Below are 111059 nucleotides of genomic sequence, written 5' to 3' on the forward strand. Positions count from 1 at the left end.
TAAAGAAGCAGCGGGGCGAACAACCATCATCGGCATGATGGGGGACACGATTCACGTTCCAGACTTCCCTTCTGTTTTTCCGAGGGTGACATGCTATTTTCGAGTGAAATTTGATGTGAATGGCAACTACGATAAGCCGCTGGTCATGGATTTGGAGGCTTCCGAAACCAATATTGTGCAGGAGATCAAGCGAGCTGCCCCGCGCGATCTAATTGATCGAGCTATCGCGAACGCAAGAAATAGAGGGCTGATCTACGGCAGTATTAGTGGACGTGTTCGCATGGATGAACCTCTAGAATTTCCTAAACCCACGGTGATCTATGCTGTTCTGCGCTACGGTGATGAAAAAATGATTTGCGGGGTGTTGAACGTCGCGAGGCCAAGTACGTCTCAGAACGCGCCCGAATAACCTTTACTCCAAGCACCGATGGAGTAGATAGTCGTCTCCTATGGCGAACCCGAGGATGGCCGCGCGCGAGTTGCATGAAGTTCATTGAACCTCGCACCCTACATCCGCTATGCCCTAAATGGCCGCCCGAAACGGCACCGGCAGGGCGCGAGGGGTGTCCAAAAACGGACTCATAGCTCGAAGGAATAGGCGATCACAGGCACCAAACCCGCATGCGAAAGCGTGCGGATTTTTCTGTGACACGAGGTTGCAAATTCCTTGGTCGTCGCATTGGAAATCATGCGCTCGCGACGGTCGACCTCGTGCAGCTCATAGCCGAGATCCCGCAATTTCTCCGGCAAATTCGAGCGTTCCGTGCATTCGATCGTGACAAGCGGCTCGCCAGGAATGCTTACAACCCATCCGCCGTCCTCTGTCACAAAGGTGTTGAGCGCCTCGAATTTTTCCTTGCGCGACTGGATCGCCTTACGCTTCGCGTCGAGCCTGTCATCCGGCCGCTCCCGGCGCAGCGCCAGCGGGACGTAGTCCGGCATCCCCCGGCTACGGTCGGTGCGCGTCATTGGCCGAACTCGTCGGCCAGCTTCATGACGAGGTCGACGGCGTCTTGCAGCTCCTGGCGCACCTTCGCGCGATAGCGCGGCCGATCGGCCGGCGCCGCGCGCTGCATGATCGAGAGCGTCAACAGCGGCGCCTGCAGCAGCCCGTCGGCCTTGGCGATGCCTGGGTGCTCCTGGCCCTGGTGCTGCGGCTTGAACGACACCATCAGTGCACCGTGATGTGGAGGCTCTGCCGCAGCTCGCACGCGGCCTCGGGGCCGAAGCGATCGACGGCCATGGCGACGATGTCCTCGATCCCGAGCGGTCGGCCGGTCGGATCGTAGGGATTTGCTTCGCCCAGGTAGCGCAGCCTGGAGCGCGTGAAGGTCCACAACTCGCGCTCGCGCTCCGTCATCGCTGCCTCTGCTGGTCATAGGTGCCATCGGCGACCATGCGGTGATACTTCTGCTTGTTCTTGGCGTACAGAAATTCCTTCTGCGCGTCGGTCAGCTTGGGCATGTCCGGCCGATCGGGGATGGCGGCTCGCGCCATGATCCGCTCCTCCTCGGTCAAGTGCATCTGGCCAGAGCCGGACGCTGGCTTGCCGCTCATGGTCGGCACCTCGCGCTGGACCGGCGCGGCCATCGGCATCGAGCGGCGCGGCACCTCCACTTCGGCGACCGGCATTGCCGCCGAAGTGGCCGCCGGCATCGGTGGCGACCGGAAGGCCTCCTGGCGGGCTAGCGGAGGCGCCGGAGAAGCCGCAGCGGCTCGGGCCTCCTCCAGGTGGTGGTCGCGCGCGGACTGCTCGAAGCGCACGCCACTAACGACGAAGCGGTCGAACTCCTCCTCGTCCACGATGCCGCGACGCTTGGCCATTCGCATGTAGTCCTGAACCGCCTCGGCGTTCTGCGGCGCCAGCAGGATGTCGCGATGTTCGAGCACGAACCTTTTGCGCCGGTCAGACCACGGCTGCGCCGCGACCTGCTCTTCCAGAGTCATCACCTGGGGCGCTGGTTCCGGCTGCTGCGTCGCTGATCGCAGCATCGCGTCGGCGTGCAATGCCTCGGCCCTGCGCTGCCCCTCGATCGCGGCCCGGATGGCGTCGGTGCTGTCCGATGCTGCCGGCGCCTTGGCCGCCGCTACCGGCTCCTCCAGCTCCCGGCCAAAGCCTGGCAGCGGGCCGTCGTCACGGATGGCGCCACCGCTCTTGTAACCTCGCACAACTTTTTGCGTGCGCCGCTTGGCCATGGCTCACCGACTGCCGCGCCGAACGCCCGGCATATAATTGCCGCCGCTACCTTTGTAGTTGAGATCCTCCTTCGCACGCTTGTAGGGATCACTGCCGTCGAACCCGCGCGGCGGGCTGCTGGTGCTGCGCAACTTCGGCTGACCGCCGGTTGACGGCAGCTTGACCGCTCCGTCCTTCGCCCTGGTCGCGGTCTGGCTGTGCTCGGACGCGATGTCGGACCACTCCTGCAGGTTTGACCGCTCGCGCGAAAACCCGTTGGGCTTCTGCGGTTTCAGAACGTCGCCCCTCATCAGGTAGCTGCTCATGGTGATTACCTCCTCGGCATGATGGTCGCGGCGCCCACGCGGCCGTTCTCATCGACGCTAACGACCCGGTCGCGCACGGGCGACGATCGGGTCGGCTGGCGGTCGAGGTCATGATCGCGCATCGCCTGTTGGGTCAGGTGCAGCGTGGCTTGCCACTTGTTGGAATTGGCGATGACGCCGGAGGCGACCAGTTCGCCGCCCTCATCGCGCCTGTCCCAGCGCCACTGGTTGCGGCCATTGCTGATCGCGTTGTAGCTGGTCTTGGAGCCATCGCGGTTCTGGAAGCTGTAGCTGATAACTTCAGGCGCACCGCTACCATAGCTGATCGGCATGGCTACCTCCGGACCGTGCCCTGGTCGTCGCGATAGGTTCCATCGCGCCGCATCTGGTGGTACCGCGCCTTATTCTGCGCATAGATTTGCTCGCGCTGCTCGTCGGTCAGATCCTGGCGCGTCTCGCCCAGCGTGCGCGCGATCGCAACCTCGTCATCGTTCAAGCCAAACTGGTTGCGCGGCATCTGCTGCTGCGCAGCCATGTTGTTGGCGTAGCGCGAGAGCTGGGCGTAGTCGCGATCTACGCGCAGGAGAGCATCGGAGGCCGTGTTCATGAGACTGACATCCTCATAAATTCGGGCGGCTTCCAATTCGGCCAGCGCCTGGGCGCGTTCGGCCTCCAGCCGCTGACCCTGGGTCGCCAAGATACTCTCATACGTCCATGCCATGGTGTTCTCTCCGTCTGACTCTGATGGGTGTTGCTGGTCTGGCTGTCCTTGCTGCCCACCGCAGCCTACTTGCCCGGAGCGATATAGAGGTTGTCGCCTGCGTTCGTCAGCTCCTGCTGCAGCCGCGCCATCCGGCGGTCACTCGCATTGATGCGCTTAGTGTTGCCGGTCTTGCGATAGTCGGCATAGGCGCGGTCGTGCTCCTCGCGCTCCGCATAAATTCTGTCTGCGATCGTCTGCCGTCGCGTGGTGCCCATTATCTGCCTCCATCATGAAGCTTTGAGCAGCTGGTCAGAACATGCTATCACTCGGCGGGCGACGCGCGCAATGAACACGCGAACTGCCAACTAATTGTCAGATAACAATCATTGATAAGGGCTCTGACGGAGACGGCACGATGGCACAGCCGATCACAGTCACGCTTTCATCGTCCGGCTCATCGCCGTGGAAGCTGACGAATTGGTGGAGTGTGCCGCCGCAGCAGGTCGGCTTTCGGGCCACACTGTCTGGCCTAAACGGTACCTGTCAGATCGACGTCACGCTGCAAGATCCCAGCTCGACCTTCTCCAGCTCGACCTTGACCGTGCTGCAGGCCTCCCAGGTCGGCGGACCGGCGGCCTCGTCGGTCTCGTTCGTCGGCGCGATCAGCACGGTGCCGATCGCGGCATGGCGGCTGACGCAGAACGCGAGCGGATTCTCCCAGCTGACAGCGCTGCAGCAGGGGGTCTGATGATGACCAGCTCGGTCCTGACCGTCATCTTTCGATCCGGCGTGACCCAGGAGATTCCGCACATCAACAGGCCAGACGCCGAGCGCACCATGGTCGACATCATCAACGCGATTGCGGCGCGGATGCCGTTCGTCGTGGTCGAGGACAACGACACATCGGCACTGGTCGTCCTAGGCGAAGTCGCAGGAATAACCCTGGGCGCGCCGCCTGTGGCCGTCCAGATTGAGCGGCCGAAGCCACGGCCTGTGCCGCTGCCGCAGCGTGCCGCGCGTCCGGAACTCGGCACGCTGATCGCGAACTGAGATCGGGAGCGCCGCATGAGTGAGCAGGCCACCATCGTCAGCGCAGGCCGCGCCGCGCTGGAGCGCATCAACGCCGGCACCAAGCGGTTATTCGAGGACTATCTCGCGGTTGGCGATGCGCTGCTCGTCGGCCGCAGCCAGTGTCTGAAGCTGGCGGGGAGCAACTCGCTGCAGACGCCGGCCTATCGGGCACACTGGCGGCAATGGCTCAACGCCAACGGCTTCAACATGGAGACCCACGAGCGGCTCAGTGCTATCTGGATCGCCGAGCACAAGGCCGAGGTCGTGCGATGGCGAGATGAATTAAGCGAGGCCGCGAAGCGTCACTGTAACCATCCCAACGTGATTGTCGCGCACATGAAGGCTGGGACCGAGCCGGCAGCGCGAGGGCCCAAGCCAAAGCAGCGCACTTCTGCTGATCGCGTTCGCGGCGATGCGCTGCGCGCTGGTTTTTACGGCCCGCGCCCGGCAAGGCCGGAGCAGGATTTGATCCGGCGAGTCGCGGACGCGATGCGTAGCTCTGGCAAACAGGACTGGCTGCAGCTCGCCTGCATCGCGATCGAGGCACTGACGGTCGAGGATCTGCGTGACCTGATGCCAGCTAAGGACGCCAGGACTGCGCCGGCCGTGGAGATACATGCAGCGTGATCGCGTCCCGCCTCATCTAGATTTGTTCGTGTCCGGCGGGAAGGCGACGGTCTCGTGCAAGGACGCGGGCGAGGCTCAGGCCATAGTGGCCGAGATTGCCGGGGCGCTGCAGCGGTAGCCCCCCTTCATCAAAAAGTGAGGCCCCCCTCAGCCAGCCGGCGATGTCGCCTTCTGGCCCAGTTCGGACCTACGGCAAAGTCCGCATTCTCGCTCCCGTCGGGAGCATAGCGGACAGCGAAGTCCGTGATCCGAGCCGGCCTCGACTTATGAGTACAATGCCCTAGTTTGGCGCCGCGCGCATTTTATATCCATCCGGGATTTTGTAGCCTCGCTTAACAATCTCTGGCTCAAATTCGAGTATCCTGGAGGATTTGATGCAGATGCCTAGGTTGTTGGGCAAATTGGTAAGTGTGATCGCTTGCTGCGTAGGAGCAGGAATGATCGCAATTTGCCCTGGCTGAGTGTGTAATCGAACACCCCAGACAATTCCCAGCAGCAGCGCTCTTGTACCAAACTGCACTTGGTTGTCACGGTTCAACCAAGCGCCCTGATTGTAGAGAAACACGGGCGAGCCGCTGGACCCAGGGAAAATAGCCGCATCGATCAAAAATTCCCGCTTCCCGTCGAAGTCCAAGAATGCGGGGGATGCGGTTATACCTTTTCGGAGCACCGGAATGTTATGCGCAGCATCAGAGATGCCATCCGGGTATCCGACGACAACGACGTCCTCCAGCGGCGACAGGCTACCAACCGCTTCGTCCGTCGGAATAATATTATCGGGAAGTGCGACATAGAAGATGGGACGTCCCTCGCTTTCTAGACGCTGCGCGATGTTAGAGAACGGGTAGATGATCAAGTCGACCGCCGGATCAGGGTGGGGCAGCCAATTCTGCATGTCCGATAGCTGTAGTAGTTCCGTTTGCTCCTGATCGGGAGAACCATCAGGTCTTCTGCGGGTCAATTTCAGAGTGACGGATACTGCTCCAGCCACAACATGTTTGTTGGTCAGTAGAACGTGGACTCCACGTTCCTGCTGAGTAAACAACTGGATTATCGATGCGGTGCCTGATCCCGTGTTTCCGTGAGCATCGACCGTGTTCAGCATTATCGTGGTGTAGAGCAATTGTTCGCTAATGCCATGCTTTGTCCAAAGAGGTGAAGAAGTCGGTGCTGGTGTCGGCGTAGGTGTCGTTGAATTTGGCTCGCCTTTGTCAGTTTGCGCTTCCACCGCCGCACTTCTGAAAGCGGCAGCGGCAATACCGCCAATTAGAACAGAACGTCGCCCAATTGTTTTCATTCGCAGATCCACGCCTCTAGGTTGCAGGAGGCTAGCGCGAGCACCAGTGTTCCGCAAGCACGCCAACTGCGCACCATGGGTCCCGATGAACGCGCTCGATCGCCACACCGGCGGCTCCCCACCCGCCGGACGGCTCCCCTGGGTGAAAAGGGGGCGGAGGGGCGCCGATCACAGCAGCGCCCGGTACATCGTCGGCTCAGAAACGCCATAGGCACGCGCCAGCTCGGCCTGCGTCTCGCCGGCAGCGTAGCGCTCGGCGGCCTTCCTGCGCTGCTCGGGCGACAGCTTGGCCTTCCGGCCGAACTTGGTCCCGAGCGACTTGGCGCGCTCAATGCCCTCCTCAGTCCTGGCGCGGATCAGGCCGCGCTCGAACTCAGCGATTCCTCCCATGATCGTGATCATCAGCCGGCCAATCTCGGTCGTGGTGTCGCACCAGGTCTCGCCCAGCGAGGTCAGGCCGCAGCCGAGTTGGTCGAGGTCGTGCAGGATGTTGGCCAAGTCGCGGGTCGAGCGGGCCAGGCGATCAAGCTTGGCAACGACCACCGTGTCGCCGGGCAGTAGGTCGTTCATCATGCGCTTGAACTGCGAGCGGCTGTCCGTGCTCTTGCCTGAGGCCTTCTCGGAGTAGACCCGCCCGCAGCCGGTGGCTCTAAGTTTCTCGACCTGGCCCGTGTAGTCCTGGCCTCGGCTCGAAACCCTCGCATACCCGACCTTCGCCATCGCTCATCTCTTTTTGAAAGCTAGCAATATGAAAGTTGTAAGCCTCTGCAGAACAAGGGGCAAGCGATTACTTTCAGTTCTGTTGCTTTCTGAAAGTTCAGGAGATGACCACGGCCTGCTCGGCCAGGCGATTCCGTGCGGCCTCAACGATGTGCTCGGCGATCTCGATCGCCTCGGTCGGGCCCAGCTCGTCGATGATCTGCTGCATGATCTCGGCCGACGTCGAGGCGCCGCCAAACTGCATCTCCTCTGCCCGGCCGCGCTCCTCGACCATGTCGATGATTTTCAGGATCAGGGCGTGGTTCTGCGCGACCGCGCCGTGCGCCCCGTCGGCCTGTGCGGCGGCGATGGCGGCCTCGATGCGGGTGATGAGATGCTCGATCGAAACGCCCGCTTTCTTGGCTACAGGCTTACCCAGCTCGGCGATGCGCATGCGGACCTCATCATTCTTCATCAACCTGGACGCTGCCATCTCGCTGCTGTGTCCCACCGCCTTGTATCCGGCCTCCTCGTAGCACCTGGCGAGAGACCAGCGGGTTTTCGTGCTCTGGAACACGTTGATGGCGAAGCGCTCCCACTTAGGGTTGTGAAGGGCCGGCATGAGTGGAGCTATAGCATGATGGGGGCTGCCGTTGGACTCCGACCACAGCGCACACAGCGCATGACAGCGCATTTTCCTATAGAGGGGTATAGATAGCTTCTCATACCCTTCCTAGGGAAAGTCCGCTGTTGTGCGCTGTGCGCTGTGGTTCCGAGGTGCGTTCCATGCCCGACGACGCCGAAATCCTGGTCTTTCCGCATCCGCTATATGAAGACGCTGGACCACGACCGCTCAACGAGGCCGAGCTGGCGCTGGTCTACGACTGGCTCGATGGCGCCGCCCGGAGCGAATCCGAGGACGGGCGCACCGCCAGCAGGCTGGTCTGGGCAGTGACCCAGGGTCTTAGGCGTGCACCGCGCGGGCTCTGGGTCCTGATCGGCAACATGATCAGGTGGGACAACCGCGACAGCCTGCCGTACCGCCTGGAGCGCGTGCGAAATAAGAAGCGGTCGCACCATCTCCGCGATCGAGACATTGCCGTGCACGTCTACAACAGCCTGCGCGCCCATCGGTCGAGGACCCAGGCGATCTTCGACGCAGCGGAAAAGTTCGGGGTCAGCGACAGCACCGTCGAGAAGGCCTGCTCGACCTGGCTGCACGCAGTCCAGACGATGAAGGCGTTTCGGCAACCGTAAAAAATCGCCCCCGAAAAGTTACACTTAAAAATCGGGCCCGATAGTCTGCATGGACGCGCGCTCGCGACAGGCGCAGGTTTCCGCACACCTCAATGGAATCCCGCCTGATGCTGCAGACCGCGTCGCCTCTCATCCAGAACTACTACAGCGAGTCCGAGCTGGCCGAGCATCTCGGCAAGACGACCCGCACGTTGTTCGAGTGGCGCCGTCGCGGTTACGGGCCGCCGGCAACGATGATCGGCCGCGTGCCGCATTACCGGAAGGCCGCCGTGCAGCAATGGCTCGATGAGATGGAGGAGAAGTAGCAGGCCCGCGAGGGGGCCTAACGGACCTGCCTGGCACATAGCGTGCGCGATCACCGTCCGCACATCTACAGCCAGCAAGGCGACGTTTCAACCCTCCTCCGCGCCGACATAGCAACCCGCGCAGCCATCTGCGCCGGGAACGAGGAGACGTGCGCCTATGGCAAGATTTAAACTTCCACCAGCACGCCGCGTGACAAGCGGCGTGACACGCAAGCATGCCGACCGCCATTTCAATCGTATCGGCCGTCGCCTGACCGCCGCCGAGGCCGCGATCGACAATGCGCGCGGCGCGCTTGATCACCTGCACAAGACCGCAACCGCCAACGCCAAGCAGACCGTGGCCTGGCTCGACTGGCAGCTCGGCCTGGTCGTCGATGATCTGCGCGACGCCAGCGCGGCGCATGGCCGCCTGATGCGCATCGCGGCCGGCGAAACCGAGCTGCAAGACCTCGATCAGCTGTGAGGGTGCGCGATGGCCGAGAAACACCTCACCTACCAGAAGGCGCTCAGCATGCTCTACGAGCCGAGGTCCTACCTGTTCGCCGCTATGCCGGGCGGCAAGGCCTGGACGGTCGTGCGCGACAACGGCCGCAAGCACGGCGGCTGGCTCAGTCACGGCGATGCCATGAGGCTGCTGAGTCACCCGAACATCAGACCGCAGCAGGACGGCATGTTCGGCACGTCACAGACCTTCATCCTGCGAACTACCAGCACCAGCACCAGCACCAGCACCTAGAGGGGGCCATGGCACGCGATGCACGCGACTACGACAACACGAACAGGGGCGCGCTGTTCAAGAACGAGCACAGGAACAGTGACCGATCGCCCGACTACACTGGCAAGCTCAACGTCGACGGCACGGAGTATTGGCTGTCGGCCTGGCTCCAGAAGGCGAAGGACGGCTCGCGCTACATGAGCGTTGCCGTGCGCCAGCAGGACAGCGAGGCCCGTGAGGCGAAGCAGGCCAAAGCCAGCAGCAAGAACGCCGACATCGACGATGAGATCCCCTTCTAGAGGTGATGCAGTGACGCCGCTCGAGTTCGCCCAGGTTTATGCCGCGCGCGGATGGAATCCGCTGCCGCTGCCGTTCAAGGCCAAGAAGGCCACTGACGCCGGCTGGCAGAACCGCGTCATCACCTCGGCCGAGGTGCCGCAGTTCTTCAACGCCAAGGCCATGAACATCGGCATCGTCCTGGGCGCGACCTCGGGCGGCCTCACCGACGTCGATCTCGACTGCGTCGAGGCCGTCTCGATCGCGCCCTATCTGCTGCCGAACACGGCCGCCATCTTCGGCCGCAAATCGGCGCCGGCCTCGCACCGGCTCTACGTGACAACGCTCGCTGGCAAGCTCGACAAGGCCGTGCTCAGCTTCGACGACAACACCGGCCAAGTGTCGAAGCAGCGCAAGCGCCTGATCGAGCTGCGCGCCGGTCCCGGCTGCCAGACCGTGTTTCCGGGGTCCGTGCATCTCTCCGGCGAATCGATCCGCTGGGATGAGCCTGGCGAGCCCGTCCAGGTCGATGACGACACGCTGGTGCAGCGGGTCAAGCTGCTGGCTGCGGCCTGCCTGTTCGCCCGCTATTGGCCGCAGGAAGGCGGTCGGCATGATGCCGCGCTGGCGCTCGGCGGCTTCCTGTGCCGCGCCAGGCTGCCGCTGGCCGTGGTCAAGCCCATGGTCGAGGGAATCGCCAGGGCCGCCAGCGATGCCGACTGGCGCGATCGGACGAAGGCCGCCGAGGACGCCTTCCGAGCGGCGCAGGACGGCAAGCACGCTTTCGGCTTCCCGCGCATCGCCGAAATCTTCGGCGAAAAGGCGGCCGACCAGGTCGCTGGCTGGCTGGACTATCAGGAGCACAACGCGACCGACCGCAGCGAGGACGTGGCGTGGCTGCAGGACTGTGTTTGCGACGACCGGGGCAATCCCTTGCCCGTTCTCGCGAGCGCGCTCGTTGGCCTCCGTGCGGTCTTCGCGGACCATTTCGCGCTCGATGAGATGGCGCGCGCGCCGGCACTGCTGGCGCCGCTCAATGATGAGCCTGGCTTCGTGCCGCACATCTGCAGCGACGTCGATGTCGGCATCGCGCAGACGACGCTGCAGCGGCTCGGCCTGAAGCGGCTCACAAAGGACGTCGTGCACCAGGCCGTCGCCATGATCGCCCATGAGCGCCGCTTCCACCCGGTCCGGACCTACCTCGACGGAATCACCTGGGACGGCAAGCCGCGCATCGCGGCGCTGTTCACCACCTATTTCGGCTCCGAGGCGTCGCCCTACGTGGCCGCGATCGGCAGGATGTTCCTGATCAGCATGGTGGCGCGGATCTATCAGCCGGGCTGCAAGGCCGACCATTTGCCCGTCATCGAGGGCGAGCAAGGCATCTTGAAATCATCAGCCTGCGCCGTGCTCGGCGGCGCCTGGTTCAGCGATCAGCTGCCCGACATCACCGACGCGAAAGACGCCAGCCAGCATCTGCGCGGCAAGTGGCTGATCGAGGTCGCCGAGATGCATGCGCTGTCGCGCGCCGAGGCGACACAGCTCAAAAGCTTCATCAGCAGACAGCAGGAGCGTTACAGGCCGAGCTACGGCCGCCTGGAGGTGATCGAAGACCGGCAGTGCGTCTTCGTCGGCACCACCAACCGCGACACCTACCTGCGCGACGAGACCGGCGGCCGGCGCTTCTGGCCGATCAAGGCCGGCAAGATCGACATCGAGGCGCTGAAGCGCGACCGGGATCAGCTGTTCGCCGAGGCCGTCGCGATGTTTCGGAAGGGCGAGCACTGGTGGCCCGATCGAGAATTCGAGCGCGAGCACATCGTGCCGCAGCAGGCCGCGCGATACGAGGGTGACGATGCCTGGGAGCACGCCATCATCGACTACCTGGCGCAGGAATCCAAAGTGACGGTCGGCCAGGTAGCCACGCGCGCACTGAGCATGGAAACGCCGCGCATCGGCACCAGCGACCAGCGCCGCATCACTGCGATCCTGCAGCAGCTCGGCTGGCGCCGGCTTCCAGTCGACTGGCAGGGCAAGCGATGGTGGGCCAGACCATGAGTCAGCGCCACAGCGGATATGTGCGCGAGAAAGGCGACCTCTACGTGACGCCCGACTGGGTCGTCGATGCGCTGGTGCCCTACGTGCCGAGGCGCATGCACGTCTGGGAGCCGGCCGCCGGTCGCGGCGACCTGGTGCGCGCTCTCGTCGCTGCAAGCCACAGCGTTCACGCGACCGACATCGACAGCGGCACGGACTTCCTGAAGACAACCACCGCGCCGATCGGCGTCGAGGCGATCATCACGAACCCGCCCTATGGTCGAAACCTGGCGCAGCGCTTCATCGAGCACGGGCTGCGCTTGATGAAGCCGGTCAACGGCCTGGTCGCGATGCTTCTGCGGGTCGACTTCGGCACCGCCCGCACCAGGCATCACCTGTTCCGTGACTGTCCGGTCTTCAGCACCAAGGTCGAGGTGATCGAGCGCATCGAGTGGTACCCGACCGCCAAGCTGGGGCGCCCCAGCTATAATCATGCTTGGTTCATCTGGGACCATCGTCATCGCGGCGAGCCCGTGATCCACTTTTGGGATCGACAGCCGCAGCCGCAGGAGGGCCGCTCCGGCATCTGGCGCGAGCCGTATGCCGCCAACGATCCTGTCGAAGTAGAAGGGTTGACACCATGAGCGACACCAAGAGCAAGACCAATCCGGTCAGGCCGGCAGAGTCGCCACCACCGCCGGTCCACAATGCGAGCGTCCCTATGGTTGAGGACCATGCGCGACCTCGGCGCATGCTCAGCGAAAAGCAGGTGCTGGGGATTGTCCCAGTCGGGCGCTCAACACTCTGGCGGATGGAGAAGGCCGGCAAGTTTCCGAAGGCGACGCCCATTGGGACGAACCGCAGGATGTGGTTTGAAGACCAGATCGTCACGTGGCAGAACGAACTCACGAAATGAAGAAGCCGCCCCGATGGGCGGCTCCATGTGCTCGCAATTGGTAGCTTGATCACGCCGCAAGGCGCTGCTCGGCTTCCTCCGGCTTCGCGTTGATGATCCGCCGTAGCTCATCTGCCCATGCTTCCATGATCCGCCGCTTCTGCGGCAACCGATGGCTATGGATGTAGCCGAGCGTCACGGCCGGCGCTCGCGGGCCTGCCGTCCGGACGCCTGGGGTTCGCTCGCCCTTGAACGTGTGTCCGAGCGCGATCGAGATGTCGCTGTCCATGAAGCCGCGCTCGACCAGCAACGTCGCCGCCGTGTGTCTGAAGTCGTGCGGCTTAAACACGTCATCGTCGAACTTGCCGTCAGCGTTGCGTTTGAAGCCCATCAGGTCCCAAAGGCTCTTTCGGCCGCGATCATTGCCACGGAGCGCGGCATTCATCGCCTTGCGATGCACTGGCTTCTCGGCATGGATCGGGCTCTTGAACACGAATTGCTGGCCGTCGTCCGTGAGCGCCGCCTTGATGATCTCGACCGCCAGTGTCGAAAGGGCCATGACGATCGGCTTGCCGTTTTTCACACGCTTGGCCGAGATGACCATGTGCGGGTTCTCACCGTCCAGGTCGACGATTTCATTGACGTGCAACGCCCGCACCTCGTCGGTGCGCCGTCCGGTCGCGAGCGCGAACTTGAAGAGCAGCCGGACATGAAGCGAAAGGGCGCCGAGCTGATCGCTACCGAGCAGATGCCAGAATGCCCTGATCTCGTCGGGGGTCATCGTCCGGTCGCGGCCGGGCTCCTTTTCGAGCGGCTCCAGCGTTGCGCACGGGTTGGCCGTCACATAGCCCTGCCTGGGATAGGCCCCCCATGTAAACAGGCTGCTCAAAGCCTTGCGCACATGCCGCGCGTTGCTGACGGACGGCTTGCCGAACGCGCCGGCCTTGATGTCATCTTCCAGCGTCGCGATGTCCTTCGCCGTGACCTCGCGCACCAGCTTGCGGCCGAGCGTCGGCTTGACGAACCGGCGAAGCTGGCTCTCCAGGTTGGCCCAAGTCTTGATCTTCGGCACCATGCCGACATGCTCTCGCTTCACCGGCCTTTTGATCTCGGCTATCCATTGGTCGATCATCCGGTTCATGGTGACGCCGCCGACGCGGGCCTCCTCGGCCCTGGCGGCTTCCTCGTCACGCAGGATCTGGCTCACATTGTCGCCGGCCTTAACGCGGTTGCGGAGCCGCAGGGCAGCGAGGCGCGCGTCGCCAACTGTGAAGGCGTCGGCATGATAGGTGCCGAGCGACACCTGATCGCGCTTGCGCGTCACGGGGTTGATGAAGCGGAAATAGAACAAGGTGCCTGCGGGCGTCCGGTCGATCATCAAACCGGGGACGGCGTGGCGGCCGAAGTCGGCCTTGCGGTCGCGCTTCTCGACCTTGGTCTCGCAGTGAAGAGTGACGGCGTCCGCTTTGGCTTCGCGGGCAACGGTGGTAGCGTTGGTCATGTGGCTGTTCCTGTGACAGACGCCTCGGCGATCCGGCCCGTTTTTTCCCTGCAAAAGATCGAACGGGTCGGGTGCCTTGGGCACCATTTTGGATGACACAAGCCGAAATTAGCTTGCGGCGCCTGGGACAGATTGAGAGGGAAACAGCTTATCTTTCAATACGCTGATTTATCCCGCACTATCCCGCGCAATGCCAATGATATGCCGCGTGGTCCTGGCGCCCCGACGCTGGCGCTAAGTTTCGTGTGGGTGCTCAACGCATCGCATGAGGTGACGGGGGCAAGACAGCCCGGTCCCCGGGGAGATCGCGTATAAGCGTTAAAACCATCGCGCGGGGAAGGCCGGGTGTTTTCGGCCGTACCTGTGGTGACCGCCGCGTGCTTTTTTCTTTGCACGCGGGCCATGGGTGCCGGCCAGGCATCCGGCCTTCCCCGCGCCCTCGCGTGTTTTCGAGGGTGAAACGATCGGCAAAGCTCGGCGCGATAGCGCGCGAGGATGAAAACTGATGTCTCCACGTCATTGCGAGCGAAGCGACTTGTCCGCCGAAGCTCGAAGAGCGAAGGCGGAAGCAATCCAGAGTCGCGCGCGGGACTCTGGATTGCGTCGTCGCCTTCGGCTCCTCGCAATGACGGAAGAGAAACTCTACCCCACCTGCCCCGCAGCCACGGCCGCCTGCGGCACGGCGACAACAGCGACACGTCGCGGCGACAGACGTTCGGCCTGCAGCACGGCGAAGGTCAGCACGATGATGGCCGTACCCTGATGCAGCAGCGCCAGCGAGATCGGCACCAGTGCGAGCAGAGTGAGAATGCCGAGCACGACCTGCACCAGGATGGCGGCGAGTAGCCGGTGGGCGCTGCGCACCACCGCCCGTCCGGCGCCCGCGCGCATCACGTCGAAGGCGTGCCACGCGGCCAGCGCCAGCAGCGTGTAGGCGGTCATGCGATGCATGAACTGCGCCGTCAAATCGTTCTCGAACAGGTTGATCCACCACGGCGACTGGATCCACAGATTGGCCGCCTTCGGGATCAGGCCGCCGTCGATCTCGGGCCAGGTGTTGTAGACGAGGCCGGCGCGCAGGCCGGCCACCAGCGCGCCGAGATAGAGCTGCACGAAGGTGACGCCGACCAGCAGCCAGGCTGTCAGCCGCAGCCGCGCCGGCACCTCGGCCTCCTCGCGCGGCGCGAGTCGGCGCAGGGTCCAGACGATCGACGCGTAGATCAGCAGCGCCAGCGCGAGATGGGTCGCCAGCCGGACCGGCGCCACCTCGGTGCGCTCGGTGAGGCCGGAGGCCACCATCCACCAGCCGACCGCGCCCTGCAGCGCGCCGAGGCCGAAGATCAGCCACAGCCTGCGGCCGAGCGGGCCGGACACGGCGCCGCGCCACAGGAACCACAGGAACGGCAGCAGATAGACCATGCCGATGACGCGGCCGAGCAGCCGGTGGCTCCACTCCCACCAGAAGATGGTCTTGAAGTCGTGCAGGGTCATGCCGGCGTTCATCTGCCGATACTGCGGAATAGTCTTGTAGGCCTCGAAGGCGTCGGTCCAGGCCTGCTCCGACAGCGGCGGCAGGGTGCCGGCGACCGGCTTCCATTCCACGATCGAGAGCCCGGATTCGGTCAGCCGCGTCGCCCCGCCGACCAGCACCATCAGCGCGATCAGGCCGGCCACGACGAGGAGCCAGATGCGGATCGCGGCGAGATCTCTTGTGCGGGGAACCGTGGTCATGGACGTTGAACGCTCGATTGAACCGGGGCTGACAGGCCCTTATAATCCCGAGGAAATCGCGCGCAAGCCGCGCCGCCCCCAGCCGAGGCTGACAATCCCGTCATGACGATCCGCACCCGCAAACTGATCGGCGCCGTCGCGCTGCTCCTGCTCGCTTTCGCCTGGTCGATGATGGGCATGGTGATGGCGCAATTCCCTCTGGTCGCCAACTCCGGCTGGCTGCAGGCGGTCTATTACGTCGTCGTCGGCATGGGCTGGGTGCTGCCGGCGATGCCGATCGTGAGCTGGATGCTGCGCCCGGATCCGGAGCGGCAGCAGGGCTGATCAGCCGAGATCGAGCTTCGGCTGCGGCGCGGATTTTTCCCGCGGCAGGGTGATGCCGGCCATCAGCACCTTCAAGGCGCGCAGCGAGCGCGAGCGGCCGTCCCAGGCGATCCGCGGCAGCATGTGCAGGCTGGTGCGGCCCTCGCTTTGCACGACGCCGCCGATGGCGGAAGCCGCACTGACGAAGCCCGCCTGCTCCGCGAGCACGACGTCGCTGCGGCGGAACGAATAGCGATCGCCGAACGGATACGCCATGTGCCGGACCGGTCGCCGCAGCGCCGTCTCCAGCACCGCCATGCCCATCGTGATCTCGCGCTGGGCGTCGGCATCCCGGAGATTGGCGAGGACGGGATAATGCACGGTGGCACTGCCGATCGTGACGTTGGGGTCGGCGGCGAGACGGGCAATGTCGGTCCAGTCCATCGAGGACTCGCGGCTCAGGGCGGCGAGATCGACCGAATGGCGCGCGCAGAGGTCGCGGATCGCGATCGACAGCTCGGCCGGAGGCAGCTTGCGCAGCCAGCCCGCGAGATGGGCGAACAGCTCGTATTTTTCAGCCGGCGTGACCACGTTGAAGCGCTGCTCCCGATGCTCGATCACGAGGCTGATGCGGGCCTCGCGCGCGATCACGGCCTCCAGCGCCAGCCACCAGGCCTCGCCGAGACCATCGGGGAAGGCCGGGGGCACGTAAACGGTGAACGGCACGCCGTGGCGGGCGAGCACGGGATAGGCATGCGTGATCACGTCCTTGGAGGCGCCGTCGAAGCTCAGGCAGGCGAAGCGACGGCTTTCGGGCAGTCGGACCGACCGGTGGCAGGCCTCGTCGAGCGAGACGATCTCATAGCCCCAGCGCTTCAGCGCCCGGATCACCTTGTCGAGAAAAACGGGCGTGATCTCCGCGCACTTCAGCGGCTGAAACGCCCCCTTGCGCCGCGGCCGCACCCGCTCGAACCGCAGCACGGCGCCGGCGCCGCCCGTGGCCCGCGACGCGAGCAGCGTGCGACCGCTGAAATAGGCCAGCTCGAGCCGGGCGCTGCGCAGCCACCTGTTGTCCGACGACAATTCCCGCGCCCCTTCCCCGAATCCCACTTGAAACCAGACCGTCCGCGCCCACCTGATGCCGTCAGACCATGGCGCGATCGCGTCATGATCACCGCCATCCGATGATAGCGATCGTCCGCCGTCAAGATCGCGTGGCCGCTGCCGATTTGAACAGGTCTTTGTTTGTGCCATTCCCGATTTGGGACGAAGTCATTGCCATTACCTTTTGTTGAGACTTCTTTGCGAGGGTCTCCCGACGTCAAGCAACAAAATTCCACGACAACGCGAGCTGCGCGATGACCATGGCCGCCGTGATCGAGAGCCGGACGGCGCAGGCGCCCGCGCGGCGACTGCCGTCGGGGCTCGCGCGGGTCGACATCGTGTCCGATCTGGCTGCCGCCGAGCCGGTCTGGCGCGCGCTCGAAGTCCCCGAACATGTCTCGACGCCCTACCAACGCTTCGACCTGCTCGGCGCATGGCAGCGCGACGTCGGCGCGCGCGAGCATGCGACGCCTTTCATCGTCATCGGGCGTGATGCCGAGCAACGCCCGCTGCTGCTGCTGCCGCTGACGTTGCGGCACGCCTGCGGCATGCGCATCGCCACCTTCATGGGCGGCAAGCATACGACCTTCAACATGCCGCTGATGGATCGCGAATTCGCCACGCGCGCCAGCGCCGGCGATCTCGACGTCCTGCTCGCAGGGTTGCGCGACCGCGGCGGTGTCGACGTGCTCGCCTTGACACAGCAGCCGCTGCACTGGCGCGATCTCGCCAATCCGCTGGCGCAATGGCCGCACCAGTCGTCGGTGAACGACTGTCCGGTACTGCTGATGCCGCCGGGGGCCGCACCGACGGCGCTGTTGTCGAATTCGTTCCGAAAGCGGCTGAAGAGCAAGGAAAAGAAGCTGCAGGCGCTGCCCGGCTATCGCTACATGGTCGCGAGCAGCGACGCCGAGATCGCCGAGCTGCTCGACTGGTTCTTCCGCACCAAGCCGGTCCGCATGGCCGAGCAGAGGCTTCCGAACGTGTTCGCGGAGCCCGGCATCGAGGCCTTCGTGCGAAGCGCCTGCATGGCAAAGCTCGACTGCGGGCATCGCGCCATCGATATCCACGCGCTGCGCTGCGATGCCGAGATCATCGCATTGTTTGCCGGCGTAGCCGACGAGGCGCGCTTCTCGATGATGTTCAACACCTACACGCTGTCGGAGAATGCGCGCTGGAGCCCCGGGCTGATCCTGATGCGCTCGATCATCGATCATTACGCGCAACAGGATTTTCGCGCCCTCGATCTCGGCATCGGATCTGACGACTACAAGCGGATGTTCTGCAAGGATGACGAGCCGATCTTCGACAGCTTCATGCCGTTGACCGCGCGGGGCCGCGTCGCCGCGACGACGATGGCTGCGGTTGGACGGGCCAAGCATGCCGTCAAGCACAGCCCTGCCCTGTTCCGTCTGGCACAGCAGCTGCGCGGCGCGCTGCGAGCGCGTGGCGGCGCCGCCAAGGTGGACGAAAAGGCCGACGAGAAGGCCCGAGACTAGGCGGCGACGCCGCGCGGCCCCGGCTGGTTGCGGTTGGCGCCTCCGACCGGTGCCTTCAGCATGGTGACGGCGCCGAAGCCGACCTCGCGCAGCTGCTCGCTCATCTGGCTGCGCGCCTCGGCAGGCATGTTGGGATCGGGCACGACGATGGCGCGCGCGCCTGCGGTCAAAAGCTCGGCCGGCAGGTCGGAGGCGTTGCCGGCGTCGAGCAGCACGTGGTCGTAGACTCGCAGCAGCGCATCGATCGCGAGCGCGAGCCGCGGCGATTGCAGTTGGCTGCGGTCGGCGCCGGGGCGGCCGGCGTTGACCAGATGCAGCCGCGAGGCCTGGTCCTTGGTGATGATGGACGCGAACGATGCCTCACCCAGCATCAGCTCGATGAGGCCGGGCGCGGCCGGATCGACCGACACGCCTGCAAGCAGTTGCGGGCTGCCGGCGAGGTCGACCAGCACCGCGCGCGCCTGCGCTGCCATGGTGCGCGCGATCGCGAGCGCGGTGGACGTGACGGCCTCGCCGCCGGCCGTACCGAGCACGGTGACCTTGCGGGCGCCCTCGCCCGCGGCGAGCAGATCGGATGCGAGCTGCTCGAACTCGTTCATCGGCGGCGGCTTGACCGGTTCGGGCGGGACGGCGGCCACCGCTGGCGGCACGACCGCGGCGGGACGCGCCGCTGCAGTCGATGCCGACGCGGCAACGGCCGGCGCTGCGGCGACCATGGGCGCCGCGATCATCGGCTCGACCCGGGCCGCGAGCACCATGACATCCGGCATCGCGTTCGCCGCTGGGATCTGGCTCGCTGGGCGCGGCGCGGTCAGACGCAGCAGCTCGCCGGTGATGACCACGCCCGAGGTCAGCATCAAGGTCGCCAATGTGGCGATCAGCACGATCGGCAGCTTCTTCGGGTACGCCGGCGTGTTGGACAGCACCGCCCGCGAGATGATCCGCCCATCCGCGGGCGGGGTGTCGAGCGACTCACGGGTGTTCGCCTCGCGGTACTTGGCGAGATACGATTCCAGCAGGTCGCGCTGCGACTTCGCATCGCGCTCCAGCGCCCGCAGCTGGACATCGAGGCCATTGGTGGAGGTGGCCTGCTTCTTGGCCTGATCGAGGCTCTGGCTCAGCATCTGCACCCGCCCGTCGGCGATGCGCGCGTCGCTGTCGAGCGAACGCGAGATCTTGCCGGCCTCGTCGCGGATCTGGCGGTCGAGATCAGCCAGTTGCGCTTTCAGCTCCTTGATGCGAGGGTGATTGTCGAGCAGCGTCGACGACTGCTCCGCGAGCTGCGCGCGCAGATTCACGCGCTGCTCGGACAGCCGGCGCATCAGCTCGGAGTTGACCACCTCGGACGCCTCGATCGGCTGGCCGCTCTGCAGCATCTCCCGGATCAGCCGTGCCTTGGTCTCGGCATCCGATTTCAAGGCGCGCGCATTGTTGAGCTGGGTGTTGACCTCGCCCATCTGCTGGTTGGACAGCGACGTGTTGTTGGTCCCCATGAACGAATTCGACTTGGCGCGGAACTCCTCGACCCGCGACTCCGCCTCCTCGACCTTCTTGCGCAGCCCCTGGATCTCCCCAGAGAGCCATTGGCTGGCCGATTTCGCCTGCGCCTGGCGGGCATTCTGCTGAACTACGAGATAGCCATCCGCGATCGAATTCGCGACTTGCGCCGCAAGCGCCGGATCCTGCGACTGGAACTCGACGACGAGCACCCGCGATTTGTCCACGGCGTAAACGGTCAAGCGCTCGTAATAGGCGTCCGTGACGCGCTCGTCCGGCGTCATGGCGAGCGGATCTTTCACGAGGCCGATCATCGCCGCGACCGACTTCAGCGGCGACACGCCCCGCAGCACGGGATCGAACTCTGGCAGCTCGCCCAGCTTGTTCTTCCTGATGATGTCGCGGGCCAGATCGCGCGACAGGACCAGTTGCACCTGGCTCGTGACCGCCTCGGCATCGAGTGCCGTCCGCTCTTCGGTGCGCTCCCCGTTCGGCCGCACGAATACGTTCTCGCGGCCGTCGATCAGAATCCGCGCTTCGGACTTGTAGCGCGGTGTGATCATGTTGACTGCGGCAATCGACAGAACGAGAGCGAGCAGCGTGGGCAGAAGGATGAAGCCACGCTTTCGCGCCAGGGCACGACCGACCAGCCGGATGTCGAGATCGCCGGCCGGACCGGGCTCCGCCGACGACGGCGAGCCTGTCACAGGTCGGGCGGAGGCTCCGTCAACCTGTGTCTTCTTGCCGGCACGCCAGAACGCCAACCGCATCATCCACTCCCGCGAGACCCGCGCCACGCCGCCACCATACGTGGTACAATTACACTCTATTAAGGTTGCTGACGGGTTAACCGGAGCGCCTGCAACCTCGCCCTATCGAACAATCGTCATCCTTCGCCATATGCTGCTCGCAACACGTGAGCTTGCGCCAGATCGTCACAATGCTGGTGCGAGCTTGCCTGGTAGTGACGACAAGTGAGACTTTGTTAACCATCAAGCCTCTATCGAGGTTGGAGCTATCGATATTCAGCGACGAGAGGCGCCCGTGCTTCCGCTATCCGCCAGTCGTCAGATCAGCTCGCGCAGCGGCGCCTGGCAAAACCAAGCGCAAGCCGAGGGCGCGGGCGAGTTCGACATGGCACCGTCGCAGAACAAACCTCTCAAAATCCTTCACGCGGTCAGAGCTCCCGTCGGCGGCATCTTTCGGCATATCCTCGACCTTGCCAACGGTCAGGTCGATCACGGGCACGACGTGGGCATCATCGCGGACAGCCTGACCGGCGGCGAACGCGCCGATGCCGCGCTGGCCCAGATCGCGCCTCGCCTGACACTCGGCGTGCACCGCATCCCCATTCATCGGGAGCCTTGGCCGAGCGACATTCTGGCACTGAGACGGTTTTATCGACTCGCCCGTACACTCGCCCCGAACGTTCTGCACGGCCACGGCGCCAAGGCCGGCGCATTCGTCCGCCTGCTGCCGCACCGGCCAGGAACGATCCGCATCTACACGCCTCACGGCGGTTCGCTGCACTACCCACGCGACACGTTCAAAGGCGCGCTGTATGGCCGGCTTGAACGTGCGCTGATGAACCGGACCGACCTCTTCCTGTTCGAGAGCGTATTCGCCCGCGATACCTATGAGCGCATGATCGGCCATCCTCAGGGACTGGTGAATTGCGTCTTCAACGGTGTCACTGCAGGCGAGTTCGACCCGATCGCGCCAGCCCGGGACCAGACCGACCTGGCGTATGTCGGCGAGTTCAGGCACATCAAGGGCACGGATCTGCTGATCGATGCCGTCGCGGAGCTGCGCTCCCGTGGCCGCCCGCTGACGCTGACTTTGGGCGGCGACGGCGAAGAGATGACGAAACTCAAGGCTCAGGTCGAACGCCTCGGTCTTGCGGCCGCGGTGCGTTTCATCGGCCACGTGAAGGCCCGCGACGGATTTTCCAAGGGACGACTGCTCGTCGTTCCCTCGCGTGGCGATTCCATGCCCTATGTCGTGATCGAGGCGGGAGCCGCCGGGGTTCCGATGATCGCGGCGAGGGTCGGCGGCATCCCTGAGATCTTCGGACCGCACGACGACGCGATGTTCATGCCGGGCAACGCGACCGCGCTTGCCGACGCAATCGCTGTTGCACTGGACGATCCGGCTACCACGCAACTGCGCGCCAAGGCGCTGCGCGAGCGGGTCTTCCAGCATTTCTCGCAGAAAGCGATGGTCGAGGGCGTGCTCGACAGCTACCGCGAGGCGTTTACCAAGACCTGACGTCATTTACCATCGCTAACCGTTTCTTCCGATTTGGCCCTTAATCCCGCCGGTGGGGAATTTCCCCCGGCGCCATGAGCGCTTACATGACCACAAATACTAACAAACATAATCCGGGCTTGTACGACTGTGGAACCGATCAACGCTCGCTCGATGTTGGATGCTGCTGCGGCGACGGCCGCATCGACCGCCGCGGCCGGACGGCCGGCCGTTGAACGGCGCCGCCGCCTGTCGCCGGCGGCCCTCGCGGTCGCCAATCAGAAGGTTCACCGCGCCTACTCTCCGATCGTCCTCGCCGGCATCGTTCGCATCATCGATTTCGTGCTGCTGAGCGTCGTCGGCAGCGTCATCTATTTCGGCTACGTGGTTCCGCTCAGCGGCTTCCATTGGGAGTATCTCGTTGCCATTCTCGGCCTGGCCGTGACCACGGTGGTGTGCTTCCAGGCCGCCGACATCTACCAAATCCAGGTCTTCCGCGCCCAGGTGCGGCAGATGACCCGGATGATCTCGTCCTACTGCTTCGTCTTCCTGCTGTTCATCGGACTCTCCTTCTTCGCCAAGATCGGCAACGAAGTCTCCCGTCTCTGGCTCGCCGCGTTCTTCTTCGTGGGGCTCGGCGCGTTGATCGCGAGCCGCGTCGTGCTGCGCAACCTCATCCGCAGCTGGGCCAGACAAGGACGCCTCGATCGCCGGACCATCATCGTCGGCGCCGACCAGAGCGGCGAGGACTTGGTGCGTGCCCTGAAGGCGCAGGACGACTCCGAGATCGAGATCCTCGGCGTGTTCGATGACCGCAACGACTCCCGCGCGCTCGAGACCTGCGCTGGCGCGCCGAAGCTCGGCAAGGTCGATGATATCGTCGAGTTCGCGCGCAGAACCCGCGTCGACCTGGTGCTGTTCGCGCTGCCGATCTCGGCGGAAACCCGCATCCTGGACATGCTGAAAAAGCTGTGGGTGCTGCCGGTCGACATTCGCCTTTCGGCCCATACCAACAAGCTGCGCTTCCGGCCGCGCTCCTACTCCTATCTGGGCGCGGTCCCGACGCTCGATGTGTTCGAGGCCCCGATCACCGACTGGGACCTGGTGATGAAGATGCTGTTCGACCGGCTGGTCGGCGGCCTCATCCTGCTGCTTGCGCTTCCGGTGATGGCGCTGGTCGCGCTCGCGATCAAGTTCGACAGCCCGGGGCCGGTGCTGTTCCGGCAGAAGCGGTTCGGCTTCAACAACGAGCGCATCGACGTCTTCAAGTTCCGTTCGCTCTATCACCACCAGGCCGACCCCACGGCGTCCAAGGTCGTCACCAAGAACGATCCGCGCGTGACCCGCGTCGGCCGCTTCATTCGCAAGACCAGCCTCGATGAGCTGCCGCAACTGTTCAACGTGGTGTTCAAGGGCAACCTCTCGCTGGTCGGTCCGCGGCCGCACGCCGTGCAGGGCAAATTGCAGAACCGGATGTTCGACGAGGCCGTCGACGGCTATTTCGCCCGCCACCGCGTCAAGCCCGGCATCACCGGCTGGGCGCAGATCAACGGCTGGCGCGGCGAGATCGACAACCAGGAGAAGATCCAGAAGCGCGTCGAGTTCGACCTCTACTACATCGAGAACTGGTCCGTGCTGTTCGACCTCTACATCCTGCTCAAGACGCCGCTGGCGCTGATGACCAAGAGCGAGAACGCCTATTGATATCGGGGATCCGGAGCGGGCACACGCCCGCTTCGCGCGTGTGTCTGGCCGATCCCGCCATGCGTTGCGTATGAGTGTGAGTTCGCGATGGCCATGACGGCGGCAGCCGGAGAGTTCGCATCGAGGCCGATCGCCCCTCCGGGCGTCGTCGCCCTGCAGCGTGCGCTGGTCTGGATGGTCGGGGTCTCCGGCGCCATCGTGTTCATCGAACCGAGCCCCTATGAGCTCGTCACGCTCGCCTCCGCCGCGGTGTTCTTCGCGACCGGCATGAGGCTGCGCCTCGTATTCCTGCCGCTCCTGCTGTTGCTGGTCCTGGTCAATCTCGGCTACACGATCAGCGCCATACCGCTGCTCGACGATTCCAAGATCGCGACCTGGATCGCTACCTCCTGGTACATGGCCTTCACGGCGATCTTCATCGCCATGCTGACGTCGGACGACACAGAAGCGCGGCTCGACATGCTCCGCCGCGGTCTCGTGATGGGCGGCGCGATCGCAGCCCTCGCGGGCGTCGCCGGCTATTTCCATCTGGTGCCGGGTGGATACGATCTCCTCACCCTGTATGGCCGTGCGCGCGGCACCTTCAAGGACCCGAACGTGCTCGGCGCGTTCCTGATCCTGCCGGCGCTGCTCGCGCTGCAGAACGCCGTGACCGCCCGCTTCGCCGCGACCTTGCGCGCCAGCTTTGCGCTCGGCGTGATGGCGCTCGCCATCCTGCTCGCCTTCTCGCGCGCGGCCTGGGGCGGCCTCGTCCTCACCGCCGCCTTCATGCTGGCGACGATGGTGCTCACCAGCCAGACGCGGGGCGAGCGCTCCCGCATCATCTTCATGACGTTGGCGGCCGCCGTGGCCGGCATCGTCCTGATCGGCGTTCTGCTCTCCATCGATTCCATCGCCGACATGTTCAAGCAGCGGGCAAGCTTCGACCAGAGCTATGACGAGGGCCGGTTCGGACGCTTCGGACGCCACATTCTCGGCGCCGACATGGCGCTCGACCTGCCGTTCGGGATCGGGCCGCTGCAGTTCCACAACTACTTCCCCGAGGACACCCACAACTCCTATCTGAACGCCTTCATGTCGGGCGGCTGGCTGTCCGGCATCTGCTATCCCGCGCTGGTGTTCACCACTGTCATTCTCGGCTTCCGCTATCTGTTCGTGCGCGTGCCCTGGCAGCGCACCTACATCGCAATCTTCGCAGCATTCCTCGGCACGGTCGGCGAAAGCTTCATCATCGACACCGACCACTGGCGGCACTTCTTCCTGATGCTCGGCACGATGTGGGGCATGATCGCCGCCACGCGCGCCCATCAGGCCGAAGCGAACCGATCCGCAGCGATCGGTGCGCACATCACCTCTTAATCCTCCACCGCAAACGTCAGCCCGGCATTATCCACCAGCCGCTTGATCAGGCTGTCGCGGAGCGCAGCGCCCGGGGTCCAGAATCCACCTTTCACGCCGGCGCCGTCGCGTAGCAGGCCGACGGCGCATTCACTGATCATCTTCGAGGTCGAACCGTAGCCGGGATCGCGGTTGCCCTTGACGGATGCGCGGACCTGGCGGCCGTCGGGGGCGATCGCGACGAAGAGAAGATTGTAGTAGCCGTTCTCGCGCTCCTCCTTCGAGGGACCCTCGCCCGGCTTCGGCGCGTTGGGGCCGGTTTTCTCGGCATTTGCCGCCATCACCTTCTTGGCGTTGGCCTCGCCCTTCTCGCCCGGGCCGGTCAGCACCATCTCGTCATAGACGAAGTCCTGCCCGTAGGGAAAACCCATCAGCATGTTGGAGCGGTGGACATTGCGGGTGTTGATCAGCGCCATCATGAACGGTGCCGTCCAGGACTGCAGATCTTCCTCATAGACGGGCTTGTTGCCCGACGGCTGCTTCGGGCCCTTGAAGCCGGGCGTCAGGGCGAACGAGTCCTTGAGGATCGCTACCAGGCTCAGATCCTTGGCGACCGCATCGAAGGTCGCCTTGGCGCTCGCCGCGGTGCCGCCCGAGAGCGTGCCGCTCATGCCGCGGACGCGGCCCTTCACGCGCGACGCTGCGGCGCCGAGCACCTTCTTGGCCTGCTGCTGCACGAAATAGACGCCGAGCTCGAACGGCACGGAATCGAAGCCGCAGGAGAACACGATGCGCGCGCCGCTGTTCTCGGCGGTGGCCTGATGCTTGTCGATCATCTGCCGCATCCACACCGGCTCGCCGCACAGATCGACATAGTCGGTGCCGGCTTCGGCGCAGGCCGCGACGAGCTCGTTGCCGTAGAGCTGATAAGGACCGACGGTGGTCAGCACCAGCCTGGTCTGCGCCACCATCGCCTGCAGTGACGCGGGATCTGAGGCATCGGCCGCGATCAGCGGCGTGTCCGCAGGCGCGCCGATCGCATCGCGCACGGCGGCAAGCTTGTCGAGGCTGCGGCCGGCCATCGCCCAGCGCAGCGAGCTGTCGCCGCGATATTGCGTGGTCAGGTATTCGGCGACGAGCTGACCGGTGAAGCCGGTGGCGCCGTAGACGACGAGGTCGAATTTGGAAGACGTCATTCTTGTTCCCTAGATCTGCTGCAAATGAGTTGCTCCGTCATTGCGAGGAGCGCTTGCGACGAAGCAATCCAGACTGTCTCTGCTGAAGGACTCTGGATTGCTTCGCTGCGCTCGCAATGACGATCACCTATTTCTTCCCATACGACACGCTCATGCCGGCGCGGACGTCGTTCTGGATGCCGTAGGGCGCGATCGGATAGCGCAGGCCGTTCCTGGCGAGCTGCTTCATGCCGGCGATCGCCTTGGCGAGATCGGACGGCTTCAGCGCCATCAGCATCTCTTCGTCCGGCACGCCGCCATAGCGGCGCTCAGCGAAGCATGGCAGCGACAGGCTCGGCTCGCCGGTTTTCAGCGCGCGTCCCCAGGAGTCGGCGCAGGCGGTCTCGCCGACGACGCCCCATTCGAACTTCTTGTAGCCTGTATATTGCAGGCCGTTGATCAGGATGATCATCTGTCCCGGCGTCGCATAAACGAGGCAGATGTCCGGCGGATCGAGCCGGCCGCTCGAAAGCGGGCTGACCGCCATGGCCTGGTAGCGGCCGAACGGCACGACGTCGAGCGCCTCCTGCCGCTTGCGCGCATCCTCGGCCGTGCCGTGCCAGACTCCGACATAGTTCTCGCCCTTGAGCCAGGTCTCGTCCTGCGGGCCGAGCCCGATCACGGCCCGGCATTGCGCGCCGACGAGATCGTCGCCGGTGATGCCGACGGTCCAGCCGAGCCGTGCGGCCATGCTGACGATCTGGTCGGTCGTGTGCACGGCGTTGGGACGGCGGATCTTCTCCACCGCCTCCATGTCGGCGACGCGGGCGAACATCTTGATGCCGATGACGGTCGTCTTCAGCCGCAGCAGGTTGTTGAGATCGGCGACCATGGCAACCAGATCCAGCCTGTCCGGCGCGCTCGGCTGTTGCATGTGGCGTTCCCCTCTGCCGCACCCATCGGATGGCGCGATCCGTGCGTTCGATGTCGGGCGCTTGTTAATGCCTTGCACCGGCCGAGGCCAGTATTTCTGCGCGACGCGCTCGCACGCCATACCATGATCCTTCTCGATGTCCCTAGAATCACTTATGAATTTTTGATCCTCGGACAGGGCCCCGCGATGAGCCAGCGCGACCGGAAAGATGGCGCGACAAGCGCGAAGGCCGGCCCCGGCGGAGCGCCGGTGCTGTCGCCGGCCGCGCTCTACGAGGCCGGGCTGCATCACCTCGGCGCCGGCCAGCTGCTCGATGCGCAGATGTGCTGCGAGCAGGCGCTGGCGGCCGACCCGAACCACGCCGACAGCCTCGCGCTGCTGGGCATCGTCGCGCTGCAGACCGGGCAGCACGACCACGCCGTGGCGTGGTTCTCGCGGGCCATCCGACAAACGCCGAAGATCGACTATCTCACCAGCCTCGGCTTCACCTTGAAGCAGATGGGCCGGCTCGACGATGCGCTCGCGGTGTTCGACAAGGCGATCCAGCTCAAGCCCGACGATGCCGAATTGTGGAAGCATATGGGCGGCGTACTGCTGGCGCTCGACCGCGGCGCCGAGGCGCTGCTGAGCTATCAGCACGCGCTGACGATCGATCCCGCCCACCGTGAGGCTGCGTTCCAGAGCGGCCTGCTGCTGCATCAGCAGCAGCGCTATGAGGAAGCCGCCCGAGCCTTCACGATATGCCTGACGCAGCGGCCGGACGACCTGCAGTCGCTGCAGATGCGCGCCCGGTGCCTCCGCGAGCTCAGACGCTACGACGCGTATCTGGCCGATTGCGAACGCGCGCATGCGCTGGCGCCGACAGAGCCGATGGTCTGCAACAATCTCGGTGATGCCTTTGTCTGTCTCGGCCGCAGCGCGGAGGCGCTGCCGTGGTTCGATCAGGCTCTGGCGTTGCGGCCGGACTTCGTCGAGGTGCTGCTCAACAAGGGTTTTGCGCTGCTGCAGCTGCTGCGTTTCGAGGATGCTGCTGCCGTCTACCGGCAGATTCTCGCGCTCGTCCCCGATCATCCCAAGGCGGCGTGGCAGCTCGCGCATATCGAGCTGCAGTGCGGCGACTTCGTCTCCGGCTGGGCCCGGCGCGAGGCCCGCTGGGCCATGCCGGATTTCTCGATCGACTATCCGCGCTTTGCCGAGTCCAAATGGCTGGGCCACGAGGACATCGCCGGCAAGACCCTCCTCATCGAGGAGGACGAGGGTTTCGGCGACACCATCCAGTTCGCCCGCTACGTGCCGATGGTCGCCGCGCGCGGCGCCAAGGTGATCCTGGTGGTGCGGGAGGCGCTGCGGCCGCTGATGGCCGGCATCGACGGCGTGACGCAATGCCTCGCCTACGCACCGGACCTGAAGCGGCCGGTCTTCGACATGCACTGCCCGGTGATGAGCCTGCCGCTGGCCTTCGGCACCACGCTCGATACCATTCCACCGCCAAGCTATCTCCCGCCACTGCCGGCCGAGCGCATCGCGGCCTGGGAGCGGCGGCTCCGAGCGCATGACCGGCTGCGGGTCGGTCTCGTCTGGTCCGGCAATCCGCATCAGGGCAACGATCGCAACCGCTCGATGCCGCTTGCGACCCTGCTGCCGCTGCTCGATCTCGGGGCGGATTTCATCAGCCTGCAAAAAGAGCTGCGGCCAGCCGACAAGGCCGTGCTGGCGCAGCAGAGCGGCATCCGCGACCTCACCGTCGAGTTGACCGACTTCGTCGAGACCGCGGCGCTGATCTCCTGCCTCGACGTCGTCGTCACCGTGTGCACCAGCGTCGCGCATCTCGCCGCCACGCTGGGACGTCCGACCTGGATCATGCTGCCCCATCTCGCCGACTGGCGCTGGCTCAGGGATCGCGACGACAGCCCGTGGTATCCGAGCGCGCGGCTGTTCCGGCAGGATTCGAGCTGCCGCTACGAGCCGGTCGTCGCGCGCGTGCGCGGCGAGCTGGCCGCGAAAGCGGCGAGCTTCAGCAAGACGATTGCCTAGGCCGGTCCCGGAAACAGATCGTCGATGCGGCCGCGCAGGCGGTAGGCCACGAGCCCGACCCATTCGCGCACCGCAATGTCGGCGCGACGCAGGCCGAGCAGCGAGATGCCGTCGAAGTCGAGCACGCGGCCGACGCGCCAGTCCACCGGATAGGGCTCGACCGGAAAGCCGGCCTTGCGGAACAGCCCGACCGACCGCGGCATGTGATAGGCCGAGGTCACCAGCAGCCAGCGCTCGCCCGGCTTCGGGGAGATCATCGCCTTGGAGAAGATCGCATTCTCGTAGGTGTTGCGCGACTGCCGCTCCAGCAACAGCCGCTCCCTGGGCACGCCGAGGCTGAGCAGGATCTCGGCGCCGACATCGGCCTCCTTGGCCTCTGTCGCGATCAGGTTGGCGCTGCCGCCGGTGAACAGGATGCGCGCATTCGGGTAGCGCCGCGCCAGCGCGGCGGCCTGGATCACCCGGTCGGCGCCCGCCACCGTCACCGGCATGCCGTACATGACCGACAGGTCGGAATCGACGGGACCGCCAAGCACGATGATGCCGTCCGGCGCGCCGCTCGCCGGGTCCCATTTCGGAAACCGGCTCTCCAGCGGATAGAGCATGAGGCTGCCGAGCGGCGTCAGGCCCACGATCGCCAGCAGCAGCATGGCAGAGACCACGAGCCTGCGGCCGAGCACGGCAAACCGGGTCAGCATGAGGATGGCGCCGAGCAGGCCCAGCGCGACCATGAAATTGGTCGGCAGTGCCAGCAGGCCGAGCGTCTTCGACAGGACAAAGAACATTGCGAGCTCCGGCGCGGGGTGAGGTGCCACGGCCGCCCTCATACACGACAGCCGCCATGCGTCGCCATCTCTCTGCGGCGGCCAGCAGATGCGCTATGCTCGGTCCCGAACCGGTACGAATGAGAGGACCATGGCCCATCACCATCTGCACGCGAGCCCCGAGACCTGCCATTGGGGCTTCTTCGAATCCCGGCTGAAGCCGGTGCTCACGATCGACAGCGGTGACGAGGTCACGATCGATTCGATCAGCGGCGGGCCCGACGTGGTGCCCGACACCAGCAAATTCCACGTGCCGCCGGAATTGTTCGACGTCCACGCCCGCAGCGAGCGCATGGTGCCCGGCCACATCCTGACCGGCCCGATCGCGGTCAAGGGCGCGGAGGTCGGCGACGTGCTCGAGGTCGACATCCTCGACGTCCAGCTGCGGCAGGACTGGGGCTACAATTTCATCCGGCCGCTGGCCGGCACCCTGCCCGACGATTTCCACGAGAGCCGGCTGATGAACATCCCACTCGACAAGACCAGGATGGTCGGCAAGATGCCGTGGGGGCTGGAGCTGCCGCTGGCGCCGTTCTTCGGCGTGATGGGCGTGGCGCCGCCGCCGGCCTGGGGCCGGATCACATCGCTGATCCCGCGGGCGATGGGCGGCAATCTCGACAACAAGGAGCTTAGGCCGGGCGCCAAGCTGTATCTGCCAGTGTTCGTGCCGGGCGCGCTGTTCTCCTGCGGAGACGGCCATGGCGTGCAGGGCGACGGCGAGGTCTGCGTCACCGCGATCGAGACCGCGCTGCAGGGCCGTTTCCGTCTCACTGTGCGCAAGGATCTCAAGTTCGACTATCCGCGCGCCGAGACGGCGACGCACTACATGACGATGGCGATGGACCCCGACCTCGACCAATGCGTGGTGCGGGCGCTGCGCGACATGATCGTGCTGCTGGGCGAGAAGCGCAATTTGTCGCGCGAGGACGCCTACACGCTGTGCAGCCTCGCCGCCGATCTGCGGGTGACCCAGACAGTCAATGGCTCCAAGGGCATTCATTGCATGATCGCGAAGGCCATCGTGCACGGGTGAAGATGGTCAGATCTGCGCAAACCAACTGCTCCCTGGGGTTATGGGTCCCGGGTCGGCGCCACGTCGCCGCTGACGCGTCGTGGCTTGCCCGGGACGACAACGGAGAATGAGGCGAGAGCGGAGCAACTCAGGGACAAGCGTCCGCATTCCCGCGGCAGGTCATGCCCGAGTTCTGCTGCAGCATCTCACCCTCTGAAAGGTCGGAGGGCGCAGGGAAGGCCAGGCGTCGGCTGACGCCCGCGGCCCGCCTGCGAGAAAAAATGCAGGCGGCAGGTACCACAGGTGCAGCCGAGAAACGCCCGGCCTTCCCTGCGCGATGGTCTTCACGCTTATACGCAGTCTGCCTGGTGCGCCGGGCTTGTTGGCCACCATACGCGATGATGCGCTTTCGCGTACCACCGCGGGGACACCAGCATCGGGGTGTCAGCACGCTGCGACTTCACGTCCGCGCCGAGCCGTTCGTCCGCGCGACCATAAGGACACGCTGCGGCTCCATCGCGGCCATCGCTCCCCGCCTCGCGTGTCGTGACGATCGCGCGCAACGCCCCTCCGGCTGAGGCGGGATGGCGACACTAAAGCACAATTTCCGGAAAAGCGAAAGAGATATTTCTGGAATGACGAATTTTCTCGCGGTGGCCGCGATGACCGTCCGCCTGCTCTGCAAAAATTTCAGCCAGGGTTCCCCAACCAGGCACCGTGGCACAACGGTGGTTGAAGAGACTGTCGGACACCGCGGCTCACGCGAATCTTCTCGACCCGTGCTTCGCCGTCTGATTCCGGCCCCGGACTCGCCGAGCGGGCGGAGAGTCACCGTCGCGACCGGCCCGGCCCGTCATATTTACATAAAATTCAATAACTTAACCAGTTATCCCCAAGTCGCTGTACAACCTATTAGATTCCTAATAGAGTCTAAAAAGTTACTTTTCTGTACACCGGTTACGGACTAGCTTTTAGGCATGGCGACGGAAAAAGCCGAAACTGACCGCATCCCCGTAACCCTAGCCCTGGCAACCATCGGCTATCTCGAAAAGCTCGTGAAACAGGGAACCCACGGCACCAGCGTTCCGGGTGTCTGCAGAACGTTGATTGAAGAAGGCATCCGGCTCGCCATCAAGGATGGGCTGCTGTCGATTCGCGACAACGGACGGGCGTAAGCTAGGGACACGCAACGCGGACAACAGTTTTCGGTGCAGCCGTCGGCCAGGACGATCCAGGACGGATCAAACTTGGAAGCGACAACAATGCCCGCCGAACGACAGACACTCCCCACCTGGACCGAGGAACGGCTCCAGGCCCTGAAGCAGCACTTTGAGGCCGGGCTGACCTGCCGAGAGATCGCCGCCGAGCTCGGCGTCAGCCGCAACGCCGTGATTGGCAAGATTTCCCGCCTGGCACTGACGCGCGACAATGGCGGCGATTCCAGGCGCGTGGTCCGCGCCGACACGACACGCGATGGCGCACGCCGTCCCGTGCCAAAGCTGCGCCGCCGCATCCTGCGCGCGGTCCAGAACGACCCGCCGCCTGTGATTGTCGAGGAGCCGGTCGGCACCGTCGTGAACGGCTGCTCGCTGTTCGAGCTCTCCAAGGAACGCTGCCGCTGGCCGATCTCGACGCCCGGCGCGGATGACTTCTGCTTCTGCGGGTCGAAGCCGATCGAGGGGTTGCCGTATTGCCCGAGCCATACGCGAATGGCGTATCGGGTGGCGTCGTCAAGGTAATGAGGGCGGCGTAGCAAAGATCCTACGGGCCTAACGGCTTTCACGCTTTGCCTAGTCTCCGCATTTTGCGGGGACGGCGCGGCGGCCTCGTCTCCCCTCCCCGCAAGGGGGAGGGGAGCTCACCGTCTCGGGGCGAGAGATCCCGTCCCAACTACACCAATGGACCTGCCCTACCCCAGCTTCCACCCCGCCTCCTGCGCGAAGCGCTGGAAGAATTCCGGCTCGTAGGCCTGCTCCGGCGACTGGCGGACGCGCAGGTCCAGCAGCTTGGCGTCCTCGCCCACCAGAATCCGCCACTGCTCGGCCTTGACGCCGTCGAGGATGATCTTGGCGGCCTGCGCCGCCGTGGTCGGGGCGTCCTCGAGGAAGCTGCGGGCGCGCTCGCGGGCGGCAGCCTGGATGTCGGCGTCGCTCATGGCGGCGACGTCGATGCCCATGCCCTGCATGCGCTGGCGGGCCAGGATGATCTCGGTCTCGCTGAGCTCGTCGGACTCGGTGCCGCTCTGCACCTTGCGCGAGTTGGAGACGATCGAGGTGCCGATATGGCCGGGCATCACCACGGAGCATTTGATGTGCGGCGCGTTGAGGCGGAGGTCGTTGATCAGCGCTTCGGTAAAACCCTTCACCGCGAACTTCGCGGCGCTGTAGGCGGTGTGCGAGACGCCCATGCCGACCGAGGCCCAGAAGCCGTTGACGCTCGAGGTGTTGACGATATGCGCCTCGTCCGCCTTCAGCAGCATCGGCAGGAAGGTGCGGACGCCGAGATAGACGCCGCCCCAGCAGATGTTGAAGGTGCGCTCCCACTGCTCGCGGCTGTTGGTGAACAGGCTGCCGCCGCCGCCGATGCCGGCATTGTTGAACAGCAGATGGATCTTGTCGGTGGCCTGCTGCTCGGCGAGCTCGTCGCGAAAGCGTTGGAGCTGCGCTTCGATCGAGACGTCGGCGACATGGGTGGTGACGCGCAGGCCCTGCGGCAGCTTCTCGGCCTCGCACAGCCGCTTGGTCTCGGCCATCGCCTCGACCGAGACGTCGCACATCGCGACGTTGCAGCCCTCGGCCACGAGCTGGCGGGCAAGCTCGCGGCCCATGCCCGTGCCGCCTCCGGTGATCACGGCGATCCTGCCGGCGAAATCCTTCATCAGATGCTCTTCCTTCCCTGCTGCGGGCGCAGCCCTGCCGCCCGGCCACTTCCTCGTTCTCTTCGCGGAACGCGTCCCGAGCTTAGGTCGTTTCGCGGGCCTGACCAGAGGGGATGTCGGGGATTTGCGTTGCAGCGCATGCAACGAAGATTTCAGCTCGGGGTTGAACCTTCTCGAGGGGTGTCCGACTTATCCCACGGGGAGGCAGGCTCGAGGAGGTTCGCATGGCGTACCAACAGGGGCACTGGCAGGAGGAAGGCTGGCGCGACACGATGGTCGATCCCGCGGGATCGGACGACGGCGCCTATGTGACGGGCTGGACGATCAGCGGGCTCGCTGTGATCGGCACCATCGTCGCGGTCTGGCTGCTCGGGATCTGAGACCCCAGACAGTCTGCAGCAGATATGAAAAGGGCTCGCTCACCGGCGAACAGCCTGCGGAGGACGATTGCGCCACCGCTCCTGCTCACTGCGACATTCGTTCTGCCTCGCTTTGAGCTGGCGGCCGCCGCCGCGTCGCAGCCTCTGGCTCGCGGGCACGGTTGGCGCCGGTCCCACGCGGCCGAACTCGTTGCATACAATTGAAGTCGATTGATTATTTTATAGGCCAAGACCGGGCGGGGAATTCGTCTGCCTAAGCTCCGATCATCTGCAAAATGGCGCCATTTCAACGACTTGGTGCGCCTGCCTGCCCGCGCGCCGCTGGCACAAAGCTTGCGATCACTCCCTTTCGAGGCTCCGCCGTGCCGGTGAAGCCGTGATGACAGCGCGGGCGGATCGACCCGCCGAGGGAGCTCACCAATGGACTTTGGCAGGATTTCACGACGGCATCTGTTGCAGGGTGGCGCGGCGCTGACGCTCGGCGCAGCCGCCGGCCTGCGGCCGGCCTTCGCGGCGGAGACGACGATCGGCTTCATCTATGTCGGCTCGCGCGACGACTACGGCTACAACCAGGCGCATGCGCAAGGTGCAGCGGCGCTGAAGAAGCTGCCTGGGCTGAAGGTCATCGAAGAGGAGAAGGTGCCGGAGACCGACGCGGTCGAGAAGACGATCGAGTCGATGATCAATCTCGACGGCGCCACCCTGCTCTTCCCGACCTCGTTCGGCTACTACAATCCGCACATGATCAAGATGGCCGCGAAGTACCCGAAGCTGCGCTTCGAGCACTGCGGCGGCCTGTGGAGCGAGAAGGACCCGAAGAACGCCGGCTCCTATTTCGGCTATATCGATGAGGCGCAATACATCGCCGGCATCGTCGCCGGTTATACGAGCAAGAGCGGCAAGCTCGGCTTCGTCGCGGCCAAGCCGATCCCGCAGGTCCTGCGCAACATCAACGCCTTCACGCTCGGCGCGCAGCTCGCGAACCCGAAGGCCACCACGCAGGTGATCTTCACCGGCGACTGGTCGATGCCGGTCAAGGAGGCCGAGGCCACCAACAGCCTGATCGACCAGGGCGTGGACGTCCTGACCTGCCATGTCGACGGTCCCAAGACGATGGTCGAGAACGCCGCGCGCCGCGGCGCCTTCGTCACCGGCTATCACGTCAACCAATCGCCGCTCGCGCCCAAGGCGTATCTGACCGGCGCGGAATGGAATTGGGAAGCGCTGTATCCGAAATTCGTCAAGATGCTCCAGGCTGGCGAGAGCATCCCGAACTTCTATCGCGGCGGCCTCAAGGAAGAAGTGGTCAAGATCTCGGCGTATGGCGAGGCGGTCTCCGAGCAGGCACGCAAGCATGCCGACGAAATCAAGAGCAAGTTCCTCGGTGAGGGCTACACCATCTTCAAGGGCCCGATCAAGGACAACAAGGGCAACACCGTGATCACCGCCGGGACCGAGCGCGGCCAGAAGGATCCTGAGCTCGAGAAGATGGACTACCTGGTCGAGGGCGTGATCGGAGCCACGTCGTGACATCAGAGGCGGCCGATCCGGTTGATGCGGCCGCCATCGCGCCGGCCGCCGACGCAGGTTTCCTGCAACGTTACGGCGGGAGCATCGAGTACATATTGATCCCGGGCGCGGCGCTTGTCGCCGCGCTCATCGTGTTCGGCATCTTCGTCGCGCTGTTCGGCAAGAACCCGCTCGATCTCTACTGGTACATGTATTACGGCGCCTTCGGCACCTGGTTCTCCTGGCAGAACACGCTGACGCGGGCAGCTCCCTTGATCCTGACGGCGCTGTGCACCGCCCTGCCCGCGCAATTGGGCATGGTGATCATCGGCGGCGAAGGCGCGCTGCTGATCGGCGCGCTGTCGGCGACCTCGGCGGCCCTGGCGCTGCAGGGCATGCCGCCGCTCGTGGTGCAGATCGCGATGGTGATCGCCGGCATGACCGGCGGCGGTTTGTGGATCCTGCTGTCCGGGGGCTTGCGCCAGTATCGCGGCGTCAACGAGACCATCTCCAGCCTGCTCTTGGTCTACATCGCGCTCGCGATCCTCAACCATCTCGTCGAAGGCGCGATGCGCGATCCGGCGAGCCTCAACAAGCCGTCGACGCGCGAGATCGGCGCCGCCAACATGATCGGCAGCATTCCCGGCACCGACGTGCATTGGGGCCTGGTGTTCGGCCTGATCGCGGCGATCGCGTCCTACGTGCTGATCTATCACACCACGTTCGGCTTCGCCGCGCGCGTCGCCGGCGGCAACATCCGCGCCGCCAAGATCGTCGGTCTGTCGGTCGGCAAATTGATCCTCACCGTCTGCTTCCTCGCCGGCGCCTGCGCCGGGCTGGCCGGCATGGTCGAGGTCGCCGCCGTGCAGGGCCGCACCAACGCCAATCTCGCCGTCGGCTACGGCTTCACCGGCATCCTGGTCGCGTTCCTGGCGCGGCAGAATCCGCTCGCCATCATTCCGGTCGCGATCCTGCTCGGCGGTATCAATGCGTCAGGCGGCCTGCTGCAGCGCCGGCTCGGCCTGCCCGATGCCTCGGTGCTGGTGCTGCAGGGCATCATCTTCATCTCGGTGCTGGCGAGCGACGCGCTTTACGGCCGCATCGGTTTCCTCAAAGGAAAGTCCTGATCCATGGCTGACGGCAATATCGGGCTCTGGACCGTGCCGCTCGCGGTGCTCGGCGGCGCCATCCGCGTCTCCACGCCCTTCCTGTTCGTGAGCCTCGGCGAATGCATCACCGAGCGCTCCGGCCGCATCAATCTCGGCCTCGAAGGCACGCTGGTAATGGGCGCAATGAGCGCCTACGGCATCTCCTATCTCACGGGATCGCCTTGGGCAGGCGTGCTCGCCGCCGGCCTGACCGGGGCGCTGCTCGGCGCATTGCACGCCGGCATCTGCTCGCTGCCGCGCGTCAACGACGTCGCGGTGGGAATCTCCTTGATGCTGTTCGGCACCGGCCTCGCCTTCTTCCTCGGCAAGCCGCTGATCGAGCCGACGGCGGCGCGGCTTCCGGCGATCGATTTCGGCTGGTGGAGCGACGTGCCGCAGGTGCGTGCGGCCTTGCGCATCAACGTCCTCTTCCTGCTCGGCGTCGTGCTCGCGCCGCTGTTGCTGTGGGCATTCCGAACCACGCGCTGGGGCCTCCTGATCCGCACCGCCGGCGAGAGCGCCGACGCGGCGCGGGCGATGGGCCATTCGGTGCTAATGATCCGACTGCGCGCCACCATGGCCGGCGGCTTCCTCGCCGGCATCGGCGGCTCGTTCCTGTCGCTGTTCTATCCCGGCAGCTGGAACGAGGGCCTGTCATCGGGGCAAGGCATCACCGCGGTCGCGCTCGTCATCTTCGCACGCTGGGACCCGATGCTGTGCCTGTGGGCCTCGCTGGCTTTCGGCGGTGCCGCCGCGCTCGGACCGGCGCTGCAATCGGTCGGTGTCACCTCCGGCTATCACTTGTTCAATGCCGCGCCCTACATCCTGACGCTTCTCATCATGATCATCACCTGCTCGCCGAAGCGCACCCTCAGCGGCGCGCCGGCCGAGCTGTCCATCACGCGGTGACAGGTAGTTGGCCATGAGGACAGAAGTTGGAGCGGGCACTTCCTTCGCGGCCATCCTTCGAGACGGCCGCCTTCGGCGGCCTCCTCAGGATGAGGAGTCTCTGCGCGGCAACATGCCCACCCTCATGGTGAGGAGCGTCGCACTTGCGACGCGTCTCGAACCATGAGGCCCGAGATGGTGCGGCGACGCAAGCACTGCCGATAGCTTCGACTGCTAAGGGAGACCACACATGACCGCGCGCACCATCCGCTCCGAGCCCTACGCCTGGCCGTATAACGGCGATCTCCGTCCAGAGAACACGGCACTGATCGTGATCGACATGCAGACCGATTTCTGCGGCGTCGGCGGCTATGTCGACAAGATGGGCTATGACCTCTCCTTGACCCGCGCCCCCATCGAGCCGATCAAGACGGTGCTCACGGTGATGCGCGCGCAGGGCTTCTGCATCATCCACACCCGCGAGGGCCACCGCACTGATCTGTCAGATCTGCCGGCGAATAAGCGTTGGCGCTCGCAACAGATCGGCGCAGGGATCGGCGACCCTGGCCCCTGCGGCCGCATCCTGGTGCGCGGCGAGCCGGGCTGGGAGATCATTCCCGAGCTGGCCCCGGCTCCGGGGGAGATCGTGATCGACAAGCCCGGCAAGGGCTCGTTCTGTGCGACCGATCTGGAGCTGATCCTGCGCCTGAAGGGCATCCAAAACATCGTGCTGACCGGCATCACGACCGACGTCTGCGTCCACACCACGATGCGCGAGGCCAATGATCGCGGCTTCGAATGCGTGCTGCTGTCGGACTGCTGCGGCGCCACCGACAAGGGCAATCACGACCACGCACTGAAGATGATCAAGATGCAGGGCGGCGTGTTCGGCGCGGTCGCGACCTCGTCGGCGCTGATCGAGGCGCTGTCGTGATCGGCGACGATCCGACGCCTGCGGGGGCATTCGGGGTCGAAGCGATCGCGATGACGATGCGCTTCGGCGCGTTCACCGCGCTCGACAATGTCGAGCTGAAGGTCAAGCCCGGCTCGTTCCACGCGCTGCTCGGCGAGAACGGCGCCGGCAAGTCGACGCTGGTCAAATGCATCATGGGCTACTACCGCCCGACCGAGGGCGACGTGCTGATCGGCGAGCGCGAACGGGAGATCAACAATCCCAAGGACGCGCATGCGCTCGGCCTCGGCATGGTCTACCAGCACTTCACGCTGGTACCGGCGATGACGGTGGCCGAGAACCTGGTGCTGGCGCGTGACGACATACCGGCGGTGGTCAACTGGGCCAAGGAGAGGAAGGAGCTGGAGGCCTTCTTGGCGCGCATGCCGTTCCGCGTGCCGCTCGACGCCAAGGTGTCGGACATCTCCGCCGGCGAGCGGCAGAAATGCGAGATCCTCAAGCAGCTCTATCTCAAGCGGCGCTTCCTGATCCTGGACGAGCCGACCTCGGTGCTGACGCCGGGCGAGGCGGATGAAGTCCTGGGCATGCTGCGCAAGATGGTCGAGGCCGGCGAGCTGACCATTTTGATGATCACCCACAAATTCCGCGAGGTGATGGCGTTCGCCGATGAGGTCACGATCCTCAGGCGCGGCAAGCTCGCCGGCCGCGGCAAGGTGTCGGAGCTGACACCGGACGACATGGCGCGGATGATGATCGGCGCCGAGCAGCTCACCGTACAGCCGGCGCGCTCCGGCGAGGCCGGCGTGGTCAGGCTCGAGGTCGACAAGCTGGTGGCACGCGACGATGCCGGCGGAGTGGCCGTGCATGATCTGTCGCTGACCGTGCGCGCCGGCGAGATCGTCGGCATCGCCGGCGTCTCCGGCAACGGCCAGCGCCAGCTGGTCGAGGTGCTTGCCGGCCAGCGTGAGGCCGAGAGCGGCGCTGTCCGTGTCTCCGGCCAATTCTATTCCGCGAGCCGCGAGGAGATGCGGCGCCACAAGATGTCGCTGCTGCCCGAGGAGCCGCTGAAGAACGCCTGCGTCGGCGGCATGAGCGTCGCCGACAACATCGCGCTGCGCGAGTTCGACCGCGCTCCGTTCGCCCGCGGTGGCTGGTGGCTGAACAAGTCCGCCTTCCGAAAGGATGCGACCGCCAAGATCAACCGCTACAAGATCAAGACCCGCACGCCGGATACGCCGATCTCGGCACTGTCCGGCGGCAACGTGCAGCGCGCCGTCCTGGCGCGCGAGCTCGGCCACGACGTCGAAGTGCTGATCGCCGCCAATCCGTGCTTCGGCCTCGACTTCGCGGCGGTGGCGCAGATCCATGCCGAGATCATGGCCGCCCGCAACCGCGGCGCCGCGGTGCTGCTGGTCAGCGAGGATCTCGACGAGCTGCTCGAACTCTCCGACCGCCTGGTCGTGATTTTCCACGGCCAGCTCGTCTACGAGACCCGCGTCGGCGAAGCCGACCTGACCGAGATCGGCCGCCACATGGCGGGACATTGAGCCGCATGCGGATAGACGACCTCAACGTGTTGACGACTAATTCATCCCGCCGCGGTAACATGACCCTCGGCGGGTTTTTATTCGGCTTTTGATACGCCGCGCCTGCCGGCATTTTCGTCATTGTGTTTCAAACCCTTGGATAGCAGGTCGATCTCATGAAGGCCTATTTCATCGGCGGCGGCATCGGCTCGCTCTCGGGCGCAGCATTCATGATCCGCGACGGCGGCATCCCCGGTCAGGACATCACCATTTTCGAGAAGCGCCTGCCCTATGGCGGCAGCCTCGACGGCACCAGGCTTGCCGACGGCTCCTACTCCATGCGCGGCGGACGCATGCTGACGACCGAACAATACGAATGCACCTGGGACCTGCTGTCGACGATTCCCAGCTACTCACGGCCCAAGGAGAACATCCTCAACGAAACCGTCGCCTTCAACGAGCTCCACGTCACGCACGCGCAGGCGCGGCTGGTCGATGCCAACCGGCACAAGGTCGACGTTTCCACCATGGGATTCTCGATGCAGGATCGCATCGAGCTGACGAGGCTCACGGAGACTTCCGAGGAGAAGCTCGGCAATTCGCTGATCTCGGACTGGCTGTCGCCGCCGTTCTTCACCACCAATTTCTGGTACATGTGGCAGACGACCTTCGCCTTCCAGACCTGGCACAGCGCCGTCGAGTTCAGGCGCTATCTGCGGCGCTTCATGAACGAATTCCCGATGATGAATACGCTCGGCGGCGTCAAGCGGACCGTCTACAACCAGTATGACTCGATCGTGCTGCCGCTGGTGCGCTGGCTCGAGGGTCGCGGCGTCAACTTCGTCGGCGGCGCCGACGTCGAGGACATCGAGATCGTCACCACGGACGGCCGCCACCGCGCGAGCCGGCTCGTGCTCAATCAGGACGGCGCACGCCGCAGCATCGATCTCGCGAGCGACGATCTCGTGTTCTACACCGCGGGCTCGATGACCGACGCGACCAGCCTCGGCAGCCATGACAGCCCGCCGAAGCCGCTTACCAAAGCCGACAGCCATGGCTGGACCTTGTGGGAGAAGCTCGCGGCCGGCCGGCCCGAGTTCGGCAATCCCGCCGTGTTCAACGCGTGCATCCCGGAGTCGAGCTTCGAATCCTTCACGGTGACCTGCCGCAATCCACGTTTCTTCGACGCGATGCAGGCCTTCAGCGGCAACGTCGCCGGCACCGGCGGGCTCGTGACCTTCACCGACTCGAACTGGCGCATGTCGATCGTGCTCTATACCCAGCCGTACTTTCCGAACCAGCCTGACGACATCCAGATCTTCTGGGGCTACGGCCTGTTTCCCGATCGCGTCGGCAATTTCGTGCCCAGGCCGATGTCCGAGTGCAGCGGCGCCGAGATCCTGAAAGAACTATGCGGGCACCTGCGCTTTCCGCTCTCGGTGTTCGCCGACGCGAGCTGCGTGCCGTGCTGGATGCCGTACATCATGAGCATGTTCATGCCGCGCAGCTATGGCGACCGGCCGCTGCCGGTGCCGCTCACCTCGCAGAATCTCGCCTTCATCGGCCAATATGTCGAGCTGCCCGAAGACGCCGTTTTCACGATCGAATATTCGGTGCGCGCGGCCATGCATGCGGTCTATCAGCTCTTGAAGATCGACCGTGCCATTCCGCCGGTCACGCCGTATGACAAATCGCTGAAGGTTTTGCTGCAATCGGTGGTGAAATCATTCGCATGAGGGACCACGCGAGATCGTGATCACCGCGCGCCGCGGCGGTTGACCTGGATCAGTTCCGCCAGGGAACACAGCGGCTAAGCCCCGGATCGCAACAGACGATCCGGGTGAACCATCATGAAGGCGTATTTCATCGGCAGCGGCATCGGCGCATTGGCCGGCGCGGCATTCCTGATCCGTGACGGCGGCGTCGCGGGACGCGACATCACCATCTACGAGAAGCGTCTGCCCTATGGCGGCAGCCTCGATGGCGCGCGGCTGCCCGACGGTTCCTATTCGCTGCGCGGCGGCCGCATGCTGACGACCGATCACTACGAATGCACGTGGGACCTGCTCTCCACCATCCCCAATGCCGGCGATCCCGGCCGCACCGTGCGCGACGAGACGCTCGCCTTCAACGAGGCCCATGTCGCGCATTCGCAGGCGCGCCTCGTCGATCGCAACCGGCACAAGGTCGACGTCTCCACCATGGGCTTTACGATGCAGGATCGGCTCGAGCTCGTCAGGCTGACCGAGGCCTCCGAGGACAAGCTCGGCAACTCCCGCATCACCGACTGGCTGTCGCCGCCGTTCTTCACCACGAATTTCTGGTTCATGTGGCAGACGACGTTCGCATTCCAGCCCTGGCACAGCGCGGTCGAGTTCAAGCGCTATCTGCATCGCTTCATGAACGAGTTTCCGCGCATCGAGACGCTGGCCGGCGTCAAGCGCACCGTGTTCAATCAGTACGACGCGATCGTGGTGCCGCTCGTCAAATGGCTGGAGGGCCATGACGTGAATTTCGCCGGCGGCGTCGATGTCACCGACATCGAGATCGCGACGGAAGCCGGCAAGCACGTCGTCAAGCGCTTGACCCTCGATCGCAACGGCAAGCCGGAGACGGTCGTGGTAGCAACCGACGATCTGGTCTTCCTGCAAAACGGCTCGATGACGGATGCGACCAGCCTGGGCACGCAGGATGCGCCGCCGCCGCGGCTCACCAAGCAGGACAGCCAGGGCTGGACGCTGTGGGAGAAGATCGCAAGGGGACGCCCGGAGTTCGGCAATCCCGCCGCTTTCAACTCATCGATCCCCGAATCCTGCTGGGAGTCCTTCACCGTCACCTGCCGCAATCCGCGCTTCTTCGACGCGATGGAAGCGTTCACCGGCAATGTCGCCGGCACCGGCGGGCTCGTTACCTTCACCGAGTCCAACTGGCTGATGTCGGTCGTGCTGTATCACCAGCCGCATTTCGCCGGCCAGCCTGCGGACGTGCAGGTGTTCTGGGGCTACGCGCTGCATCCCGACCGCATCGGCAATTTCGTGCCGAAGGCCATGGCCGATTGCGGCGGCGCCGACATCCTCAAGGAGCTGTGCGGCCATCTCAACTTCGACCTTTCGGTGTTCGACAACGCGACCTGCGTGCCCTGCCGCCTGCCCTACATCACCAGCATGTTCATGCCGCGCAACACCAGCGACCGCCCGCTGCCGGTGCCGGCGAATTCGAAGAATCTCGCCTTCGTCAGCCAGTTCGTCGAGATTCCCGACGACGTCGTGTTCACGGTGGAATATTCGGTGCGCGCGGCGCAGATGGCGGTCTATCAGCTGCTCGGCATCACCCGGGCGATTCCGCCGATCACCCGCCACGACAAGTCATTCCGCGTGCTGATCGAGACGGTGGAAAAGGCCTTCGCATAGCGCCGTGGCCCTTCGCATCTGCAAAAACGCGCGCCCGGATCAGGCTCGATCCGGGCGCTTTCCATCTCGCGAGGCAGAGTGCGCCTCTATGCTTGCGTGAGCTATCAGTAGCCGAGCAGTGCGAGACCGACCCAGCTGACGGCAAACAGCGACACCACCGAGGTTGCAGCGGCGAAAACAGACAGCGACACTTTCAAAGTCCTGAGGACCATACGCGCCTCCTTCAACGACAATGAACAGCACATCGAGGTGAACCCCGATGTCAGTCTGAAATTTCCTGAAACCCGACTCCGCGACGAGCCGAACACAGGTTTGGTGCGCGCGTGCGCGCAAAGGTTCAATGTCAGGGTGTGGGCCCCGACTGAGCTGCTTGATCGTTAACGACATGACCGGATCGCGGTTCCCGGACGAGAACTGGAACCGCTCCAAGGTCGGCCCGCTCCCCCCGAGCCCTGCATGCGGGACTCGCGGGTTGAGACGGCTCTTGGCTACACGTTTTAGGAAAGGTCGGCCGTCAGGGGCTATTTCAGCGGCAGGAACAGGTCCGCAGCCGTCTCGTGCTCGGGAACCTCCGGGAAGAAGTTCAGCCGCTGGCAATAGATCGGGAAGTCACGCGCCTCCTCGCCGCTGGCCGGAAGCCAGTCGCGATAGAGAAACAGCGCGGCCGGCTCCAGATTGTGGGTGTTGCCGACGACGCGCAGCACGGCGCAGCGTCCGCCGGGGATCTCGCCGACCCTGATTGTCGCGTCATCGGTCTCGACCGGCCGATCGGTCCCGACACAGAGATCCACGCTGTAATCGGCAGGCGACGCGGGGCGCCGCTCGGAGCGCCAGACCGTGAAGGTCGGATTGGTCCTGGGGTGCAGGCCGGCAGCCTTGCGCCAGGCGATGAAGCGCTGGATCGTGGCGCCGAGCGTCGCCGGGTCGCCGCGATGCTCCATGATCGCCACCGGCGTGGTCGGCACCTCGCGAATCGTCACGTCGTCAGGGGTATAGGTCGTCCGCATCAGCTTGCTCCTTGCTTCGTCGAAAGGCCCGAAGGCCGCAAGCCACGGCTCCCAGTCGGGAGATTTCCGGAACGATGACGGCGATTGCCCGAACCGTTGCCGAAAGGCGCGGGCGAAGGCGTCCGGTGCATCGTAGCCGGCATCCATCGCGACCTCCGTGACGGTTTGGGCATCGCTGTAGGCCAGCTGATAGGACGCCCGCTTCATGCGGGCGAGCTGGATGTAGCGATGCACGGACAGCCCGAAGGTCGCCGTGAACTGCCGGTGGAAATGATATTTCGAGTAAGCCGCGATGCTGCTCAGCGCGTCCAGGTCCAGATCATCGTCCAGATGCCGGTCGATATGATCCAAGACCCGCTGCATCCGGGCATGGTAGTTCTGCAGCGCCGCCTTCATCGTTCAGTACTCCGTGGCCGCAGCAGCTAAGCGCGCTCAACGCTGACGCGCTCGACCGATCTTGCGGCTTTGCCACGGGGTCAAAACCAGCACAAAGGATCGGGTCACCTCTTGTTGGCCTGGTCCTTTCTGCTCGCGCATATCTTCACGAAGACTGGATAAGCGGCGCCTGTTCCATGCTCATACAAATTGAAAATGTAGCGGCCCGGCTTGTCCGTGTAGATGATCCGATCATCCGCCTTGCGGTAGCCATCCTTGAGGAAACCATCAGGACCGTTCACCCAGACCTGCGCGCCACTATAGACAACCGCCTCCATCCCACCTTTCTCGTTCAATTGCTGCTCGACAATCCCGACGGTCAGAGCTTGGCCGCCCGCAAAGTTGCCGTAAAATCGCGTATCCAATCCTTGGTAGGACCAGCATTGTGAGCCTGGCTGCATATTGATTTGAACGTCGGCCTTCGCCGCCGACAGGAAGCCGACCAACACGGCACCGGCTGAGAGCAGTCTCGTCATCTTGCACATCTCGAAACGCGTTCTTTCTGTCGCATATGCGCTGATCGTAAGCTCCGCGCTCGCATAGATGGCGCCGCGCTTGGGCTCCGGCGCGGCCGTCGCATTACGGATCGACCGCAGTCACGATCCAGAACGATGCCGGCACCACGACGCGCGGCCCCTTGGCGTAGCGCGCCAGCGCCTTCCTCACGGCAGCGATCGCGGCCTCCGTGGCCTCGGACGGCTGCCCGGCCACGGCACGGCCGGCGGGCCCGATCGCGAGCGCCGTCTGCACCGCGCTGTCGAGGCCGGCGCCTGCGCCGAAGTCGAGCGCGATGTCGTGGCGCTCCAGCCGAATGCGCCGCAGCCCGGCATCGGTCATGACCTTCTCGATCCATTCGGCGGCTCCGAACGCGAAATCGTCCGGCGCGTGCGGCGGCAATCCCGGCAACTTCGGCACGTGGTCATAGGCCGCCTGCAGCGGCTCCAGCGCCCACGGGTTGTCGCGCAGCTCGCCCCAGCAGGCGAAGGCGACGCGCCCCTCCGAGTGCAGCGCATTGCGGATGTTGAGCACGGCGCGCACCGGATTGGCGAAGTACATGACGCCGAGGCGCGAGATCATGAGATCGGCGCTCGCGGCCTTGAAGTGATGCACCATGGCGTCGCCCTGCACGAAGCTCACCGGCGCATCGGCGGGGGTGAACTCGTGGGCCGCGGTCAGCATGGCTGCGGACACGTCGAGGCCAAGCACGCTGCCGCCGGGGCCGACCTTCTCGGCCGCCGCGATCAAGGTCGCCCCGCAACCGCAGCCGATGTCGAGCACCCGCTCGCCCGCCTGGATCGCCGCACGCTCCAGCAGCGCCTCCTGCACCGGCGCCAGTAGCGCATCGATCTCGGCGCGGCGCGCGACCCAGCGCCCGCCGCCCGCACCGTTCCAGAAGGCGATCTGCTCGGCGTTCTCGAAATGCCCAAAGGAGATGTCGGCGACGGCGGCGTCCATGGAAGAACTCGGCACAATTGCAGAAATAAAAAACGAGGCCGGCGCGTCTAACGCGCGGGAATCCCGTCGCAGATGTTAAGCGGCCCTCACTGAGTTGGAAAGGTGCGGCGGGTCCGCGCGTACAGCGCATTTTTGGACCAGCGGGCGCAGGACCGCGGCGGCATGGTCCAGCTCAATAGTGATATTTGCACTGGGCAATATCGAGCCGTTGCGTGTCTCCTTGACCCGTGACGCGATAAACCAACCTGTGCTCTCCGGTGATACGCCGAGACCACCAGCCGTGGAGCGCATGTTTGAGGGGCTCTGGTTTCCCCAACCCCTTGAACGGGTCTCGTTTGATGTCCTTGATCAACGTGTTAATGGCCTGGAGAACTTTCTCGTCGTCCTTCTGCCACTCGAGATAGTCCTGCCAAGCGCCTTCGGTCCACGCGATAATCATGTGATCGGATCAAACCGACCTCGTCGGCTCAACCGGCTCACGCTCCGTCAGTTTACCCTCGTCTGCCTCCTGGATCGAACGCAGGAGATGAACGGCGTTTGCCGGGCTCCTCAGAAGATGGACGGTCTCCATAAGACCCTCGTATTCCTCCTCTGACATCAGCACCACGCTTCGTGCGTTCTGACGCGTAACGACGAGCGGTGCCCGTCCATCGCAGACCGCATCCATATAGGTTGCAAGATTGTTCCGCAGCTCGCTGTAGGAAACGTGAGCCATCATACACTCCCCTTTCGAGGCACACTTTCTTGTACAGATATTTGGCAATCCAAGTAAAGCAAGAGTATCGTGGCACCTGAAGGCGACGCTGTCAGCGTGAGCTGAGCCTCCGATGAGGATTCCCAACCGCCGTCCGGCTCGCCGTCACGGGGCGAGGCGCTTCCGCCAAGAGTCGTGGATCCGCAATATTTGATCACTTCGACGGAGGGATGCAGAGGATCGAGCCCCGGATGAAAACAGAAGCGATCCCGAAAAATGGTCGGAGCGGCGGGATTCGAACCCACGACCCCTAGTCCCCCAGACTAGTGCGCTAACCGGGCTGCGCCACGCTCCGATGGCCGATCGTGTAGCCGTGATCGGGATGGGATGCAAGGCACGGCGGACGGGTTTCGTGGGGGCGATGGATAGAGCGGAGGTCGGGGACCGCCACCCCCAAACCCCTCCCCGCAAGGGGGAGGAGAGCGCAGCCGACTCGTGGCGCCGTCGGCTCATCCTGTGTTTAGGGCAGCAGGCGCCCCTCACACCTCTTTCATGGCGCGATCGAGCAGCGCGCGGCAGTCCAGCAGCTCCTTGAGCACGCCTTGAAGCTTGTCGCGGTCTTCCGGCTTCATGCCGGCGCGGGCGGGCGGGCCGACCCGGAAGGTGTCGAGGATGTCGTCCTCGGTGTCGACGAAGCGGAAGTCGATGCCCTCCTCGTCGGAGGCCTCCTCCTCGTCCTCCGATTCGACCTCGGCCTCGCCGATCGGCTCCTCCTCCATGAGGGCCTGGCCGAGCGTCTCCTCCATCGCACCGAACGAGACCGCGGCAGAGCTGTCGGCCAGTCCCTGGACCGACTTGACGCCGTGCTCCTTCAGGATCCGCTGCACCCCCTTGATGGTGTAGCCTTCGCCATAGAGCAGGCGCCGGATGCCCTTGAGCAGGTCGACGTCGTCGGGCCGGTAATAGCGCCGGCCCCCGCTCCGCTTCATCGGCTTGATCTGGGCGAACCGGGTCTCCCAAAACCGCAGCACGTGCTGCGGAATATCGAGCTCCTGCGCGACCTCGCTGATCGTCCGAAACGCATCCGGCGCCTTGTCCAAATGCCCGTTCCCCTTCGATCGTGCTGACAAGAAAGTGGCAGACTACGCTGAATAGATTGGACGAACTGTACGCGGGACGAACTGTACGCGGAACGAACGATACGCGTTCGTCACGGCCTGCCGACAATGCGGCGGGGCGACGGCCCCCGGCCCTATTCCGGCTCGGCGCCGAACTCGGCGCTGGCCTCGCCGTTCATCTTGCCGCTGCCCTGTTGGCCGTTGATGCGCTGCTTCAGGATCGCGGACGGCTTGAACACCATGACTCGCCGCGGCGAGATCGGCACTTCCGTGCCGGTCTTGGGGTTTCGTCCGATGCGCTGCCCCTTCTTGCGCACCATGAACGACCCGAAGGACGATAGCTTGACCGTCTCGCCGCGCTCGAGGCAGTCGGTGATCTCTTTCAAGACCAGCTCGACGAATGCAGACGACTCCGTCCGCGACAGCCCCACCTTCTGGTAGACTGCCTCGCAGAGATCGACGCGTGTGACTGTTTTTCCGGTTCCCGCCATCGCCTGCCCCAAACTCACGGCGAATAATTCGCTCCGGAAATTAAGAGGTTAAGCGGCGGTGGTCAACAGCAGCGTGAATAGAAGTACAGGCCGTAGTGTCGATCTCTGGGCGTAATCCCGCCGCACGGCAGGCTCACCAGCGCACCAGGGCCGAGGCCCAGGTGAAGCCGCCGCCCATCGCCTCCAGCAAAACCACGTCGCCCTTCTTGATGCGGCCGTCCTTGACGGCCACGTCGAGCGCCAGCGGGATCGAGGCAGCGGAGGTATTTCCATGCAGATCGACCGTCAAGACCACCTTCTCCGGCGCGATGTGCAGCTTGTGCGCCGAAGCGTCGATGATTCGCTTGTTGGCCTGGTGCGGCACGAACCAGTCGATGGTCTCGGCCGACAGGCCGGTGGCATCGAAGGCGTCGACGATCACGTCGGTGATCATGCCGACCGCGTGCTTGAACACCTCGCGGCCCTCCATCCGCAGATGCCCGACGGTCTGGGTCGAGGACGGACCGCCGTCGACATAGAGCTTGGCCTTGTGGCGACCGTCGGAGCGCAGATGCGTGGTCAATACGCCGCGATCGGCCGAGGTGCCGCCCTGCTCCTGGGCGTCCAGGATCACCGCGCCCGCGCCGTCACCGAACAGCACGCAGGTGGTGCGGTCGTTCCAGTCGAGGATGCGCGAGAAGGTCTCGGCGCCGATCACGAGCGCACGCTTGAACGAGCGGCTGCGGAGGAAATTGTCGGCGGTGGCGAGCGCAAAGACGAAGCCCGAGCAGACCGCCTGCAGGTCGAACGCCGCGCCATGGTGGATGCCGAGTTCGTTCTGGACCGCAACCGCGGTCGCCGGAAAGGTGTTGTCCGGCGTCGAGGTGCCGAGCACGATGAGGTCGATCGACTGCGGATCGACGTCGGCCGCCGCAAGGGCGGCCCGGGCCGCGTTGATCGCCAGATGTGAGGTGAACTCGCCGTCGGCTGCGACATGGCGCTCACGGATGCCGGTGCGCTGGACGATCCACTCGTCCGAGGTCTCGATACGGCTTGCCAGCTCGGCATTGGTCACGACCCGCTGCGGGAGGTAGGAGCCACAGCCGAGCACGACCGAACGAATTGTCACGAGACAGCCTCCTGGGCGACGGGTTCGGACGCCGGCGCGCCGCCGTCGGGATTGAGTGTTTGATTGATCTTGGTCAGGAGATCGTAGCGGGCCATCTCATAGCCAACCCTGACCGCCGAGGCAAAGCCCTCGGCATCGGTTCCGCCGTGGCTCTTGACCACCATGCCCTTGAGGCCGAGCACCACGCTGCCGTTGGATTTGCGCGGGTCGAGCCGGGCCCGCAAAGCGGCAAAGGCGCCGCGGGCCAACAGATAGCCGATCCGTGCAAGCCAGCTCGCCTGGATCGCGCCGCGCAGGAAATCCGTGACCTGGCGGACGGTGCCCTCGGCCGTCTTCAAAGCGATGTTGCCGCTGAAGCCCTCGGTCACGACCACGTCGGCCGCACCCTTGCCAATGCCGTCGCCCTCGACGAAGCCGATATAGTCGAGCTGCGGCAGGTTCATCGCGCGCAGCTGCTCGGCCGCCTCGCGGATCTCCTCATGGCCCTTGATCTCCTCGACGCCGATGTTGAGAAGGCCGACGGTCGGCCGCGGCTTGTTGAACAGCACGCTCGCCAGCGCGCCGCCCATCACGGCCAGCGCGACGAGATGGTGGGCATCGCCGCCGATCGTCGCACCGAGGTCGAGCACGACCGATTCGCCGCGCGCGGTCGGCCAGATCGCGGCCAGAGCCGGCCGGTCGATCCCGTCCAGCGTGCGCAGGCAGAAGCGCGCCATCGCCACCAGCGCGCCGGTGTTGCCGGCGGATACGGCGACGTCGGCCTCCCCCTTCTTGACCGCCTCGAGCGCGAGCCACATCGACGAGGTCTTTCGGCCGCGCCGGAGCGCCTGGCTCGGCTTGTCCTCCATGCTGACGGCGACGTCGGTGTGGATGACCCGCGAGACGGCCTTCAGCCGCGGATGCCGGTCGAGTTCGGGTACGATCTTGGCGCTATCGCCGAACAGCAGAAACTCCGCATCCGGATGGCGGCTCAGTGCGATCGCAGCACCGGGAATGACGATGGCCGCGCCGAAATCCCCGCCCATGGCGTCCAGCGCGATTCGAACCTTTTGAGGCATGACGTCCCGGAAACCTGATCTCGAGCTTTGTCTCGTCTTGGCCGTGACTTGCTTGGCCGTGTTTGGCGGTCGTTCAGAGGCATTGCGCGGCCGATGGACAGGCCAGAGGCCGTCCGGGCCTTTTCGTCGCACCCCGACCCGGGCGCGACAATAGCGTCTCTCCGTGTCGAAACAACCTCCCGGGGGCAATGCAATTTGCAACCGCCACGCGGTCCGGGGCCAGCAGGGACCCGTCTTTGCCATCGAAATCAGCAGCTTGAGAGGATTTCGAGAGGCTTTGTGACAGGATCGACCGCTTCCGGCCTGCACAACGGCGCGTCAATCCTCACCCGTTTTCTTCGCTTTGACGGCGCCCGGGGCGGCGGCATCTGCCGATTTCAGCGCCTTCAGCGCCGCGAAGGGATGGTCCTCCGGCTCGGCGGCTGCCGCCATCGGCTGCTCGAACACGGCACCCGGCTTGCGTGGATAGGGATCGATCCCCAGGAACAGCGCGTCGGCGGCAAGCCGGCCGAGGTCGATCTGCCCGCCAATGATCGGCTCCGGCGGATCAGCCGTCTCCACCTCGCTGTTGGGATCGTCCTCGACCAGATCGGCAAGCTCGGGAATCTGCTCCGGCGGGGCGAACATCTGGTCGATCGGCTCGTCGATCTCGATCTCGATCGGATCGAGCGTGACGACGCAGGTCTGACCGATCCGGGCCCGCACCCGGCCCTCGACATGCACCTTGCCGTCGCGCTTCTGGACGACGTCGAACGAGGCATGGGCCGAGATGACCTCGCGCAGCTCGGCAAGCGCGGCGAGCGCGCGGCGCGTGGCTTCGTCGGCCTCGATCTCGCGATGCAGGCCGGCCTCCGGAATCTGCGCCACGATCACCGGCGGCGCCCGCCAGGGATCCTTCGCCGGATCTCGCCCCGTCTGTCGCGATGTGTCTGTGTCTCTGCTCATCTCGCTAGTCCTGCTGCACCGGCTGCGGGAAGCTCCAGCCGGCGCCGAGCAGCCTGTTGTCGTCGAGAGCGGCGAGGTGCGCGGCCACCCGCGCCGCATAGGCGGCAAGTCCGGCCGCGCTGTCCGGATGCTCCCCGTTCAAGATATTCTTCTGCAGCGCCTCCGCCAGCCGGGCCTCGCTCTCGGACCGGGCGAGGTCATAGGCGGCGGTGCGGCCATAGAACGCCTCGCCGAACTTCTGCATCCGCTTCGGCACGGTGAGATCCCCCACCCCCATCTCGCGCAGATTGTCGTCCATGTCGTCGCAGAAGCGGTCGAATAGCGCCTGCGATAGCTCCGACCCCACCCCGCGCAGCCGCCGCAGCACCAGCCAGAGGTGCAGAATCAGCAGATCGAGCCGTCCCTCGACCGTGTCGGGGACATTCAAGTGTCTATAAAACAACGGGTCTCGGGTTTGTGCCACGATCGTGCCATAGATCGGCTCGATGGTCCCGCGCGGGGACGGTCGGGATTTGCTGAGAAGGTTGAATGGCCAGAGCATGACGGTTCCGCGGTCGAGTTTCCCTGACCCTGTTCGGGGGCATGTTGCAATCCGCAAGTTTGCCCGGTACGTCAACGCCCTGCCCGACGCAAGGGGACGGGATCCGATCTGAAGAAGATGACCCAGACAATGCGAACGACTGCCCGCCTGCTCTCCCGCGGCCTGAGCACCCGACTGCGCACCGCCGGCGCGATCGCGCTGACCTGTCTGGCGCTGGCCGCCTGCACCGGCGAGCAGTTCCAGAAGGGCTACATCATGCCCCCCGGCGCGCTGGAGCAGATCCCGATCGGCGCCAGCCAGGACCAGGTGCTGATCGTGATGGGCACGCCGTCAACGGTGGCGACGCTCGACGGCGAGGTATTCTACTACATCTCCCAGCGCGCCGAGCGCCCTGTCGCCTTCATGAACCAGAAGGTGGTCGATCAGCGCGTCATCGCGATCTATTTCGACAAGAACCGCCAGGTCCGGCGGCTCGCCAATTACGGCATGAAGGACGGCAAGATCTTCGACTTCGTCAGCCGCACCACGCCGACCTCCGGCCAGGAGCTCAGCTACCTGACACCGCTGTTCAAGCTGCTCAGCTTCAACTGATCCCGACACGATCGCCGCAGCCCGGAATGTGATTCCGGGCCACGGCACAAAGCCGGACCGCTGCGCTGAATTGCGCAGCTCGCGCGCAATTGGCCTGCTTGCTCTGGCGCTGCAATCTTCCCTACCCTGCTGCAAAACAAGAGCAGGGAGGAATCATTGGCTCATTGCATCGCGCTGTCGCGCCGCAGGCTTCTGTCCGGAGCCGCAGCGCTGTCGACCGCCGCCATTCTGCCGCGCACGAGTCTCGCCGACTGGCGTCCGACCGAGACGATCAAGCTGATCGTGCCCGCCGCGCCCGGCGGCAGCACCGACGTGATGGGACGGCTGCTGGCCGCGCATCTGCAGACGGTTTGGGGACAATCGGCGGTGGTCGAGAATCGCTCCGGCGGTGGCGGCACGATCGGCACCGCCGAGGTCGCGCGTAACACCAAGGGGGACGGGTACACGATCCTGATCGGCAATCCCGGTCCCAACGCGATCGCCTATTCGATCTTCCGCAACCTCGCCTACAAGCCGGATCAGCTGCAGGCGGTGTCCAACATGATCCGCATCCCGAACATCGTCTCGGCGCATCCGTCGACCGGGATCAAGTCGATCCCGGAGCTGATCGCCTACCTCAAGGCCAATCCCGACAAGCTCAACTACGGCTCGTCAGGCGTCGGCCAGAGCCCGCATCTCACCGGCGCCTGGTTCCTGCAGCTCACCGGGTTGAAGATGACGCACATCCCGTTCCGCGGCGCCGGTCCCGCGCTGCAGGCCGCGCTCGCCGGCGACATCCAGATCCTGTTCGACAATCTGTTTCCGTCGCTGCCGCAGGTGCAGGACGGCAAGCTGACCGGCCTGTGCGTGACGACGCCGGAGCGCAGCGCCAACGCGCCCGACCTGCCGACGATGCGCGAAAGTGCGCCGGAGCTGGCCAAGTTCGACGTGTCGTCCTGGTTCGGCGTGTTCCTGCCCAAGGCCTGCCCGCCGGAGATCGTCAGCGCGCTCAACCTGCAGGTCAAGGCGATGCTGGAGCGCGAGGACATCGCTAAGAACATCGCGGCCATGGGCGCCCGCGCCGACTACGGCACGCCGCAGCAGTTCGGCGACTTCGTCCAGGCCGAGACAGCCAAGTTCGCGTCGATCATCCAGAAGGAAGGCCTGCAGATGGACGTGAAGTAGCCCCTGGGCCCGGCGGCGCCGCGTCTCGGTGGAGCATTGGAATAGGGTTCGTGGTGTAACGGCACCTTAAGCGGGATGGTGCGATAGATGGCGGCCGCGCGTCCTTGATCTGGTTGCGAGATACCATCAGCCGATGCCGGGCCGACGACCTCGCGTGGATGCGGTCCGATCACCGTCCGAGGGGCAGGCGCCGGCGATGTCCATCGCATGAGCCGTGCCTTGCCCAACAGCGTTCTCCACCAGCTCGAAGACATTCTCGCCAGCCGATACGTGTCGCGGCGCGCCGATATCCTGGAGCGCGTCACCGACCTGTTCGTCGTGGGCTCGGGCAAGTTCACCGAAGAACATGTCGATCTGTTCGACCACGTGCTGTTCAAGCTGCTCGACAACGTCGCCATTGCGGCGCGGGCGCAGCTCGGCAGCCGGCTCGCGATGCTGCCTGACGCACCGCCGCGGCTGCTCCGTCTGCTCGCCAGCGACGAGACGATCGCGGTGGCAGGTTGCGTGCTGCGCCAGAGCGAACGGCTCGACGACGAGACCCTGGTCGCGACCGCGCAGACCCGGGGCCAGGAGCATCTGCTCGCGATCTCCGACCGCAAGATCCTCACGGAATCCGTCACCGACGTTCTGGTCGATCGCGGCAATCAGGCCGTCGTTTCGAACACCGCCAACAATGGCGGCGCGCGCTTCTCCGATCACGGCTTCTCCGGCCTGGTGACGAAGGCATCCGAAGATCCCGGCCTCGCCTTGAAGCTCTGGAGCCGACCCGACAGCCCACGCGAGGTGCTGGTCCGGCTGTTCGTCGAAGCCTCCGACGCGGTGCGCAGCCAGCTCGCCAGCGCTGATGCGGCGCGGGCCGAGATCGTCGAGCTCGCCGTGGCGCAGGCTTCGGATCATCTGCAGGCCGCCGCGCGGACGCGCTCGGCCGATTTCGTCACCGCCAAGGACTATGTCGAGCTGCTGCACGCGACTGGCCAGCTCCACGAGGCGCAGCTGCACGGCTTCGCCAAGGAAGGCAGCTTCGACAAGGTCACGCTGGCGCTGTCCCTGATGTGCAAGCTGCCGCTCGACGTGGTCGAGCGCGCCTTCGTGCGCAACCAGCCAGATCAGCTCCTGGTGCTCGCCAAGGCGTTCGACCTGTCCTGGGTCACCACCACGACGCTGCTGTTCATGCAGGCGCATGCCAGCGGCAGCGCACGCCCACAGCTCGACCAGCATCTGGCGAGCTTCTCGCAAATGCAGCCGCGAACCGCGCAGAGCACGCTGCAGTCGTATCGGACGCGGCAGCGCGCGGCGGAATAGATGGCGTCACGACACAACGAGAGACAATGAAAGACCCCGCGGCTCGCGCCGCGGGGTTTTTATTGGTCAGGACATCGCCCCGCTCAGTGCGCGAGGATCGCCAGCAGCAGCAGGGCCACGATGTTGGTGATCTTGATCATCGGGTTCACCGCGGGGCCGGCCGTGTCCTTGTAGGGGTCGCCGACAGTGTCACCCGTCACCGCCGCCTTGTGAGCATCCGAGCCCTTGCCGCCGTAGTGGCCGTCCTCGATGTACTTCTTGGCGTTGTCCCAGGCGCCGCCGCCCGAGGTCATCGAGATCGCGACGAACAGGCCGGTGACGATGACGCCGAGCAGCATGGCGCCGACGGCCGAGAACGCCGCCGACTTGCCGGCTGCGCCGCCGCCCGCGATGGCGTAGATCAGGAAGTACACGACGATTGGCGACAGCACCGGCAGCAGCGAGGGGATGATCATCTCCTTGATCGCCGCCTTGGTCAGCAGGTCAACCGCCTTACCGTAGTCAGGCTTGTCGGTGCCCTGCATGATGCCCGGCTTCTCGCGGAACTGACGCCGCACCTCCTCGACGATTGCGCCGGCCGCACGGCCGACCGCGGTCATGCCCATCGCGCCGAACAGATACGGCAGCAGGCCGCCGAACAGCAGACCAACCACGACATAAGGGTTGTTCAGCGAGAAGTCCGGCTTGATCCCCGCGAAATAGGGATGGTGCGCCGAATCCGCGATGAAGAACTGGAGGTCCTGGTTATAGGCCGCGAACAGCACCAGCGCGCCGAGACCGGCCGAGCCGATCGCGTAGCCCTTGGTGACCGCCTTGGTGGTGTTGCCGACCGCGTCGAGCGCATCGGTCGACTTGCGGACCTCCTTCGGCAGACCGGCCATCTCGGCGATGCCGCCGGCGTTGTCGGTGACCGGGCCGAAGGCGTCGAGCGCGACGATCATGCCGGCCAGAGCGAGCATGGTCGTGGTCGCGATCGCGATGCCGAACAGGCCGGCCAGGCTATAAGTGACCAGGATGCCGGCGATGATGACGATCGCAGGCAGCGCGGTCGACTCCATCGAGATGGCGAGGCCCTGGATCACGTTGGTGCCGTGACCGGTCACCGAGGCCGCCGCGATCGACTTCACCGGGCGGAAGTCGGTGCCGGTGTAGTATTCGGTGATCCAGATGATGAGGCCGGTGACGACCAGACCGACCACGCCGCACATGAACAGCGCCGTGCCGGTGTAGTCGACGCCGTCGAGCTTGCCGAAGCCGATCAGCCAGGCGATGGCCAGCGCCACGCCACCGAGCGACAGGACGCCGGTCGCAATCAGGCCCTTGTAGAGAGCGCCCATGATCGACTGGCTGGCGCCGAGCTTGACGAAGAAGGTGCCTGCGATCGAGGTGATGATGCAGATGCCGCCGATGGCGAGCGGCAGGGTCATCATGTTGGTCAGCAGCGACGACTTGGCGAAGAAGATGGCCGCCAGGACCATGGTGGCGACCGCGGTCACCGCATAGGTCTCGAACAGGTCGGCGGCCATGCCGGCGCAGTCACCGACGTTGTCGCCGACGTTGTCGGCGATGGTCGCGGGGTTGCGCGGATCGTCCTCCGGGATGCCGGCTTCGACCTTGCCGACGAGATCACCGCCGACGTCGGCGCCCTTGGTGAAGATGCCGCCGCCGAGACGGGCGAAGATCGAGATCAGCGAGGCACCGAAGCCGAGCGCGACCAGCGCGTCGATCACGGTGCGACTGTCCGGCGCGAGCTTCATGAAGCCGGTCAGGATGCCGAAATAGATGGTGACGCCGAGTAGTGCGAGACCGGCCACGAGCAGACCGGTGATGGCGCCGGCCTTGAAGGCGAGTTCGAGGCCGCCGGCGAGCGAGGTGATGGCCGCCTGTGCCGTGCGGACGTTGGCGCGCACCGACACGTTCATGCCGATGAAGCCAGCCGCGCCGGAGAGGATCGCGCCGATCGCAAAGCCGATCGCGACGAGCATGCCGAGGAAATACGCAAGGAGCACGAAGATCACGACACCGACGATTCCGATCGTCATGTATTGGCGGCGAAGATAGGCCTGCGCGCCCTCACGCACGGCCGCCGCGATTTCCTGCATGCGCGCATTGCCGGCGTCTGCGCTGAGCACCGATTGTGTGGCCCAGATCGCATAGACGATCGACAGCGCTCCGCAGAGCACGATCACCCATAAAGCTGACATTTAGTTTCCTCGGCTCTTTGCTTTTCTAACTACGTCACGCCGCGCTGGTGCGACGCACGCCCCCTGTCAGGCAGCCCCGGGCGGAGCCGCCTCGAACATCATGAAGCTTGCCAAAATCGCCATGATGACGCAACGCCGCGACGCCTGAACCGCTCCAAATTCAGACGCTTCTTTGGTCGCATTGTGCGGTGCAAATAGGTGTCAGAAGTGGCTGAAGGACAAGCGCGTCAGTGTGACGGGACGGCCCTGCCCGTCCAGGAAGCGCGGGGCTCGCGTTCCTTCGACGATGGCGCCGATGTCGGTGACGGCAACGCCCGCCGTCTCGGCTGCGCCACGGAAGGCTGCGCATTGCGCTGCGGGAACAGTGCAGAGGATCTCGTAATCGTCGCCGCCGGAGATCATGCTTTCAAGCTGCGCGGCCCCGACAGCGAGCAGCTTCGCCGCCGCCGGCGATCGTGGAATGTGTGACAGCGTGATGTCGGCGCTCACGGAAGAGGCGGCGCAGAGCTTGATCAGGTCGCCTGCGAGGCCATCGGAGACGTCCATCGAGGCGGTCGCGTAGTCTCTCACGGCCGCGGCCAGGGCATTGCGCGGCTGCGGCGTGCGATAGCGGCCGATCAGCATATCCCGCGCGACGGGATCGTCGGCCAGCGCCGCCGCCTCCGCTGTGCCCGTCAGCATGCACAGGCCGAGCGCAGCATCACCGATCGTTCCCGTGACCATCACCCGGTCGCCGGGACGCGCCCCGAAGCGATGCACCATCCGGCCCCTAGGCACCCGCCCCCAGGCTGCGATCGAGATCATCACGGGACCGGGCGTCGACACGGTGTCGCCACCGAGCAGCGGACAGCCGAACGCAGCCGCGTCCTCGCCGAGGCCACGCGCGAACTCCGACAGCCACGCCTCGTCCTTCTCGCGCAGCGCCAGCGTCAGGACGAAGCCGGTGGGCACGGCGCCCTTGGCGGCGAGATCGGACAGGTTCACCCGCAGCGCCTTGCGCGCGATGGTGTCGGGGGGATCGTTGGCGAGATAATGGACGCCTTCGACGATGGCGTCGGTCTTGACGACGATGTCGTCACCATTGGCCGGAATGATCGCGGCATCGTCGATGAGGCCGAAGGCGCCGGGGTCGGTCGCCAGCGGCTTGAAATAGCGCGCGATCAGGGAGTCTTCGCCGGAGGGGTTGTGGGTCACGCGCTCGTCCCCCACACTTTGCACACTCTGCTGTCATCGCCCGGCTCGACCGGGCGATCCAGTACGCCGCGGCCCTTCCGTATCCCTTGAACGTCTCTGGAATACGGGATCACCCGCCGTCGCGGGTGATGACAGTCGAGGAAAGAGACTGGCATCGCGCCGGTTCGCAGCGATCGTGCTCCGGCGCCCCCCATCGCTACTTCGGCCCCATCTCGTCGGCTCGGTATTGCCGGGCGAGTTGCTCCAGCACGGCGTTGACCATGCCGGTCTCGTCGCGCTCGACGAAGGCATGGGCGATGTCGACATATTCGGACACGACGACCCGCGCCGGAATGTCCTTGCGCCGCTCCAGCTCATAGGCGCCGGCACGCAGCACCGCGCGCAAGATCGCCTCGATCCGCTGCAGCGGCCAGCCGCGCTCCAGCGCCGTATCGAGCACCGGATCGATCTTGGTCTGGTCGCGCACCACGCCGGAGACGATGTCGCGGAAGAAGGCGGCCTCGGCCGGCAGATACTGCTCGCCCTCGACCTCGTTGCCGAGCCAGTGGCTCTCGAACTCGGCCAGGACGTCGTTGATGCCGGCGCCTGCGATGTCCATCTGGTAGAGCGCCTGCACCGCGGCGAGCCGTGCGGCGCCGCGCCGGTTGGCCTTGCGGTCGTTGGCTCTGACCGGGCCCTTGAAGGGTTTGTTCTCGGCCATGTCAGCCTCGCGCCAGACGGCGTTTGATGCGCAGCACGGCGAGCGCGGCGCGGGCGGCATCGCCGCCCTTGTTCATCTCGGAGACGCGGGCGCGCGCCCAGGCCTGGTCCTCATTGTTGACGGTGAGGATGCCGTTGCCGAGCGGCAGGCCGCGCGCCACCGACATATCCATCAGGGCTCGCGAGGATTCCTGCGACACGATCTCGAAATGGATGGTGTCGCCACGGATGACGCAGCCGAGCGCGATCGCCGCATCATAAGGCTTGCCGGCCTTGGCCGCCGCATCGAGCGCAATGGCAATAGTCGCCGGAATCTCCAACGAGCCGGTGACGGTGAGAACATCATAGCCCACGCCCGCCGCCTTCAGCTCGGCGGTGGCGCCCTCCAGCAGGGCGTCCTGAAGGTCGTCGTAGAAGCGGGCCTCGACGATCAGCGCCCGTGCGCCGGAGATGTCGGTCTGGTCTTTGAGCGGCGCGCGCCGTGCGTCTGCCATGGTTCTGTTTCCATTGTCTTCAGGTGCCTCGTCCCAAGGGAGCGGCCATCCGGCCGCCTCGCGAAGGGCGAGATGAAATCGGCCTCATGCTGCGAGACGACACATCAGCGCCTCCTCGCAATCAGGGCTGGCCTTGTAGGCGCCAGCGCCCGCAAAGCCAAGACGGAAAGCCCCCTTCGAGGCTACTTCATTTCCGTGAGGCGCGCGGCATAGCGCGCCATCAGGTCGACCTCGAGATTGACCTCGCCGCCGGCCTGCCAGGACGACAGCGTGGTGACCGACAGCGTATGCGGAATGATCAGCACCGAGAAGGCCAGTTCGTCGACGGTGTTGACCGTCAGCGACACGCCGTCGAGGGTAACCGAGCCCTTGGTGGCGATGAAGCGCGCCAGATCCCGCGTTGTCTTCAGCACGAACCGCGCCATATCAGGCAGGTCGTCGCGGCTGACGATGGTCGCAATACCGTCGACATGACCCGAGACGATGTGACCGCCGAGCTCGTCGCCGATCTTCAGCGCCCGCTCCAGGTTCAGCTTCGTTCCGACGCGCCAGTGCTTGGCCGTGGTCAGCGCCAGCGTCTCCGCGGCGGCATCGACCTCGAACCAGGTCTTGCCGTCGGTGAGGCCCGACTGCACGACCGTGAGGCAGACGCCGTTGTTGGCGATGGACGCGCCATCGGCGATCGTGGCCTGGTCGTAGCTGCAGGCGATGCGCAGCCGGTGCAGCTTGCCCTCGGTCCGCGGCGTCAGGCTGACGATCTCGCCGATATCGGTGACGATGCCGGTAAACATTACGCGCGCTCGTAAATCGTAAGGGTGTCGGGATCGAGCGTTTCGCTAGCACGAACGCGATAGGCCGGCGACTGCGTGATTGCGGTCAGCGGCAATGCATCCAGCGCAGCGATCCCGTCCGCTCCGATCTCCCCGGGACCACGCAGCAGCCAGATTTCATCGACCAGGCCACTTGCCATGAAAGATGATGCGACGCGGCTGCCGCCTTCGATCATCAAACGGGTGATGCCCTTCTCGGCGAGCGCCTTGAGCACGGCGGGTGGCTCCAGTGCCGACGGTGCGACCTGCGGCGGCAGGCGGATCACCTGCGCGCCGGCGGCTCCCAGCTTGGTCGCTGCGGCGGGCTCCGCCACCTCAGAGGCAACGAGCCAAAGCGGCGTCGTCCGCGCTGACTGCACCAGACGGCTGGCGGTCGGGAGGCGCAGGACGGGGTCGAGCACGACACGGACCGGCGAGCGGGATTCCATGCCGGGTAGCCGGCAGGTCAGCAGCGGATCGTCGGCGATCGCGGTGCGCACGCCGATCAGGATCGCGTCGCTCTGGGCACGCAACACATGCACGCGCGTCCGCGCCGCTTCGCCGGTGATCGCGACCGGCGTGTTGCCCGCGGTTGCAATCTTGTCGTCGGCCGAGACGGCAAGCTTCAGGATCACATGCGGCCGCCCGTCGCGGATGCGTCGGAAATGACCCGAATGGTCGCGCTTGGCGTCCGCCGAGCAGAGGCCGACCTCGACCTGGATGCCGGCGGCGCGGAGCTTCGCATGTCCCTGCCCTGCGACCTCCGGATTGGGATCCTCGATCGCCGAGACGACGCGGCTGATTCCGGCTGCGATAACCGCGTCCACGCAAGGCGGCGACTTGCCGACATGCGAGCACGGCTCCAGCGTCACGTAGAGCGTGGCGCCTTTGGCTGCCTCCCCGGCACGGCGCAGCGCCTCGGGCTCGCCATGAGGACGTCCACCGGGCTGGGTCCAGCCGCGGCCGACGATCACGCCGTCCTTGACCACCACGGCACCGACGGCGGGATTGGGCCAGGTCCGCCCCAACCCGCGGCGGCCGAGCGTCAGCGCGAGCTGCATGAAGCGGCGGTCGGCGTCCTTCTGAGCCTTCAGCTTCTCGCCGACCTGATCGACCAGAACCCGGAAGATCATTTGCGGACCGGCGCGAGGCGCGGTGCTTCGTCCTCCGCCGAGAGCTCGCCGAGCACGGCCTCGAAATCCTTGGCCTCGCGGAAATTGCGGTAGACCGAGGCGAAGCGGACATAGGCCACGTCGTCGAGATCGCGCAGATGCTCCATCACGATCTCGCCGATCGCCTCCGAGGACACTTCCGACTCACCGCCGCTCTCGAGCTCGCGCACGATCGCCGAGACCATCTTCTCGACCCGCTCCGGATCGACCGAGCGCTTGCGCAAGGAGATCTGCACCGAGCGCATCAGCTTGTCGCGGTCGAACGGCACGCGGCGGCCGTTGCGCTTGATCACGGTCAGTTCGCGCAGCTGCACCCGCTCGAAGGTCGTGAAGCGGAAATTGCAGGTGACGCAGACCCGCCGCCGCCGGATCACCGAGGAATCCTCGGTGGGGCGGGAGTCCTTCACCTGCGTATCGAGGCTGTTGCAGCTCGGGCAGCGCATTTCGCGTTAAGCCTTACTGATAGATCGGGAACCGGTCGGTCAGCGCCTTCACCTTCCCCTTGACCGCAGCTTCCACCAGCGGCGCGCTGCCGTCCGGCGCCTGTGCGATCGCGTTCAGCACCTCGGCGATCAGGCTGCCGACCTGCTGGAATTCGGCGACGCCGAAGCCGCGGGTCGTCGCCGCGGGGGTGCCGAGGCGCAGGCCCGAGGTGACGAACGGCTTCTCGGGGTCGAACGGGATGCCGTTCTTGTTGCAGGTGATGCCGGCGCGGACCAGCGCCTTCTCCGAGACGTTGCCCTTCAGGGCCTTGGGCCGGAGGTCGACCAGCATCAAATGGTTGTCGGTGCCGCCGGAGACGATGTCGAAGCCATGCGCGCGCAGCGATTCCGCCAGCGCCTTCGCGTTCTCGACGATGTTCTTCGCGTAAGTCTTGAACTCCGGCCGCAGCGCTTCGGCGAAGGCCACCGCCTTGGCCGCGATCACATGCATCAGCGGACCGCCCTGCAGGCCCGGGAAGATCGCCGAGTTCAGCTTCTTGGTCAGTGCCTCGTCGTTCCAGAGGATCAGGCCGCCGCGCGGGCCACGCAGCGATTTGTGGGTCGTGGTCGTCGTGACGTGGGCATGCGGCACCGGCGAGGCATGTACGCCGCCGGCGACGAGACCGGCGAAGTGCGCCATGTCGACCAGGAGGTAGGCTCCGACGTGGTCTGCGATCTCGCGGAAGCGCTTGAAGTCCCACGGGCGCGAGTAGGCGCTGCCACCGGCGATGATCAGCTTCGGCTTGACCTCCTCGGCCTGCTTGGCGACCGCATCCATGTCGATCAGATGATCGTCGCGGCGGACCGTGTAGTGCGCGGCCTTGAACCACTTGCCGGACATGTTGACCGGCGAGCCGTGGGTGAGATGGCCGCCGGCGGCGAGGTCGAGGCCCATGAAGGTGTCGCCGGGCTGCAGGAGCGCCAGGAACACGGCCTGGTTCATCTGGCTGCCGGAGTTCGGCTGGACGTTGGCGAAATTGGCGCCGAACAGCTTCTTGGCGCGGTCGATCGCGAGGTTCTCGGCGACGTCGACCCATTCGCAGCCGCCATAATAGCGCGCGCCCGGATACCCTTCCGCGTACTTGTTGGTCATCACCGAGCCCTGGGCCTCCAGGACCGCCCGGCTGACGATGTTTTCCGAGGCGATCAGCTCGATCTCGTGCCGTTGCCGACCGAGTTCACCCTTGATGGCGGCGGCGATTTCGGGATCGGCCTCGGCCAGGGTGGCGGAGAAGAAGGAATCGACTGACGAGGCGGGCTTGGCGCTGGAAGCGGTCATCGGCGGAATATCTCCACGTCCGCAAGGCCTTAGGTGGCCTGCGGTCGGTTCAGTGAAGTCGGTCGGAAAAGACCCCTGCCCTTACCATATGGGCGGCGGCAGGCCAAGGGACAGGCCAAGCGGTTGCGGGTCAAACCGGATATTTGCGCCAGATATGGTGGACGAGGTCCAGAGCAAGCCCTGCTCAAGCCCCGCCGCAGGAGTGCCAGCTTTCCGACATCTGCCACGTTTCCTTGGTCCGGAGATTGGTCGCCTTGTAGATTCGCCCCCGATCATCGCCGGGCGGGCAATTCTTCGGCTTCCAGACGGTGCAGAGGCACGGGATCGCCCAGTTTGGAATGGGCCACGGCGGCGTTCCACTCTGCGTCGATCTGCTCGGCACCGCTCTGGTACAGCACGTGCGTCCCCGGATCCATAATGGGATCACCATACTTGCCGCGCTTCTCGCCGCGCTTGAACGGGGTAGGCGACAGCGGCTCATCAAACCGATCAGCAATTTTCGTGATCGTCGTCGCTGCGCAGGCGCCTATTCTGGCCAGTGCTTCTCGACTGTTCGGTCCCTTCTGGGGTCAAACCGTCTCAGCCATACTCTTCGTGGGCAGGCTCAGCTCACCGCACGCGAAGGCCAAGATTCCTGCCACGACAACGACTCGGGACACCAAATGCATCGCCCCCCAAATACAAACAACCTGCATGAAACCGGATGGTCTCATACAGGTTGTGAGGCAAGCGCGCGGCGAGCAATGCCGCACCGAAAGACATCAGAGGCCGGTGTAGCCCGCCTTCACCGGATCGACGCGGCCATCGAGCTGACGCAGATAGGTCAGGCCGCATACCGTCAGGCGGTGCGGATCGCGCTCGCCGGCTTCGAACAAGGTCTGGATATAGGCGCTCACCTTGCGGCGCGCCTCGTCGCTCGCCGCGGCGGTGCGGTTCGCCAGCAGGTCGTAAGTGTGCATGATGCGATCGATGGCGGCTTCCATATCATCCCCTCTTGAACGTCAGGCCGTCAGGCAGACTTGAACATCGAGATCGCCTTGTTGGCGAGCTTGAGCTTGTTGAATTCTCCACGGTGAATCAGCTGAACGATGATGTCGACAAGTCTCTCGTTCGGCGCGAACTCCTCTGGCAGCTCGCCGGAGAGACGCAGATAGTTGGAGGCGATGGCATAGGCATCCCCAACCATCGCCACGTTCATGACTTGCATTCCGGCATCGTGCAGCATGGTCCGACCTCCGGTCCAGGGACATAAGCCCAGGAGCCTCGATTGGTTCCAATTCGGACCGGGGTTTTTGCCAAGGTTTTTGCCAAGGCGAACAAGAAAACGCCGGCCCGAAGGGGCCGGCGCAAGAACGACTTCCAGACGATCAACGGCTGTCCGGTCTTGGCTCTCGATGTCTGAGGCCGGCTCAGCCGAAACGGTGAGACCGGCTCAGAGGCGATACAGGATCTGGTCGGTCCAGAACCGCTCGAGACGATGCAGCGACTTGTTGAGCGTGGAGAACTCCTCGCTCGAAATGCCGCCGACCTGCTCCACGGTCTTGACGTGCTTCTGATACAGCGAGTCGACGATGCGGCGGATCTCCTGCCCCTGCGGGGTCAGGCGGATGCGGACCGAGCGGCGATCGACGCGCGAGCGCTGGTGATCGAGGAAGCCGAGCTCGACCAGCTTCTTCAGGTTGTAGGAGACGTTGGAGCCGAGATAGTAGCCGCGCGTGCGCAGCTCGCCCGCGGTCAGCTCCTTGTCGCCGATGTTATAGAGCAGCAGCGCCTGGACCGAATTGATATCGGAACGACCGCGGCGGTCGAACTCGTCCTTGATGACGTCGAGCAGACGGCGATGCAGCCGCTCCACCAGCGTCAGTGCTTCCAGATAGAGCGACTGCACGGTGCCGCCCTGGCCCGGCGCAGCAGTCTCCACGGCCGTCGCAACGGCTTTCATCATGACACTTCCCCTGTCGTCGTTTTTGTCGACTTATTCGACGAAACTTTTGTCCCGTCTGATAGAACGAACTTAAGGGGCGTGCTTTGAAGATCGCCTTAAATAAGAGCATAAAGAGAGAATGAATCGCGGAGAGTGAATCCTCTTTTAATTCAGTAATTACAGAGGCTTTTGCAATAGTCCGTTGACGGTCGAGGGGCGATGTTCGCGGTTCGTTTCACCCACCTGTCGCATTACAAAACACGCTTGGGTAGCGCCGCTAAGGTCTCTGTAACGGCTGTGGCAGACGCTCTTAAGGTGTTCGAAACATTACTTGCATCGCGCTGAAAAGATTTACAGCGTGCAACGAATTTTCCGCACGACCTATGGTGGCCGCTCCCGGGCCGCCATCCAGGCCAGTACGAGGTAGGCGGCGAGCATGACCGCCTCGCCCGCGACCACCAGCAGATTGCCGCCATAGATGCCCGGGAACATGAGCTCGATGACCGCCATCGAGACGACCGTGGTGAGCCACACCACCGCGCCCCACGGCGTGGCCAGCCACAGGCCCACGGCGGCGACGAGCTCGATCACCGCGAAATAGACCGTCGCGGCCTGCCAGGCCATCGCCTGGTTCTCGAACGCGTCGTCCTCGCCGCCGATGAAGCCGGTCACCTGGGCCCAATGGTAAAGGCCCTTGGCAATCGAGAGCATGGCCATGACCCGCAGGAACAGCACGAGCCGCCGCGTCCAGACATTGTCGTCGCTCTCGCGCCGATCCGAGGACATGGCGGCAATCGACATGGCGGCGTTGTCACGCGCCAGATCTCGCGCCGAGGGAATCTCAGCCATGGCAGCTCGAGCAGAACAGGCGGGTCGTCATTGGGGCCTCTCAAGACCAGGAGCATGGCGATTCTTGGCCGGCCGGCACCGTGAAATCAACCGGGCCGGAAATCAACCGGGCCGCTTGCGTCAGGTCAAGTGACGGGCGACGGGCAAAGTGCTACAGATTGTTGGAATTACAACAAGTCAAAATCCGGCTCGCCGGTCAGCAAGGAGCCAGCCCTCATGGCGATCAAATTCGGGCGCCCGATCGACCTGCGCGACACCGCGCGCAATCCGGCCACTGGACTGACGCCGGCGCTCGACCTCACCATCCGTCCCCGCCGCAACCGCAAAGCTGAATGGGCCCGCCGGCTGGTGCGCGAGAACGTGCTCACGACGGACGATCTGATCTGGCCCCTGTTCGTGGTGCAGGGCGACCGGACCCGCAGCACCGTCGCCTCGATGCCGGGCGTGGAGCGGCTGAGCGTCGACGAGATCGTCCGCGACGCCGAGCGCGCCGCCAAGCTCGACATTCCCTGCATCGCGCTGTTCCCCTATACCGAGCCGTCGCTGCGCGACGAGCACGGCTCCGAGGCCTGCAATCCGGACAATTTGGTCTGCCAGGCGGTGCGTGCGATCAAGAAGGAGTTCCCGGAGATCGGCGTGCTCTGCGACGTCGCGCTCGATCCGTTCACCAGCCACGGTCATGACGGCCTCATCAAGGACGGCCGCATTCTCAACGACGAGACGGTCGCCGTGCTGGTGCGCCAGGCCCTGGTCCAGGCCGAAGCCGGCTGCGACATCATCGCGCCGTCGGACATGATGGACGGCCGGGTCGGCGCGATCCGCCAGGCCCTGGATCAAGCCGGCTTCCTCGACGTGCAGATCATGGCCTATGCGGCCAAATATGCCTCCGCCTTCTACGGCCCGTTCCGCGACGCGATCGGCTCGGCCAAGACGCTGACCGGCGACAAGCGCACCTATCAGATGGACAGCGCCAACTCCGACGAGGCGCTGCGCGAGGTCGAGCTCGACATCGCCGAGGGCGCCGACATGGTGATGGTGAAGCCAGGCATGCCCTATCTCGACGTCGTCAGGCGCGTGAAGGACACGTTCAGCATGCCGACCTTCGCCTATCAGGTGTCGGGCGAATACGCGATGATCACGGCCGCCGCCAACAATGGCTGGATCGACGGCGACCGGGCGATGATGGAAAGCCTGCTGGCGTTCAAGCGTGCCGGCGCCGACGGCGTGCTCACCTATTTCGCCCCGCAAGCTGCCGAGCGGCTGCGGCAGCAGCGCTGAGGAGGCGCCAGGATCTTTCCGAGACCCCCACGCTCCTTGAGCGGGCCGCTCCTTTCGCCTGCGCGGGCCGCCGGCTCGCGAAGTTCTGGCTTACAAGTCGCGAAATAGCCGGAAATTTGCCGCGCCCCGAGCAAGAACAGCCCTTGCAAGCGCAAGAGGGGTTCCCATGTCCTGGGTGCCAATCCGGAGGGCTTGTCATGGCGTACATGAGTTCAGGCGATAGCAATGGCGGTCCCGGTGCTCGGCCACACGCCTACGATCCCTATCAGCAGCCGGAATTGTTTCGCGGCGTGCTGACGCGGCGGATGATTGCGTTCCTGATCGATCTCCTGGTGCTCTCGGTCCCGGTGATCCTGGCGGTGATCTTCATTGCCGTTTTCGGCGTGGTCACGCTGGGTCTCGGCTGGGCGTTGTTCTGGCTGGTGTCGCCGGCTGCGGTGATCTGGGCCATCGTCTACTACGGCGCAACGATCGGCGGGCCGAACTCGGCGACGATCGGCATGCGGGTGATGGATCTGGAGGTACGGACCTGGTATGGCGCGCCGGGCTATTTCGTGCTCGGTGCCGTGCACGCGGTCTGCTTCTGGGTCTCGGTCTCGGCGTTGTCGCCGTTCGTGCTGCTGATCGGACTGTTCAACAGCCGCCGCCGGCTGCTGCACGATTTCGTGCTCGGTACCGTCGTGATCAACACGTCCGTGCGCTCGCAACTGACTGAACCGGCTCGCACCTGATGAGACGTCCGGTGGCACTGCAAAAGCGATTGACCGGCGGCCTCCGGAGCGCAATTCTGTTGATGATCGCCTCGGAGGCTCACGACGTTCCTTGACCCAGCATTCGCGTGACACCCCGCAATTCTACCTGACCGCGCCCTCGCCCTGCCCCTATCTGCCGGGGCGGCAGGAACGCAAGGTGTTCACGCATCTGGTCGGCGACAAGGCGACCGATCTCAACGACCTCCTGACCCATGGCGGCTTCCGCCGCAGCCAGTCGATCGCTTACCGGCCGGCCTGCGACCAATGCCGGGCCTGCGTGTCCGTCCGCGTGATCGCCAACGAATTCCGCCCCTCGCGCAACTTCCGCAAGGTGCTCGCGCGCAATTCCGATCTGGTCGGCGAGCAGCGCAGCGCCGTGCCGACCTCCGAGCAATATTCGATCTTCCGCAGCTATCTCGATCAGCGCCATCGTCATGGCGGCATGGCCGACATGACGGTGCTCGATTACGCCATGATGGTCGAGGACAGCCATGTCGAGACGCGAATCATCGAGTACCGCCGCCGCAATCTGAGCAACGGTCCGAATGCCCGCGGCGGCGAACTGGTCGCAGTGGCGCTGACGGACGTGCTCAGCGACGGCCTGTCGATGGTGTACTCGTTCTTCGCCCCCTCGGAGACCACGCGCTCGCTCGGCACCTTCATGATCCTCGACCACATCGCCCGGGCGCGGCGCCAGGGCCTGCCCTACGTCTATCTGGGCTACTGGATCGAGGGTTCGAAGAAGATGGACTACAAGAGTCGCTATCTGCCGCAACAACGTCTCGCGGCTGCCGGCTGGCTGCGCGTGGATGCCGAAGGCGACACCGCGCCCGAGCCGCAGGACTAGAGGAGGCGAATAGCGAATGGGGAGTAGCGAATAGAGCGCTTCGAACGTCCCTATTCGCTACTCCCCACTCGCTATTCGCCTCTCCTCATCATCCCGTGGCCAGATCCCACACCAGCTTGGTATTGAGCGCAATGATCACCACCGCGATCAAGGTCGCGAGCGCCGTCAGCCAGCGCGGCGCCACGAACTGCCCCATCTTGGCCCGGCTCGCGGTGAACAGCACCAGCGGCACGATCGCGAACGGCAGTTGCAGGCTGAGCACGACCTGACTGAGGATCAGGAGCTGCCCGGTCGCCTTCTCGCCGGCCCAGATCGTCACCACCACGGCCGGCACGATTGCGATCATGCGGGTGATCAGCCGGCGCAGCCAGGGCGCGATCCGCCAGTGAAGAAAGCCTTCCATCACGATCTGACCGGACAGGGTCGCGGTGATCGTCGAATTCAGGCCGCAGCACAAAAGCGCGATCGCAAACAGCGTCGGTGCCAGCGTCGACCCGAGCAGCGGCGCCAGGAAGGAATGCGCCTGATCAAGCTCGGCGACGTCGCGTTGTCCGGTCCGGTGGAACGTCGCCGCCGCCAGGATCAGGATCGAGGCGTTGATGGTCAGCGCAAGGCACAGCGCGATGGTCGAATCGATCGTGGAGAGCGTGATCGCCTCGCGCTTGTCCTCTGGGCTGTCGCCGTAGCCGCGGGTCTGGACCAGACCCGAGTGGAGATACAAATTGTGCGGCATCACGGTGGCGCCGAGAATGCCGAGCGCCAGATAGAGCATCTCCGGGTTGGCGATCAGCTGTCCGCTGGGGACGAAGCCTTTCACCACCTCGGCCCAGTCCGGCTGCGCCATCGCGATCTGGATCGCGAAGCACAGCGCGATGATGCCGAGCAGCGCGACCACGAACGCCTCGATCCAACGGAAGCCGAAGGCCTGCAGCGCCAGGATCAGAAAGACATCGAGCGCGGTGACGCAGACGCCGATCGACAGCGGCAGCCCGAACAGCAGGCTGAGACCGATCGCAGTACCGATCACCTCGGCGAGGTCGGTGGCCGTGATCGCGATCTCCGCCGACAGCCACAGCGGCAACGAGACCCAGCGCGGCGTCGAATCGCGGCACGCCTGGGCCAGGTCGCGGCCGGTGGCGACGCCGAGCCGGGTGCACAGCGACTGCAGCACGATCGCCATCAGGTTGGACAGCAGCGCGACCGACAACAGCACGTAGCCGAACTTGGCACCGCCGGCGAGCGAGGTCGCCCAATTGCCGGGGTCCATGTAGCCGACCGCGACCAGATAGCCGGGCCCGAGAAAGGCGAGCAGCTTTCGCCAGAGCGACCCCTTGGTTGCGGTTCGCACCGTCGCGAACATGTCGCCGAGAGAGGGCTCACCGCGCTCACCGCGCCAGCCGGAGCGGCCGTCGCTGGGCTGAACCAAGGCTTGCAGTTGCGAAAGATCTGACGGTTTTGCGTCCATTCCGCTATCCTGAACGAAACCGACCTTTAATGCAACTGATTTGCAAGTAGAGGAGCGCTGCAGGCGGGTGCCCGCGAGCGTTGGTATTAATCCAATACCATTCCATCATGGCAGCTGCTCGCCCTTGCCGATTCGCGAGAGCGCCTGAAGCACACACGAATCGGCGCGGCCGGGTCCCCGTCTCCCCACTGACCGGATCCAACATGTCTGCCCACCTTGGCCTCCGACCGATCTCCAACGCGCCTGTTCCTTGCAAGATCTGTGACGGTCCTGCCGACCTCTACGGCGTCGTCGACATGAACCGCCCATGCCAGACGGCGCATGCGTATCGCGCGCCGCTCTCGGGTGTGCCCATCTATTACCGGCGCTGCGCGGACTGCGGCTTTCTGTTCACCGACGCCTTCGACGACTGGAGCATCGAGCAGTTCAAGACCCACATCTACAACGACGGCTACGAAGCCGTGGATCCCGACTATCGGGTCAAGCGCCCGACCGACAATGCGGCGGCCGTCGCCCGCTTCTGGGCGCCACACAAGGCCGGCATGCGGGTGCTCGACTTCGGCGGCGGCAACGACGTGTTCTGCACCGGCCTGCGTGCTCAAGGCTTTGCGGAAGCGGTCACCTATGATCCGATGGTGGCCGAGCACGCCACCCGCCCCGATCGCAAGTTCGATCTCGTCACCTGCTTCGAGACGCTCGAGCACGTGCCCGATCCGCTGGCGACGATCGGAGCCATGGCGGCCTGCGTGGCCGAACCGGGCGCGGTGTTCTACTCGACGTTGACTCAGCCGGACGACTTCGACAGCCAGGGCATGTCCTGGTGGTACATTGCGCCGCGCAACGGCCACATCTCGATCTACACCCAGCATGCGCTGGCGCTGGCCTGGCACCGGTTCGGCTTCAAGACGGCGCCGCTGAATGCCGGCACCCATCTGGCGTTCCGCACGCTGCCCCCGGAATGGGGACTGGCCGAGGCACCGACCGCGGCATAGGCCGTCCGCAGCACGACGGCCGATACCGGAGATCAGGAAGCGGGTGGGCGCAAGGAGGCGGCGTGTTGATGATGGCCACATCATCACATCAGGTTCCTCTTCATGCCTCCTTCTCCCGCCCTGCCCGCCGGCTTCCACCGCCTCGCCTGGTCGAACCTCACCGCGCAATCGGCCGAGCAGATCGCGCTCGCCGCAGCACCGATCGTCGCGGTGCTCGCGCTCGGTGTCGGCGAGGGCGAGACTGGACTCTTGCAGACGGCACTGACCGCGCCCTTCGTGCTGTTCGCGATCCCTGCGGGGCTGCTCGCCGACCGGATGTCGCGACGGCTGCTGATGGCCCTGGCAGAGACGCTTCGCGCGCTCGCGCTGCTCGCGATCCTCATCGCCTTCGCATCCGGCGCGCTCACGCTGCCGCTGCTGGCGGCGCTCGGATTCGCGGCGGTGTGCGGCACGGTCGTGTTCAGCGTCGCAGCACCTGCCCTGGTGCCGAGCCTCGTCGCCCCGACCCAGTTGGCGTCCGCGAATGCGCGCATCGAGCTTGCCCGCACCATCGCCTTTGCCACCGGGCCCGCGCTGGGCGGCATGCTGGTCGGCTGGATCGGCGGCGCTCCGGCCTTCGGCTGCGCCGCGGCGCTCTCGCTGATCGCAGCCATGTGCCTGGCCGGCATCGCCGAGCCCGCCCGTGCGCCGGTGCCGCGCCGCCATCCGCTCGCCGACATCCGCGAAGGCGCCGCCTTCGTGCTGCATCATCCGCTGCTGCGGCCGGTGTTCGTCACCCAGTTCATCTTCAACACCGCGCATTTCCTGCTGCTCGCGGTGTTCGTGCCCTATGCGGTGCACCGGCTCGGCCTGTCGGCGGGAGGCGTCGGCACGGTGCTGTCGATGTTCGGCGTCGGCATGGTGTGCGGCGCGCTGCTGGCGACGCGCATCATGCGGCGGCTGCCGTTCGGCACCGTCATCGGGCTCGGCCCCGTCACCGGCTTCGCCGCGGCGCTCATCATGGCACTGACCACGTTCGTCCCCTCGCCCTACCTTGCCGCCCTCAGCTTCTTCCTGCTCGGCGCCGGGCCGATCCTTTGGGTGATCTCGACCACGACGCTGCGGCAGTCGGTGACGCCGGCGGGCCTGCTCGGGCGGGTCTCGGCCATCAACATCCTGAGCTATGGCGCCCGTCCGCTGGGCTCGCTGCTCGGCGCGGTCGTCGGCGGCCGCTACGGCGCCGACATGTGTCTCTACCTCGTCGCCGCCATCTTCGGCCTGCAGGCGCTCGTCATCCTCGCCTCGCCGGTCGTCGCGATCGCGCGCCAGCCGGAGCCGCAGCCCGCCTAGCGATAGACCAAGATCGGTACGGTCGAATGCGTCAGCACCTTCAAGGTCTCGCTGCCCAGGATCGCCGAGACGCCGCGCAGCCCATGCGAGGCCATCAGCACCAGATCGCAATGCTGCTTGCGCGCGGTCTCGACGATCGCCTCATAGGGCTTGTCGTGCTCGACGCAGAGCGTGGCGCAGGCGACGCCGGCCTGCTCGGCATCGTCCTTCACATGATCGAGGTATTTCGCGGTCTGATCGGCCACCAGCGACTTGTATTGCGCAAGCGCCTTGGTCGCAGCGTGGGGATCGACGACCAGCGAATGCAGCGGCGTCGACACCACCAGCGCCGTGACCCTGGCTCCGGTCGCCTTGGCGAGCGCGATACCGTGCTTGATTGCGGCCTTGGAAAGGTCGGACCCATCGGTCGGCAGCAGAATATGTTTGTACATGAGCTTTCACCTCCCGGCAGAGGATGCTGGGCAGACTCGCTTCTGCGGGGCATTGACGTGGGTCAAGGGTGCGACATCTCGTCCGCCAGGTAGTTCTCGTAGGCCCGCGTGGCCGATGCGCTGCCGGCAAGTTCCGGATCGAGCGTGAAGAGATCCTGCGCGCGGCCGATGCCGCGCAGCGCGTAGCGCCCGGTCGACACCAGATAGCGGCGACCTTCGTTGTCGAGCCCCTCGCAGAACTCGGAGGATGCCAACAGTTCGCGATCGACCGAGCGGCACATCGAGGCGATGCGGCTGACCTCGTTGACGGCCGGTCCCACGACGGTGAAGTCGAGCCGGTCCTCGCTGCCGATATTGCCGTAGAACACCTCGCCGACATGCAGGCCAACATAGGCCGAGGTGACGGGCCGTCCCTCGCCGGCGCGCCGCGCGTTCAGCTTCATGATGTTCAGCCGAAAGCGATGCTCGGCGCGCAGCGCAGCGTGACGGGCCGAGGCCATGTCGCCGCCGGTGAAGATCGCCAGCACGCCGTCGCCGATCAGCTTCAGCACGTCGCCGCCCGACTCGTAGATCGCGTCGATCGATGCCTCCGCATAGTCGTTGAGCAGCGGGATGATCTCGTCCGGCGAGATGCTCTCGCTGATCGCAGTCGAACTGCGCAGGTCGGAGAACCACAGCACCGCATTGATGCGCTCGGTGACACCGCGGGAGATCCGGCCGCGCAGCACCTGCTCCGACGCATCGCGGCCGAGATAGACGCGGCCAAGGGTTCGCACGATATCGACCTGCTGCGCGGATTTGATCGTCAGCGCGAGCAGCGGGACCAGGTCGCGCAATGCGCCGACCTGCGTATCGGTGAAGCCGCCGTCACGTCGCGTCAGCCAGTTGGAATAGAAGCAGTCCATCTGGCCGAGCGTGCCGGCTTCCCCGAACCGGTGCACGAAGGCGAGATAGTGCCGATGCCCCTGTGCGGAAAGCTCCTCGATGACCGGAAAATCGAGATGCGCACAATTCGTGAAGTCGATGCTGAACTCGTCATGGCCGTTCTCCAGCATGTGGTGGAAGACCGAGCGCCGCCAATTCTGTGCCGCCTCTCCCTCATTGCTGGAGCCATATTCAAAGCTGTCCGCTTCGTTCGTGTCGAAATCGTTCCAGCGGAAGCCACGCCCCTCGAAAATCGGATGCAGCGTATCGATGATCGCAAGGCTGCGCGACAATTCAAGCCCGGCCACGCGGCAGCGCTCGCAGAAGCCGCGCAGGATCTCATTTTCGGGCATGCCGGTCAGGCTCTGAGCCACGAGCCAGTTCGCCACTTCGAGACGGGTCGCCGTGTCCATGGTTTCAGCTCATCAACGCGTCACGATCCGGAAAGCTTCAGGCCGGCCGGCTCACCACCTCGCCGTCCTCCTTGGTGAAGGAGGAGACGGGATGATCGAGCAGGTCGAGCACAAGTTCGGACGGGCGGCAGAGCCGCGCGCCCTTGCTGGTCACCACGATCGGCCGGTTGATCAGGATCGGATGCGCGAGCATCGCCTCGATCAGCTGGTCGTCGGTCCATTTGGAATCGCCCAGCCCAAGCTCGGCATAGGGCGTGCCCTTTTCGCGCAGCACGTCGCGCACCTTGACGCCCATCGCGTTGATCAGCGCAATCAGCTGCTCGCGGCTCGGCGGGCTTTTCAGATATTCGATCACCTCAGGCTCCTCACCCGAGGCGCGGATCATCGCGAGCGTGTTGCGCGACGTGCCGCAGGCCGGATTGTGAAAGATCGTCACGGGCATGGGCTGTCCAGTCGTTGCGTTCCAAAGGCACATTCCCGTGCCATGCGTCTCACCCCACGCATCGTGTCCCTGATGGTGCGGCCGCGATGCGGGAAATGGTCACTGTTACCACGGCGCCGCCGCCGGCCGGAATGGGAACTCCGCCGGTCGAGAGAAATCGCCGGCGCGCTGTGCAGACTGGCTGGCGGGAGCTGACCCATCGCGGCTCACACCACGTCGGCAGGAGCGAGCTTGCAGGCGCAGCCATCGGCCTCGATCTGCAGGGTCGGATGCTGGATGTTGAAGCGATGTGACAGCTCGGCGCAAACGCGATGCAGGAATGCATCATCCGTTCCGCCTGCCCGTACCAGATGCGCCGTCAGCGCGGTCTCGTTGGTGCTCATCGCCCAGATGTGGAGGTCGTGCACCTGGCTGACGCCGTCGAGGGAGGCGAGATATTCGCGCACCTCCGGCAGCGCGATGTCGCGCGGCACAGCGTCGAGCGCCAGATTGACGCTGTCGCGGGCGAGATCCCAGCCGCTCAGGAGCACGACGAGCGCGATAACCAGGCTGACCACCGGATCGATCCACAGCCACCCCGTCCAGATCGTGACCAGCGCCGCGACGACCACGCCGAACGACACGGCGGCATCGGCGGCCATGTGCAGGTAGGCGCCGCGAATGTTGAGGTCGGTGTCGCGGCCGCGCATGAACATCATCGCGGTGGCGCCGTTGATGGCGATGCCGAGCGCGGCGACCCACAGCACGGTGGTGCCGGCCACCTCGCCCGGATTGCGCAGGCGATCGAGCGCCTCGACGGCGATGCCGCCGACCACCACCAGCAGCAGCCCCGCATTGATCAGCGCCGCCAGGATCGAGGCGCGGCGATAGCCGTAGGTATGGCGGTCGGTCGGCCGCCGGCCCGCCAGCCATAGGGCGCCCCAGGCCAGGAGCAGCGACATCACGTCGGACAGATTGTGGACGGCGTCCGAGATCAGTGCCAGCGAATGCGCGGCATAGCCGAACACAAGCTCGGCGATGACGAAGGCCGTGTTGAGCGACACGCCGATCGCAAAGGCCGCACCAAAGCTCGCCGGCGCATGGCTGTGGCCGGCATGGCCGTGGGCATGTGAGGGGCCATGATCATGGGAATGGTCATGGCCGTGATGATGAGAATGCGAGTGCGCCATCCAACGTGCCCCCGGGCGATCGCGCACCTCGCGATCGCCCGCTGCCTGATATAGACGGCCGCTCGACGGATACTATTACGTCGCTACTCGAGCGGCCGGTTGAACTTGTTCGACTTCGGCAGCCCCTGCGCGATGCGCCCGGCATCGGCGCGGTTACCGCGGTAGTCGGCCAGCTCCTTCCAGCTCAGCCCTTGGTCGCGGCCGGCGGAATCCTTCCAGGCCAGTCCCTGCTTCTGCTCGAAGGTGGTGACGTCGGAGAGCTGCGCGCTGGTGTATTTCTGCAGCCGGACGCCGCGGCCGCGCGCCATCTCCGGCACCTGGTCGAGCCCGAACACCACCATCTTGTGGTTGGTGCCGATGACCGCGACCTGATCACCCTGGACGGTCGTGATGGCGCGCGCTTCCGCCGGCGCGGTCACGTTCAGCACCTGCTTGCCCTTGCGGGTGTTGCTGACGCAATCCTCCTCCTTGACCACGAAGCCCTGACCGTCCGAGGCGGCAATGAGGAACTTGCGTTCGCCCTTGTTGACGAACATCGACACGATCGAGGCGTCCTGATCGAGGTCGATGAACATGCGGATCGGCTCGCCGTGGCCGCGGCCGCCGGGCAGCTTGCCGACATCGAGCGAGTAGAACTTGCCGTTGCTGGCGAACAGCAGCACCTTGGAGGTGTTCTCGGCGAAGAACGCCTGGCCGAGCTGGTCGTCGGTCTTGAACTGCAGGTTCGACAGGTCGGCGACGTGGCCCTTCAAGGTGCGCACCCAGCCCTTGTCGGAGACGACGACGGTGACCGGCTCGCGCTCGATGAAGGCTTCTTCAATAGCGGCGAGATCGTGCTCGGGCGCGTCGGCGAAATTGGTGCGGCGCTTGCCGAGCGGCGTCTTCGGCCCGAACATGTCGCGGACCGTCTTGACCTGCTCGCCGACCTTGGCCCATTGCAGCTCCTCGGATCCGAGCAGCGCATTGATGCCCTTCAGCTCGCCGCGCAGATTCTTGTCCTCGGTGCGGATCTCCATTTCCTCGAGCTTGCGCAAGCTACGCAGGCGCATGTTGAGGATGGCCTCGGCCTGCACCTCGGTGAGCTTGAACGTCTTCATCAGCACCGGCTTGGGCTCGTCCTCGGTGCGGATGATCCTGATCACCTCGTCGATGTTGAGGTAGGCGATCAAATAGCCGCCGAGAATCTCCAGCCGGTTCTCGATCTGCTTCTTGCGGTAGTTCGAGCGCCGCAGCAGCACGTCGCGCAGATGGTCGAGCCATTCGCGCAGGCACTCGGCCAGGCCCACCACCTTGGGGATGCGGCCTTTGATCAGCACGTTGAGGTTCAGCGGAATCTTGCTCTCGAGATCGGTGAGCCGGAACAGCGATTCCATCATCAGCGCCGGATCGACGTTCTTCGACTTCGGCTCGATCACGAGCCGCACGTCCTCGGCCGACTCGTCACGGACGTCGCCGACCAGCGGCAGCTTCTTCTCGTTGAGCAGCTCTGCGATCTTCTCGACCAGCCGTGACTTCTGCACGAGATAGGGAATCTCGGTGATGACGACGATCCAGGTGCCGCGGTTGCCCTCCTCCTGCTTCCACTTGGCGCGGACACGGAACGAGCCGCGGCCGGTGGTGTAGGCCTCGATGATCGACTCCTTGGAATCGATCACGGTGCCGCCGGTCGGGAAGTCCGGCCCCTTGACCCAGCGCAGCAGCGCGCGCGACTTGGCGTCAGGCTTCTCGATCAGATGCAGCGCGGCGTCGCAGAGCTCCGCGGCATTGTGCGGCGGAATCGAGGTCGCCATGCCCACCGCGATGCCCTGGGCGCCGTTGGCCAGCAGGTTCGGGAAGCCGCCGGGCAGTACGACCGGCTCCTTCGACTGGCCGTCATAGTTCGGCCGGAACTCGACGCCGTCCTCGTCGATGCCTTCCAGCAACAGCCGCGCGACATCGGTCATGCGCGCTTCGGTGTAGCGGTAGGCTGCCGGATTATCGCCGTCGATGTTGCCGAAATTGCCCTGGCCGTCGACCAGCGGATAGCGCGAGGAAAAATCCTGCGCGAGGCGCACCATCGCGTCGTAGATCGCCTGGTCGCCATGCGGATGGAACGAGCCCATCACGTCGCCGACGATCTTGGCGGATTTCTTGAACGCCGTGCCCGGGTCGAGCCGCAGCAGCCGCATGCCGTAGAGGATGCGCCGGTGCACGGGCTTGAGGCCGTCGCGCGCGTCCGGCAGTGCGCGGTGCATGATGGTCGAGAGCGCGTAGGCGAGATAGCGCTCTTCCAGCGCATCCCGGAGCGTCACCTCGTGAATCTCGGCTGGTTCCGGCGGAATCAGTGATTTTCCCATTCGCGTTGAGCTTTCAGTGGGTTAGCCCTTGAGCCTGAGCTAGCGTGAACGATTTGGGAACAGGCTTTATGCGATGATGCGCTGGGGCGCAATGACGGCCCTGCCCGGTTCCCCGAGGAAAAAGCCGGGACTTCGGCCGCGGAACCGCAACCCGGCCCGGAAATTATGCAGTTCACGTGACGCCGACGCATGTCGCAACGCTCACGGATTGAGCAGCCGACCCGCGTCCCGTTGAGGTGCAACGATGTCGCACACGAGTCTGTGTAGCTGAGATCGTCACCCGCCGTCGCTAAGGTGACGGCGCTCATCCTCGCCGACGCAACGGCCCTGCGAGGAGAGCCATCGCGCCGCGCCTTGAACGCGGCAGATCCCATCCAGTGAGAAAGGCAGATGCTCCATGAGCTCAGGATTCGTGACGACATCGGACGGCACGCAGATCTTCTACAAGGACTGGGGATCGGGCCAGCCCATCGTCTTCCACCACGGCTGGCCGCTGTCGTCCGACGATTGGGACGCGCAGATGCTGTTCTTCCTCGACAAGGGTTTTCGCGTCATCGCGCACGACCGGCGTGGTCACGGCCGCTCCAGCCAGACGGAGACCGGCAATGAAATGGACACCTACGCCGCCGATGTCGCTGCGCTTGCCGCGAAGCTCGACCTGCGAGACGCGATCCATGTCGGCCACTCCACCGGCGGCGGCGAGGTCGCGCGCTACGTCGCCAAGCACGGCAAGGGCCGCGTCGCCAAGGCCGCGTTGCTCGGAGCGGTGCCACCGATCATGCTGAAGACGGCGAGCAATCCCGGCGGACTGCCGATCGAGGTGTTCGACGGCTTCCGCTCGGCGCTCGCCGCCAACCGCGCGCAATTCTTCCTCGATATTCCGACCGGCCCGTTCTACGGCTTCAACCGCGACGGCGCCAAGGTTTCCGAAGGCGTGATCCGCAACTGGTGGCGCCAGGGCATGATGGGCGGCACCAAGGCCCATTACGATTGCATCAAGGCGTTCTCGGAGACCGACTTCACCGAGGACCTGAAGGCGATCGACGTGCCAGTGCTGCTGATGCACGGCGAGGACGACCAGATCGTCCCGATCGACGATTCCGCGCGCATCGGCATCAAGCTGTTGAAGCACGGGACCTTGAAGACCTATCCGGGATTTCCGCACGGTATGGCGACCACGCATGCCGACGTGATCAATGCCGACCTTCTGGCCTTCATCAAGGGGTAGCTCGATCATTGCACGTCGCCGAATGCGCATTCCGATGCCGATGAAGCGATAGATCTCAAATCTTGCTCGTCATGGCCGGGCTTGTCCCGGCCATCCACGCACACTGCACACGCCGAACGACGTGGATGCCCGGGACAAGCCCGGCATGACGAGTTCGGGGCTACCATTGATCCACTATCTCAATTTCCGCGTTGGAGACGTCGTCCTGCCTTCTCGCGACGCGCTCCGCGCCCGAGCTATCAAGATCGATTGCCCTCTTCGGACAGAGGGCACAGGGAAGGCCGGACCTCGACTGAGGCCCGTGGCCCGCCTGCGAAAAAAATGCAGGCGGCAGGTACCACAGGTCAGCCGGACGACCCGGCCCTCCCTGTGCGATGGGCTTACGAGTTATACGCAGTCTCCCCGGTGTCCGGCTTGTGAGCCACCGTCGCCCCTGGGATCATCACCCACGGACTTGGCGCCAGCATCGGGGCGCCAGGACGCTGCGATTTCCTCGTCCTGCCGGACACGTTCGTCCGCGCGCACATGCACGCTGCGATCCGACAGGCCACCGCTCCCCGCTTCCTACGTCTCGTGACGATCGCGATGCGCCCCTCATGTGGAGGCGGGATGCGCGGAAACATCGTCCTGATTTGCCCGACGACACAAGCCGTGCGGACTGCGGCAGATTGGCTCGACGGGCAATTGGCGCATGGGAGATCGTTCAATTCTGCATATCAGAAACGGGACCGCACGCAGCTCAACGCGACCGCGGGAACCGATAGCGCCCAAAGCGCGTTCTCTCCGCATCAACGTAATGCGTATGCGATATCAACCGAAGCACGACCTGCTGGCGGGCATCTTTGCATGAAGAATTTTTCCGATGCGTCCTTTTCGCCTGATGTCATCGCGCTGATGACCGAAGCCCTCAACGCGTCGGTCGCCGCGCTGCCCGAGCCGGTGAGTTCGACGAACGTGAACCTGCTTGCGGAAGCCGTGCTGCGTGCCGCCAAGGCCGGCGAGCGCGACGTCACCGCGATGCAGCGGCTCGCGCTGCTCGAACTGCAGATCATGCCGCGCATGTAGAGCGGATCACAGGCTTTCCTACAGTCGTAAAGCATTCCCAACGCGCTCACTTCGGGACCTCTTGGTTCGAGATGCGCCGCACGCGGCGCTCCTCACCATGAGGACGTCGGATCGCGCCTGACGCGCCGCCGGCCTCCATCTTCTATCCCCCGGCCGCTGCGCCACGTCCCACCCGTTCGCAATTGACAAATCTATTCGTCAATGTCTAATTCCCATCACCGCCGACAGAGCGGAGCAAAATGGGGAGGATCTTCATGCGACGGCAGCTGCTCGCCTGCGCGTTCCTGGCAACGACATCATTCATCGCGACAGGCGCTTCAGCCCAGGTTTCTGACGACGTGGTGCGGATCGGCGTACTCACCGATCTCTCGAGCTGGGGACGCGACAACAGCGGGCCGGGCTCGGTCGAGGCGGCCAAGATGGCGGTCGAGGAGTTCGGCCCCAATGTGCTCGGCAAGCCGATCGAGATCATCAGCGCCGATCACCAGATGAAGACCGACGTCGGAACGACGGTCGTGCGCGACTGGTTCGACAACGGCAAGGTCGACGCCGTCGTCGACATCCCCAACTCCGGCATCGCGATTGCCGTGCACAACATGGTGCGCGAGCGCAACAAGATCGCGCTGCTGTCCGGTCCCGGCGCGAGCTCGCTGACCGACGAGCTGTGCAGCCCGAACACCGTGCATTTCACCTATGATACGTATGCGCTGTCCAAGGTGACGACCTCGGCCGTGATCGGCCAGGGCGGCAAGTCCTGGTACTTCATCACCGCGGACTACGCCTTCGGCCAGCAGTTGGAGAAGGACGCCACGCGCTTCATCAAGGAGCTCGGCGGCACCATCCTCGGCGGCGTCAAGCATCCGACCAACACCGCCGACTTCTCCTCCTTCGCGCTGCAGGCGCAGAGCTCCAAGGCCGACGTCGTCGCCTTCGCCAATGCCGGCCAGGACACCGACAACGCGATCAAGCAGTCCGGCGAGTTTGGCCTGGTGAAGGGCGGCCAGAAGCTGGTGGGCCTCCTGATGTTCGACACCGACGTGCATGCGATCGGGCTCGAGGCCGCGCAGGGCACCTACATGACCACGGCGTCCTATTGGGCGATGGACGAGGCCACCCGCGCCTGGTCGAAGAAGTTCTACGCCCGCGCCAAGGTGATGCCGACCATGATCCAGACCGGCGTCTACGGCTCGGTGCTGCACTATCTCAAGGCGATCAAGGCGGCCGGCACCGATGATCCCAAGGCTGTCATGGCGAAGATGCGCGAGCTGCCGATCGAGGACGCCTTCGTTCACGGCGGCAAGTTGCGCGAGGATGGCCGGGTCATCCGCGACATGTACCTCGCCCGCGTCAAGAAGCCGTCGGAGTCGAAGGAGCCGTGGGACTATCTGGAGATCGTCAAGACCGTGAAGGGCGAGGATGCGTTCCGGCCGGTCTCCGAGTCCAAGTGCCCGTTGCTGAAGAAGTAGGAGCGCGCGCATGAGCGGAGCCGATACCAAGGACGGCGACAGCTATGATTGCGACGTGCTGGTGGTCGGCTCCGGCGCGGCCGGGCTGTCAGCGGCGGTTACCGCCGCCCATGCCGGGCTGAAGGTCCTCGTCACCGAAAAGGAGCCGCGGTTCGGCGGCACCACCGCGCGCTCCGGCGGCTGGCTGTGGATCCCCGGGACCTCGCTGGCGAAGGCGTGGGGCATCGACGAGCCGCCCGAGCTGGCGCGCAGCTATCTGCGTCATGAAGCCGGCAACAGTTTCGATGCGGCGCGGGTCGATGCGTTCCTGAGCAAGGGCCCGGAGGCGGTCGACTTCTTCATCGGCAAGACGGCACTCAAGTTCGACATGCCGCTGACCTTCCCTGACTATCACGCGGAGGCGCCGGGCGGCACGCAGGGCGGCCGCTCGATGGTGACGCGGCCGTTCGACGGCCGCGAGCTGGGCGATCACATCAACGATCTCGGCCAGCCGCTGCCCGAGCTCACCGTGTTCGGCATGATGCTCGGCTCCGGCAAGGAGATCATCCATTTCATGCGCGCGACCAAGTCGCTGGCGTCAGCGTTCTATGTCGCCAAGCGGCTGTCGAAACATGCGCTGGACGTGCTGCGCCATGGCCGCGGCATGACGCTCACCAACGGGAATGCGCTGGCGGGGCGGCTGGCGAAATCCGCGTTCGATCTCGGCATTCCCCTGTGGCTGTCGTCGCCTGTGGCGGAGCTGATCCGCGACGGCGATGCCGTGCGCGGCGCCGTGGTGACGCGGCAGGGCCGGCGCATCCGAGTGAATGCGCGGCTCGGCGTGGTGCTTGCCTGCGGCGGTTTCCCGCATGATGTCGAGAGGCGCAAGGCGATGTTTCCGCATGCGCCGACCGGCCAGGAGCATGTGTCGCCCGGCCCGGTCGGCAACACCGGCGACGGCTTGCGGCTGGCGGAAGCGGTCGGCGGCCGGGTCGAGGACGGCCTGCCGCATGCGGCGGCCTGGGTGCCGGTCTCCGTCACCACGCGCAAGGACGGCAGCAAGGGCGTGATGCCGCACTTCATCGACCGTGCCAAGCCCGGCGTGATCGCAGTGACCGCGGACGGCGTGCGCTTCGCCAATGAAGGCAATTCCTATCACGACTTCGTGCAGGCGATGGTCAAGGCGGCCAAGCCCGGCCGCGAAATCGCGGCCTGGCTGATCACCGATCACCGCTCGTTGCGCCGCTACGGCCTCGGCTGCGTGCCGCCGTTCCCGATGCCGCTCGGGCATCATTTGAGCACCGGCTATCTCAAGCGCGGCGCGACGCTCGTCGAGCTCGCGCGCGTGGCCGGCATCGACGCGATGGCGCTGGAAGCAACCGTCGCCGCCTTCAACGCCGATGCGGCGCTGGGCCAGGATCCGACCTTCGGCAAGGGCTCGCGCGCCTACAATCGCTACCAGGGCGATGCGCTGCACGGGCCGAACCCGTGCGTGGCGCCGATCAAGGACGGGCCGTTCTACGCGATCAAGATGGTGATCGGCGATCTCGGCACCTATGCCGGCATCCGCACCGACGAGCATGCCCGCGCGCTCGATGCGCAGGGCCAGCCGATCGAGGGGCTGTATGCCGCCGGCAACGACATGGCGAGCATCATGGGCGGCAACTATCCCGGCGCCGGCATCACGCTGGGCCCGGCGCTGACCTTCGGCTACATTGCCGGCCGGCATCTCGCCGAACGCGCCAGGCAAAGGAGCCCCGCATGAGCGACAGTCAGATGTTGGCCGGCAAGCTCGCGCTGGTGACGGGCGCGGCGCACGGCAATGGCCGCGCGATCGCGCTGGGGCTCGCCGGCCGCGGCGCCGACGTGATCATCACCGACATCGACTTGGAGGGCGCCGAGCGCTGCGCCGCCGAGATCCGCGATCACGGCCGCAAGGCGTGGGCACATCGGCTCGACGTCACCGACGCCGCGGGCTGCACCGCATTGGCGGCGCAGTTGCGCACCGAGGTCGGCGCCATCTCCATCCTCGTCAACAACGCCGGCATCATCATTCGCGAGGGCATCGACTCAGCCCGCGCGCCACAAAACTGGCAGCGCGTGCTCGACGTCAATCTCAACGGCGTGTTCAACGTCACCTACGCGTTTCTCGCCGCGTTGCGCGCGACGCGCGGCACGATCGTCAACATCGCCTCCGTCGCCTCCTTCATCGGCATCAGCAACACGCTCGGCTACTCGCCCTCCAAGGGCGGCGTGAAGTCGCTGACCCAGGCGCTGGCGCGCGAGCTCGCCGCCGACGGCATCCGCGTCAACGCGATCGCGCCCGGCGTGATCGCCACCGCGATGACGGAGTCGACCCGCAACGATCCCGAGCGGCTCGCCGGCTTCATGAGCCGCACGCCGCTCGGCCGCGTCGGCCAGCCCGAGGAGCTCGCGGGCCCGGTGGCGTTCCTGGTCTCGGACATGGCGTCCTACGTCAACGGCGTGACCTTGCCGGTCGACGGCGGCTTCCTGGCGGTGTAGGCACGGCGCCGGACCAGGGGGCACAACGAGACATGGGACGAGAGAGCCGCGGCATCCAGTCGATCGAGGTCGGCGGCACCCTGCTGCAGGCACTGGCGCGCAGCGGCGAGCCGATGATGCTGCGCGACCTCGCGCGCGAGGCCGGGCTGCCGCCCGCCAAGGCGCATCCCTATCTCGTCAGCTTCTCGCGCATCGGTTTGATCGAGCAGGACGAAACCACCGGACGCTACGAGATCGGCCCGCTCGCGCTCGAGCTCGGCCTGATCAGCCTGCGGCGGCTGTCGGCGGTACGGATCGCAACGCCGAAGATCGCCGCGCTCGCCGGGGCCATCGATCACGCGGTGTCGCTCGCCGTGTGGGGCACCAACGGCCCGACCGTGGTGCGGCTGGAGGAGCCGAGCCATCCGGTGCACATCGTGATGCGAGTCGGCTCGATCATGGCGCTGCTGGAGACGGCAACCGGCCGGGCCTTCGCGGCGTTCCTGCCGCCGAAGACCGTGAAGGCCGCGCTCGACACCGGCCTCGATCGTCTCGGCGTCGGCTACAATCCCAAGCGCTCACCAAAGAGTCCGAAGGTCGCCGAGATGCTGGCCGAGGTGCGCGCGCAGGGGCTCGCGCGCGCCGTCGGCGATCCCCTGCCCGGCGTCAATGCCTTCGCCGCACCGGTGTTCGATCACGCCGGCCACGTCGCGCTGGTCATCACCGCGATGGGCCCGGCCGGCACCTTCGATGCCGGCTGGCAGTCACCGCTGGCGATGCGGCTGCGTGCCTGCGCGGCCGAGATCTCCAAGCAGCTCGGCCACGGCATCGCGCAGCCGTGAGCCTCAGGCCGCGACGGAGCGCTTCTCCGGCCACGGCTCGGCCCACGCCGGCAGCCGCATCAGGCCATCGAGCCAGCGCACGATGTTCGGAAACGACTCCATCGGCATCTCGGCCTCGCGCCAGTCGGTCGCCATCGAGGCCGCCGCGAAATCGGCGATGGTGAGCCTGTCGCAGGCGACGTGGCTGCGCGCCCGCAGATGCGCATCGAGCACGGCGGCGAAGGTCTTCAGGTTGGCGACCTTGCCGGCCAGCGCCGCACGGTCAGGCACACCGAGGCCGAACGTCTTGCGGACGATGTGCTCGAAATAGAACGGTCCGACCGCCGGCGCCCAATGGCAGTCGTTCCACGCCAGCCAGCGCAGCACCTCGATCTGCTCCTGCGGATCGCGCGCCGGCCACATGTCGCAGCTCTCGCGAATGCAGAGGTGCGCCATGATGGCGGTGGACTCCCACAGCACGGTGTCGCCATCGACCAGCACGGGCGCCTTCATGTTGGGGTTGAGCGCGGCGAACTCCGGCGTCTTCAGGCCGCGGCTGATGTCGATGAACTCGGCGGGAACGCCGAGATGCTTCACCAGCGCCAGCACGCGGCGCGGCGCCTGGGCCTTGATCCAGTAGATCTTCATGACGGGTCTCCATCTCCTGTGCCTTGAAGACGAACGTAGCAGCACCGGATCGACAGCGACGGAGCAAAAATTCAGCGACGGTTCCGTCGACTCGTACGGTTCCCGTAGCGTCACATTGCGCGCACCGCCGCCCGTGCGGTGAGAATGCAACCCGGCAGGAACGTCCCCTCCAGCGAACGCTTGCCGGACGCGCCGCCGCCGCCGAAGCCGGCCGCTTCGCCGACCGCATAGAGGCCGCCGATCGGCGCACCCGTGGTGTCGAGCACCCGGCTCTGCAGATCGGTCTTGAGGCCGCCGAGGCTCTTGCGGGTGATGAGTTGCATATGAATGGCGATGTAAGGCCCGGTGCCCGGCGCCTGCAGCGGCGCAGGCTTGCAGGTGCGGAGCTTGTCGGGCCCCCATTGCCGCGCGTGCAGGATGCGGCGCAACTGGTCGTCGTTGTGGAGCTTGTCGCTATTCCCAAAGTTCGCGTCGAAGGCGTCGGCGGTGGCCTGCAGCACCTCCGGCTTCACGTCGCCGGTGCCGGTCAGCGCATTCATCTTGGCGGCGAGACCGGCCAGCGTCTCGTCGACCAAGAAATGCCGGCTCTCGCGCTGCATCTGCCTGACCAGGCGATGATTGCCGAACAGGGTCTCCTTGAGGAACATCGGCATCTGCCGGTCGCGGATGCGCGGATTGTGCTCGGCCCCGGAGATGGCGAACTCCTTGGCGGCGATGCGCCAGTTCAACAGATGCCACGTATACGGTTTCTCCTGCGCCGCGACCCGCTGGCACAGATCATGGGTGTCAAAGCCAGTCACCAGCGGCTCCGGGCCGATGCGCTCGCCCCTGTGATTGAGCCACAGTGCCGATTTGCACGGCACCAGCGACAGGCCATGGCCGTCGAATTGCGGAAACGGATGCGGGATGCCGGCGGCGTAGTTCCACATCTCGCCGGCATGCGTGATCTCGGCGCCGAGCGCCTCGGCCGCGTGGTGATGCAGCTTGCCGTCGGAGAACGGATGCGCGCCATTGAGCATCGCCTGCGGCAGCGGCCGGCTCTTCACCCAATTGGCGCGGGCCTCCTCGTGGCTGCCATTGAGGCCGCCCATCGCCAGCACTGTCAGCGGCGCGGCGATGCGGATTTCGGCGCCCGTCTCCTCGTTGACGGCAACAACGCCCGATACGGCGCCGGCAGCGCGATCGAGGCTGACGACGCGGTGACGGTGCAGCACCGTCAGCCGGCCGCCGCTATCGGCCGCACGCATCGCTTCGATCATCACGCGCGTGAGCCGCTGCGAGGTGCCCCAGACGATGTGATAGCGCGGCAGCGCATTGCCGTCGCCGTGCCGGCCGCGCTCGACCCAGTTCACCGCCGGCATGAACGTCACGCCGTGCGCCAGCAGCCAGTCGTAAACGTCGCTGCGCGAATGCGCGACGTAGTAGCGCGCCCATTGCAGCGGCCAGTGCTCGGCGGCATCGAGCTCGCCAAACCTGATCCAGTCGCGCAACGCGATCTCGGGCGTATCCGGGATCTTCATGCGCGCCTGCAACGGCGTGCCGACCAGCGCCATGCCCCCGAACGCCCACAACGCCAGCCCGCCGAACCGCTCGGGCGTGTCCCGGTCCACGATCGTCACCGACTTGCCGGCGCGCAGTGCCTCCAGCGCGGTGACGATGCCGGCGAGACCGCCGCCGGCGATGACGACATCGGATTGCAGCGTCGCGCTCATGTCACGGCGCGATCTTGCGCTTGAGCATCCGCGCCACCGGCAGCGGGACGCGGTCGAGCGATCCCAAGAGGTGCGGCAAAAGCTTCAGCTTGAGGCCGGTCAGCGCCGGCGGCACCATGGCCTCGATCAGATGCGGCCCCGGCCGCGCCAGCGCTCCCTGCAACGCGCTGGTGAATTCGTCCGGCGTGCTGACGCGGGTCGCGCGTACGCCCATGCCGTCGGCGATCTGCGCGAGCTTGAGGACCGGTCCGTGCAGGTCGAGCTGCGCCCGCGCCTTCGGTCCGATCTCCTCGGCGCCGACCCGCTCCAGCTCGACGTTGAGCACCGAGTAGGATGCATTGTTGAAGATCACGGCGGTGATGTTGAGCCGCTCGCGCGCGATCGTCCACAGCGACTGGATCGTGTACATCGAGCTGCCGTCGCCGATCAGCGCGATCACCGGCCGGTCCGGACAGGCGATCGCCGCCCCGATCGCATTCGGCAGCCCCTGCCCGATCGCGCCGCCGGTCAAAGTGATCAGATCGTGGCGCGGCGCGCCCGCGGTGAATTTCGACAGCATCAGGCCGGAGCTGATCGCCTCGTCGATGATGATGGCGTTCTCGGGCAGGAGATGGCCCACGGCCTTGCAGACCTTTTCCGCGGTCAGCTTCTTGCCGCGCGGACGTCCGGGCCGCGAGGCCGGTGACAACGCCGGCGTGGCGCGCCCGGCCTCCAGGGCGGCGGCAAGCCTGGTCAGGCTGCACGCGGCGTGCTGCGCCGGCGTCGACAAGGTCAGCACCTTGCAGCCGTCATGCGGCAGATAGCTCTTCTTGCCGGGATAGGCGAAGAACGACACCGGCGCCTTGGCGTCGACCAGGATCAGCGTGTCGATCTCCTTGAGCTGAACCTGCGCCATCTCGGCGAGATAGGCGATGCGCTCGACGGCCGGCAGGCCCGCTCCACGCTGCATGCGCGTCGGAAAGGTTTCGGCGTAGACCTTCACACCGCAGGCCGCGGCGATGCGCGCGGCCGCCAGCAGGGATTCCTCGTGCAGCGCCGTACCACCGAGCAGAAGCGCGCTGCGGCCGCCCGACTTGATCGCCTCGGCGACGGCCTGCACGGCGGAATCGTCGGCGGGCGCCGGCGGCTCGATCACCGGCGCCGGCTCGGCGACGCCTCCCTCACCCCAGGACACGTCGGCCGGCAGGATCAGCGTCGCGACCTGCCCGGGCCAGGAGCATGCCGCCTTCACGGCCGCCACCGCGTCACGGCACAGCTCCGACGTCACCTGCGAGGTCCAGACGAATTCCGGCGAGACGTTGCGCGCGACGGTCTCGATGTCGGACTGGAGCTGCGCGTCATACGGGACATGATAGGTGGCGTGGTCGCCGACGATGTTGACGACGGGCACCTTGCCCTTGCGCGCATTGTGCAGATTGGCGAGGCCGTTGCCGAGACCGCAACCGAGATGCAGCAGCGTTGCCGCGGGCGTGCCGGTCATCCGGGCGTAGCCGTCCGCCGCACCGGTCGCCACCCCTTCGAACAGGCACAGCACGGCGCGCATCTCCGGCGCGGAGTCCAGCGCGGCGACGAAATGCATCTCGGAGGTGCCGGGATTGGTGAAGCAGACCCGGATGCCGGAATTGACCAGGGTCCGTATCAGAGCTTGTGCGCCGTTGGGCATGAGAAAAGCCTGTTGCGGGGAAACTGCCGCAGCTCGGGGCGACTTGGCCGGCCCCGCCATGGCATTTCCCCTGTTTATATTTGCCCCATTTTGGAATTGACGGTCTCAGAAATCCAATGAATTGTTATGGCTTGATCAATGATTTCGGTGCATCGATGTACACCCCCACCCTGCGCCAGCTGCAGCAGTTGGTCTACCTCGCGGAAGAGCGGCATTTCGCCCGGGCGGCCCAGCGCGCCCACGTCACGCAGTCGGCGCTGAGCCGCAGCTTGCAGACCTTGGAGGACGCCGCCGGGATGCGGCTGTTCGACCGCAGCTCGCGCTCGGTGGAGATCACACCGGTCGGCGAGCGACTGGTGGCGCGGGCCCGCTCGCTCCTGTCGAGCGCAGACGACCTTGGCCGCGAGATGCGCCTGCTGCGCTCGGGAGATGCCGGCGAGGTGACGGTGGGCGTCGGCGCGTTCACCGGGCTGACGCTTCTGCCGGATGCCATGGCGCGGCTGTATTCGGAGCACCCGTCCGTGCGCATCATCGTGGTGCAGGACAATTGGCGCGCCCTGATGGAGGTGCTGCAGCAAGGAAAGCTCGATTTCTTCCTCGCGCACATCACCGACATCCGCGCCGACGACAGCCTCGACATCGAGCCGCTCGGCGGCCTTCCGGGACACTTTTACTGTCGGGCGACTCATCCGTTGGCGCGCCGACGGGAGCTTTCGGCGCGCGAGCTCGCCGGCCAGCACTTCACCTCCGTTGCGCTGCCACCGGAATTCAGCAGGCGCCTGGAAGCGCTCATCGCTGCGCCGGAGGGCCGCGGCTTCGACGTCGCGCTCGAATCCGAGAACGCGAGCCTGCTGATTCAAATGGCCATTCGCTCCGACATCGTGCTCGTCGCCGGCGATGCCGTGCTCACCCACGAGCTGGCGTCCGGGCAGTTGGTCCGCCTCAACGTGGCCGAACTGAAAGAGCCTCGCGCGTCGGACCTGCTGATGGCGCAGTTCGGCATCCTGCGGCTGAAGGGACGGACTCTATCGCCCGCAGCGATGATGCTGATGGACCTGGTGCGCGCGCAAGCTGCGCGAACGCTGACCGGACCACGCCGGCCGCCAGCTCCCCGCGCCGCACGTGACACGCATCGGTCTCGACCCGTCCCACGCAAGAAGCCGAGCACAACCGGACGTAGCCAATCGCGTCATCCCACCAGGGGCAAAGCCTGACTCGGTCGCCGGCCTTGCGCAATCATCTGCTGGCCGCGCTGCGGGACAGCTCCTGCAGAAGCCGTATCGCCTGCTCTCCCTGCGCTTCCGGGACGAACAGGTGATCATGATGAAAGGCCGAGACAGCGTTGACGCTGATGCCCGCCCCTGCGAGGCAGGTCGTGACCGCGGCGAGCAAGCCGACCGCATCGAGCGCTGATAGCACCGACAGCGTGATCAGGCGCGCGACGAACTGATACGGCAGCCCGACCTGCTCGGCGTCCTCGCGCCGGACGATCAGCGTGATCCCTTCGCGCTCTCGAAACAGCATCAACGGCGTCAGCTCGACCGGGATGTCGTGATGCGGATCGACAGTGCAGAACACGAATACGCCGTCCTGCAGCTCGGGAGCCATCGTGCGCAGCAGCGTATCAAGGTTGGGTTCGCCCGCCATGGATCCTCGTCAGTTCGCCGCGAGGCGCTCGCGCCCATGCGGCACGGTGAAATCCTGCAGCGGCCCGACCGGGACGATGCCGGTCGGGTTGATGGTGCGATGGCTCTCGTAGTAGTGCCGCTTGATGTGCTCAAAATTCACTGTCGCGGCAATCCCCGGCCATTGGTAGAAATCGCGCGTGTAGGCTGAAAGATGCTGATAGTCGGCGATGCGGCGGATGTTGCACTTGAAGTGGCCGACATAGACGGCATCGAAGCGGATCAGGGTCGTGAACAGCCGGATGTCGGCCTCGGTCATGGTGTCGCCGAGCAAGAAGCGGCGCGTCGACAGCCGCTCCTCCAGCCAGTCGAGCGTGGCGAACAGCGGGCCGATCGCCTCCTCATAGGCGGATTGCGTGGTCGCGAAGCCGCATTTGTAGACGCCGTTGTTCAGCGTATCGTAGACGCGCGCATTGATGGCGTCGATCTCATCGCGCTGGGCTCGCGGATAATAGTCACCTTGCTTGGCGCCGACGCCGTCGAACGCCGAGTTCAGCATGCGGATGATCTCTGATGACTCGTTGTTGACGATGGTGCGGTTTTGCTTGTCCCAGAGCACGGGCACGGTGACGCGGCCGGAATAATGCGGCTCCGCGGCGGTGTAGACCTGATGCAGAAGGCCGGCGTGATTGACGCTGTCGGCCACGACGCCCGGACCCTCGGCAAACGTCCAGCCCTGCTCGCGCATCAGCCAGTGCACGACCGATACCGAAATCATGTCATCGAGCCCCTTCAGCGCGCGCATGATCAGGGTGCGGTGAGCCCATGGGCAGGCCAGGCTGACATAGAGATGGTAGCGGCCCGCTTCGGCCTCGAAGCCGCCGGTGCCGGACGGGCCCGGACGGCCGTCAGCCGTGACGAAGCTTCGGAACGCCGAATCCTTGCGGATGAAACGGCCGCCGGACGCCGCCGTGTCGTACCAGACGTCGTGCCATTGGCCGTCGACCAGGACTCCCATGACGCTCTCCTCTCACACCGTGGCCTGGGCGGAGGGCGGCAATGTGCCGCCCTTTTGCCTTGGTCCCTCGCATGACAGGAGTACACATCGCTCCGCCGCTGCGCCAGCGGAGAGCCCGCGCTTCAAGGCACGGCTCCGCCGAAACACGCGGTCACGACTGGAACGGGATGGTGCGGCCCGGCTGCGCCGCCTGTTCCCGCGTATAGGAGACGCCGTGCACCTTCACGCCCGCGGCATTCAACAGCGTGATGATTCCGCCGCGGTTCGACAGCGCGACCGGCGCGACGATGGGCACCACCAAGGTGGCGCCGCGCGCGATCGTGCCGCTCAGTTGCATGGCGTTCTTCTGCCTGTCCTTGATCTGCCAGCCAGTGAGATCGACGTCGACATCGGCGGTGTTCAGCAGCGTGACCGTCTCCTGCTCCGGCGTGCGCACGTCGTTGACATAGGCCGCGATGATCCGCACCAGCCCATCGGGCACGTCGAGCGGCGGAATGTGGTCGCGGTCGGGAGGCGTATGCGGTGCGTTCGGGTGATCGGGATCGGGCGGAAGGATGACCCCTCCGCTAGCATCGTCCGAGTGCCAAGCCTGGGTCTGGAACTTCAGGAAGACAGCGACCCATTGCTGCTGGTCGGGAAACTCGAAGAGCAGTCCGCCATCCTGCCAGGGACCGTTGTCCTTGGCGTATTTGCCGGGCGGATTACCCTGGTTGAAATGGATGTCGTGGATGCCGCGGCCTGGCTTGAAGCCGAAATAGCGGTCGGCCTTGTCCTCCGGTCCCCATGCGACGCCGAAGGCATAGATGAGAGCCGTCTCGTCCGACATGGCGCGCTGAACGTAGGCGTCGATCTTCTCGTTGAGATCGTTGTCGGGACCCGCGGCCGACAGCGGCAGCGGCTTCAGCTCCCATGGCTGCATCAGATTGCCCCGGATGAAATCGAGTGCCACGCCGCCGGGCTTGCTCTCCAGCGGATGCAGCCCTTCCGAAAACGCCTTCAAGCCGTCGACGATTGGATGTTCGAAGCGCGAGCGGACCAGGAATTCGACCTCGCTGCCATCCTGGGAGCGGACATTGATGGCGATGCGATAGAGCTCACCATCGGCGGAGACCTGCACCTGATAGTGCGGACTGCTTCCCGTCGCCAGACGATTGTTGATGGGCCGACCCTTGAGAAGCGAATAGTCGTTCAATGGCATGGTCGTCTCCAACTCTGTCCGTAACGATATCTAGGACGAGAACAGCAATCGATCGCGTTCGGCCTGCGACCCCTCGACATAGAAGCGCTCGAACCAGGCCGGCTTGCCGGACAATGCGGTCGGCTTGCGCAGCGTGATCGCGGCAGGCGCGGATGCAGCGCGCTGCCGCTCGGACTTGCCGTGGAACGCGTCGCGCATCCGGTTGCGAAACTGCAGGTGATCGAACACGCGGGTGGCCTCGATCGCATAGGAGGTGGCGATCTTTCGGTCCTCGATCATGATGAGATGGTCGCCGTTGCCCTTCTCGCCGCTCGGCGAGAAGTTGCTCGATCCGGTGAACACTTTCGCGGTCGGCAGGCTGAAATCGGTCACCAGGAACTTGTGATGGATGTTACGGCCCTTGCCGCCGGACCATTCGCTGCGGAACGGCTCCGGCGCCTTGCTCGCGAGATAGGCGAAATCGACGAGACCGATCGAGCCGTCGGGCTTGCGCAGCTCCAGGGCGCCGCGCTTGTCGACGGTACCGTAGCTGAAGATCGGCCGCTCCATCACGCGGTCGAACGCCTCCTTGGTCGGACCGTCACCGAGCTGGCTCAGAAATGCGACCGAGTAGAACACGGACGAGGTGGCCTGATCGATCGCGGCCCGGATCGGATTGAGCGAGAGATCAGTGGCCTGATGCGGTGAGAAGCAGAGCTGTACGGTCGGCTTTCCCTCGGTGTGGACGGCGTGCCACTTCTTGGAAAAATCATTCGTCCGGAAGGCCGAGGGGTCCTCGAAGGCGATGTCGAACATCTCGCCGAACAGCCCGGCGACATCAGGCGAATGAAAAACCAGCATGTTGTTGGCCTGAATATAGAGGCCGCGGAAGGTGAAATTGGTCGAGCCGCACAGCACCTTCTCGGGCTTGCCGTTGCGGCGCGTGATCAGGACCTTGTTGTGCTGGAGATTGCTGAAATGCGTGCGCAGCACGGCAGCACCCGCCTGCTTGAAGCGCTTGGCGCTGCGCGATTCCGCGCTGCCGGGCAGCTTGTGGCTGTTATCCTTGGCGTTGGAGTCGTCGATGATCGCGCGCAGCCGCGGGCCGAACTGCTCCAGCAGGCCGATCACGTCGGGCTCATTGAGGTCATAGGCCATCACGTCGAGCGTGAGCCCGGGATCCGCCAGGGCCTCTTTCAAGAAGCCGAACAGGAGGTCGTAGGCCTCGAACCCCAGCCACTCGTAGACGCTGTCGCCGGCCTCGTTGGCGAGGTCGAGCTTCTCGAAGCTCGGCCCGTCGCGGCTCTCGACGGGGATGATCTCGGCATTGTTGCCGAACTGATCGCGATAGGCCTGAGACGAGGCGAAGTTGCGGGTGAAACCGATGTCGATGAGGCCATCATAGGTCACGGCGCTCTGCGTGATGTCGAGCGAGAGGCTGGTCCCTGCCACGAGCGTGCCGTCATTGCGCATGTGCTGCTTGGCGACGCGATACGTATAGACTCCGTCCTTGGGCCGGTAAGGAAAATGGATCCAGCGGAATTTCTGGAACGGCGCCTCGGTCGACGGGAAATTCCGGTTGCCGTCGACCTCCGCGCCGGCCCCGGCCGGATAGGAAAACGCGATCCTGTTGCGCAACTGGGAAAAATCCCGCGCGCCCGGCGACTTCACCTCGATCGAGAATCCGACCAGATCGGGTTCGGGCTCGGCGACGTCGAAGCCGATCATCGTCATGCGCTCTCCACGCCACAGCTTGGACGTGAACCCGTTGCTGGATTTGCTGTTCTCGAAATCGCTCATGATCGAAATGCCCCACGGTGATGAAAAAAGGCGCGCACGAAACGCATCTCGCCGAAGGGCTACAATCTTCGCCATGAGCCGCGGACGACGCAACCTCAAAATGATGCGAAACTGGTCATCAACCAGGATTGTTGCATGATCCTACGTCGGTCATGTGAAGGCGGATGTGAATGACGTCACAGTCGGAGACGGTATCCGGATCAGCTTTGCCGTGATGCCGGCGCGTGTGTCGTCAGTCTCGACGTTGGCGAACAAGCGCGAGGGCACATGACGACGAGCGTCGAAAACCGAGCCCTATCGCGAGGCGAGCCTTGCCCGCGTCACGGCGTTGATGAAGCCCTCGCGGGCGTCGGAATGGCCCTGCCCGCGCGGCTCCAACACGTGACGAAGCAGGAACAGGCCGGTCAGCCGGAAACCGTCGAGCAGATCCTGCTGCGACCAGCCATGGCCCTGGTCGCTCTCGCGCAGGAAGGGCGGCAACGGCAGCAGCCGGTCGGCCCATGGCGCGCCGGCCGTGCGCGACACCGCGCCGCCCGACTTCGGGGATACGTAGATCAGGTCCGAGGTCTCACCGGTCGCAGCGCAGGAGTCGAGATCGAGCCCGAAGCCGAGTTCGGCGAGGATCGCCAGCTCGAAGCGTACGATGTGGACGGCGGCGCCGCCCGCATCCTCGAAATCATCGAGCGCATGTTCGAGCCGCAGATACATGTCCTCGTGCGGATCGCGCTCCGGCAACAGCCGGGCCAGCGAGGCAAGATGCGTCACGCCGTAGGCGCCGTGTTGCGCGGAGATCAGCCCCGCCGCCCGCAAGGTCAGCGCGTCGATGGCGTACATGCCGAGATGCTCGTCGAGCCGCGCGCGCCAGATCGCGCGCACCGTGTTGCCCGGCTGCAGCACCGGCCGCATGCGCTTGCCGCTCGCCCCGCGCACGAGACCGAGATGCCGGCCATGCTCGCGGGTCAGCAACTCGACGACGGCCGAGGATTCGCCGTGCCGCCGCACGCCCAGCACGATGCCATCGTCGGTCCATTCCATCGGTGTGGGATCTCCACCACTCGCAGACGCCAAGCCGTGAGCGCCAGTCGACGATCAAGCCCCAACGTTGCTCGCGCGTGCTGCCGCCACAAACACCGTCATTGCGAGTGCAGCGAAGCAATCCAGAGTTTCACGCGCAGCCCTGGATCGCTTCGCTGCGCTCGCAATGACGGAATGATCGTTAAGCGCCAAACGCAGGGTGGGCGCGCTGCGCTTTGCCCACCCCGCAATCTGCATTCCATCCATCACGCGTTGAACCAGCCGCGCGCATCGCCCGTGAACGAGTAGTACAATCCCATCGTCGTCAGCGCGCAGGAGATGACCTCGATGCCGGCATCGAGCGTCATGCCCTTCTGACCAATCACCTGCACCAGGGAGATGTCGGACAGCACCAGCGCCGCCAGTAGCACCCAGCGCGGCCAGTTCTTGCGGCGCTGCGCCGCCAGATAGACGAAATAGAACAGCAGCAGGATGACCACCCCGTTGAGCACGGTCTGCGCGGTGATCATGTCCTCGGTCATGTCGAAGGTCGGCGTCCGGTCCGAGACGGCAACAGACAACGCATCCAGCATCAGCGAGATGTAGAGCAGCACTTCGAACCACAACACGTTGCGCGGCACGCTCATTGTCATTCCCTGGGGAACTCGAGCCCCATTTCCCGGTAGCGGTCGGGATCGTCGCCCCAGTTCTCGCGGACCTTCACGAACAGGAACAGGTGCACCGGCACGCCGGCAATCTCGGCGATTTCCTTGCGCGACTGCGCGCCGATCGACTTGATCGTCGCGCCGCCCTTGCCGAGCACGATCTTGCGCTGGCTGTCCCGCTCCACGAAGATCGTCTGCTCAATCCGGATCGAACCATCCTTGCGCTCGGTCCAGCTGTCGGTCTCGACGGTGGACTGGTACGGCAGCTCCTGATGCAGATGCGAATAGATCTTCTCGCGGGTGATCTCGGCCGCGAGGTGCCGCATCGGCGCGTCCGACATCTGGTCCTCGGGATAGTGGAACGGACCGGGAGGCACCATCTCCGCCAAGGCCCGCCTGAGATCGTCGACTCCGTCGCCCGAGATCGCCGAGATCATGAAGGTGCGCGCGAAGGACAGCTTCTCGTTGGCAGCCGCGACCAGCGCCAGCAGCTTCTCGCGCGGCACCAGGTCGACCTTGTTGACCACCAGGATCTTCTCGTGCGCGACGGCGGCCGCCTTGTCGATGATGGACTGCGCCTCGTCGTCGATGCCCTTCTTGGCATCGAGCAGCACGCAGACGACATCGGCGTCATGCGCCCCGCTCCAGGCCGTCGTGACCATGGCGCGGTCCAGCCTGCGCTTCGGCGCGAAAATTCCGGGGGTGTCGACCAGAATGATCTGAGACGCGCCTTCGATGACGATGCCGCGGATCAGCGCTCGCGTCGTCTGCACCTTGCGCGAGACGATCGTGACCTTGGAGCCGACCAGCGCGTTGACGAGCGTCGATTTGCCGACGTTGGGCGCGCCGATCAGCGCAACGAAACCGCAGCGGGTCTGGACAGCCGGCACTGATTGCTGTTCAGCCGTCATTGCTGCCGCCGCTGACGCCTTCGCGCTCGATCATGACCGATGCCGCCACCTTTTCTGCCGCCCGCTTGGAGCCACCGACGCCTTCAGCGGGCTCCAGGCCCGGCAGATCGACGGCGACGCGGAACTGCGGATCGTGATGCGGGCCGGTGCGCTCGACCTCCCGGTACACCGGGGTCGGCAGGCCCTTGCCCTGGGCCCATTCCTGCAGCACCGTCTTCGGATCGCGCAGCGGGCGCCGCGGCTTGTGCATGCGCTCGGTCCAGTTGCGCTCGACGAATCCAGCGGCGGCCGCGTAGCCACCGTCGAGGAAGATCGCGCCGATCACCGCCTCGCAGACGTCGCCCAAAACCGACTTGCGCAACCGCGCCCCGGCGCCGGCGCCGACCGCGCCGAGCTTGATGTCGTCGAGCAGGCCGAGCGACTTGGCGACGTCGGCGCAGCTCTCCTTGCGCACGAGATCGGCCAGCCGCTTCGACAGCTCACCCTCGTCCGCGCTCGGAAACGAGCGGTACAGCATGTCGGACACGATCAGGCCGAGCACGTGGTCGCCGAGGAATTCGAGCCGCTGATAGCTGTCGCCACGCTTCTTGGACGACTTCAGCGCCGAGACGTGGGTGAAGGCGGTGCTGAGCAGTGACGGATCGGCGAAGTGATGACCGATGCGCGCCTCGATCGCGGCATTGGCGGCCTTGTCCGCGGCCTTGGCGCCCTTGGCCGCGCCGGTTCCCGCGCTTTTGGTGCGGCGACTGCCCTTCGCCTTGCTGCGCGGCTTGCCGTCGGGATCGGTCTCGGCAACAAGCTGGGCCGTGTCCGCCGCGTCCGGGCTCGCGATCGCCGATTCGGACTCGACGGTCTTCGTATCCGCCTTGAAGCTCGGCTTCGGATCGGTCTTGGAATCGGTCTTCGACTCGATCTTGGGCTCGCTCTTCTGCTCAGGCTTGATCTCAGACTTCGGCCGGGACGCGGCCTTGGGCGTCGCCTCCAGCGCACCCGTGCCGGGTTGCGGGCTCGATGCGGCAGCCTGCGTCGTCTGGATTTCGGGTGAGTCGTCGATCATCGGACGAATTTGAAGATTCGATTCCAGCGCACCGATACCGGCCAGCGCCAGAACGCCCAGGCATGCTCGCCTTCGGCAATGGAAAAGAAGATCAGCTGCGCGCGGCCGACGATGTTCTCGAACGGCACGTAGCCGACCTGGCTGAGGAAGCGGCTGTCGGTCGAGTTGTCGCGGTTGTCGCCCATCATGAAGAAGTTGCCGGCCGGCACGGTATACACCGCGGTGTTGTCGACATAGCCGTTGTCGACGCAGTCGAGCGTCTCGTAGCTGACGCCGTTCGGCAGGGTCTCCTTCCAGCGCTTGACGCGCGCGGTCGAGTCGGGCTGCCCGCAGGGATCCTCGCCGATGAAATCGGAGAGCCGCTCGCGCTGCACCGGCTTGTCGTTGACGTAGAGCAGCCCTTCGCGCACCTGGATGCGGTCGCCAGGCAGGCCGATCACGCGCTTGATGTAGTCGGTGGTGTCGTCCTTGGGCAGACGAAACACGACGATGTCGCCGCGGCTCGGCTCCGAGCCGAACATGCGGCCCGAGAACAGCGGCGGCGACAGCGGAATCGAGTAGTGGCTATAGCCGTACGAATATTTCGATACGAACAGATAGTCGCCGACCAGCAGGGTCGCCTTCATCGATCCGGAGGGGATGTTGAACGGCTGGAATAGGAAGGTGCGGATCACCAGCGCAATCAGTAGCGCATGAACGACGACGCGAACGGTTTCACCGAGGCCGCTCTCAGTCTTGGTTCCGGAGGTCACGCTCATCGCTCTTTCAATGTCCCTTGGCGAATGGTCCGACGATTCGCCAGCCGTTGCCGAACACCCCTCCGCCCGCGAACACCATACCGTTCCGCGGCTTAAGGGAGTCTGTCCTGATTCTGGTGGTTAAGGCCAACTCCGGTTTGACCCAGAATCCGCCCGTGATGCAGCCGGTTCAATCCGGCGGGTTTTAGACGACTGCGCGGGGCCGCGCAATCAATCGCCGTATCAAAACTATATAACTCGCTGGAATCGATCGCATTTTTGTTTTTCCTGCGGGGCGGCCGCCCATCAGGATGTCTCGCGGCGCACCGCCGAAATTATGACGAAGGCTTGCGCCAGCGGCCAGTCGTCGGTGATCGACAGGTCGATGCGGGCCTCGTGGCCCTCAGGCGTCAGCGCCCTGAGCCGTTCGGCCGCGCCACCCGTAAGCTGCATGGTCGGCCTGCCCCCGGGCAGGTTCACCACCCCCATGTCACGCCACCACACCCCGTGACGGATTCCGGTGCCGAGCGCCTTGGCGCAGGCCTCCTTGGCGGCGAATCGCTTGGCGTAGGTGGCGATCACCATCTTCTCGTTCTTGGCCCGCCGCTCGGCCTTGGCGCGCTCGGCCGCGGTGAAGATGCGGTTCAGGAAGCGCTCGCCATGGCGCCCGATGACCTCGCCGACCCGGCGGATGTCGATCAGGTCGGAGCCGATGCCGATGATCATGCTGATGTCCCCAGCCGCGCGCGGCCGCGATCCATCGCCGCGCGCATGGTCCGCACCGACTGGGGCAAACCCACGAACAGCGCCTCCCCCATCATGAAGTAGCCGATGTTGAGCTCGACGATCTCCGGCAGGGCCGCGATCCGCTCGGCGGTGGCATAGTCGAGCCCGTGTCCGGCATGGACTTCGAGCCCGGCCGCATAGGCCAGCCGGGCGCCGGTCACGATCCGCTCCCACTCGGCAGCCGCCTTGTCATCATGGCCGTCGGTGATGGCATCGCACCAGCCGCCGGTGTGGATCTCGATCACGGGCGCGCGCAGCCGGGCCGCCATCTCGATCTGCGCCGGGTCGGCGGCGATGAACAGCGAGACCCGGATGCCGGCATCGCTCAGCCGGGCGATCGCCGGTGCCAGCGCCTTGTGCTGGCCGACCACGTCGAGGCCGCCCTCCGTGGTCAGCTCCTCGCGCCGCTCCGGCACCAGACAGCAGGCGTGCGGCCGCGTCGCGAGCGCGATCCGCACCATCTCCTCGGTGGCCGCCATCTCGAAATTCAGCGGCTTGGAGATCTCGGCCTTCAGCCGCGCCATGTCGTCGTCGCGGATGTGCCGACGGTCCTCGCGCAGATGCGCCGTGATGCCGTCGGCCCCGGCCTCGATCGCGAGCAGCGCGGCGCGCACCGGATCGGGGCTACGACCGCCGCGGGCATTTCGCAAGGTGGCGATGTGGTCGACGTTGACGCCGAGGCGCAGCTTCGGAGGATGTGACTTAGACGGATCGGACATGGGCCGGCTCGCAGGACTTTCGAGTAGACTACGGCTTGTTTAGCGCATCCCGGAGCAGAACGCCGCTGCCTTCCCCGCAGATTAGCCATTCACCCGGTCGACCCGCGCCACGATGGTCTTGGCGCGCAACTGGTTGATGATCGCCGAGAGATGCTTGAGGTCGTAGACCTCGAGATCGATCGTGAGCTCGGTGAAGTCAGGCGAGCGGCGGCTCATGCTGATGTTGTCGATGTTGCCGTCATGCTCGGCGATCACGGTCGCGACCTGGGCGAGGCTGCCGGGCTCGTTGACGTTCTCGACGCGAATACGCGCCGGGAAGCGCTGCGGGGAGGTCTCGTCGACATCCCAGCGCACGTCGAGCCAGCGCTCCGGCTCCTCCTCGAAATCCTTCAGCGCCGGCGACTGGATCGGATAGATCGTGATCCCCTCGCCCGGCGTCACGATGCCGACGATGCGGTCGCCCGGCACGGCGCCGCCGTTCGGCGCGAACTTCACCGGCAGACCGGAATTGAGCCCGCTGATCGGGATCGCAAACGGGCCGCGGTGGGGCTCGGCCGCAGGCGCGGTAGCCTTGGCTGCCGGCGCGGCGGCCGTCTTCTTGGCGCCGTAGCGCACGACGCGCTCTTCCTTGTAGTCCGGATACATCGCACGCGCGACGTCGGAGGCCTTGATCTCGCCGCGTCCGACCGCCGCCATCACGTCGTCGATCGAGGCGCGGGCCAGGCGCGGCAACGCCCCTTTCAGCTTGTCGTCGGCATATTCGAGCTTGGTGCGCTCGAACAGGCGCTCGACGATGCGGCGGCCGAGCCCGGCATATTGATCGCGCACGGCGGTGCGGGTGGCGCGCCGGATCGCCGCGCGGGCCTTGCCGGTGACGGCGAGCGTCTCCCAGGCCGAGGGCGGCGCCGACTGCGCGTCCGAGGTCAGGACCTCGACCTCGTCGCCGTTCTGCAGTTCCGACGACAGCGCGGCGAACTTGCCGTTGATCTTGCATCCGACCGCGCTGTTGCCGACGTCGGTATGCACGGCATAGGCGAAGTCGATCACGTTTGCGTGGCGCGGCAGCGCGATCAGCTTTCCCTTCGGCGTGAAGCAGAACACCTGATCGTGAAACAGCTCCAGCTTGGTGTGCTCGAGGAACTCCTCCGGATTTGCGCTCTCCGAGAGGATGCCGATGGTGTGGCGCAGCCACGCGAATGCGTTCGATTCGCGTTTGAGCCGTTCGGTCGGCGAGCCGATGTCATCCTTGTAGAAGGCATGGGCGGCGATGCCGAGCTCGGCGATCTGATCCATGTCCTCGGTGCGGATCTGCAGCTCGACGCGCTGCTTGCCCGGGCCGATCACGGTTGTGTGTATCGAGCGATAGTCGTTCTGCTTCGGCGTCGAGATGTAGTCCTTGAAACGGCCCGGCACGACCGGCCAGGTCGTATGCACGATACCGAGCGCACGATAGCAGGATTCGAGATCCGGCATGATCACGCGAAAGCCGAAGATGTCGGACAGCTGCTCGAACCCGATCGATTTGCGCTCCATCTTGGTCCAGATCGAGAACGGCCGTTTGCGGCGGCCGAACACCCGGGCCGTCAGGCCATGGTCGCGAAACTTGCGCGCCAGCTGGCTCTCGATTTCGCCGATCAGATTGCGGTTGCGCTCCGCCAGCGCATCGAGCCGCTGCATCACCACGCTGTAGGCCTGCGGGTCGAGCGTCCGGAACGAGAGATCCTCGAGTTCCTCGCGCATCTCCTGCATGCCCATCCGGCCCGCCAGCGGCGCATAGATGTCGAGCGTTTCCTCGGCGATGCGCCGGCGCGACGTCTCGGGCACGAACTCCAGCGTGCGCATGTTGTGCAAGCGATCCGCGAGCTTGACCAGCAGGACACGCACGTCGTCGGCGATGGCGAGCAGCAGCTTGCGCAGGTTCTCGGCCTGCTTGGCCTCGCGCGAGACCAATTCAAGCCGCTTCAGCTTAGTCAGTCCCTCGACCAGAGCGCCGATCTCGGGCCCGAAGAAGCGGTCGATCTCGGCGCGGGTCGCCTCGGTGTCCTCGATCGTGTCGTGCAGCAGCGCCGCGACGATGGTCGCGTCATCCAGCTTCAGGTCGGTCAAAATGGCCGCGACCTCGAGCGGATGCGTAAAATACGGGTCGCCGGACGCGCGGGTCTGCGACCCATGCGCCTTCATGGCGTACACATAGGCGCGGTTGAGGAGATCCTCGTTCGTATCCGGATTGTAGGAGCGGACCCGTTCCACCAGATCGTACTGCCGCATCATGCGGGAGCGCGGCTTCTGCGGCCGCGGCCGCTCAGCCGGCGGCGGAGGCGCCAACGCGGCCGATTCGGCCGCCGCCTGCATCTGCTGAGGAATGTGGCCCGAAACCACCATGGAAAATGACTAAACCTTTATCTTCGTGACCAAATCTGCCGGACGGCAGGCGCTGGCCGCAGCCCTATGGTAATCACGGAATCACGTTCAAATGCAAAGGCCCGGACGCGGTCCGGGCCTTCACAATCTCACAAGTGAACTGGAGCGCGCGCTGACGGCGACGATGCCGTCACTCGTCCTCTTCGGGCTGCTCTTCCGGCGGAGCGAGGCCCTCGAGGCCCTTCAGCAGTTCTTCCTCGGTCATGCGCTCGACGGCGACCTCGGTGTCGTCGGCATCGACGCTGGCACCGGCCGAGCCGATCAGCGGCACCGTGTCCGGCTCCGGCTCGTCGACCTCGACGAACTTCTGCAGCGAATGAACCAGTTCTTCCTTCAGATCCTCGGGAGAAATGGTCGAATCCGCAATTTCGCGGAGTGCGACGACGGGATTCTTGTCATTATCTCTATCGATTGTAAGTTGTGATCCCGACGAGATCATGCGCGCGCGATGCGCGGCCAGAAGGACCAGGTCGAACCGGTTGTCGACTTTATCGATACAATCTTCCACAGTGACGCGCGCCATTGTCGCTCCGGTCCTTTGTGTGCTTAATATGCTGATTATGCTGGGCTAGTTATAGAGGCTGGCCGGTTTTCGCAAGGCTAAACTGGCGTCAGGTTTCGGTAAGGGGCAAGGTGTACCGAATTCGGCAACCTTGACTGGCGCTCCGTCCAGACCCGCGGAATTCGGGCGTTGGACAAGAAAACGCTTCATTACGTCGTCACAAGTGCGCCTTTGTTGCCCCGATCACTCCCGTTTGCGGTAACCTCACACCAGATGGACCGCCGACGCCTTGGCAGTATCTTGAAATGGAATGCGCGACCGACTGGAGTCGCGCCAAAAATAGAATCTAACTGAACGCGAGACACTGAATGTCATCTTCGACCAACAAGATTGCGCTCTTCATTGACGGCGCCAACCTATACGCCACGGCCAAGACGCTCGGCTTCGACATCGACTACAAGCGCCTGCTCAAGGAATTTCAGAGCCGCGGCACGCTGCTCCGCGCGTTCTATTACACCGCGATCATCGAGGATCAGGAGTATTCGTCGATTCGACCCTTGATCGACTGGCTCGACTACAACGGCTATACGGTCGTCACCAAGGCGACCAAGGAATTCATCGACGCCAGCGGCCGCCGCAAGGTCAAGGGCAACATGGACATCGAGCTCGCCGTGGATGCGATGGAACTCGCCGAGCATATCGACCAGATGGTGCTGTTCTCGGGCGACGGCGACTTCCGCTCGCTGGTCGAAGCGATGCAGCGTCGCGGCGTTCGCGTCACCGTGATCTCGACCATCTCCAGCCAGCCGCCGATGATCGCCGATGAGCTGCGCCGCCAGGCCGACGTCTTCACCGACCTCATGGAGTTGCAGTCCAAGCTCGGCCGCGACCCGTCGGAGCGCCCCGCCCCGCGCGAGCCGCGCCACCATTCCCCGCAATTCCTCCAGCGCAGCACGACCGCACCGGCCGCACGCACCACCACGACCACCCCCACCACCGATGACGATTTCGACGACTAGGCGGCGGACGGACGCCACATCTGCGCCATCCACCCCGTCCTCGACCAATCCCGATCGAGACTGTCCGCTGTGCCCTCGCCTCGTGGAGTTCCGCGAGGCACAGCGCGCGCGTGAGCCGTCGTGGTTCAACGCGCCGGTGCCGTCGTTCGGTGATCCCGATGCGCGGCTCCTGATCGTCGGGCTCGCGCCGGGGCTGCAAGGCGCCAATCGGACCGGGCGTCCCTTCACGGGCGACTACGCCGGCGAGCTGCTCTATGGGACGCTGCTGCATTACGGATTTGCGAAAGGCCGGTTCGAAGCTCGCCCCGACGACGGGCTGACGCTGGTGGATTGTCGAATCAGCAACGCGGTGCGCTGCGTGCCGCCACAGAACAAGCCGCTGCCGGCCGAGATCAACCAGTGCCGGAGCTTCCTCGGCGCCACCATCGCCGCGATGCCGCGGCTGCGCAGCATCGTCGCGCTCGGCCGCATCTCCCACGACACGCTGCTGAAGCTGCTGGGCTTGCGCGCGGTCGCGGCGCCCTTCGCCCATGGCGCCGTGCACCAGGCCGGCAGGATCAGGCTGTACGACAGCTATCACTGCTCACGCTACAACACGAATACCGGCGTGCTCACGACCGAGATGTTCCACGCCGTGTTCGCGCGCGTAAAGGCGGAGCTGGATTAGTTCGGCACGCCCCACCCTCACGCGCCAGATGCGCGGTTGTCCTTCAGCCACGCCAGCACGTCGCCCGCGTTCCTGTCCGGCGGAAACACCGGATAGAACACGTGGGTGATGCGCGCGGCGTCCACGATCATGGCAAGCCGCTTGATCATGGTCAGCCCGACGATCTCCATCGTCGGCAACCGCAGTGCATTGGTGAGCTCGAGCTTCTCGTCCGACAGCACCGGAAACGGCAGGTGCAGGCGCGAGGCCATCTCGGTCTGATAGGCATTGCTCTGCGTCGACAGACCGAACACATGCACGGCGCCCGCTGATTTCAACTCGCCGAACAGGTCGCGGAAGCTGCAGGTCTGCGGCGTGCAGCCGCGCGCGCCCGGGATCATATCCCAGTCCTCGACCAGTGACACCTTGCCGGGTTCGCCGGTCCGTGGATAGGCGAACACCACGGTCCGTCCCGGAAGATCCGACAGCGTGACCAGTGTGTCGTCGGTGGCACGCAGCCCGATCGCGGGAATGATCATTCCGACCAGATGATCGGCTGCGCCGTCGTCGGTCGGAGCCGGAATCCGGCTCCAGTCGACGTCCAAGAGGTTCTTCTGATTCATCGGATGCTTTCCCAAGGCTCGGGCGTGGAGGAGCGCGCGGCAAAGGTCTCGTTAGCCGCGCGCCCGCAGCAGCCGGCCCTTCTCGCGGCCCCAATCGCGCTTCTTCTCGCTCTCGCGCTTGTCGTGCAGCTTCTTGCCCTTGGCCACGGCGAGCAGCAGCTTGGCGCGGCCGCGCTCGTTGAAATAGAGCTTCAGCGGGATCAGCGTCATGCCTTCGCGCTCGACCGCACCCATCAGCTTGTTGATCTGCTTGCGATGCAGCAGCAGCTTGCGCGGCCGCTTCGGCTCGTGATTGAAGCGGTTGGCCTGCAGATATTCGGGAATGTTGGCGTTGATCAGCCAGATTTCGCCGTTGCGCGAATCCGCATAGGATTCCGCGATCGTCGACTTGCCGCCGCGGACCGACTTCACCTCGGTGCCGGTCAGCGCGATGCCGGCCTCGATGGTGTCCTCGATCGCGTAGTTGAACCGCGCCTTGCGATTCTCGGCGGCGACCGTGATCTTGGGTTCGTTCTTTTCAGCCATCAGGACTTTTTCAGGAGATCACGGATCTCGGTCAACAGCTCGACCTCGGCCGAGGGCTTCGCCGGCGCCGCGGGGGCTGCCGCTTCGTTCCGCTTCAACCTGTTTATCACACGGATGATCATGAACAGCACGAAAGCGATGATGAAGAAGTTCAGGGTCAGGGTCAGGAACTGTCCATAGGCCAGCACGGCACCCTGCTTCTTCGCGTCCGCAAGGTTGCCCGCATTGACCGTCTTGGACAGCGGGATGAAGTAGTTCGAAAAATCGAGGCCGCCGGTGATGGCGCCGATGATCGGCATGATGACATCGGCGACGAGCGAGGTGACGATGGCGCCGAAGGCCGCGCCGATGATGACGCCGACGGCGAGGTCGACGACGTTGCCCTTCATCGCGAATTCACGAAATTCCTTCAACATGCTCGCGTCCCCCTCAGACTTGCGAGAAATCCTCGCGACCTTCGCCGATCCCGAGCTCCCTCGGAACCTAGTTGATCAGTCCGGCATGAACCATCGCCTCGCGCACCGCGACCCGGGTCGGCTCCGACACCGGCACCATCGGCAACCGCAGCTTCTCCTCGATCTTGCCGAGCAGCGACAGCGCGTATTTCACCGGCGCCGGGTTGGACTCGATGAACAAATTGGTGTGCAGCGGCATCAGCTTGTCGTGGATCTTCAGCGCCGTTGCGACATCGCCCTTCTGCCAGGCCTGGTGGAATTCCGAGCACAGCCGCGGCGCGACGTTCGACGTGACGGAGATGCAGCCATGGCCGCCATGCGCCATGTAGCCGATGATCGTCGCATCCTCGCCCGAGAGCTGGTTGAACTCCTCGCCCATCGCGGCGCGCTGCTGCGACACCCGCACCATGCTCGCGGTAGCATCCTTCACGCCGGCGATGTTCTTCAGCTCGAACAGGCGCTTCATGGTGTCGACGGACATGTCGATCACCGAGCGCGGAGGAATATTGTAGATGATGATCGGAATGCCGATCGCATCGTTGATCGCCTTGAAGTGCTGATACAGGCCTTCCTGCGTCGGCTTGTTGTAATAGGGCGTCACCACCAGCACTGCGTCAGCCCCCGCCTTCTCGGCGTGCTGGGCGAGCTCGACCGCCTCCTTGGTCGAATTGGAGCCGGCGCCGGCGACGACGGGCACGCGTCCCCGGGCCTCGGCGATGCACCACTCGACCACCTGCTTATGCTCGTCATGGCTGAGCGTCGGGCTCTCGCCGGTCGTGCCTACTGGCACGAGGCCGTTGGTGCCCTCGTCGATCTGCCAGTTCACCAGGCTGCGAAAAGCGGCCTCGTCCACGGAGCCGTTCTTGAAAGGAGTGACCAAGGCGGTGAAAGAACCCCGGAAATTCGTCTTGGCTGCCATGAAACTCCCTCCCAAACGCCGTTTGGCCCCTGTACGAGCCACTTCATACCGGGTCTGCCGACGAGGCGGAAGGCCCGCCCGCGGTTGGGCTGCCTTCTCAACAGGCACACGGATCGCTCGAATCGCATTGCCGAGGCCCGCGATCACCCTTCGCTGAAGCCCCACGGCCCGCACGCCGCCCTTCGGTCGTGATTTCGCCGCGGTGTTGGCGCAGGTTGCAGTCCTTCCCGGTATATTTAGGATTTGTTCACCTTTTCGATAGACCCATGTTGGTCAGGGGATCGAAGTCATCCGCCGCAAAAGGAACGCCGTGCCCTTTTCTGCCCGCGCCACTGCATTGCGATCGACCGCCCTGTCGATGTCACTCTCGGTGTCCTTGGCCGCCGGCCTGACACTCGGATGGGCTCTCGCCGGACATAGCGCTCTCGCCAAGGACCAGGCTGCTGGGTCCAAGGTTTCGGGATCCAAGGCTCCCGCGGCCAAGGTTCCGGTGCCGAAGGCGCGTCCGATCGCGCGCAGCGCGGTTCCGAAGACGAATACCCACGAGGCCGCCGGGACCAAGAGCGAGGTCGACGCGCGGGCCGAAGCGAAGGCCGAGGTCAAGAGCAGCCCCAAAGGCGCCGGCGAGACGCCGCGCGCGGCGCCGAGGGACATCACCCCCGGCGCGGCGGCTGCGAGCCTGCCGGCCCGCCAGCATGCCGCCCTGCCCGTCTCCCGCAAGCCTGTGGTGCCGGCTGCGATCGCCGCGACGTCCTCGACCTCGCAATCCGACAAGGAGGCGCTCGAAAACGTGATCGAGCTCGTCCGCAAGCGCAAGCCCAGCGATGCCACCGAGGTCGTGCAGGCGATCTCGGATCCCGTGGCGCGCAAGCTCGCGGAGTGGGTGATCCTGCGCAGCGACAACAACACTGCCAGCGTGGAGCGCTACCGCGCGTTCATCGCCGCCAACCCGTCCTGGCCGTCGCAGACCTTCCTGCGGCGCCGGCTCGAGGCCGCGTTGTGGGACGACAAGCGCGACGATGCCGTGGTGTGGTCCTGGTTCGAGAACGAATCGCCGCTGTCGGCCAAGGGCAAGTTCGCGCTGGCCCGGGTGATGCTCAATCGCGGCGACCGCGCCAATGCCGAGCGCCTGGTGCGCGATGCCTGGCGCAACGACGCGATGTCCGAGGAGACCGAGAACAACATCCTGGACCAGTACGGTGCCCTGTTGTCCGGCGGCGATCACAAGGCGCGGATGGACACGCTGCTGTATGGCAGCGAGCACGAGGCCGCCATGCGCGCTGCCCGGCGGCTTGGCTCAGGCCACGTGGCGCTGGCAAAAGCGAGAATCGCGACCTACCGCAAAGCCTCCAACAGCCAGAGCCTGCTCGAAGCCGTGCCGCGCGAACTCCACGGCGATGCAGGCTATATCTTCAGCCGCATCCAACTGCTGCGGCGCGACGAAAAATTCGCCGAGGCGGCGCAGCTGATGCTGAACGCGCCCAAGGATCCCGGCCGCCTGCACAATCTGGACGAATGGTGGATCGAGCGCCGACTGCTGGCGCGAAAGATGATCGACACCGGCGAATATCGCAGCGCCTATCTGATCGCGCGGGATGCGGCGCTGCCGAACCGCGACATCTACAAGACCGAGCAGGAATTCACCGCCGGCTGGATCGCACTGCGTTTCCTCAACGATCCGACCACCGCGACCCAGCACTTTGCGCGCATCGGCGTCGGCAGCGTCAATCCGACCACCCTGGCGCGGGCCGGCTATTGGCAGGGCCGCGCGGCAGAAGCGATGGGGCGCATGCAGGAGGCGCGCGCGGCCTATACGTCGGCCGCCGAGCAGTCCACGAGCTATTACGGACAGCTGGCGCGCGCGAAGCTCGGCCTGCCGCAGCTCGGCCTCAATGCGGCGCCGAGCGGCCGTGGACGCGGCGTCGAGCGGCTCGAGGTGGTGCGCGCGGTGCAGCTGCTCTACGAGCTCGACGAGGGCGAGGTCGCGATCCCGATCTTCGCTGACATGGGCGACAATGGCGACC

General features: G+C 65.2%; 116 protein-coding genes and 1 tRNA gene (2 of these 117 only partly in view). 47 read left to right on the plus strand and 70 right to left on the minus strand.

Annotation, left to right across the window (positions count from 1 at the left end; all coding sequences use genetic code 11):
* Positions 1 to 409, plus strand: partial view of a DUF6941 family protein gene (locus QX051_RS03760; protein WP_315775098.1) — the 3' portion only. It extends 47 nt beyond the left edge of the window; 409 of the gene's 456 nt are visible here — the last part of the coding sequence; the start codon falls outside the window, past its left edge; it ends in the stop codon at positions 407 to 409.
* Between the two features lie 170 nt (positions 410 to 579).
* Here the strand turns inward: QX051_RS03760 and QX051_RS03765 are convergent, their stop codons facing one another.
* From QX051_RS03765 to QX051_RS03800, 8 genes are all read right to left on the minus strand, one after another.
* The gene (locus tag QX051_RS03765; protein WP_315775099.1) at positions 580 to 969 is read right to left on the minus strand and encodes a hypothetical protein; all 390 of its coding nucleotides are present in this window, start codon (positions 967 to 969) and stop codon (positions 580 to 582) included.
* Positions 966 to 1172 carry a hypothetical protein gene (locus QX051_RS03770; RefSeq protein ID WP_315775100.1) on the minus strand — a complete coding sequence of 69 codons (207 nt, stop codon included), beginning with the start codon at positions 1170 to 1172 and terminating at the stop codon, positions 966 to 968. Before QX051_RS03770 ends, QX051_RS03765 begins: the two co-directional genes overlap by 4 nt.
* Positions 1172 to 1360 carry a hypothetical protein gene (locus QX051_RS03775; RefSeq protein WP_315775101.1) on the minus strand — a complete coding sequence of 63 codons (189 nt, stop codon included), beginning with the start codon at positions 1358 to 1360 and terminating at the stop codon, positions 1172 to 1174. The genes QX051_RS03770 and QX051_RS03775 overlap by 1 nt, the downstream gene beginning before the upstream one ends.
* Complete coding sequence (locus QX051_RS03780; protein ID WP_315775102.1) at positions 1357 to 2196, minus strand: hypothetical protein; 840 nt, start codon at positions 2194 to 2196, stop codon at positions 1357 to 1359. Before QX051_RS03780 ends, QX051_RS03775 begins: the two co-directional genes overlap by 4 nt.
* 3 nt (positions 2197 to 2199) lie before the next feature.
* Positions 2200 to 2502 carry a hypothetical protein gene (locus QX051_RS03785; protein WP_315775103.1) on the minus strand — a complete coding sequence of 101 codons (303 nt, stop codon included), beginning with the start codon at positions 2500 to 2502 and terminating at the stop codon, positions 2200 to 2202.
* Positions 2503 to 2507: 5 nt separating this feature from the next.
* Complete coding sequence (locus tag QX051_RS03790) at positions 2508 to 2834, minus strand: hypothetical protein (RefSeq protein WP_315775104.1); 327 nt, start codon at positions 2832 to 2834, stop codon at positions 2508 to 2510.
* 2 nt (positions 2835 to 2836) lie between these two features.
* Positions 2837 to 3199 carry a hypothetical protein gene (locus QX051_RS03795; protein ID WP_315775106.1) on the minus strand — a complete coding sequence of 121 codons (363 nt, stop codon included), beginning with the start codon at positions 3197 to 3199 and terminating at the stop codon, positions 2837 to 2839.
* Positions 3200 to 3288: 89 nt separating this feature from the next.
* A complete protein-coding gene (locus QX051_RS03800; RefSeq protein ID WP_315775108.1) occupies positions 3289 to 3480 on the minus strand; it encodes a hypothetical protein in 192 nt (63 codons plus the stop codon).
* A gap of 140 nt (positions 3481 to 3620) precedes the next feature.
* Between QX051_RS03800 and QX051_RS03805 the strand changes: the two genes are divergently transcribed.
* Genes QX051_RS03805 through QX051_RS03815 form a run of 3 tightly spaced genes read left to right on the plus strand, consistent with a single transcriptional unit; the run spans position 3621 to position 4903 of the window.
* Positions 3621 to 3953 (plus strand): hypothetical protein, encoded by a 333-nt coding sequence (locus QX051_RS03805; protein WP_315775109.1) that lies wholly within the window; start codon positions 3621 to 3623, stop codon positions 3951 to 3953.
* Complete coding sequence (locus tag QX051_RS03810) at positions 3890 to 4255, plus strand: hypothetical protein (protein ID WP_315775110.1); 366 nt, start codon at positions 3890 to 3892, stop codon at positions 4253 to 4255. The genes QX051_RS03805 and QX051_RS03810 overlap by 64 nt, the downstream gene beginning before the upstream one ends.
* Positions 4256 to 4270: 15 nt before the next feature.
* On the plus strand, positions 4271 to 4903 hold the full coding sequence (locus QX051_RS03815) for a hypothetical protein (RefSeq protein WP_315775111.1): 633 nt from the start codon (positions 4271 to 4273) through the stop codon (positions 4901 to 4903).
* A 280-nt stretch (positions 4904 to 5183) separates the two neighbouring features.
* Here QX051_RS03815 and QX051_RS03820 read toward each other — a convergent pair whose 3' ends face one another.
* The 3 genes from QX051_RS03820 to QX051_RS03830 form a co-directional block, all read right to left on the minus strand.
* Positions 5184 to 6200, minus strand: a complete 1017-nt coding sequence (locus QX051_RS03820) for a serine protease (RefSeq protein ID WP_315775112.1) — start codon at positions 6198 to 6200, stop codon at positions 5184 to 5186.
* Positions 6201 to 6368: 168 nt separating this feature from the next.
* On the minus strand, positions 6369 to 6920 hold the full coding sequence (locus tag QX051_RS03825) for a recombinase family protein (RefSeq protein WP_315775113.1): 552 nt from the start codon (positions 6918 to 6920) through the stop codon (positions 6369 to 6371).
* Between the two features lie 97 nt (positions 6921 to 7017).
* Positions 7018 to 7521: a hypothetical protein gene (locus QX051_RS03830; RefSeq protein WP_315775114.1), complete on the minus strand. Its 504-nt coding sequence runs from the start codon at positions 7519 to 7521 to the stop codon at positions 7018 to 7020.
* 164 nt (positions 7522 to 7685) lie between these two features.
* Here QX051_RS03830 and QX051_RS03835 point away from each other — a divergent pair, with 164 nt between their 5' ends.
* The 8 genes from QX051_RS03835 to QX051_RS03870 all read left to right on the plus strand — a co-directional run bounded on the left by QX051_RS03835 (position 7686) and on the right by QX051_RS03870 (position 12405).
* Positions 7686 to 8156 (plus strand): hypothetical protein, encoded by a 471-nt coding sequence (locus tag QX051_RS03835; protein ID WP_315775115.1) that lies wholly within the window; start codon positions 7686 to 7688, stop codon positions 8154 to 8156.
* 107 nt (positions 8157 to 8263) lie between these two features.
* A complete protein-coding gene (locus QX051_RS03840) occupies positions 8264 to 8461 on the plus strand; it encodes a helix-turn-helix domain-containing protein (RefSeq protein WP_315775116.1) in 198 nt (65 codons plus the stop codon).
* A 202-nt stretch (positions 8462 to 8663) separates the two neighbouring features.
* Positions 8664 to 8924 carry a hypothetical protein gene (locus QX051_RS03845; RefSeq protein ID WP_315775117.1) on the plus strand — a complete coding sequence of 87 codons (261 nt, stop codon included), beginning with the start codon at positions 8664 to 8666 and terminating at the stop codon, positions 8922 to 8924.
* Between the two features lie 9 nt (positions 8925 to 8933).
* The gene (locus QX051_RS03850; protein WP_315775118.1) at positions 8934 to 9197 is read left to right on the plus strand and encodes a hypothetical protein; all 264 of its coding nucleotides are present in this window, start codon (positions 8934 to 8936) and stop codon (positions 9195 to 9197) included.
* Positions 9198 to 9205: 8 nt separating this feature from the next.
* On the plus strand, positions 9206 to 9475 hold the full coding sequence (locus tag QX051_RS03855; RefSeq protein WP_315775119.1) for a hypothetical protein: 270 nt from the start codon (positions 9206 to 9208) through the stop codon (positions 9473 to 9475).
* Between the two features lie 10 nt (positions 9476 to 9485).
* Positions 9486 to 11510, plus strand: a complete 2025-nt coding sequence (locus tag QX051_RS03860; RefSeq protein WP_315775120.1) for a VapE domain-containing protein — start codon at positions 9486 to 9488, stop codon at positions 11508 to 11510.
* Complete coding sequence (locus QX051_RS03865; RefSeq protein WP_315775121.1) at positions 11492 to 12133, plus strand: hypothetical protein; 642 nt, start codon at positions 11492 to 11494, stop codon at positions 12131 to 12133. Before QX051_RS03860 ends, QX051_RS03865 begins: the two co-directional genes overlap by 19 nt.
* A complete protein-coding gene (locus QX051_RS03870) occupies positions 12130 to 12405 on the plus strand; it encodes a helix-turn-helix transcriptional regulator (protein WP_315775122.1) in 276 nt (91 codons plus the stop codon). The genes QX051_RS03865 and QX051_RS03870 overlap by 4 nt, the downstream gene beginning before the upstream one ends.
* Positions 12406 to 12454: 49 nt before the next feature.
* Here the strand turns inward: QX051_RS03870 and QX051_RS03875 are convergent, their stop codons facing one another.
* Together QX051_RS03875 and QX051_RS03880 are read right to left on the minus strand one after the other, a co-directional pair.
* Positions 12455 to 13885, minus strand: a complete 1431-nt coding sequence (locus tag QX051_RS03875) for a tyrosine-type recombinase/integrase (protein WP_315775124.1) — start codon at positions 13883 to 13885, stop codon at positions 12455 to 12457.
* A gap of 642 nt (positions 13886 to 14527) precedes the next feature.
* On the minus strand, positions 14528 to 15616 hold the full coding sequence (locus QX051_RS03880) for a COX15/CtaA family protein (RefSeq protein WP_315775125.1): 1089 nt from the start codon (positions 15614 to 15616) through the stop codon (positions 14528 to 14530).
* Between the two features lie 102 nt (positions 15617 to 15718).
* Here QX051_RS03880 and QX051_RS03885 point away from each other — a divergent pair, with 102 nt between their 5' ends.
* Positions 15719 to 15940, plus strand: coding sequence for a DUF2842 domain-containing protein (locus QX051_RS03885; RefSeq protein ID WP_315775126.1), 222 nt, complete (start codon positions 15719 to 15721; stop codon positions 15938 to 15940).
* On the opposite strand, the gene QX051_RS03890 is transcribed toward QX051_RS03885, so the two are convergent.
* On the minus strand, positions 15941 to 17002 hold the full coding sequence (locus tag QX051_RS03890) for a polysaccharide deacetylase family protein (protein ID WP_315775127.1): 1062 nt from the start codon (positions 17000 to 17002) through the stop codon (positions 15941 to 15943).
* Between the two features lie 275 nt (positions 17003 to 17277).
* On the opposite strand from QX051_RS03890, the gene QX051_RS03895 reads away from it, so the two are divergent.
* On the plus strand, positions 17278 to 18522 hold the full coding sequence (locus tag QX051_RS03895) for a GNAT family N-acetyltransferase (protein ID WP_315775128.1): 1245 nt from the start codon (positions 17278 to 17280) through the stop codon (positions 18520 to 18522).
* Here the strand turns inward: QX051_RS03895 and QX051_RS03900 are convergent.
* On the minus strand, positions 18519 to 20789 hold the full coding sequence (locus QX051_RS03900; protein ID WP_315775129.1) for an exopolysaccharide transport family protein: 2271 nt from the start codon (positions 20787 to 20789) through the stop codon (positions 18519 to 18521). The genes QX051_RS03895 and QX051_RS03900 overlap by 4 nt on opposite strands.
* Before the next feature lie 364 nt (positions 20790 to 21153).
* Between QX051_RS03900 and QX051_RS03905 the strand changes: the two genes are divergently transcribed.
* The 3 genes from QX051_RS03905 (at position 21154) to QX051_RS03915 (ending at position 25329) form a co-directional block, all read left to right on the plus strand.
* Positions 21154 to 22287 carry a glycosyltransferase family 4 protein gene (locus tag QX051_RS03905; protein WP_315740355.1) on the plus strand — a complete coding sequence of 378 codons (1134 nt, stop codon included), beginning with the start codon at positions 21154 to 21156 and terminating at the stop codon, positions 22285 to 22287.
* Positions 22288 to 22440: 153 nt separating this feature from the next.
* A complete protein-coding gene (locus QX051_RS03910) occupies positions 22441 to 23970 on the plus strand; it encodes an undecaprenyl-phosphate glucose phosphotransferase (RefSeq protein ID WP_315775130.1) in 1530 nt (509 codons plus the stop codon).
* A gap of 87 nt (positions 23971 to 24057) precedes the next feature.
* Complete coding sequence (locus QX051_RS03915; protein ID WP_315775132.1) at positions 24058 to 25329, plus strand: O-antigen ligase family protein; 1272 nt, start codon at positions 24058 to 24060, stop codon at positions 25327 to 25329.
* Here QX051_RS03915 and QX051_RS03920 read toward each other — a convergent pair.
* Both QX051_RS03920 and QX051_RS03925 read right to left on the minus strand, forming a co-directional pair.
* Positions 25326 to 26504 (minus strand): saccharopine dehydrogenase family protein, encoded by a 1179-nt coding sequence (locus QX051_RS03920; protein WP_315775133.1) that lies wholly within the window; start codon positions 26502 to 26504, stop codon positions 25326 to 25328. The genes QX051_RS03915 and QX051_RS03920 overlap by 4 nt on opposite strands.
* A gap of 127 nt (positions 26505 to 26631) precedes the next feature.
* Positions 26632 to 27417 carry a DUF169 domain-containing protein gene (locus QX051_RS03925; protein ID WP_315775134.1) on the minus strand — a complete coding sequence of 262 codons (786 nt, stop codon included), beginning with the start codon at positions 27415 to 27417 and terminating at the stop codon, positions 26632 to 26634.
* A gap of 186 nt (positions 27418 to 27603) precedes the next feature.
* On the opposite strand from QX051_RS03925, the gene QX051_RS03930 reads away from it, so the two are divergent.
* The gene (locus QX051_RS03930; RefSeq protein ID WP_315775135.1) at positions 27604 to 29451 is read left to right on the plus strand and encodes a tetratricopeptide repeat protein; all 1848 of its coding nucleotides are present in this window, start codon (positions 27604 to 27606) and stop codon (positions 29449 to 29451) included.
* On the opposite strand, the gene QX051_RS03935 is transcribed toward QX051_RS03930, so the two are convergent.
* Positions 29448 to 30236: a YdcF family protein gene (locus QX051_RS03935; RefSeq protein WP_315775136.1), complete on the minus strand. Its 789-nt coding sequence runs from the start codon at positions 30234 to 30236 to the stop codon at positions 29448 to 29450. The two genes, QX051_RS03930 and QX051_RS03935, sit on opposite strands and share 4 nt — an antisense overlap.
* Positions 30237 to 30366: 130 nt before the next feature.
* On the opposite strand from QX051_RS03935, the gene QX051_RS03940 reads away from it, so the two are divergent.
* The 3 genes from QX051_RS03940 to QX051_RS03950 all read left to right on the plus strand — a co-directional run bounded on the left by QX051_RS03940 (position 30367) and on the right by QX051_RS03950 (position 33026).
* On the plus strand, positions 30367 to 31308 hold the full coding sequence (locus QX051_RS03940; protein ID WP_315775137.1) for an acetamidase/formamidase family protein: 942 nt from the start codon (positions 30367 to 30369) through the stop codon (positions 31306 to 31308).
* Between the two features lie 956 nt (positions 31309 to 32264).
* Positions 32265 to 32462 (plus strand): hypothetical protein, encoded by a 198-nt coding sequence (locus QX051_RS03945; protein ID WP_006614936.1) that lies wholly within the window; start codon positions 32265 to 32267, stop codon positions 32460 to 32462.
* An 87-nt stretch (positions 32463 to 32549) separates the two neighbouring features.
* Positions 32550 to 33026, plus strand: coding sequence for a GcrA family cell cycle regulator (locus QX051_RS03950; protein ID WP_315775310.1), 477 nt, complete (start codon positions 32550 to 32552; stop codon positions 33024 to 33026).
* Between the two features lie 170 nt (positions 33027 to 33196).
* On the opposite strand, the gene QX051_RS03955 is transcribed toward QX051_RS03950, so the two are convergent.
* The gene (locus QX051_RS03955) at positions 33197 to 34165 is read right to left on the minus strand and encodes an SDR family NAD(P)-dependent oxidoreductase (protein ID WP_315774235.1); all 969 of its coding nucleotides are present in this window, start codon (positions 34163 to 34165) and stop codon (positions 33197 to 33199) included.
* 224 nt (positions 34166 to 34389) lie between these two features.
* On the opposite strand from QX051_RS03955, the gene QX051_RS03960 reads away from it, so the two are divergent.
* The 8 genes from QX051_RS03960 (at position 34390) to QX051_RS03995 (ending at position 43939) form a co-directional block, all read left to right on the plus strand.
* Positions 34390 to 34545, plus strand: coding sequence for a hypothetical protein (locus QX051_RS03960; protein ID WP_315740199.1), 156 nt, complete (start codon positions 34390 to 34392; stop codon positions 34543 to 34545).
* A 420-nt stretch (positions 34546 to 34965) separates the two neighbouring features.
* Entirely contained in the window at positions 34966 to 36075 is a 1110-nt protein-coding gene (locus QX051_RS03965; protein ID WP_315740200.1) for a BMP family ABC transporter substrate-binding protein, read from the plus strand.
* Positions 36072 to 37181 (plus strand): ABC transporter permease, encoded by a 1110-nt coding sequence (locus QX051_RS03970; protein WP_315775138.1) that lies wholly within the window; start codon positions 36072 to 36074, stop codon positions 37179 to 37181. Before QX051_RS03965 ends, QX051_RS03970 begins: the two co-directional genes overlap by 4 nt.
* A 3-nt stretch (positions 37182 to 37184) precedes the next feature.
* Positions 37185 to 38111, plus strand: a complete 927-nt coding sequence (locus QX051_RS03975; protein WP_315775139.1) for an ABC transporter permease — start codon at positions 37185 to 37187, stop codon at positions 38109 to 38111.
* A 229-nt stretch (positions 38112 to 38340) separates the two neighbouring features.
* Complete coding sequence (locus tag QX051_RS03980; RefSeq protein WP_315774240.1) at positions 38341 to 39024, plus strand: isochorismatase family cysteine hydrolase; 684 nt, start codon at positions 38341 to 38343, stop codon at positions 39022 to 39024.
* Between the two features lie 50 nt (positions 39025 to 39074).
* Positions 39075 to 40550, plus strand: coding sequence for an ABC transporter ATP-binding protein (locus QX051_RS03985; protein WP_315775311.1), 1476 nt, complete (start codon positions 39075 to 39077; stop codon positions 40548 to 40550).
* A gap of 155 nt (positions 40551 to 40705) precedes the next feature.
* Positions 40706 to 42265 carry an oleate hydratase gene (locus tag QX051_RS03990; RefSeq protein WP_315774242.1) on the plus strand — a complete coding sequence of 520 codons (1560 nt, stop codon included), beginning with the start codon at positions 40706 to 40708 and terminating at the stop codon, positions 42263 to 42265.
* Between the two features lie 114 nt (positions 42266 to 42379).
* The gene (locus tag QX051_RS03995; protein WP_315775140.1) at positions 42380 to 43939 is read left to right on the plus strand and encodes an oleate hydratase; all 1560 of its coding nucleotides are present in this window, start codon (positions 42380 to 42382) and stop codon (positions 43937 to 43939) included.
* Positions 43940 to 44460: 521 nt separating this feature from the next.
* On the opposite strand, the gene QX051_RS04000 is transcribed toward QX051_RS03995, so the two are convergent.
* From QX051_RS04000 to QX051_RS04055, 12 genes are all read right to left on the minus strand, one after another.
* Positions 44461 to 45342, minus strand: coding sequence for an AraC family transcriptional regulator (locus QX051_RS04000; RefSeq protein WP_315775141.1), 882 nt, complete (start codon positions 45340 to 45342; stop codon positions 44461 to 44463).
* 104 nt (positions 45343 to 45446) lie between these two features.
* Entirely contained in the window at positions 45447 to 45857 is a 411-nt protein-coding gene (locus QX051_RS04005; RefSeq protein WP_315775142.1) for a hypothetical protein, read from the minus strand.
* 103 nt (positions 45858 to 45960) lie between these two features.
* Positions 45961 to 46836, minus strand: coding sequence for a class I SAM-dependent methyltransferase (locus tag QX051_RS04010; RefSeq protein ID WP_315775143.1), 876 nt, complete (start codon positions 46834 to 46836; stop codon positions 45961 to 45963).
* A 172-nt stretch (positions 46837 to 47008) separates the two neighbouring features.
* Complete coding sequence (locus QX051_RS04015) at positions 47009 to 47275, minus strand: Txe/YoeB family addiction module toxin (RefSeq protein ID WP_315775144.1); 267 nt, start codon at positions 47273 to 47275, stop codon at positions 47009 to 47011.
* A 9-nt stretch (positions 47276 to 47284) separates the two neighbouring features.
* Positions 47285 to 47554 (minus strand): type II toxin-antitoxin system prevent-host-death family antitoxin, encoded by a 270-nt coding sequence (locus QX051_RS04020; protein WP_315775145.1) that lies wholly within the window; start codon positions 47552 to 47554, stop codon positions 47285 to 47287.
* A gap of 253 nt (positions 47555 to 47807) precedes the next feature.
* Positions 47808 to 47885: transfer RNA gene (locus tag QX051_RS04025), tRNA-Pro, on the minus strand.
* 184 nt (positions 47886 to 48069) lie between these two features.
* Positions 48070 to 48630, minus strand: coding sequence for a MerR family transcriptional regulator (locus tag QX051_RS04030; RefSeq protein WP_315775146.1), 561 nt, complete (start codon positions 48628 to 48630; stop codon positions 48070 to 48072).
* Between the two features lie 152 nt (positions 48631 to 48782).
* Positions 48783 to 49139, minus strand: a complete 357-nt coding sequence (locus tag QX051_RS04035) for an integration host factor subunit alpha (RefSeq protein ID WP_315758632.1) — start codon at positions 49137 to 49139, stop codon at positions 48783 to 48785.
* A 133-nt stretch (positions 49140 to 49272) separates the two neighbouring features.
* Entirely contained in the window at positions 49273 to 50247 is a 975-nt protein-coding gene (locus QX051_RS04040) for a beta-ketoacyl-ACP synthase III (RefSeq protein ID WP_315775147.1), read from the minus strand.
* On the minus strand, positions 50244 to 51305 hold the full coding sequence (plsX, locus tag QX051_RS04045; RefSeq protein ID WP_315775148.1) for a phosphate acyltransferase PlsX: 1062 nt from the start codon (positions 51303 to 51305) through the stop codon (positions 50244 to 50246). The genes QX051_RS04040 and plsX overlap by 4 nt, the downstream gene beginning before the upstream one ends.
* Positions 51306 to 51623: 318 nt before the next feature.
* Positions 51624 to 52250: a DUF177 domain-containing protein gene (locus tag QX051_RS04050; RefSeq protein WP_315775149.1), complete on the minus strand. Its 627-nt coding sequence runs from the start codon at positions 52248 to 52250 to the stop codon at positions 51624 to 51626.
* Between the two features lie 4 nt (positions 52251 to 52254).
* On the minus strand, positions 52255 to 52791 hold the full coding sequence (locus QX051_RS04055; RefSeq protein WP_315775150.1) for a ubiquinol-cytochrome C chaperone family protein: 537 nt from the start codon (positions 52789 to 52791) through the stop codon (positions 52255 to 52257).
* A gap of 129 nt (positions 52792 to 52920) precedes the next feature.
* Between QX051_RS04055 and QX051_RS04060 the strand changes: the two genes are divergently transcribed.
* From QX051_RS04060 to QX051_RS04070, 3 genes are all read left to right on the plus strand, one after another.
* Entirely contained in the window at positions 52921 to 53382 is a 462-nt protein-coding gene (locus tag QX051_RS04060; protein WP_315740216.1) for an outer membrane protein assembly factor BamE, read from the plus strand.
* Between the two features lie 156 nt (positions 53383 to 53538).
* Positions 53539 to 54546 carry a tripartite tricarboxylate transporter substrate binding protein gene (locus QX051_RS04065; protein WP_315775151.1) on the plus strand — a complete coding sequence of 336 codons (1008 nt, stop codon included), beginning with the start codon at positions 53539 to 53541 and terminating at the stop codon, positions 54544 to 54546.
* A 219-nt stretch (positions 54547 to 54765) separates the two neighbouring features.
* Positions 54766 to 55848, plus strand: coding sequence for a DUF2336 domain-containing protein (locus QX051_RS04070; RefSeq protein WP_315775312.1), 1083 nt, complete (start codon positions 54766 to 54768; stop codon positions 55846 to 55848).
* Between the two features lie 83 nt (positions 55849 to 55931).
* Here the strand turns inward: QX051_RS04070 and QX051_RS04075 are convergent, their stop codons facing one another.
* From QX051_RS04075 to QX051_RS04135, 13 genes are all read right to left on the minus strand, one after another.
* Positions 55932 to 58052 carry a sodium-translocating pyrophosphatase gene (locus QX051_RS04075; RefSeq protein ID WP_315740218.1) on the minus strand — a complete coding sequence of 707 codons (2121 nt, stop codon included), beginning with the start codon at positions 58050 to 58052 and terminating at the stop codon, positions 55932 to 55934.
* A 201-nt stretch (positions 58053 to 58253) separates the two neighbouring features.
* Entirely contained in the window at positions 58254 to 59246 is a 993-nt protein-coding gene (gene thiL, locus QX051_RS04080) for a thiamine-phosphate kinase (protein WP_315775152.1), read from the minus strand.
* A 196-nt stretch (positions 59247 to 59442) separates the two neighbouring features.
* Positions 59443 to 59946: a transcription antitermination factor NusB gene (nusB, locus tag QX051_RS04085; RefSeq protein ID WP_315775153.1), complete on the minus strand. Its 504-nt coding sequence runs from the start codon at positions 59944 to 59946 to the stop codon at positions 59443 to 59445.
* Between the two features lies 1 nt (position 59947).
* A complete protein-coding gene (gene ribH, locus QX051_RS04090) occupies positions 59948 to 60439 on the minus strand; it encodes a 6,7-dimethyl-8-ribityllumazine synthase (RefSeq protein ID WP_315775154.1) in 492 nt (163 codons plus the stop codon).
* A 182-nt stretch (positions 60440 to 60621) separates the two neighbouring features.
* Positions 60622 to 61230: a riboflavin synthase gene (locus QX051_RS04095; RefSeq protein ID WP_315775156.1), complete on the minus strand. Its 609-nt coding sequence runs from the start codon at positions 61228 to 61230 to the stop codon at positions 60622 to 60624.
* Positions 61230 to 62381 (minus strand): bifunctional diaminohydroxyphosphoribosylaminopyrimidine deaminase/5-amino-6-(5-phosphoribosylamino)uracil reductase RibD, encoded by a 1152-nt coding sequence (gene ribD, locus QX051_RS04100; protein ID WP_315775158.1) that lies wholly within the window; start codon positions 62379 to 62381, stop codon positions 61230 to 61232. Before ribD ends, QX051_RS04095 begins: the two co-directional genes overlap by 1 nt.
* Positions 62378 to 62863 (minus strand): transcriptional regulator NrdR, encoded by a 486-nt coding sequence (gene nrdR, locus QX051_RS04105; RefSeq protein ID WP_006612773.1) that lies wholly within the window; start codon positions 62861 to 62863, stop codon positions 62378 to 62380. The genes ribD and nrdR overlap by 4 nt, the downstream gene beginning before the upstream one ends.
* Before the next feature lie 13 nt (positions 62864 to 62876).
* Positions 62877 to 64181 carry a serine hydroxymethyltransferase gene (gene glyA, locus QX051_RS04110; RefSeq protein ID WP_315775160.1) on the minus strand — a complete coding sequence of 435 codons (1305 nt, stop codon included), beginning with the start codon at positions 64179 to 64181 and terminating at the stop codon, positions 62877 to 62879.
* Between the two features lie 272 nt (positions 64182 to 64453).
* Positions 64454 to 64579: a hypothetical protein gene (locus QX051_RS04115; protein ID WP_315775162.1), complete on the minus strand. Its 126-nt coding sequence runs from the start codon at positions 64577 to 64579 to the stop codon at positions 64454 to 64456.
* A 363-nt stretch (positions 64580 to 64942) separates the two neighbouring features.
* Positions 64943 to 65164, minus strand: coding sequence for a hypothetical protein (locus QX051_RS04120; protein WP_315711437.1), 222 nt, complete (start codon positions 65162 to 65164; stop codon positions 64943 to 64945).
* A 26-nt stretch (positions 65165 to 65190) separates the two neighbouring features.
* Positions 65191 to 65406, minus strand: a complete 216-nt coding sequence (locus QX051_RS04125; RefSeq protein WP_315740226.1) for a hypothetical protein — start codon at positions 65404 to 65406, stop codon at positions 65191 to 65193.
* Positions 65407 to 65613: 207 nt separating this feature from the next.
* A complete protein-coding gene (gene ldtR, locus QX051_RS04130; protein ID WP_008962376.1) occupies positions 65614 to 66126 on the minus strand; it encodes a transcriptional regulator LdtR in 513 nt (170 codons plus the stop codon).
* Between the two features lie 360 nt (positions 66127 to 66486).
* Entirely contained in the window at positions 66487 to 66954 is a 468-nt protein-coding gene (locus QX051_RS04135) for a DUF6163 family protein (protein WP_315740227.1), read from the minus strand.
* 216 nt (positions 66955 to 67170) lie between these two features.
* Here QX051_RS04135 and hemB point away from each other — a divergent pair, with 216 nt between their 5' ends.
* The 3 genes from hemB to QX051_RS04150 all read left to right on the plus strand — a co-directional run bounded on the left by hemB (position 67171) and on the right by QX051_RS04150 (position 69831).
* Positions 67171 to 68232 (plus strand): porphobilinogen synthase, encoded by a 1062-nt coding sequence (hemB, locus tag QX051_RS04140; RefSeq protein ID WP_315758572.1) that lies wholly within the window; start codon positions 67171 to 67173, stop codon positions 68230 to 68232.
* Positions 68233 to 68429: 197 nt separating this feature from the next.
* The gene (locus QX051_RS04145; protein ID WP_315775165.1) at positions 68430 to 68963 is read left to right on the plus strand and encodes an RDD family protein; all 534 of its coding nucleotides are present in this window, start codon (positions 68430 to 68432) and stop codon (positions 68961 to 68963) included.
* Between the two features lie 91 nt (positions 68964 to 69054).
* Positions 69055 to 69831 carry an arginyltransferase gene (locus QX051_RS04150; RefSeq protein ID WP_315775167.1) on the plus strand — a complete coding sequence of 259 codons (777 nt, stop codon included), beginning with the start codon at positions 69055 to 69057 and terminating at the stop codon, positions 69829 to 69831.
* 88 nt (positions 69832 to 69919) lie between these two features.
* Here QX051_RS04150 and QX051_RS04155 read toward each other — a convergent pair whose 3' ends face one another.
* Entirely contained in the window at positions 69920 to 71296 is a 1377-nt protein-coding gene (locus QX051_RS04155) for an Nramp family divalent metal transporter (RefSeq protein WP_315775168.1), read from the minus strand.
* Positions 71297 to 71499: 203 nt separating this feature from the next.
* On the opposite strand from QX051_RS04155, the gene QX051_RS04160 reads away from it, so the two are divergent.
* On the plus strand, positions 71500 to 72288 hold the full coding sequence (locus tag QX051_RS04160; protein WP_315775170.1) for a class I SAM-dependent methyltransferase: 789 nt from the start codon (positions 71500 to 71502) through the stop codon (positions 72286 to 72288).
* A gap of 102 nt (positions 72289 to 72390) precedes the next feature.
* The gene (locus QX051_RS04165) at positions 72391 to 73617 is read left to right on the plus strand and encodes an MFS transporter (protein ID WP_315775172.1); all 1227 of its coding nucleotides are present in this window, start codon (positions 72391 to 72393) and stop codon (positions 73615 to 73617) included.
* Here the strand turns inward: QX051_RS04165 and QX051_RS04170 are convergent.
* The 5 genes from QX051_RS04170 to parC form a co-directional block, all read right to left on the minus strand.
* Complete coding sequence (locus tag QX051_RS04170; protein ID WP_315740234.1) at positions 73614 to 74048, minus strand: universal stress protein; 435 nt, start codon at positions 74046 to 74048, stop codon at positions 73614 to 73616. The two genes, QX051_RS04165 and QX051_RS04170, sit on opposite strands and share 4 nt — an antisense overlap.
* Before the next feature lie 62 nt (positions 74049 to 74110).
* Positions 74111 to 75385: an adenylate/guanylate cyclase domain-containing protein gene (locus QX051_RS04175; protein WP_315775173.1), complete on the minus strand. Its 1275-nt coding sequence runs from the start codon at positions 75383 to 75385 to the stop codon at positions 74111 to 74113.
* A gap of 37 nt (positions 75386 to 75422) precedes the next feature.
* A complete protein-coding gene (gene arsC, locus QX051_RS04180; protein WP_315775174.1) occupies positions 75423 to 75827 on the minus strand; it encodes an arsenate reductase (glutaredoxin) in 405 nt (134 codons plus the stop codon).
* Between the two features lie 206 nt (positions 75828 to 76033).
* Positions 76034 to 76996: a cation diffusion facilitator family transporter gene (locus QX051_RS04185; RefSeq protein WP_315775175.1), complete on the minus strand. Its 963-nt coding sequence runs from the start codon at positions 76994 to 76996 to the stop codon at positions 76034 to 76036.
* Positions 76997 to 77079: 83 nt separating this feature from the next.
* Positions 77080 to 79332, minus strand: coding sequence for a DNA topoisomerase IV subunit A (gene parC / locus QX051_RS04190; protein WP_315775176.1), 2253 nt, complete (start codon positions 79330 to 79332; stop codon positions 77080 to 77082).
* A gap of 397 nt (positions 79333 to 79729) precedes the next feature.
* Here parC and QX051_RS04195 point away from each other — a divergent pair, with 397 nt between their 5' ends.
* The 6 genes from QX051_RS04195 (at position 79730) to QX051_RS04220 (ending at position 86414) form a co-directional block, all read left to right on the plus strand.
* Positions 79730 to 80560 (plus strand): alpha/beta hydrolase, encoded by an 831-nt coding sequence (locus QX051_RS04195; RefSeq protein ID WP_315775177.1) that lies wholly within the window; start codon positions 79730 to 79732, stop codon positions 80558 to 80560.
* Between the two features lie 609 nt (positions 80561 to 81169).
* Positions 81170 to 81625: a hypothetical protein gene (locus QX051_RS29445; protein ID WP_409998058.1), complete on the plus strand. Its 456-nt coding sequence runs from the start codon at positions 81170 to 81172 to the stop codon at positions 81623 to 81625.
* 254 nt (positions 81626 to 81879) lie between these two features.
* Complete coding sequence (locus QX051_RS04205) at positions 81880 to 83091, plus strand: ABC transporter substrate-binding protein (RefSeq protein WP_315775178.1); 1212 nt, start codon at positions 81880 to 81882, stop codon at positions 83089 to 83091.
* A gap of 10 nt (positions 83092 to 83101) precedes the next feature.
* The gene (locus tag QX051_RS04210) at positions 83102 to 84835 is read left to right on the plus strand and encodes an FAD-dependent oxidoreductase (RefSeq protein WP_315775180.1); all 1734 of its coding nucleotides are present in this window, start codon (positions 83102 to 83104) and stop codon (positions 84833 to 84835) included.
* Entirely contained in the window at positions 84832 to 85593 is a 762-nt protein-coding gene (locus QX051_RS04215; RefSeq protein ID WP_315740242.1) for a glucose 1-dehydrogenase, read from the plus strand. The genes QX051_RS04210 and QX051_RS04215 overlap by 4 nt, the downstream gene beginning before the upstream one ends.
* 32 nt (positions 85594 to 85625) lie before the next feature.
* Positions 85626 to 86414, plus strand: a complete 789-nt coding sequence (locus QX051_RS04220) for an IclR family transcriptional regulator (protein ID WP_315775181.1) — start codon at positions 85626 to 85628, stop codon at positions 86412 to 86414.
* Positions 86415 to 86417: 3 nt separating this feature from the next.
* Here the strand turns inward: QX051_RS04220 and QX051_RS04225 are convergent, their stop codons facing one another.
* The 3 genes from QX051_RS04225 to QX051_RS04235 form a co-directional block, all read right to left on the minus strand.
* Positions 86418 to 87041: a glutathione S-transferase family protein gene (locus QX051_RS04225; protein ID WP_315775182.1), complete on the minus strand. Its 624-nt coding sequence runs from the start codon at positions 87039 to 87041 to the stop codon at positions 86418 to 86420.
* A 110-nt stretch (positions 87042 to 87151) separates the two neighbouring features.
* A complete protein-coding gene (locus QX051_RS04230; protein ID WP_315775183.1) occupies positions 87152 to 88753 on the minus strand; it encodes an FAD-dependent oxidoreductase in 1602 nt (533 codons plus the stop codon).
* A 1-nt stretch (position 88754) separates the two neighbouring features.
* Positions 88755 to 90416 carry an acetolactate synthase large subunit gene (locus QX051_RS04235; protein WP_315775184.1) on the minus strand — a complete coding sequence of 554 codons (1662 nt, stop codon included), beginning with the start codon at positions 90414 to 90416 and terminating at the stop codon, positions 88755 to 88757.
* Between the two features lie 155 nt (positions 90417 to 90571).
* Between QX051_RS04235 and QX051_RS04240 the strand changes: the two genes are divergently transcribed.
* Positions 90572 to 91630: a LysR family transcriptional regulator gene (locus tag QX051_RS04240; protein ID WP_315775185.1), complete on the plus strand. Its 1059-nt coding sequence runs from the start codon at positions 90572 to 90574 to the stop codon at positions 91628 to 91630.
* Between the two features lie 22 nt (positions 91631 to 91652).
* Here QX051_RS04240 and QX051_RS04245 read toward each other — a convergent pair whose 3' ends face one another.
* The 13 genes from QX051_RS04245 to rpoZ all read right to left on the minus strand — a co-directional run bounded on the left by QX051_RS04245 (position 91653) and on the right by rpoZ (position 104869).
* Positions 91653 to 92063: an ACT domain-containing protein gene (locus tag QX051_RS04245; RefSeq protein WP_315775186.1), complete on the minus strand. Its 411-nt coding sequence runs from the start codon at positions 92061 to 92063 to the stop codon at positions 91653 to 91655.
* A 9-nt stretch (positions 92064 to 92072) separates the two neighbouring features.
* Positions 92073 to 93059 (minus strand): glutathione S-transferase family protein, encoded by a 987-nt coding sequence (locus QX051_RS04250; RefSeq protein ID WP_315775187.1) that lies wholly within the window; start codon positions 93057 to 93059, stop codon positions 92073 to 92075.
* A gap of 151 nt (positions 93060 to 93210) precedes the next feature.
* Positions 93211 to 94257, minus strand: a complete 1047-nt coding sequence (locus QX051_RS04255) for a DUF2278 family protein (protein ID WP_315740249.1) — start codon at positions 94255 to 94257, stop codon at positions 93211 to 93213.
* Positions 94258 to 94287: 30 nt separating this feature from the next.
* Entirely contained in the window at positions 94288 to 96036 is a 1749-nt protein-coding gene (locus tag QX051_RS04260) for a phospholipase D-like domain-containing protein (RefSeq protein WP_315740250.1), read from the minus strand.
* A gap of 294 nt (positions 96037 to 96330) precedes the next feature.
* Positions 96331 to 97071, minus strand: coding sequence for a DNA repair protein RecO (recO, locus tag QX051_RS04265; RefSeq protein ID WP_315775188.1), 741 nt, complete (start codon positions 97069 to 97071; stop codon positions 96331 to 96333).
* A 245-nt stretch (positions 97072 to 97316) separates the two neighbouring features.
* Positions 97317 to 97697, minus strand: coding sequence for a hypothetical protein (locus tag QX051_RS04270; RefSeq protein WP_315740252.1), 381 nt, complete (start codon positions 97695 to 97697; stop codon positions 97317 to 97319).
* Between the two features lie 2 nt (positions 97698 to 97699).
* Positions 97700 to 98626, minus strand: a complete 927-nt coding sequence (era, locus tag QX051_RS04275) for a GTPase Era (protein WP_315775189.1) — start codon at positions 98624 to 98626, stop codon at positions 97700 to 97702.
* Positions 98616 to 99683, minus strand: a complete 1068-nt coding sequence (gene rnc, locus QX051_RS04280; protein ID WP_315775190.1) for a ribonuclease III — start codon at positions 99681 to 99683, stop codon at positions 98616 to 98618. Before rnc ends, era begins: the two co-directional genes overlap by 11 nt.
* Positions 99680 to 100441 carry a signal peptidase I gene (gene lepB / locus QX051_RS04285; RefSeq protein WP_315740255.1) on the minus strand — a complete coding sequence of 254 codons (762 nt, stop codon included), beginning with the start codon at positions 100439 to 100441 and terminating at the stop codon, positions 99680 to 99682. Before lepB ends, rnc begins: the two co-directional genes overlap by 4 nt.
* 285 nt (positions 100442 to 100726) lie before the next feature.
* Positions 100727 to 101146 (minus strand): holo-ACP synthase, encoded by a 420-nt coding sequence (gene acpS / locus QX051_RS04290; RefSeq protein WP_315740256.1) that lies wholly within the window; start codon positions 101144 to 101146, stop codon positions 100727 to 100729.
* Complete coding sequence (locus QX051_RS04295; RefSeq protein WP_315775191.1) at positions 101143 to 101925, minus strand: pyridoxine 5'-phosphate synthase; 783 nt, start codon at positions 101923 to 101925, stop codon at positions 101143 to 101145. The genes acpS and QX051_RS04295 overlap by 4 nt, the downstream gene beginning before the upstream one ends.
* A gap of 81 nt (positions 101926 to 102006) precedes the next feature.
* Complete coding sequence (locus QX051_RS04300) at positions 102007 to 104307, minus strand: bifunctional (p)ppGpp synthetase/guanosine-3',5'-bis(diphosphate) 3'-pyrophosphohydrolase (protein WP_315775192.1); 2301 nt, start codon at positions 104305 to 104307, stop codon at positions 102007 to 102009.
* 169 nt (positions 104308 to 104476) lie between these two features.
* Positions 104477 to 104869, minus strand: coding sequence for a DNA-directed RNA polymerase subunit omega (gene rpoZ, locus QX051_RS04305; RefSeq protein WP_006612728.1), 393 nt, complete (start codon positions 104867 to 104869; stop codon positions 104477 to 104479).
* A gap of 347 nt (positions 104870 to 105216) precedes the next feature.
* Here rpoZ and QX051_RS04310 point away from each other — a divergent pair, with 347 nt between their 5' ends.
* Together QX051_RS04310 and QX051_RS04315 are read left to right on the plus strand one after the other, a co-directional pair.
* A complete protein-coding gene (locus QX051_RS04310; protein ID WP_315740259.1) occupies positions 105217 to 105867 on the plus strand; it encodes an NYN domain-containing protein in 651 nt (216 codons plus the stop codon).
* Positions 105848 to 106534, plus strand: a complete 687-nt coding sequence (locus QX051_RS04315) for a uracil-DNA glycosylase (RefSeq protein WP_315758600.1) — start codon at positions 105848 to 105850, stop codon at positions 106532 to 106534. The genes QX051_RS04310 and QX051_RS04315 overlap by 20 nt, the downstream gene beginning before the upstream one ends.
* A 17-nt stretch (positions 106535 to 106551) precedes the next feature.
* On the opposite strand, the gene QX051_RS04320 is transcribed toward QX051_RS04315, so the two are convergent.
* From QX051_RS04320 to dapA, 4 genes are all read right to left on the minus strand, one after another.
* Positions 106552 to 107136, minus strand: coding sequence for a peroxiredoxin (locus QX051_RS04320; protein WP_315775193.1), 585 nt, complete (start codon positions 107134 to 107136; stop codon positions 106552 to 106554).
* A 51-nt stretch (positions 107137 to 107187) separates the two neighbouring features.
* Entirely contained in the window at positions 107188 to 107661 is a 474-nt protein-coding gene (smpB, locus tag QX051_RS04325; protein ID WP_315711387.1) for an SsrA-binding protein SmpB, read from the minus strand.
* Complete coding sequence (mscL, locus tag QX051_RS04330) at positions 107661 to 108077, minus strand: large conductance mechanosensitive channel protein MscL (protein ID WP_315740262.1); 417 nt, start codon at positions 108075 to 108077, stop codon at positions 107661 to 107663. Before mscL ends, smpB begins: the two co-directional genes overlap by 1 nt.
* 67 nt (positions 108078 to 108144) lie before the next feature.
* On the minus strand, positions 108145 to 109035 hold the full coding sequence (dapA, locus tag QX051_RS04335) for a 4-hydroxy-tetrahydrodipicolinate synthase (RefSeq protein WP_315740263.1): 891 nt from the start codon (positions 109033 to 109035) through the stop codon (positions 108145 to 108147).
* Between the two features lie 358 nt (positions 109036 to 109393).
* On the opposite strand from dapA, the gene QX051_RS04340 reads away from it, so the two are divergent.
* Positions 109394 to 111059: the 5' portion of a lytic transglycosylase domain-containing protein gene (locus QX051_RS04340; RefSeq protein WP_315775313.1), read on the plus strand. Its footprint extends 638 nt past the window's final position; 1666 of the gene's 2304 nt are visible here — the first part of the coding sequence; the start codon lies at positions 109394 to 109396; its stop codon lies beyond the right edge, outside the window.

Source organism: Bradyrhizobium sp. SZCCHNR1053 (assembly GCF_032381235.1).
In the GTDB taxonomy this organism is placed as follows: domain Bacteria; phylum Pseudomonadota; class Alphaproteobacteria; order Rhizobiales; family Xanthobacteraceae; genus Bradyrhizobium.

Bases quoted from the DNA above. Each gene is read 5' to 3' on its own strand.
- QX051_RS04225 (WP_315775182.1), bottom strand. From the start codon at position 87,041: ATGAAGATCTACTGGATCAAGGCCCAGGCGCCGCGCCGCGTGCTGGCG.
- QX051_RS03770 (WP_315775100.1), bottom strand. From the start codon at position 1,172: ATGGTGTCGTTCAAGCCGCAGCACCAGGGCCAGGAGCACCCAGGCATC.
- QX051_RS03870 (WP_315775122.1), top strand. From the start codon at position 12,130: ATGAGCGACACCAAGAGCAAGACCAATCCGGTCAGGCCGGCAGAGTCG.
- QX051_RS04170 (WP_315740234.1), bottom strand. From the start codon at position 74,048: ATGTACAAACATATTCTGCTGCCGACCGATGGGTCCGACCTTTCCAAG.
- acpS (WP_315740256.1), bottom strand. From the start codon at position 101,146: ATGATCATCGGCATCGGCTCCGACCTGATCGACATCCGCCGGGTCGGC.
- QX051_RS03880 (WP_315775125.1), bottom strand. From the start codon at position 15,616: ATGACCACGGTTCCCCGCACAAGAGATCTCGCCGCGATCCGCATCTGG.
- QX051_RS03900 (WP_315775129.1), bottom strand. From the start codon at position 20,789: ATGCGGTTGGCGTTCTGGCGTGCCGGCAAGAAGACACAGGTTGACGGA.
- QX051_RS03915 (WP_315775132.1), top strand. From the start codon at position 24,058: ATGGCCATGACGGCGGCAGCCGGAGAGTTCGCATCGAGGCCGATCGCC.
- QX051_RS04005 (WP_315775142.1), bottom strand. From the start codon at position 45,857: ATGACGAGACTGCTCTCAGCCGGTGCCGTGTTGGTCGGCTTCCTGTCG.
- QX051_RS03885 (WP_315775126.1), top strand. From the start codon at position 15,719: ATGACGATCCGCACCCGCAAACTGATCGGCGCCGTCGCGCTGCTCCTG.
- QX051_RS04050 (WP_315775149.1), bottom strand. From the start codon at position 52,250: ATGAGCAGAGACACAGACACATCGCGACAGACGGGGCGAGATCCGGCG.
- QX051_RS04245 (WP_315775186.1), bottom strand. From the start codon at position 92,063: ATGGCGGGCGAACCCAACCTTGATACGCTGCTGCGCACGATGGCTCCC.
- QX051_RS03940 (WP_315775137.1), top strand. From the start codon at position 30,367: ATGGCCCATCACCATCTGCACGCGAGCCCCGAGACCTGCCATTGGGGC.
- QX051_RS04000 (WP_315775141.1), bottom strand. From the start codon at position 45,342: ATGAAGGCGGCGCTGCAGAACTACCATGCCCGGATGCAGCGGGTCTTG.
- QX051_RS03925 (WP_315775134.1), bottom strand. From the start codon at position 27,417: ATGCAACAGCCGAGCGCGCCGGACAGGCTGGATCTGGTTGCCATGGTC.
- QX051_RS03840 (WP_315775116.1), top strand. From the start codon at position 8,264: ATGCTGCAGACCGCGTCGCCTCTCATCCAGAACTACTACAGCGAGTCC.
- QX051_RS04320 (WP_315775193.1), bottom strand. From the start codon at position 107,136: ATGAATCAGAAGAACCTCTTGGACGTCGACTGGAGCCGGATTCCGGCT.
- QX051_RS03965 (WP_315740200.1), top strand. From the start codon at position 34,966: ATGGACTTTGGCAGGATTTCACGACGGCATCTGTTGCAGGGTGGCGCG.
- QX051_RS03830 (WP_315775114.1), bottom strand. From the start codon at position 7,521: ATGCCGGCCCTTCACAACCCTAAGTGGGAGCGCTTCGCCATCAACGTG.
- QX051_RS04075 (WP_315740218.1), bottom strand. From the start codon at position 58,052: ATGTCAGCTTTATGGGTGATCGTGCTCTGCGGAGCGCTGTCGATCGTC.
- QX051_RS04145 (WP_315775165.1), top strand. From the start codon at position 68,430: ATGGCGTACATGAGTTCAGGCGATAGCAATGGCGGTCCCGGTGCTCGG.
- QX051_RS04125 (WP_315740226.1), bottom strand. From the start codon at position 65,406: ATGCTGCACGATGCCGGAATGCAAGTCATGAACGTGGCGATGGTTGGG.
- QX051_RS03920 (WP_315775133.1), bottom strand. From the start codon at position 26,504: ATGACGTCTTCCAAATTCGACCTCGTCGTCTACGGCGCCACCGGCTTC.
- QX051_RS03815 (WP_315775111.1), top strand. From the start codon at position 4,271: ATGAGTGAGCAGGCCACCATCGTCAGCGCAGGCCGCGCCGCGCTGGAG.
- QX051_RS03855 (WP_315775119.1), top strand. From the start codon at position 9,206: ATGGCACGCGATGCACGCGACTACGACAACACGAACAGGGGCGCGCTG.
- era (WP_315775189.1), bottom strand. From the start codon at position 98,626: ATGACGGCTGAACAGCAATCAGTGCCGGCTGTCCAGACCCGCTGCGGT.
- QX051_RS03975 (WP_315775139.1), top strand. From the start codon at position 37,185: ATGGCTGACGGCAATATCGGGCTCTGGACCGTGCCGCTCGCGGTGCTC.
- nusB (WP_315775153.1), bottom strand. From the start codon at position 59,946: ATGGCCGAGAACAAACCCTTCAAGGGCCCGGTCAGAGCCAACGACCGC.
- ribD (WP_315775158.1), bottom strand. From the start codon at position 62,381: ATGATCTTCCGGGTTCTGGTCGATCAGGTCGGCGAGAAGCTGAAGGCT.
- QX051_RS04160 (WP_315775170.1), top strand. From the start codon at position 71,500: ATGTCTGCCCACCTTGGCCTCCGACCGATCTCCAACGCGCCTGTTCCT.
- QX051_RS03980 (WP_315774240.1), top strand. From the start codon at position 38,341: ATGACCGCGCGCACCATCCGCTCCGAGCCCTACGCCTGGCCGTATAAC.
- QX051_RS03985 (WP_315775311.1), top strand. From the start codon at position 39,075: ATGACGATGCGCTTCGGCGCGTTCACCGCGCTCGACAATGTCGAGCTG.
- ldtR (WP_008962376.1), bottom strand. From the start codon at position 66,126: ATGATGAAAGCCGTTGCGACGGCCGTGGAGACTGCTGCGCCGGGCCAG.
- QX051_RS04220 (WP_315775181.1), top strand. From the start codon at position 85,626: ATGGGACGAGAGAGCCGCGGCATCCAGTCGATCGAGGTCGGCGGCACC.
- QX051_RS04260 (WP_315740250.1), bottom strand. From the start codon at position 96,036: ATGAGCGATTTCGAGAACAGCAAATCCAGCAACGGGTTCACGTCCAAG.
- QX051_RS04270 (WP_315740252.1), bottom strand. From the start codon at position 97,697: ATGAGCGTGCCGCGCAACGTGTTGTGGTTCGAAGTGCTGCTCTACATC.
- QX051_RS04310 (WP_315740259.1), top strand. From the start codon at position 105,217: ATGTCATCTTCGACCAACAAGATTGCGCTCTTCATTGACGGCGCCAAC.
- smpB (WP_315711387.1), bottom strand. From the start codon at position 107,661: ATGGCTGAAAAGAACGAACCCAAGATCACGGTCGCCGCCGAGAATCGC.
- QX051_RS03935 (WP_315775136.1), bottom strand. From the start codon at position 30,236: ATGTTCTTTGTCCTGTCGAAGACGCTCGGCCTGCTGGCACTGCCGACC.
- QX051_RS03775 (WP_315775101.1), bottom strand. From the start codon at position 1,360: ATGACGGAGCGCGAGCGCGAGTTGTGGACCTTCACGCGCTCCAGGCTG.
- QX051_RS04155 (WP_315775168.1), bottom strand. From the start codon at position 71,296: ATGGACGCAAAACCGTCAGATCTTTCGCAACTGCAAGCCTTGGTTCAG.
- QX051_RS03910 (WP_315775130.1), top strand. From the start codon at position 22,441: ATGTTGGATGCTGCTGCGGCGACGGCCGCATCGACCGCCGCGGCCGGA.
- glyA (WP_315775160.1), bottom strand. From the start codon at position 64,181: ATGACCGCTTCCAGCGCCAAGCCCGCCTCGTCAGTCGATTCCTTCTTC.
- QX051_RS03895 (WP_315775128.1), top strand. From the start codon at position 17,278: ATGACCATGGCCGCCGTGATCGAGAGCCGGACGGCGCAGGCGCCCGCG.
- QX051_RS03930 (WP_315775135.1), top strand. From the start codon at position 27,604: ATGAGCCAGCGCGACCGGAAAGATGGCGCGACAAGCGCGAAGGCCGGC.
- QX051_RS04300 (WP_315775192.1), bottom strand. From the start codon at position 104,307: ATGGTGGTTTCGGGCCACATTCCTCAGCAGATGCAGGCGGCGGCCGAA.
- dapA (WP_315740263.1), bottom strand. From the start codon at position 109,035: ATGGCAGCCAAGACGAATTTCCGGGGTTCTTTCACCGCCTTGGTCACT.
- QX051_RS03990 (WP_315774242.1), top strand. From the start codon at position 40,706: ATGAAGGCCTATTTCATCGGCGGCGGCATCGGCTCGCTCTCGGGCGCA.
- QX051_RS03850 (WP_315775118.1), top strand. From the start codon at position 8,934: ATGGCCGAGAAACACCTCACCTACCAGAAGGCGCTCAGCATGCTCTAC.
- mscL (WP_315740262.1), bottom strand. From the start codon at position 108,077: ATGTTGAAGGAATTTCGTGAATTCGCGATGAAGGGCAACGTCGTCGAC.
- rpoZ (WP_006612728.1), bottom strand. From the start codon at position 104,869: ATGGCGCGCGTCACTGTGGAAGATTGTATCGATAAAGTCGACAACCGG.
- QX051_RS03905 (WP_315740355.1), top strand. From the start codon at position 21,154: ATGGCACCGTCGCAGAACAAACCTCTCAAAATCCTTCACGCGGTCAGA.
- rnc (WP_315775190.1), bottom strand. From the start codon at position 99,683: ATGATCGACGACTCACCCGAAATCCAGACGACGCAGGCTGCCGCATCG.
- QX051_RS03780 (WP_315775102.1), bottom strand. From the start codon at position 2,196: ATGGCCAAGCGGCGCACGCAAAAAGTTGTGCGAGGTTACAAGAGCGGT.
- QX051_RS04250 (WP_315775187.1), bottom strand. From the start codon at position 93,059: ATGGGAGTCCTGGTCGACGGCCAATGGCACGACGTCTGGTACGACACG.
- QX051_RS29445 (WP_409998058.1), top strand. From the start codon at position 81,170: ATGCGCGGAAACATCGTCCTGATTTGCCCGACGACACAAGCCGTGCGG.
- QX051_RS04135 (WP_315740227.1), bottom strand. From the start codon at position 66,954: ATGGCTGAGATTCCCTCGGCGCGAGATCTGGCGCGTGACAACGCCGCC.
- QX051_RS04240 (WP_315775185.1), top strand. From the start codon at position 90,572: ATGTACACCCCCACCCTGCGCCAGCTGCAGCAGTTGGTCTACCTCGCG.
- QX051_RS04205 (WP_315775178.1), top strand. From the start codon at position 81,880: ATGCGACGGCAGCTGCTCGCCTGCGCGTTCCTGGCAACGACATCATTC.
- QX051_RS03785 (WP_315775103.1), bottom strand. From the start codon at position 2,502: ATGAGCAGCTACCTGATGAGGGGCGACGTTCTGAAACCGCAGAAGCCC.
- QX051_RS04185 (WP_315775175.1), bottom strand. From the start codon at position 76,996: ATGGCGCACTCGCATTCTCATCATCACGGCCATGACCATTCCCATGAT.
- QX051_RS03950 (WP_315775310.1), top strand. From the start codon at position 32,550: ATGCCCGCCGAACGACAGACACTCCCCACCTGGACCGAGGAACGGCTC.
- QX051_RS04215 (WP_315740242.1), top strand. From the start codon at position 84,832: ATGAGCGACAGTCAGATGTTGGCCGGCAAGCTCGCGCTGGTGACGGGC.
- plsX (WP_315775148.1), bottom strand. From the start codon at position 51,305: ATGCCTCAAAAGGTTCGAATCGCGCTGGACGCCATGGGCGGGGATTTC.
- QX051_RS03960 (WP_315740199.1), top strand. From the start codon at position 34,390: ATGGCGTACCAACAGGGGCACTGGCAGGAGGAAGGCTGGCGCGACACG.
- QX051_RS04235 (WP_315775184.1), bottom strand. From the start codon at position 90,416: ATGCCCAACGGCGCACAAGCTCTGATACGGACCCTGGTCAATTCCGGC.
- QX051_RS03810 (WP_315775110.1), top strand. From the start codon at position 3,890: ATGGCGGCTGACGCAGAACGCGAGCGGATTCTCCCAGCTGACAGCGCT.
- QX051_RS04020 (WP_315775145.1), bottom strand. From the start codon at position 47,554: ATGATGGCTCACGTTTCCTACAGCGAGCTGCGGAACAATCTTGCAACC.
- parC (WP_315775176.1), bottom strand. From the start codon at position 79,332: ATGGGAAAATCACTGATTCCGCCGGAACCAGCCGAGATTCACGAGGTG.
- QX051_RS03790 (WP_315775104.1), bottom strand. From the start codon at position 2,834: ATGCCGATCAGCTATGGTAGCGGTGCGCCTGAAGTTATCAGCTACAGC.
- QX051_RS04255 (WP_315740249.1), bottom strand. From the start codon at position 94,257: ATGCCATTGAACGACTATTCGCTTCTCAAGGGTCGGCCCATCAACAAT.
- QX051_RS03820 (WP_315775112.1), bottom strand. From the start codon at position 6,200: ATGAAAACAATTGGGCGACGTTCTGTTCTAATTGGCGGTATTGCCGCT.
- QX051_RS03955 (WP_315774235.1), bottom strand. From the start codon at position 34,165: ATGAAGGATTTCGCCGGCAGGATCGCCGTGATCACCGGAGGCGGCACG.
- QX051_RS03875 (WP_315775124.1), bottom strand. From the start codon at position 13,885: ATGACCAACGCTACCACCGTTGCCCGCGAAGCCAAAGCGGACGCCGTC.
- QX051_RS03805 (WP_315775109.1), top strand. From the start codon at position 3,621: ATGGCACAGCCGATCACAGTCACGCTTTCATCGTCCGGCTCATCGCCG.
- lepB (WP_315740255.1), bottom strand. From the start codon at position 100,441: ATGAGCGTGACCTCCGGAACCAAGACTGAGAGCGGCCTCGGTGAAACC.
- hemB (WP_315758572.1), top strand. From the start codon at position 67,171: ATGGCGATCAAATTCGGGCGCCCGATCGACCTGCGCGACACCGCGCGC.
- QX051_RS04015 (WP_315775144.1), bottom strand. From the start codon at position 47,275: ATGATTATCGCGTGGACCGAAGGCGCTTGGCAGGACTATCTCGAGTGG.
- QX051_RS04010 (WP_315775143.1), bottom strand. From the start codon at position 46,836: ATGGACGCCGCCGTCGCCGACATCTCCTTTGGGCATTTCGAGAACGCC.
- QX051_RS04210 (WP_315775180.1), top strand. From the start codon at position 83,102: ATGAGCGGAGCCGATACCAAGGACGGCGACAGCTATGATTGCGACGTG.
- arsC (WP_315775174.1), bottom strand. From the start codon at position 75,827: ATGCCCGTGACGATCTTTCACAATCCGGCCTGCGGCACGTCGCGCAAC.
- ribH (WP_315775154.1), bottom strand. From the start codon at position 60,439: ATGGCAGACGCACGGCGCGCGCCGCTCAAAGACCAGACCGACATCTCC.
- QX051_RS04230 (WP_315775183.1), bottom strand. From the start codon at position 88,753: ATGAGCGCGACGCTGCAATCCGATGTCGTCATCGCCGGCGGCGGTCTC.
- QX051_RS04315 (WP_315758600.1), top strand. From the start codon at position 105,848: ATGACGATTTCGACGACTAGGCGGCGGACGGACGCCACATCTGCGCCA.
- QX051_RS04175 (WP_315775173.1), bottom strand. From the start codon at position 75,385: ATGGACACGGCGACCCGTCTCGAAGTGGCGAACTGGCTCGTGGCTCAG.
- QX051_RS03800 (WP_315775108.1), bottom strand. From the start codon at position 3,480: ATGGGCACCACGCGACGGCAGACGATCGCAGACAGAATTTATGCGGAG.
- nrdR (WP_006612773.1), bottom strand. From the start codon at position 62,863: ATGCGCTGCCCGAGCTGCAACAGCCTCGATACGCAGGTGAAGGACTCC.
- QX051_RS04195 (WP_315775177.1), top strand. From the start codon at position 79,730: ATGAGCTCAGGATTCGTGACGACATCGGACGGCACGCAGATCTTCTAC.
- QX051_RS04295 (WP_315775191.1), bottom strand. From the start codon at position 101,925: ATGTCCGATCCGTCTAAGTCACATCCTCCGAAGCTGCGCCTCGGCGTC.
- QX051_RS04120 (WP_315711437.1), bottom strand. From the start codon at position 65,164: ATGGAAGCCGCCATCGATCGCATCATGCACACTTACGACCTGCTGGCG.
- QX051_RS04060 (WP_315740216.1), top strand. From the start codon at position 52,921: ATGCGAACGACTGCCCGCCTGCTCTCCCGCGGCCTGAGCACCCGACTG.
- recO (WP_315775188.1), bottom strand. From the start codon at position 97,071: ATGGAATGGACCGACGATGGCATCGTGCTGGGCGTGCGGCGGCACGGC.
- QX051_RS03825 (WP_315775113.1), bottom strand. From the start codon at position 6,920: ATGGCGAAGGTCGGGTATGCGAGGGTTTCGAGCCGAGGCCAGGACTAC.
- QX051_RS04055 (WP_315775150.1), bottom strand. From the start codon at position 52,791: ATGCTCTGGCCATTCAACCTTCTCAGCAAATCCCGACCGTCCCCGCGC.
- QX051_RS03945 (WP_006614936.1), top strand. From the start codon at position 32,265: ATGGCGACGGAAAAAGCCGAAACTGACCGCATCCCCGTAACCCTAGCC.
- QX051_RS04165 (WP_315775172.1), top strand. From the start codon at position 72,391: ATGCCTCCTTCTCCCGCCCTGCCCGCCGGCTTCCACCGCCTCGCCTGG.
- QX051_RS04095 (WP_315775156.1), bottom strand. From the start codon at position 61,230: ATGTTTACCGGCATCGTCACCGATATCGGCGAGATCGTCAGCCTGACG.
- QX051_RS04035 (WP_315758632.1), bottom strand. From the start codon at position 49,139: ATGGCGGGAACCGGAAAAACAGTCACACGCGTCGATCTCTGCGAGGCA.
- QX051_RS03995 (WP_315775140.1), top strand. From the start codon at position 42,380: ATGAAGGCGTATTTCATCGGCAGCGGCATCGGCGCATTGGCCGGCGCG.
- QX051_RS03835 (WP_315775115.1), top strand. From the start codon at position 7,686: ATGCCCGACGACGCCGAAATCCTGGTCTTTCCGCATCCGCTATATGAA.
- QX051_RS03865 (WP_315775121.1), top strand. From the start codon at position 11,492: ATGGTGGGCCAGACCATGAGTCAGCGCCACAGCGGATATGTGCGCGAG.
- QX051_RS03765 (WP_315775099.1), bottom strand. From the start codon at position 969: ATGACGCGCACCGACCGTAGCCGGGGGATGCCGGACTACGTCCCGCTG.